The organism is Dyella subtropica, from assembly GCF_026283965.1.
GTDB classification, from domain to species: Bacteria; Pseudomonadota; Gammaproteobacteria; order Xanthomonadales; family Rhodanobacteraceae; genus Dyella_D; species Dyella_D subtropica.
The window spans coordinates 1-115,343 of sequence record NZ_JAPDPD010000001.1; the positions used below are offsets into that span (position 1 = coordinate 1).

The window sequence follows — 115,343 nt, forward strand, 5'->3', positions numbered from 1 at the left end:
CGTCGCTTGCATGCGCAAGCTATTAACCGTGCTCAACGCCATGGTTCGCGACAACGCCTCGTGGCATCTGGAACATGCGACATCCGCTTGACTGCCAACACAGTTGCTCACCTCAATCCTCTCCCCGACGGGGAGAGGAGGCCAACGCAAAAGGCCACGCTCATGCGAGCCCCCCCCCTGTCACGCGAGCAGCGTGGGAACGATTTCCAACACACCAAGCCTGCTCTGCGCGAATCGTTCGATCAGCTGCGGCGCCCCGTCGAGCAGACTTCGGTAAGCCGTGCTGGAACGCGTGTCAGCGCGCAATGTCCAACCCGTGCTGGTACGACTCAGCCACAGCTCGGTACCAGGCAGCAGGCCATCCTTGAGGGTGATCATGATCTCGTGCGACTGCGCCGAGCTGCGGCTGCTTGCGTCGGGTACCAGCAGTTGTTTCACATGCCGCTCAATCAGTTCGGCAAGTGCCGGCGCCATCGCTGCCCGGCTTGCTCCCGGCTGCTCGACCGTCTGAAAGAAGAGCGCCTGCTGTGTCTGATGCAAGGCCTGCATACCGATACTGGCCGCGTTCTGTCCGTCGCCACGCTCATCGCCTTGTTGGCCATCGTCATCCCCATCATCCTGGTGTCGCGCCAGCGCGCCGAGCGAGCGATCCCCGCTCTCGCTCAACTGGCGTTGCAGCAGCTCGCGCAGGGCCTGCTCCTGATCCGGCGACAGTGCATCGGCATCCATGGCGACGGCGGCGTCTGCGTTCGCATCGGCACCATCCACCCGCCCTGCCTGCTTGGCATGCATCAATGCGCGGAAGCGCTGCACGTTTTCGTGCTCGCCTTCGTTATGGCCATGGGCCGCGTTCGCGGGCCTGCTTTTCACGGGAGTGTCCTGCATGACACGCCGGGTGGATGAGGGTGACGTAGAGGATGGCGTATGCATATGGACCTCAGTGTGACTTTGTATGGCTCAGCATCAGCTCTTCCACGCTGTGCTCCTCGCGCAATGCCTGTTGGTTGCGCGCTTCGCGCAACCAACCCTGTTTCATTTCACCCAATGCGTCCAACTTGTTGCGCGCCTGTTGCCAGGCGGTGGCCGCCTCTTCCATGGCGGCCTTTGCCTGGGCACGCTCGCGTTCGCTGGTTTCCAGCTCGGCATGCCGCTGCTGGATTTGCTGATCCAGCAGGGCAAGATGCCGCTCATGCTTGTTCAGCGCCTCACCTAGGAGCTGCCCGCCCTCCAATAGCTGTCGCCACGACGTTTCGGCAAATGCCTGTCGTTCCTGCGTCGCCTGCTCGCATCGCGCTGCCGCTTCCAGACGCTGGTGCTCAGCGCGCTCGTATTGTTCGCGGCAGTGCCGCAGCGCCGCTTCCAACTTGTGCAGGCGTATTCCTCTTACCGTGCATAAGGGCTCCAGCGGAAACCTCATGAGCAGACTCCGATCAATTGGTTGCGTGTGGCGATGAATTCAGCCGCCTCGTGCGTGTCCTGCCGCAACAGCTGATTGATGGCATCGATACGCGCGATCGCGGCATCCGCATCGGCGTCGCCACCTGGCTTGTATTCGCCCAATTGCAGCAACATCTCGATCTCGCGGTATTTGGCGAGGTAGCGCCGCAGCAGGCCGGCGGCGCGCTGATGCGTCGGCGGCGCCACGCGCGGCATCAGGCGGCTCGCGCTGGCGAGCACGTCGATGGCCGGATAGTGATCGGCCTGCGCCAATCGGCGGGAAAGATAGATATGGCCGTCCAGAATGGAGCGCACTTCCTCGGCAATGGGATCGCTGCCGTCCTCGTCTTCCATCAGCACGGTATAGAACGCGGTGATCGAACCGCTCTCGTTGTTGCCGGCCCGCTCGAAGAGTCGCGGTAGCGCGGAGAATACCGAAGGTGTGAAGCCGCGCCGCGAGGGCGGCTCGCCCATCGCGAGGCCGACATCGCGCAGTGCACGCGCAAAACGCGTCACCGAATCCATCATCAGCAAGACATTCATGCCGCGGTCGCGGAAGTATTCGGCGATGGCCGTGCCAAGCCAGGCCACGCGGCTGCGCTCCAAGGCCGGACGGTCCGAGGTGGCAACCACCAGCACGCTGCGTTGCAAGCCCTCCTCGCCAAGGCTGTCGTGCAGAAACTCGCCCACCTCGCGACCGCGCTCGCCAACCAGGACAATCACATTGACATCCGCTTGCGCCTTGCGAGCCAGCATGCCGAGCAAGGTGCTCTTGCCGCCGCCGGCCACCGCAAAGATGCCGGTGCGCTGGCCACGGCCGATGGTCAACGCGGCATCGATCGCGCGCACACCGGTGGGCAAGGGCTCGTCGATCGTTCGTCGCGCGAATGGGTTGGGCGATGCCGCATACAACGGCACGCGCTCCACGTTCAACAAGGGGCCCAGTCCATCCAACGGATCGCCATGTGCATCGATCACGCGGCCGAGCAGGCTCTCGCCCGCCGGTGCGGTGGCTTGCTTGCCGGTGGCCGTGACCGTGGTGGCGGTGGAAATGCCCTCCAGTGGACCCAGCGGCGTAAGCAGCGTCTGTTGGTGGGAGATGCCGACGACCTCGGCCGGCATGCTGAAACCGGTGTCGTCCTGTTCCAGCAGGCATAGTTCGCCGATGGCCGCGCGCACTCCGGTGGCGCGCACCAGGGTGCCGTAGGCCTCGGCGACGCGGCCTACGCGCTGCAGGGTGTCGTGCCGGCTCAGCGCGCGCAGCAGTGGATCGTCAGCGCCCGAAAGCTCGACATCGTCAGGCATCCGCGCGCTCACGCCGCCCTCCCGTGGTCTTCTCCGCGGCGGCCAGAATCACGCGCGCCTGTTCGAGTTGTTCGTTGAAACCCGCGCGCACGATGCCACCCGCGGACTCGATGATGCAGTCAAAACGATCGAGATCCGCATCGCCGATGATCTCGATATCCGGCGCCGCGGCCGCTCCCAGGGCGGCCACTTCGCTACGCGCCTGGACAACGATATCCGGGTGTACGCGCACCAGCAGATGGGGCTCGAACACCAGCTTCTGCATGGCTTCGGCAACCAGCGAGGAAACCAGCCGCTCGGCGCCGATGGCCGGAGCGATATGTTTCACCACGCCAATGGCGATATCGCTGGCACGCTTGCGCAAGGCCTCCGTTGCCGCGGTGCGCGCCTGCGCCAATGCCTGCAATGCCTGCGCGCATTCACGCAGGCCACGCTCGCGTCCTTCCACCAGTCCATCGAACTTTGCTTGCGCGAAGATCTGCTCTCGCTCGATTTCGGCCTGGCGCAGCAAAGCATTGGCCTGTTCGACGATGCGTTGGGCCTCGGTCAGCGGCGTCCATGCTGCCGCTGGAATCACGCCGGTTTCGAGGTACATCTGAAAGCGATCCTGATCGGCAACCAGTGCGTTCATTCGAGTCGTCCTTCAGCGGTCATGGACTTAAGTCGACACTTCGGCATCGTGCATGGAAAGCAACATCGGCACGGTGGACGCGGGTAGCCAGCATGCTTCACTGCATGGCCGCGCGGGCGGGGATGCATATGCCAGCGCCAATCGCGCCGCCAGATTTTCATCCCGCCGTTCGGCGTGGCCGATAAATTCGATTTTGCCGCGCTCATGGATCTCGGCGGCGAGTGCAAGCGCGTCGCGGCCGCAGCACTGCAACAGGGCCTCGCCCCTATGCCGCACGGCTTCCGGCGCTGGACCTTGCCATGGGTCCACACTCTGTGCGCGTCGCCAGTTTTCGGCACCCAGCGCGCTGCGCACGAACAAGACGGCATTGCGTTCCACGATCATCCGCAATGCCGGGGCCAGGGCTATCCCGCCCAGCGTCAAGGTGAAGGCATGCAAACGCTGTTGCGTCCATTGCAGCCACGGCTCCGCGTTTTGCCACAGTTGCCAGCGCTCGTGATTTGGTGCGAACACGCTTGGTGCATGGCGCAGCGCGGTCCGCGCCAGATACCGGCGGCCAAGCCCGGACTGCCGTGCCTGCTGCAGCAATGGCTCCGGGAGATCGCCACAATGCGCAGGATGCAGGCTATCGAGCAGCGCCCGCGCATGCTGTTGGCGCAAGCGGCCTTCAGCGTTCATGGGACGCGGCCGAACGGCTCAAGGTGCGCGGGCGGCTACTCACCAGCGCACTACGATTGCGCCATAGCAGCAGGCCGGCCAGCAGTAATACGAATACGGCGAAACCCATCAGCACCAGCGAGGCCAGATCCCCCCGAAAGCTGCCATGACCGCCCAGGCCGGACGCGAGTTCGGTGGGTGCGCGCAAGAAGAACTGCACGGTGACGCGGCTGGGGTCGGTCAGGCCTTCGGTGCCGTTCATCACGGCAGCCTTGATATCCGTCGCACGTCCTTCGATGCCGGCATTGGGGCGGGCAATGATCACCACGGAGGCGGAGCCGCTAGGCGGCTTTTCCTCGATGGGGTTCTTTTCGGGGATGGACAAATAGACATACGCGTCGACCACGCCGTCGAACTGCCGCAAGGTATGGCCCAGTTGCTGCTCGCGGGCGTAGGTGAAGCGCTGCTTGTCCTCCAGCGGCGAGGAAACAAAGCCATCCTTCTTGAACATCTGGTTGATGTTGTCGACGCCCTGGTGCGGCAAGCCCGCGTCCCGCAGCAACGCCACCGCGGCCGGCAAGTCGTGGCGGTCCAGCACCACCTGCCAGCCATCGCCCCGTTCCGTGGGGCGCTTGTCGGCGTCGATGCCTTTGTTGAGCAGGGCCGCAACGACCTCGTTGGCCTGCGGCTCCTCCAGCTTGTTGTACAACACCTCACGCGTACAGCCGACGAGCAGCCCTAATGCAAGCATCAGTGCCGCTAGTCGCCTGGTCTTGCCTATCGTCCACGTCGGCATCGCGCAGTCTCAGGATTGCTGTCGGAAGAGTTGTTGCACGCCCTCGGAGCTCTTGTTGGCGACGTTGGTGGTCAACTCCGCCTGAAACACCATCTCCTGGCAACGCATCGTCATATCGATGATCTGGCTGGGCGCCAGATCGCGGCCGCTGCTGCGCATGGCATCAGCCAACTTGCTCAGCTGGCTGGCATGACCGTTGAGCGAATCGAACTGGTTGAGCACCGCCTTGAATCCCGCCGAAAGCTCCTGCGGTACCGGCGCCACCTGCTCTGCATTGACCGGCGCGGCATCGGCGAAGCTTTGACGAAACCGCGCGATGTCATCGACATGCGCCGGCGCGGTGGCGGCGGGTTGCGTCGCCGTGAAATCGGCGACGTTGACCATTTGAGTCGGAAGCACATTCATAACAAAACCCCCACCTGGTTAGCCGCGTATGACTACTTCTGTCCCAGGCTGTTGAGGGCCTGACCGATCGCATTGGTCGACGTCGACGCACTGGTCGACAGGAACTGCATCTTCAAGCTCTCCGCGGTCAACTGCGTCAGCACCGACGGGCTGTCGGAAGGACCGTTGGTACCCGAAGAACTCACCTGGTCGGACAAGGTGGTGACTTTGTTGGCCTGTTGATCGAGCGCGCTACCCCATGCCTTGGCCATGGCCTCGAACCAGCTATGGGATTGATCGGCACTGGCCGAACGGCCAGCCGAAGCCGCGCTGTTGCCGATCATGGTATTGACGAACTGGCTGCTGTCGCTTGCGTTGATCGTATTGCTGCTCATGGTCGTCTCCTGGTCATGGGCCTCACCGAAAGGCGGGCTCTGGGTTAGTGCTGCGGATGAATCAACGGCGACGGGGCATGGGCGCCTGCGTCGCGATGTTGAGTGGAGTTGTTGCTTGCGTTGTTGCTTGCGTTGTTGCTTGCGTTGTCGTGACCGGTGCGCTGCTGGTCGGCCTGCATCAGCTGCGCCATGGCGATCGAATCCATCACGCCCAACGGATGCGGCGCAAGGTATTGGTCGTCCTTGTTCAGTTGCATATAAGTGTCGTCGGGCATACGCAGCAGAATATTGTCGCCCTCAGTGACGCCGACAAAGATGCCCCCCTGCGGCAGCACGCCATTGGGGTAGTAGCGCGATTCGTCGCGGGTCACCACGTAGCTGTCCGAGCCGCCGTTGACATGCCGGATGCGTTTGCCCTGATCCAGCTTGGGCGCCTCGGGCTTGCGCTCGTCGAAATTACCCAGCGCGAGATTGAAGCCGATGTCGGCGTTGAGGTTCTGCATATCCGCCGAACCGAGCACTTCCTTCTTCACCCGGTCGGCCGTGCCCGGATCGCCAAAATGGCCATCGACCTCGATCAGCCCTTGATCCAGCAAGCGCGTCTCTACCGTGTAGCTATGCATGCCGAAAATGTCCTTCACCTGCTTGGCGACACTGGGCCAGTCGCGCACCGTCAGCGAGGTCATCAGGCCGGCCGCCGAGAGTTTCCGCCTGAGCTCGGTCAACTGCGCGGGATTGCCGACCACGCCGCGCACGACCAACCGATCGCTTTCGTCGACGTGGGCGACGACGTGCTGCAACGACATCTGCCGCAGAATGCCCCCCGCCAGTTCCAGCTGTTCACTGCTGCTGCGCCGGTGGGTGAGTGTCGGATGATTGACCTTCCAGCTGGCCATTAACACCAGCACCGCGAACACCAGCAGCAACCCGGCTATCGCCAATACGCCACGCCTGCGTCTGGCCATTTGTTGCTCGGCCACGGTGGCGCCGCTATCACCGATGGCATCGGCAAGGCTCTGCCAGCGCTCGCTCCAATGCGGCCCCACCGCGAACTGCACACCACCCAGGCGCACCATGGTGAAATGTTCGAGGCTGACGTTTTCGCCCTCGGCAATGCGTCTCTCCTGGGCATCCACATCGCCTTGCAGCCTGCGCAGCAGCACCTGATCGCCGACCACCGTCAGCACGCAGTGATGCTCGCGGATATCGGCATCACCGAGGATCAAATCGCAGTCGTCGGCCTGGCCGATCATCAAGATGCCGCGCTCAGGCAGACGGAACTCGGCACCGGCATGCACGCCGCTGAACACGCGCAAGCGCAACTGCGCGTGAGGCGATGATCGCTCCACGTTGCGGCTTCGGTTGGCGGGTTGGCTGCTCATGGGTTTTGGCCTCCTCTCCCCTCCGGGGAGAGGATTGAGGTGAGGGGCGGGTGCTCGCGATGACCTCTCATTGTCGTCACCCCGGCGTAGGCCGGGGTCCAGTGGCGTTGCCGTTTGATGTTCGCGGTATCGCGACCTAGCTCGCCTGCCGCGGGCTTTCGAACCGCTGCCGCGGTCCGAGTCACTTTTCTCTGTTTGGCCAGAGAAAAGTAACCAAAAGAGAGGCCACCCCGGTTACGCGCCCTCCGGCTTCGCCTGCGGATCCGTGAGGGCTGGCCGGGCTTTTCGACACGACGTCCCTGTCGTGTCGAAAAGGCGCAGGCATCCATGCCTGCGCCCCCTGCGGGGCCTGATCGTCCAGCCCTCACCGCTGCACAGGGGCCCCCGAAGATCAAGAGCAAAACCATGGCTTGCTTGAAGGTAGTTGCATTCTGCTGGTTCGAAAGAGCAGCTCCATGCCGACGCGAGATATGTACAAGAGACAGCTCCCGCGAAGGGATAGATGGCTGAATTCGCGCTGCACACGCAACCATGGCGTTCATGGCCGATGCGCCTCCGGCGATGGCTGCGGCTGTGATGCCGGCGCCGATGCCGGCTGGTCGAAATGCCACCGCCCCTGCTTCTCGATCTGCCGCGCATCGGTCTGCTGCTGCGTTTCGATCGTCACCCCAGCCGAGCTAGGTGTCTGCTGCCCGGCGATGCGATTGAGCGCAATCAAGCGTGGCGTAATCAGAAACAACCGCTCGGTATGCGCTCGCTGCTTTTGCACCGTCTTGAACAAATAGCCCACGAGCGGCAAATCGCCGAGCACCGGAATTTTTTGCTGCGCGTTGTTGCCCTTGTCCTGGATCAGGCCGCCAAGCAGCAGCCCTTGGCCGTCCTGGATCACCGCCTGTGTGTTCACCGCGTTGTTGCTGACGATCGGGTACTGCACGTTCTGGTTGTCGGCGGCGGAATAGCTGATGTTGCCGTCGTCGATCTGCACCATCATGCGAATCTGCATGCCACCGTTTTCCGACACCATGTGCGGCGTCACACGCAGCGTGGTGCCGGCAACGACGTTGTACAGGTCGGAGTTGTACGCACCCGATACCGGCACATAGACCGTCTGGTTGCTCTGAATGACCGCCTCGGTATCGTTCATGGTAATCACCTGCGGATGAGTGATCACATGGGTGACACCGTTACTCTCCAGCGCATCCACATTCGCGATGAAATGCCCAGGGTCGCCAAGAATGGCGCCGATCTGTCCGCCACCACCAAACAAGCTGGTCAGTGCCGAAAGGGCCTCGCCGTTCTTGCCGCCCAGCAAGGCACTGGCGAGTTCCGCTTTGGACTGATCCGCCGTCGTTTTCCCGTTGGCCGTGGTAAATCCGGCGGTAATGCCATGGTTGCGATAGAACCAATTGACGCCGAGCGAGCGCGCTTTGTCCTTGTCCACGTCGATAATGGTGGCTTCGATCTCCACCATCTGCGGCGCCACATCGAGATTGCGGATCAGCTCGTCATACATCGGCAAGCGATCAGCGGTGTCGCGCACGATGACCGCGTTGCGAAAACTGTCGGCGACGATGCGGCTATCGCCATTGCCTTGAATCGCTTCCACCCTGCCCTGCGACGACGCGAGCGGCGCGTTCGGCGGCGTCAGCCCGTCGTCGCTATTGCTCGGCACGGGCGCGGTGTAGTTGCCCAGCGGCGGTGGCGGTTGTTGGCCCATGCCGGCTAAACCCTGGCCGCGCAGTCCCTGTTGGCGAGCGGAGATCAAACGCTCACGCGTGCCGCCGAACGCACCGTTGCCCGCAGACCCGACCAACTCACGCAGCACGGAGGCCACGCCCGGAATGGTGACCTGGCGGTTACCGATGGTGATCGTCGTGTCCGAGGCCCAGGCGTATTTCAGCGGATAGAACTTGAATCGCGTATCGCCGCCCTGGCCAAGACCGGAGATGGTCTGCGCCAATTGCCTGACCTGATCGATAAACCGCTTGCTGCCGGTGATCATCACCAGGCCCGTGCTCGGCTCCAGTTTCCAGACGTTTCCGCTGGGGACATCGGCCCAGTTCACGCTGGCCATCGCGGCCAGGAACTGCTGCTCCACCGGCAGCGGCACGGTGGTGTAATCCGTCTGCCGTTCGGTATCCAAGTACACATAAACCGACGAACCGTCCCAGTACCCCAGCAGGCCGTTGCTGTCGGCAACCTTGCGCCAAACCTGCGCATAACTGCCCTTGAATTCGCCATTGAGCGTGCCCGAACGCGCCGCCACCTGCGGACTCATGACCACTTCCAGCCCCTGGTCATGGAAGAACTCGGGCAAAAACTCATGCAGTGGCTTGTCGCTCTGAATACCTACCGGGCCTTTCTTGAAGGGGATCGGTACGGCCATCGCCGTTGCGCTCAGCAACATGCCAGCCAGAAACAGCACTCCTGCGGTCCGCGGCTGAAGTCCTGTCAGCCATCCACCGAATCTTCCACGGCGCTTCATCAATTCATTCACACTCTGATCCAATGTCTGCCACCTCATGCGGCGAGTTGTCCAATCGGCACCAGACGCAAGTCAGGTACCAGTTCCGGATAAGAAAGCACGGGAATATCGGCGTACTCGGCCTCGGTCAGCTTGCGCAAGTGACGACGCACATCCGTCGAACTCAGCAGCACCATCGAAGCGCCATGTTCGCCACGAGCGTAATCGCCGATCTGGGCCAGCAGCCGTGTAGCGAGATCCGGTTCCACCGCCAGCTGAGCGCCGGCAGGACCGTTGTGCACCGAACGGCGCAATCGCTCCTCCAGTTCGGGCCGCGCTACCAGCACGCGCAACACGTGGTCATCGTCGGCATAGCGATAGCTAAGATGGCGGCGTAGTGACATGCGTACGTATTCGGCGACCAGCACGATGTCTTTTTCGCGACTGGCGGCATCGGTAATCGCCTCGAACACGTCGCGCAACTGGCGGATCGGTACGCGCTCCTCCACCAACCGCTTGAGCACATCGGCGACGCGCTGCGGCGAGACCACGCGCAGCATCTCGCGCACCAGATCCGGGTAGTCGCGACTCAGGCCATTGGAAAGATTGGACGCCTCCTGAATACCGACGAACAGCGACAGATGACGCTCCACGGCAAGGCGGATGTGCTCGCGCAACATCTGCGGCGCTTCGAGCACGCGCCCGGCCTGGGTGGATTCACGTGCGACCCATTGGCCGGGAAACCCAGTGATCCCCTCTTTGACTAACGCACCTTTCTCGTGCGCGCCCTCCTCCTGGCTTTGTGCCGGTAGCGCGACACGCCCAGGCAGGAACACCGCTTCCGGCTTGAGCACGCCGTAACCGATGCGCACGCCGTAGGCATACAGTGCATACCCCTGATCGGGCAGGTTCAGTCCCGCACGCAGCGCGGGCTTGGGCAGCGGCACGCCGTATTCCTCGCGCAAACTGCCCACCACCTGGCGAAACAGATCGCGCACCTGATTGCTGCCCAGCGCCTGCAAGGCGGACATGTGTACTTCCAGCAACAGCGCCGGCGGCGGCATCAGTGCATCCGTGTCGGACACATCCGGCGGCAACAGCTCGGCCTGGCTCTCTGGCACCTTGAACACCTTGCGAAAGAAGCCGATCCGCTCCCGCATGCGCCACGACGCCATCACGATCATGGTGAGGCCGATGGGCAGGAACACCACGATGGGAAAACCCGGCACCAGCATCATCCCCAGTGCAATGCAACCGAGGATCATCATCACGCGCGGCTCACCGGAGATCTGCCTGCCGATGACCGCACCGAGGTTGCGGTCCTCCTCATCGCCGGCGGTACGCGTAACGATCAATCCGGCGGAAATGGAAGCGAGCAAGGCGGGAATCTGCGCCACCAGGCCGTCGCCGATGGTCAGCACGCTATACGTATGCGTGGCGTCATCCAGGCTCATGCCACGCATCATCACGCCCACCCCCAAGCCGCCCAGCAGATTGATCACGATGATCACCATGCCGGCGATCGCGTCGCCCTTGACGAACTTCATCGCGCCATCGAGCGAGCCATGCAGCTGGCTTTCCACCTCAAGCAAGCGCCGACGCCGGCGTGCCTCGTCTTTCTCCAGCAGGCCCGAGCGCAGATCGGAATCGATCGACAACTGCTTGCCGGGCATCGCGTCCAGCGAAAAACGCGCGGCCACCTCGGCGACTCTTTCGGCGCCCTTGGCCACCACGATGAACTGCACCACGGTGATGATCAGGAACACCACCAGGCCGACGATCAAGTTGCCGCCGACGATCATGTTGCCGAAGGTATCGATGATCTTCCCACCGTCGGCGTTGAGCAGGATCGACCGCGTAATAGCGATCGACAACGCCAGGCGGAACAGTGTCGTCAGCAGCAGCACGCTGGGAAAGCTGGAAAAAGCCACCGGCGTGGGAATGTAGATCGCGATCAGGAGCAGGCCCACACCAATAAGCATGTTCAAAGCGACCAGCGCGTCGATCGCCACCATCGGCAAGGGCAGGATCATCAGGCCGATGATCGCCACGACGCCGGCCACAAGCACCAGATCGCTATAGCTTCGCGTGCTTCCCGTGTTAGCGCTTAGCCGCGAAAGAATCGACTCGAATGCCATGACTCGCGAATTCCCTTGTCGTGGCGAACACACTCGACTTGCCAAGGTGGCAGCAGCGTGATGTCCATGGGGATTTAATGTAGGTGGGTAACGCAAACCTACCAGCGTTTCCGAAAATCGAAACCTAGGGAAGACCCTAGGGTGCTCTTCACATGCCATCGGCCGTCGCCGATTCATAAATAGTGAATTCAATAGACAACTACAAAAATATTCCTCGCATGTGTCTATTGCTTCTCAATTCATTCGTCATCATTCGTGAAAGGCATCACGCTCTCATCGTCACATAAATTTCACGTTGTCATTGGGAACTATCACTCGCATGCAATTCGGCGATCAGCTCAATCTTGTTCGGCGTCACACCCAACACCAGTCTGCGGCCCTGTGCATCGAGCACCACCACACGCTCACGCGCACCCACGGCGACGGCTTGAACCACCTTCAACGGCCCACTACCGCTCAATGCCTTGCCTCGCCGCAGCCACCAGAACATGGCCACCATGGCTGCCGTCACAGCAATCAAGGGAACCAGCAGGCTCAACATCACGCTGCCGCCATCCGACGCTTCTGTCGCAAACGCGATGCTTGGCCAAGGTAGGAGGACAAGCACATTGCGAAGCAAATTCTTCATGGTATCTTCCGGCTCCCGTTGAGGTCAGCTTAATGATTCGTAGCGACCAAACATATCACCGACAGCTGTTTGAATAGTTTCCACAGCATCGTTTCAAATGATCGTTTACTGGACTCACTTGATACGAACCTAATCAGCACATACTAATCAGCACATAAGTGGTAGCCATGCTTCCGCCAGGGATGTTCTAGTCTTTTTACGAACCTGGCTCTCCCCGGCCGTTCCCGCATAGGTCAAACAGCTATCGTCTCCCCTGCGTGACGGTGGATTACCTGATTGCTCAAGGATTGGTGACTATGCCTGCGCTAAGGTATCGGAAAGAAGAGCACCGTCATGATGCCGTTCAAGCCGATGGACAGGGCCACGCGCTGATCGAAGTGTTGCCCTGGCCATGCATCGTATTCCAGCGTGATGGCGACACCGCGCTGACGTGTAATGCCGCGTTTCGCGAGGAATTCCCGCAGCTGGAGGCTCTACCGACGCGCCATGCGTTCGAGAGCGCTTTCGATGTGGCGGGCGAACAGGCTGGCGCGCGCATTTATTACGCGCCGGATACACGCCGCTGGTATCGCATGGAACGTCGCGAGCTGGGTCTTGGTGAACGTGCGGACGCGCTATTCCTCACCAATATGAGCGATTGCATCGAGGTGCTTCGCCGTCACCGCGAACAGCATGAGCAGCTGCTCTCCACATCGCGGATGATGAGCGTGGGCGAGATGGCTACGACGCTGGCACACGAGCTGAATCAGCCGTTGTCCGCCGCGATCAACTATCTCGCCGGTTGCGAGCAAATCGTCGACGCCGAGCCGGCGGGCAACCGCCTGCGCCAAGGTATCCATCTGGCGAAACGACAGACCGAGCGCGCCGCGCAGATCATCGGCAGCATCCGCGAGTTCGTGCGAAGCCGCGAACCTCATCGGCAGAACCTGGATGCCCGCGCGCTGATCCAAGGGGTCATCGAATTGTTGCGACTGGAAGCGGAGAAGTATCAGGTACTCATTGTCAGCACGCTTCCTGACGATCTGCCGCCGATCTTCGCCGATCAGGTGATGATCGAGCAGGTGCTGCTGAATTTGATCAAGAACGCGATCGAGGCGATGCACGGAACGCCACCGGGGCGCCGCAACATCCAGGTGTCCGCACGGCTGGACTACGACGACATGGTGGAGATACGCGTGGTCGATCAGGGCTGCGGCATCGACGACAACGGCATGCGCAGGCTGTTCTCACCGATGTACACCACCAAGCCCGATGGCCTGGGTATTGGCCTGGCGATCTGCCGCTCGATCGTCGAGTACCACGAGGGCCGCCTGTTCGCCGAGCCCAATCGCGAAGGCGGGGACGGTTCCGCACTGATATTCACGGTGCCGCGAGGATTGGTGTGATGACGGCCGCGACCGACACCCGCATCTATCTGGTCGATGACCATCAGGAGTTTCGTCAATCCTGCGTATGGATTCTTGAACAAGCGGGCTTCCAGGTGCGCGATTTTTCCAGTGCACAAGCCTTGCTGAAAGAGCTGGCACGTGAGGCGCCACCGGCGCGAAGCTGCATCGTCAGCGACATCCGCATGCCTGGAATGAACGGTTTGGAACTGCAGGTCGAACTGGCCCATCGCGGCACCTCGATACCGCTGATCTTCGTCACTGGACACGGCGACGTGCCGCTGGCGGTGAATGCCATGCGCCACGGCGCCGCCAATTTCATCGAAAAGCCGTTCGACGCACCGTTACTGATCGATGCCATCCAGACCGCATTGACCCATCACGCGCCGCAGGCCGCATCCAGCGCACTGACCAACCTCACCCGCCGCGAACGGCAGGTGCTGGACGGCGTCATGAGCGGCAAGCTCAACAAGGTCATTGCAGACGAATTGAGCATCAGTCCAAAGACGGTCGAGCTGCACCGCTCCAATCTGATGGCCAAGCTGGGTGCTCATAATGTGGTTGAGCTGACCCGGGTCGTGCTGGGGCAGCACTGAATGCTTCACGACACCGCCTTCCTGATGGATAGAGACGACGTGCACGTCGAGCATGATGAACTGCTACGCGAGGCTGCACGCGCGCTATTGATGCGCGGCAACGTGTTGCAGCTTAACGATCACGGCGCATTGGCCTTGCATGCCGGCGTCGGTCAACGCCATGCCGCCGCCCTTCCCTGCGTCTGTCTCGACAGTGCGCAAGGCCGATTGCTGGTGGCGCTGGAACGCGAGCCGAACGCGAGCCCGCTAGGCGATGCGCACTGGCAGGACTATGTGGGCGAGGCACGCCTGCTCGCCTGGTCGTTGGCGCATGAGCCGCTGCTCGACGCACTCGGCAAGATATTCGGCGGTGGCTTCATGGCCACCCAGACACTGCCTGCCGGCACGTCTGCAGGCGTGCTGTGGCTGGCACTGAACTGGCACGACGGGAATGATCAGTCGCTGCAAGGCTGGCTGGGCCTGGGCAGCGCCGAAGTGCGTCTGCTGACCGCGTGCGCCGAATGGAAACGCGACGCCTCACGACTGGCCATGCTGGGCGACGCGACGGCGCTGACGTTTGACCTGGTGCTGCCCGGGCGTGTGCTGGATCCGGTGACAGCCTCGGATTTGACGCCTGGTGACGTGCTGCTTATCGGCCGGGAAGCGGACTGCGATGCGCGACTGCTACCCGATCGTGATACCTCACGCAGCATGTTCGGCCTGCCTGATGGCTGGGCAGTGCAGCGCCGGCAAGGACAATGGGCGATTGCCGCCAAACCACTGTTGTCCACGCCTATGTTGTCCACGCCGGCCGACCCGAACATACCGTCCAGGCCGCAGTTTCATTTGACCCGGCTCACTCTGAGCCCGGATGAAGTGAGCACATTGCAGCCGGGCACCGTGCTCCATTACGACGCGCAACTGCTCGGCAGCACCGTCGGCATTTCGCTGGATGGGCACCGATTCGGCGTGGGCGTCGTGCTTGCGTTAGGCGAATGGTTGGGCGTGCGCATGACGCAAAAGGATCTTACCTACAAGGGCGGCACACGTGGATTTCAGTAGCTTCTCGCCTGCGCTGATCATCACCATGGTGGTCGCGCTCGCGATGGCGCCATTCGTGGCGGTGATGGTGACTTCGTTTACCAAGATCGTGGTGGTGCTCAGCCTGCTACGCAACGCGCTTGGGCTGCAGCAAGTGCCGCCCAACGTGGTGCTCAATGGGCTTGCGATCATCCTTTCGGTTTACGTGATGAACCCGGTGATCGTGGACACCTACCGTAACGTGCAGACGCAAATGAGCACGCAAGCGCCAGGGCCGATGACGATGGATAAACTGGGAATGGTCGTGCAGTCGGGCAAAGAGCCGCTGCGGCAATTCCTGATCAAGCACAGTCACGAGACCGAACGCGGCTTCTTCCTGCAAAGCGCGAAGCGGCTGCTGCCACCGGATCGACAAGGTGAACTTGATGCCAATGACTATCTGGTGATCATGCCGGCGTTCACCGTCAGCGAATTGACGGCGGCCTTCCAGATCGGCTTCCTGTTGTTTCTGCCATTCCTGGTGATCGACCTGGTGGTATCCAACATCTTATTGGCGATGGGCATGATGATGCTGTCGCCGACCATGGTGTCGCTGCCGTTCAAGCTGTTGCTCTTCGTACTGCTCAGCGGCTGGGCCAAGTTGATTCACGGCCTCGTGCTCACCTATCAGTAGAGAGGAATCCTGGCATGTACGATCAGGAGATCCAGCTCGCGCGCGAGGCTCTGTGGCTGGTGCTGGTGTTGTCGGCGCCACCGATTCTCGCCGCGGCCATCGCAGGTCTCTTCGTGGCGTTTCTACAGGCAGCCACGCAGATCCAAGAGCAAACCTTCCCTTATGCGGTGAAATTCCTGGTGGTGGTGCTTGCCTTGTTGGGGACCGCGGCGATGCTCGGCGGTACCTTGTTCAAGTTTGCCGACCGCCTGTTCAGCACCTTCCCCGGCATGTTGCATTGATGGCCCCTTTTTCGGTCGACTATCTTGGCAATCAGCTCAACGGCATCGCGCTGACCTTGCCGCGTATCGTTGCAGCCTTCGTGGTATTGCCGCTGATGACGGCGGAAACCGTGCCGGCCCTCGTGCGCAACAGCTTCTACGTAAGCCTGGCGATCCTGGTTTACCCACTGGCAGCCGCCGCCAACCCCAGTACGACGATCATGACCGGCGCCACCTGGATTCAGGTACTTGGCAAGGAAGTTTTCCTGGGCCTGCTGATCGGCTTCTGCTTCGGCACCGTGTTCTGGGCATTGGGCGCTGCCGGTACCGTGATCGACACCAAAGTCGGCTCGTCGATGTCGATGGAGATGGATCCGATCGCTGGACAACAGTCCACGATGACCGGTGTATTCCTGATGCAGCTTGCGACCTGGTTGTTCATGGTCAGCGGCGCCTTCCTGGTGTTTATCGACTTGCTGATGTCCAGCTACGCCGTCTGGCCCGTGGCAAGCCTGCTGCCACCGCTGCGTCCCGGCGGGATGGAGTTCTTCGTCGGCCAATTCAATTACCTGATGACAGCGGTGCTGGTGCTATCGGCACCTGCGCTGGTCGTGATGTCGCTGGTCGATATCGCCTTGGGTCTGGTGAACCGTTATGCGCAACAACTCAATGTGTTTTCGCTCGCGATGCCTATCAAGGCGTGGTTGTCGAGCTGGGTGTTGTTGTTGGCGCTGGGGGCGATGATCGAGGTGGTGATGCGGAAGTTGTATGAGAACCGGGAGTTGTTGGTGGTGCTGAAGCGGATTTTGTAGGGATGCTGCCTTTGCTCCCTCTCCCCCGTTCACCGATTTGTGCACGGGGGAGAGGGTTGGGGTGATGGGTGGGTGCTCGCGACACCGCTTCTACTTCGTCACCCCGGCGAAGGCCGGGGTCCAGTGTCGTTGCTGTTTGGTTGTTGCGATTGCTTGCTCTGGCTCGCCTGCCGCGGGCTTTCGAACCGCTGCCGCGGTCCGAGTCACTTTTCTCTGTTTGGCCAGAGAAAAGTAACCAAAAGAGAGGCCACCCCGGTTGCGCGCCCTCCGGCTTCGCCTGCGGGTACGTGAGGTCTGGCCGGGCTTTTCGACACGACGTCCCTGTCGTGTCGAAAAGGCGCAGGCATCCATGCCTGCGCCCCCTGCGGGGCCTGATCGTCCAGCCCTCACCGCTTCACAGGGGACCCGTCACGGGCTCGCTGACGCATCGCTTTTGCTAAAGCTCACGGCTCTCAGCGACGTGCAGCAACTTACCTCCCCTCCCGCGACTCCCGAATCGACTCCGCCCAGCGCAGCAGCTCCGCCACCGCTTCAAAGAATTCGCCAGGCAGAAATTCATCCACCTCCACTTTTTCGTACAAACCACGCGCCAGACTCACGTTGCGCATGATCGGTACGCCGGCCTCTTCCGCTGCCTGGCGGATCAACGCTGCCTCGTGTCCTTCCCCCTTCGCGACGATGACCGGTAGATCGTCTTCGCCTTGTTCGTAACGGATGGCAATGGCCAGATGGGTGGGATTGGTCACTACCACGCTCGCTTTGCGCACGCCGGCCAAGGTGTTTTGTTGCGACCATTCCTGATGCAGCTGGCGACGGCGCGACTTGATCATGGGGTCGCCCTCGTTTTCTTTCGACTCCTGTTTGATGTCGCGCCGGCTCATCATCATTTTCTTGGTGTAGGCGTGGCGCTGGTAAAACGCGTCCAGTACCGAGACAAAGAAGAATACGAAGATAACGCCGGTGGCAAGCCGCTTCACCGCGATCCACAGCGCCTCCCCCATCGCCTGCGGTGGTGCGTAAGGCAGCTTGACGAACTGGCCGAGCAAAGCGAGCAACACCCACACGAACAGGCCTATCAGCAAGCTGCTCTTGGCAAGAGCCTTGATAACCTCGACCAGGTTTTCCTGCGAGAACAGTCGCTTGATGCCTTCGGTGGGATTCATCCGGCTGGCGTCCGGCTTGATCTTCTTCGGCGCGAATACCGGCCCTACCTGCAAAAATTCAACCACCACGCCAATAGCCGCCGCGCACAGCAATAGCGGCACGGTCAGGAGTAGGAATACCTCGCCCGCAAGCCAACCCACATTGTGCAAGGCCTGATCGAAGGGCTGATGGATGCCTTCCATGACGGTTTCGAACAGCCCGTTCAGTCGCACGCGGATCATGGGCATGCCCATCATCACCATCAGCAGCCAAACCAGCACCAGCGCGGTGCTGGTCAACTCGCGGCTTTTATGGACGTCGCCGTCCCTGCGCGCATCGCGCAACCGTTTGGAGGTCGGCTTTTCGGTGCGATCGCCGCTGTCCTTATTCTGCCCCGCCATAGCCCACCCATCGTGCACGCGCTACGGCAGTGTGCGCCGGCCCTTGGACGGCTGCCACCTAGGGAATCCCCCAGCTCGCACCGTGCAGCAATAGCCTTAAACTCACGCGTGGCATCAAACCGACTCCAGGCGCCATGAACATTAACGAGCTTCCATCACGCCTGCTGCCCCCTACCGGGGTTGATAGTGGGGCGATTCAGGCGCCCGCCGGCCCGGGTGTTTCCACGCAAGTTAATGCGGTCGCCGGCCATCAGCTGTTGGGGCTGGACGTGTGGGCCGGTGCAAGCGCCACCGAACGTTTACTGAGCGGGCGTGGCTCGCTCAATGCTCCCCCTGCCGCGCAGCTCGATCAACTGGCCCACTATATTCTTGCGCCGCTCGATTGATCCTTAGCCCTACACTGCGCAGATGTCCGCTGATCTTCAACCGCTGGCCGAACCGCTGCTGGAAACGACCCGGCGCCTGGTGGCTGCGCTTCAGCAGGAATCATCCGTCGATCTACGTCTGGCACTGGCCAAGCGCATCGTGCGTCAGTTGGGCGATGAAGCGTATCCGGTATTTTTGAAGATCCTGCTGATTGTCGCCGAAAGCGATGATGCCGCCGCCAAACAGTGCGTGGCCGACCTGCTCGCCGTCGCGGCACAGCGGATGGACCTGCCCTGCGGCCAGCTGAGCGCATGGGGCAGTTCCTGCCGCAACGATGTCGAAGACACCGCCCCCTACGCAGCAGGTTCGATGAATCGCCGGCGCGTGCTCGGTCCGATCGAATATCTCACCGTGTGGTATTGCCAGCAAACCCAGCGCCCCATGCTCGACGAAGCGCTGTACGCCGATGCGATGCACAAACTGCTGGCCTTGTTCGAACTCAATCCGCAGTTGCGCATGTTCTACGCCAACATGCTCGACGCTGAAGTCGGCACCGAGCTTGAGGGCACCTATACCGGAGAGACACGCGACGTTCTCCACCGGCTGGCGCAGCGCTGGCAGCAAGACGGCAGCACACCGGAGGAAGTCGTGCAGGCAGCCATTCGTGGCGCGGCACCAGCCATGCCGACACCGCTTGGCTGGGTCGTGCATAGGCTGTGATGCCTAGCTTTCAGCTGCGTTCGCGCCACTTCGACGCATCCAGTTCGTAGCGATGGGCAAGCTGGTGGCGATGCTCGCATACGCCCAGATCGCGAAAACCGAAACGCGACATGATCCTGCGTACCCGTAGATGCGTCGGATGACAGTAGCCAAACAGTCGCGGTAGGCCGAGCACATCGAACGCCTGCCGACACAGCAGGTACGTGCCCTCGATCGCATACCAGCGCCCCCAGGCTTCAGGTGCCAGCCGCACGTGAATCTCCACCTCGTCGCTACCGTCGACCGGCAGCAGTGAAAAGAGCCCGATAAACGCGCCATCCAGCGCTTCGGCGCGCCAAACCCCCAAACCTGGCGAACTGGCATAGAGCCGATGGACACATGCCACGATAGCTGCCACATCGATAAAACGTGTGGGGCTTTCCATCAGCAGCGGATGCATGCGGGTTTGCGCGAACAGGCTACTCAGTCGCGGTATATCTTCGAAACGAAGTCCGAGCAGGCGCATTCGTTTTGATTGCGACGTGACCAGGCCTGCGGCGTTGCCGACAGAGGCTGCGGCAATGACGGGTGGGATGCCGTTGTGAGCATCGCCATCGGTGGACAAACGAACGGCATGAAGACGGCTCAAGGCTGCCTCTCTCTGGAACGAATCCGACACCATGACTGCCCCCCCCTCTTCCCGTCGATACAAGGAAGCATCCCTACATGTCGCCATTACGCCCTGCTTCGATCGCCGTGCCTAGCTGGGACTATCCCTAGCACATCGTCCATGCCATTCCATGACGCTGCACTCGAACCCATAAATAAAAATGTTTAAAAAAAAAGGGCCGGGATACCAGTGCGGTATCCCGGCCCCATTTCAACGCTAATTAGCCCTTGCGAGCCGTTTCGCTCAGCGCGCCACCCAGCGTCTTGATGACGTTGTCGACCGCACTCATCAGCTCACTGAATTCCTGCGCTTCGGCGCTCAGCTGCGTGGTCTGGCCCGGGTTGGCCGAATTGACCGCACCCGCGTCGGCCTTCAGCTTATCGGCAGCGCTATTGAGCTTGTCACCCAGCGCCTTGGCCAGCGCCTCCAGCCAACCGCCGGAGCCACCGGGATGGCAAAGCATCGAGACCAGCGGCTCGGAAGCCTGGTGCTGGAATTGCGTCAGCGCATTGCGGACGATCTCAGTGGCTTCCGAACGGCTGATGCCGTTGTTGATGATCTGGTTGACGTTGGAAATGTTGACGGGAGATACGTGAGTCATGGTTTTGTCCTCTTCGTGGTGGGGTCGCAAAACTGCCGGTTATTGTCTCGTTACGCCAACGCCTTGCATCCATCGACGGCGGTAACACGCCCTGCGCAGGCAAGATCGGGAAGCAAGCGATCCCAAGCGCCAAGACATGTACGAAGTATGGAAATCGGCACGAACCAGGCCAACTAGGCCGTTCCCTAGCTAGGGTTTTCCCCATATCGAATGCCATTCGAAGATGTAACGGGAACGCCGCGCAAAAGGGAATTTAGAAACCACATGTAGGAGCGCACCCTGTGCGCGATGCTCTTCGCGCACCTGTCTCTTGTGCACATCTCGTGTCGGCATGGAGCTGCTCTCTCGACCCATGTGGATATGACTACCTCCCGATGAGCGAGGTTTTGCTTTTGATCTCGGGGCCCCTGTGAAGCGGTGAGGGCTGGACGATCAGGCCCGCAGGGGCATGGGCAAGGATGCCCATGCCTCCCGATACGACAGGGACGTCGTGTCCCCATGTCATCTAAGAGCAGGCCCGGCCAGACCTCACGGACCCGCAGGCGAAGCCGGAGGGCGCGCAACCGGGGTGGCCTCTCTTTTGGTTACTTTTCTCTGGCCAAACAGAGAAAAGTGACTCGGACCGCGGCAGCGGTTCGAAAGCCCGCGGTCCCACGGGGACTCCCTTCGGTCGCAACGAGCCAGGTTGCGATAGCGCGAATATCGAGCGGCAACGCCACTGGACCCCGGCCTACGCCGGGGTGACGACAGTGACAGGTTATCGCGAGCACCCGCCCCTCAGCCCAACCATCTCCTCCGTGCACAAATCGGTGAACGAAGGAGAGGGAGCAGGTGCATGCTTGTGCACGCATTGAGTTGTGCACAAGAAACAGCTGTGCGCGAAGTGCATCGCGCACAGGGTGCGCTCCTACAAAACATCGGAAGCCCAGTTTGGCGCTTCCCGGCTCAGGCTTAAGGAGGGTTCACCCCGAGCACGTTCTTCAGCACGATGTCGAGCTGGTGCACGGATGAAGGCTGCTCTTCGCCGTTGACCGGGAACTCTGTGAGGCCATCCAGCTTCGAGCCATCGTCCACCACGCCTGCCCCCATTCCGAAGATGCCGTGGCTGACGGTTCCAGAGAGCAGATAGTTGTGCTTGGCCATGTCGTCCCAGGTACCGTCATCCTTCGCGGTTTTCTGCAACTTGCTCGCGTCACCGCCCACGGTGTCCAGCGCGGAGACCATCGCACCGGCAAACGTCTTCTGCTGGTCCTGACCAAGCCCGTTGAACCAGGCGATGGTCTGCTGCTGATTCATGCCCTTCTGTTCGCCGTAGTGCAACAACATGCTCGTTGCCGGCGCGTCATTCTTGCTATGCCATGCGGAGAGTGCGTCGGCGGCATCCTTGCTGTAGCCAAGACCTTGCAGGAATGCCTCGCGACCCGGCACGGCGTGATCGTTCGCCTTCTTGTCCTGATAGGAGATCAGGCCAATGGTGCCGACGGCGGTCAGTGCGATACCGACCGGACCGGCCCAGGATCCTGCGCCTAGCGCCCACATGACCGAACCCGTACCCGTCGTGGCATACAGCGCGGCCTCGGTGCCATCGTGCTTTTCGAAAAGCGAATCGCCTGCTTTCCAGAAATCGAGCGCGCCCGAGGCTCCGTTGATCCAACGGTCCCAAAGGGTCGTACCGAACTGAGCGATTTTGCCCTTCTCGGGAACCAAACTCAGATGAGAGAGCAATCCGGCAGTTTTCTGGCCGAGGCCGGCCGACGACGCCAGCAACGACAAGGAATTGCGAATCTTGTCCTCCCAGCCTTGCTGACCGATGGTACCCATCTTGTCCACCGAGTTGAGAAAGCCCAGGCCGGCTGCGCTGACACTGAACAAGCGGAAGGACGTGCCTAGCGCTGAGCCCTTGTCGAATGCCTTCATCCCAGAGAGTCGCTTGTCCAGATCCTCGAGATTGTCGGCAAGCGCTGCTTGCGGATCTTGGGGCAGGTTCGCCAGCGAGAAGGTTTTGGTGATGTTCGCCTTCAACGCCTCGGTGGCCGCCTTGATATCCGCCTGCTTGTCGCCGCTCATCGCCAGCACGGTGGCCAAGCGGCTATCGTCACCCAGCTTGGTCAGTCCGTCGCAGGTGGTGCGCAACGAATCCAAGTCATTTGCCTTCAGCCCGGCGCGTAGCTCATTGAGGCGGCCAGCGACATAGTTGGTGCCCAGCTCCTGCATCAGCTTACGTGTGCCCTGGTCGCCCGCTTTGGCGTACAAGGCATACATATTGATCAACGACTCGCCTTGCTCCCCCTGCATGACCGTAGGATCGCGTTGCACCGCCAAGCGTATGGCGGCCTGGTTGTTCTCGCTGCCCATCACGCTGTTGAGCACTTTACCGATCGCGTCTTTGTCGCCCGGATGGCTGGCGACCCAGTTGCTCAACGCAGCCTGCTGAGACAGCAGATGCTTGCCGTCATCGGCAAGACGGGTGATCGCGTCGTTGACACTTTGCTTCCACTCCGCCCCCTTCGATTTGCCGTAATTCTCGATCGCCTGATTGAGCTGGTCGGGCGTCATCGACGCCCCTTCCTTGGCGATCAGGCTATTGAGTTCACCAGCCGCCTGCACATAGGTCTCAACGTCGTTGTCAACCTTCCTGCTTGTTGCATCGGTAGTCGCTTGCAGCACTTCACCACGCGCCCGGTCGGACCAGTCGTTTGCCATTCGGTCCTTACCGTCGCCGCGCACGTGATCGATGATGTTCAGGGCCAGCGTCGGATCGCCTGACTTGGTGGCAGCATCGCTGAGTATCGATATGTTGCCCGGCCATCCCGCCCACACACGCCCATTGGTCATCTGGCTAGCGAGGTCAGCCGCCAACGCCTGGGCGCCCGCTGGATTCTGCTGGCCCAAGCTGCCGACTATCGAAGACAGGCTCGTCAAGGCAGCCGTCGAGTGCTGCTGCATGTCCTGGCCGTTGTGGAGGAAAGCGAAATGAGCCAGCTTGTCGAGCTGCGGATGCGCGTCGGCGAGCAGGCTCGCCTTCATCTCTGGCGAAGAAATGCCGGACAGAAGATCCGCGTAGCGAGCGGAGGAATCCTCCACACCCTGACCGGCCTTGGTGTACTGATCGTAGTTACTGAAGTGCGTGTTGCCGTCATACGGCTGCGCAGCCCAATCGGCAGCGGCTTGTAGCGTGTTGCGGTAGGAATCCTGCCCGGTGGCGAGCGCACGCACCTGATCGGAGGACGCGGTTTTCAGCGAGGCATCCAGCGCCAGTAATTTGTCCTTGGGCGAGCTGTAGCCGCCCTGGTCGTTGTTGGCAAGCAGCGTGTTCGCCTCCTGGGTGTCCACCGCCTGCTGCACCGCTGCGTCGCCCTGATATCGGGAGACGATATCCTTGCGGATATCCGTAGCGCGGTCGGCCTGCGTCGGCGCAGCGTCGCCCAGCGCCTTGCGTTGCTGAGGCGTGAGCGAGGTATCCGGCGTACTGAGGCGGGCCTGGACCTCGGCGTCCACCGCCTTGTTCAACTGATCCTGCAAACTGCTTCGCGCATCGGCCAGGTCCTGGACCTCACTGCGGTTGCGCGGCGTGACCTGGGCAAGGTTGTGCAGATCCGCCAGCGCCTTGTCCACTTGTTGCTGCGGAGTTGCCTTGGGCTTGTTCGCATCGGCAGCCGACTGCGCGCTGAGGTCGGCTGGCGGGATGATCAGCACGTCGCCTGGCACAACCTTCAACGACTGGCTGAACTTGCCCGGATTGGCATGCACGATGGCGTCCTTCGTGGTGCCGAAATGCTGGGCAATGCTGTCCAGTGACGAGTCGGTTCGCTGTACGCGGTAAGACTGCGGCTGCTGAGACGGAGCCGGCTGCGCGGCGGACAATGCAACAGGAGAGCTCGAAGTATCAAAGTCGCGCGGGATCATTTCGCTGCCTGAGGGTTGGCTAGGGGAAGCCACTATTGGAGCGGTCTTCACACAGGCTTGCCTATTAGGGTTATCCCTAGTGTCCGTGGCTGTTGCTGCTGGCCCCGAATCCAAGTGGGCCCCCGATGGCCCAAGGCGACGCTGGCTTCATGGGTGCCGACCGCGGCGCTGGTCGCGCGCGGGGTCGGCGATCAACTTCAATGTGTCCCCGTTCGCGCTTTGGTTCTCTATGCATCGCGGCTAGGTGCTTACAATCAATTCCGGCGGAATAGCCTATCACTTACATTCCGGATTCAATTTTTGACACACAACAAAATCACCATTTTCACTTAACTTGAAATGGTTGACATTACTTATCTTACTCGACATGGCACCTTTTCTTTCATACGTTGTTATCAAATAATTTTTACTGATATCGAAAGTTAAAATGGATTCGCCATCCATTTTTCCAACCATTTCTTTTGAAATCAATTTTACATCCCTGAAAACATAAAGATAGTAAATATTAACATCCGCCTCAGCCCTGCCGGCAAGAATGACTTTTAAATCATATATCGATGGCATAAATAAAATCGTATCCATACTCGGGTCGATTTGACCCCTAAGCTCACCGCCCACCGCATTGTCTGGATATGCATGGAAACGGTCGCCACACTCATCCTTCTTGCCCGAACCGACAACACACTGATAATACTTATCAAATACAAATGGTAATTTCGTATCAACAATGACTTGCGCCCCGCCATTATTTACACGCCCAAGACATTTCTCAGAGAAATTCTTGTACTTGTTCGCGTCAATATTCAATTTCTCAGGATGCTCATCATCCTTGGTTATGTCGTAAGCAATGCCTTTGTTCGTATCCAAGACGACCCATCCAATCGATACCTGCTTGCCTGGATTGTCAGAGGCAACGAACATTCTTACCTTGTAAACCCCGCTGTCATTTTCAGCAAGCTCGACAGAGATATCTTTGTTATTCATCTCCGTCTTTATATTTGGAACTATCAAGCCCGCCAGATCGGCCTGACAGGCCGAAATATCAGATCTATCCGTGGCCTCGCACGCCACTGAAATAAGAGCAACCAAAGCAAACAATATTGAACTTGAGCGCATATCTACATCCTCTGTAAATTTATTTAAACTAATTCACGATTTTTGGAACCATAGCGCGTGGACTGAAGATCACATCCCGATTCGATCCACTGACTTGGTGCGCTCGTGGATTTCACCTGACCCGCTGAACCGTCTGCTTAATCTATATCAACCTCATAGGGCAACTCCAAAACCGGGGTCATCATTTCGTGCAACAGCCGACTTCGCCGTCTCTGAAATGCCGCCCGTGTCAAACGTCAATCTTCCACGAACGCTTCTCAGCCGGCGAAGTTGATTGAGAACCAGACGGCCGCGACACCTGCGAGGACTGCCGACATCATAGTGATGTGCAAACGGTGCATAGCAGGCATGATTGCCAGTAGCACGCGCCCACACGTCCGCCCGGTCACAGCCAAAATCAATGCCACCACGCCAGGCAGCAGCCGCTGCGACATGCCTAGCCCCTCGTCCAAGGATGCAAATCTCGGGGGAAGCCATGCGAGGCCCAGCGCGCCTCCAGCGAACAACAGGCAACTGCTGACAATCATCGTCACCACTGCAAAGGCGCTCGGGTCGGCGGCCCACTTGTCAAACCGCACATACGTTGCCCGCAGGGCTGCAACACACCTCGTCCAGACAAGACACGCGATCGCGGCCGACGCGTTGATGCGAGCGCGGACGTTGCGCAGGTTCGTAGCGCCGGCTGCCGCGCCTGCTGCCAGCGCAAACCACGGAAAGGGTACCCATAGGAAGCCCACGATCAGGAGTCCCGCATCGGGATAGCCTGAGACCGCCAGAATCGCCGTGAAACTCAAGTAGGCCAGCAACGCCACGACGACACCGCGCAGCGCGCCGTACGACTCCGCGCCATCGCGGGGATAGAGCACCCAAGCCCAGCCATACGCGCAGGCCGCCGCTAGGAACGGCATAGCAATCGCCAGTGGACGAGATGGCGGTAGCAGGAGCGGTGTAAGCAACGCCGCCGTGCCCAGCGCGACCACGGCAAAGAAGCTGGCGGCAAATACTCGCGTCCGGGGCTTGGCGATCAAGGGAACCAAGTGCAGTTGCTCGCGAAGGAACAGTGTGCTTGCGGTTATATCAAAACCGGGGGACGTCGAGAGTACAGCTCCGTTACCTCCGCCCCATCTTCCGCTGCGTTTCCTGCTGTAAGTCCAACGTGACCCGGATTTCCGCGCCGGGTCCCGTCTAGGTGTCATTGGCGCTAACCGCTATGCTGGGCCCGCACGGCGCGGGGGCGCCGATCTTCAGGGAGGACACTATGACGACACGATCCAAGGGACCGTCGGCCGGTTTTAGCTGGCTGACGAACGGCATCACCGTGGGCTTCCGCCATCCGAAGCCGTTGCTAGGAGGGGCAGCCTTCCTGATGGTGGCATGCCTGTTGCCGACGCTGATCACGATGCCGATGCAATTCCAAGCGGCTATCACCAGCACACCGATGAGTCCGGCAACCTTTGGTTGGATCATGGCAATCTCCATGCTGGCCGGTCTGCTGATCGTGCCGCTCTACGCGGGCTATCTGCAGGTGATCGATACAGCCGAGCGCGGGTTGCCAGCACGCGCACTCGACATCTTCAAACCCTATCGACAAGGCGAAGCGTTGCGCCTGATCGGCTACGGACTGGCGGTCATGGTGGCCTACGTCGCCGTGCTCGGAGTCATTGTCGTTGCCACGGGAGGCAGCATCGCCACCTGGTACATGCAAGTAGTGACTGCACAGACTACCCATCAGCCGCCACCGGCGTTACCCCAAGGCTTCGGAATCGCCATGGCACTTTTCATGGTGCTCTGCCTTTTCATGATGGGTTTCTATGCAATCAGCCTTGGCCAGGTCGCGCTGCGCCGTCGCAGCGTATTCGGCGCCATCGGCGATGGCATAGTCGGCGCGCTGAAGAACCTGCTGCCACTACTCGTGTTTGCAGTGAGCCTCATCCTTGGCTGGATTGTCGTGGGAATTGCCTTCGCGCTCGTGGCCGTTCTACTCGCCCTGCTTGGGACGCTCGTCGGCACATGGCTGATGTTCGTGCTGATCATTCCGCTCTATGTCGCCTTGATGCTGACGATGTTCGCGGTGATGTTTGGGGTGATGTATTACCTATGGCGTGATGTGTGTGGGGATGACATTGTCACTGGCATGGCCGAGGCGACAGCCATCTGACCTGAGGAAACGGGAGGGAGGTAGTTGAATGGAATTAACCACCGCCGTCCCGTTTTCCGTTTTCTGCTCCGGCAAATACTCGCGTCGGAGGCTTGGCGATCGAGGGAACCAAGTGCAATTTGCTCGCGGAGGAACAGTATGCTTACGGTTATATCCCAGCCCTTTGCCACCAAAATCGGGGTCACAGCGCGATAGGATGTCTAAGGAAATAGGCGCTTGTGCCGTTAAGGTCAGCAGGGACCAGCCAGGGAGGCCAGCCAGATGCCCACACAAAAAGACGATGACCGCTACGAAATCGACCCTGAGGACAGGTTGCGGCGGGCGATCGTCGGAGACTGGGCGCCTGAGAAACATTTGCGCCTTCAAAAATATGTGGACATTACCCGAGCGGTCAGGCGGAAATTCGGCGGCAACGCCACCTACATCGACCTCTATTGCGGCCCAGGGCGCGCTCGCTTGCGCAAAACAGGCGAGGTGGTGGAAGGAAGCGCGTTAGTCGCCGCCACTGAAGCCATCCGGCGTCGGAACCCCTATCGGGAGGTCATCATCGGTGACCTCGACCCGGTAAACGTCGAGGCCTGCGAAACCCGCTTGAGCCGCCTCAGGGTTGGTAATGTCCGCGCCTATGCGGGAACCGCGGAGGACGTGGCTGCCCAGATCCTCCCCACCCTCCATCCGACCGGCTTCAATCTGGCCTTCCTGGATCCCTTCAACCTTGAATCCCTTCCCTTCCAGGTGATCCAAACCCTTGCGCAAGCCAAGAGCATGGACCTCCTCATTCATGTCAGCATCATGGACTTGCAGCGCAACGTCCGCGCCTTGATGACCTCGGGCAAGCTCAGCAGCTTTGCCCCGGGGTGGGACAAGAAGATCAACAGCGCAGCCGCCAATCCCAAGTTGGTCATGGCGGTGTTTGAATACTGGCGAAGCCTTTTGTCGCAGCTCGGCTATCTCGTCAGCGACAACATCGAGCGTGTGACCGGAAACCGAAATCAACCCCTCTATTGGCTGGTGCTGGCCTCCAAGCATGACCTGGCAGACAAGCTGTGGGGCGAGGTCAGCCAAGTGGAACCCCAGGGGCGGCTACTGCTCTAACCCGCGGCGACTGTCCCATCGATGGGGACTATGTTAGAAATGCTTGGTTTAGGCCGGGCTGGTCGGATCGTCGCGGTTGGCGAGATCCGCCAGGAGCAGGATGGCCCACAACGGGTGGACCATGACGACAACATCACGCATCGAATGGACTGAGCAGACCTGGAACCCCATTGTCGGGTGCACCAAGGTGTCCGCGGGCTGTAAACACTGCTATGCGGAAGTGATGGCCAAGCGGCTCAGAGCCATGGGCACGCCTGGCTACGAAAAGGGGTTCGCCCTCCGGTTGATCCCCGAACGCCTCAACGATCCCGTACGGCGCAAGAAGCCCACCGTCTACTTCGTGAACTCCATGTCGGACCTGTTCCACGAGCGGGTGCCGGTGGACTACATCGACAAGGTCTTCGAAGTCATCACTCAGACCCCGCACCACCACTATCAGATTCTGACCAAGCGCGCGGAGCGCATGGCCAGTTACTTCACTTCCCGGCCTGTTCCGAAGAATGTCTGGTTGGGCGTGTCCGTGGAGAACAAGCGCCACGGGGTGCCCAGGATCGACTTCCTGCGCAAGGTGCCCGCCAAGATTCGGTTTCTTTCCGTCGAGCCCCTCCTGGAAGACGTTGGCCCCCTGGACCTGAAAGGCATTCATTGGGTCATCGTGGGTGGAGAATCCGGGGCCAAGGCCCGCCCCATGAAGCCCGAGTGGGCAGACGCTGTCCGCATCCAATGCCAGAAGCAAAAGGTGGCCTTTTTCTTTAAGCAATGGGGAGGCTGGGGCGCTGACGGAAAGAAGCGGGCCAAGTCAAAGAACGGCCGTTTGCTAAATGGTCGCACCTGGGATCAAATGCCTGCCGGGGTCCAAATCTAGGCAGGTGCAATGCCACGCAAGCCTTTTGAATGGCCAGCGGATGGGTCTGGGGCAATTCTTCAACAACACAGCGTCGCCAAGTTGGAAGTGCTGCGGGAGTATCTCCTCGCCTACTTCAAGACGCTGGCCACCGCTCCTGGACAGGAAGAAATACGCGTAACGCTCGTCGACGGATTTGCGGGCGGCGGCGTCTATCGTCACGCCGACACGCAAGAGCGGATCCTGGGTTCTCCGCTGGTGTTCTTGAAGGCGGCAGAACAGGCGCAGGCCATCATCAATGCCGAACGCCGTAAGCCCCTTCACTTCAATATCACCTACATCTTCGTCGAGAAGAACCGCAATGCGATCAAGTCACTGTTGATCACATTGAAGAATGAGGGATATGAGCACCGCTTGGGCGCGGACATCCACGTCATCAACAGCACGTTCGAGCGGCAGCTCGATGCCATCATCAGGGCAGTTAAGGAGCGGACTCCTCGTCGAGGGCGCGCCCTCATCTCCCTGGATCAGTATGGCTACAAAGATGTGCCCGCGCCGTTGATCAAGCGATTGCTTCAGGAACTCCCCCGCGCAGAGATCGTGCTGACATTCGCGGTGGATGCCTTCATTAACTTCGCCAGCGATAACTTGGCCACCTGGGAAACCCTGGACCACCTCGGCATTCCCGAGGTGCTCAAAGGGCGCACCTTCCAGGAGATCAAAGCCAACGAAAGCCATTTTCGGCTCTACATCCAGAGTTGCCTCTACCACGGGCTTACCGAGGCCTGTGGCGCCAGCTACTACACCTTGTTCTTCATCCGGACCGATGGACACGGCGACTACTGGCTGGTCCATTTGTCGCAGCATCCAAAGGCCCGGGATGTCATGACTCAAGTTCATTGGACCAAGAACACCCATTTCATCCATTACGGCGGCGCGGGTTTGGACATGTTCCGCGCCATCGGTTACCACGCCGGCAGCGACGAGCGATACACGGGCCAGAGCTCATTGGCTTTTGGCTTCGACGACCCGGCCAATGAGAGAAGCATTGCCCTTCTGACGGAGCAGTTGGTTCGACTCATCCACGCCCGTGAAATCGTCCGCTTTGGCGAGATGTATTCGACGACCTGCAATTCAACGCCGGCGGACAGTCAGCGTTACCGAAAAGCTCTCGAAAACCTGGTAGCCCACAAGGAAATCATCATCACAAGCCCCAAAGGTGGACAACGTCGCAAAGCGACCACCATAGATGATGACGACGTGATCCAGATGGCCGCCCAACGGACGCTCTCGCTGTAACGCCGCCACAGTCAGTTTCTGTCACGGATAGATCCCAAATATCTCGCGTCGCCATGCTTACCATCACCCATCCCGAACTAATGGCCGAGGCCATCGCCTTTCCCGCTGGATTGCGCGCCCTGCGCATCGGTGGTGCCCCGCGCCCTATTCTCATGATCAAAGGCACCAAGGAAGTGCTTCTGACTGCGCGCGTGAATAGGGGCTTCAAGTTATATGTCGTGCCGTCCACGATCGATGGAAGTTCCACCATCGGACTCATCACCGCGTTCTTCGATGATGGAGACGAGCCGCTGGTCTTACGGACGCCCATGTTCGACGAATTTGAGACCAGATTTCTAAGATCAGTGCTATTACGTCCGGAGCTAGACGTCCATCTGTTTGATGAACTTGGAAGAGAGTTTCTTGGCTTCCGCACCACCGTTTCCATGCCATTGGAAACCAGGCTTCGTCTCGAAATGGCAAACCTGTTGCCGTTCTCATACGCGGGGGCAAGAGCCATGGACGACCACATGCAGCTCTGGTTTGGGCTTCGAACGTCAGCAGAGGATGCAAACACAATTTCAGTTGACTTTGCAGAGCCCCTATTTCCCGAAGATATTTTCCTCAGCGATATGCGGCCGGCCCACCACGCTTATCACGGCAGCTCAGGGCACAGCCACACATCATTGGTTCGAGAAGAGCCTGGTGCCTATCAGGAGCGTGACATCGTCGACCTGTTGTGCCGCGTGTTTCGGCCCGATCAAATCTTCCTTGCTCCGTTGAGGTCGACTGACAAGGAGGAGATTGCTGACGTCATGGTGGTCACCGACAGCCATCTTATGCTGATCCAGGCCAAGGATAGCCCGAACACCGAGAGCACCTTGCGCCAGACAATGGCAAGGAAGCGTGCGCATTCTTCGCAAAAATTAAAGGCAGCGCTCGGCCAGGTGAAAGGCGCAGTCAAATACGTGCGGTCGCAATCGCCATTGGCGTTCTTCATCGGTGATGACAAGCATGTGCGCTCGGTGGATCACCTCAACATCGCCACCCTGGTGATCCTGAAAGAGCTGTTTAATGACTCGTTCCGTGAATACAGCGAACAGATGCTTGCATTGGTCCATGACATCAACGTTCCGTCTATCGCCCTCGATTACGGTGAACTCAACATGTATACCGCCCACCTCCCGAACGAGGACTTGTTCTTCGAGGCTTATTACCGGGTGATCAACACCGGCATCGAGGTTGGACAGCTTCCGCGACTCAGGTTTGGAATGATTGAACCTGAGGCCGATGAATAACTGTCGGAAAAGGGATCGGAGACATTTGTACCTCTGCCTCCAGCAGGCCGTGGGATTGTTCGGCCCATCCATGGGCCGAACCCCTCCGCGCGGAGCGCTACGAGGCCAGCCTGCGGCTGTCCTTGTCGTTCCAGACGAATTTGTCGAACTTAGTGGGTTCGTCCACACCACTCTCTCTGCCAGATACGCAAAACGGCCCGGGCTTCGACAAGGGCCTTGTTAGCGTGAAGGGTGGGATTGTTCGGCCCATCCTTGGGCCTCACCCTTCCGCGCTGCGCGCTCCAGGGCCAGCCTTCGGCTGTCCAAAATTGTTCCGGACAATTTTGTCGAACCAGTGGGTTCGTCCACACCACTCTCTCCGCCAGATACGCAAAACGCCCCACTAGGGGGCGTTTTGCGTATCTGGCGGAGAGAGTGGGATTCGAACCCACGGTAGGCTTACACCTACGGCAGTTTTCAAGACTGCTGCCTTAAACCACTCGGCCATCTCTCCGAAATTGTCTGCTCGCAGTCGCGCTTCGCGCGACACTACGGCAGTTTGACTCCGGGCATCCTGCCCTCCGCCCCTTCGGGGCCATCGACTTTGTCGATGTTCGCTTCGGCTTCCTGCCTCCGCGTCAAGACTGCTGCCTTAAACCACTCGGCCATCTCTCCGAATTTTTCGCTGCCCTATCTTGCATCGGGCAACGTTTGAGCCGCGACATCTTATCAGGAATGCCCCGCCGTCCCCTGCCCCTTCTTCGACAAGGCTACCAGCGCCCACAAAATAATCCCCACCGGAACCGCCGCGCCGATCAACGGCAGCAGCAACACCGGCTGGCGGACCACCATCGGCACCAGCTGGGTAGCGGCAGCAAAACCGATCACCCAGAAGCGCAGTTTGCGGCTTTGGCGGGCGAACCAGAACGCGCCGAGTACCAGCACCGTGGCGGCGCTGGAGAGCACCAAGTCCACGGTGGGCAGCGGGAACATGCTGTACAGGCCCAGGCGGGTCAGCAGTTCGGTGGCGAGGATCACCAGCAGCGAGTAGCTGGCGGTGAGCTCGACTTTGTCCCAACGGGTGGTGCTCATGGCCTTTGCGCTCAGGCGATGGCGTTGAGGTTGTGCATGTAGGGGCGCAGGGCTTCGGGCACGGTGATGGAGCCGTCGGCGTTCTGGTAGTTCTCCATCACCGCCACCAGGGTGCGGCCCACGGCGAGGCCGGAGCCGTTCAAGGTGTGGACCAGCTCCGGCTTGCCGGTGGCGGGGTTGCGCCAGCGGGCTTGCATGCGGCGGGCCTGGAAGTCGCCGCAGTTGGAGCAGGAGGAAATCTCGCGGTAGGTGTTCTGGCTGGGCAGCCACACTTCCAGGTCGTAGGTTTTCAGTGCGGAGAAGCCCATGTCGCCGGTGCACAGCAGCACTTTGCGATATGGCAGGTTGAGCAGCTGCAGCACTTTCTCGGCGTGGCCGACCATTTCTTCCAGCTGTGCATGCGACTGTTCGGGCGAGGCGATCTGCACCATTTCGACTTTTTCGAACTGGTGCTGGCGGATCATGCCGCGGGTGTCGCGACCGTAGCTGCCGGCTTCGGCGCGGAAGCACATGCTGTGCGCGGTGAGGCGCATGGGCAGCGCGTCGGCTTCGACGATGCTGTCGGCGACGAGGTTGGTGAGTGCGACTTCGGCGGTGGGGATCAGGTAGCGCTTGCTGTCGCCGACCTGGGTGGCGAACAGGTCTTCTTCGAACTTGGGCAGCTGACCGGTGCCCTGCATGGTGTCGGCGTTGACCACCAGCGGCACGTTGCATTCGAGGTAGCCATGCTCGGCGGTCTGCAGGTTGAGCATGAACTGCGCGAGCGAGCGATGCAGCTGGGCCAGCTGGCCGCGCAGCACGGTGAAGCGCGCGCCGGAGAGCCTGGCGCCTGCATCGGCATCGAGCCAGCCGTGGCGGGCGCCGAGGTCGACGTGATCCTTCACTTCGAAATCGAACGTGCGCGGGGTGCCCCAGCGCAGCTGTTCGACGTTGTGGTTCTCGTCGTTGCCTGGCGGCACGGACTCATGCGGGATGTTGGGGATGCCCAGCGCAATGGCGGCCAGCTTGGCCTGCACATCTGTCAGCGCATGTTCGTTGGCCTTGAGCTTGTCGGCGATGCCAGCGACTTCGGCCATCAGTGGCGCGACGTCCTCACCCTTGGCCTTGGCCTGCCCGATCGCCTTGGAACGCGTGTTGCGCAGGTTCTGCAGCTCCTGCGTCTCGGTGGACAGGTGCTTGCGCTCGCTTTCCAGCGCCTCAACCGTGGTTACATCGAGATCGTAGCCTCGAGTCTCCTTGAGGCGCGCTGCGGTGTCGGCCAGGTGCGAGCGCAGCAGTGCGGGGTCCAGCATGGTGAGATCCGGGTGATGACTTGAACGCGGGATTATCGCTGTGGGGGGCGCGTGGCTGCAATGTGAGGGGGGCGGCGCCTTTGCTCCCTCTCCCCGCTGGGGAGAGGACTGGGGTGAGGGGCGGGTGCTCGCGACACTGCTTCTACTTCGTCACCCCGGCGTAGGCCGGGGGCCAGTGGCGTTGCCGTTTGATGCTCGCGTTATCGCGACCTGGCTCGCCTGCCGCGGGCTTCCGTCCTCCTGCCGGAGGCCGGGTCACTTTTCTCTGTTTGGCCAGAGAAAAGTAACCAAAAGAGAGGCCACCCCGGTTACGCGCCCTCCGGCTTCGCCTGCGGGTCCGTGAGGGCTGGCCGGGCTTTTCGACACGACGTCCCTGTCGTGTCGAAAAGGCGCAGGCATCCATGCCTGCGCCCCTGCGGGCCTGATCGTCCAGCCCTCACCGCTCCACAGGGGCCCCCAAGATCAAAAGCAAACCCTCGCTCATCTGGAGGTGCCCGTATCCACACGGGTCGGAAAAGGAGCTCTATGTCGACATGAGAGGTGCACAAGAGACAGTGCTCGCCAGGGGAGCTTGGGAGGCAATGCTCCGAACTTAAGCTCGCCCGTGGAATCAGCAACCGATCCTGCCTTGGTTTTTGATTCGCCGATGTTGCCCCGCCGATAGTTTCGACAGCAGTGCGTAGCGCCGAGAACATCAAATGCTTTCGTTTCCCTTCTCTACGTTCCCATCGCTGCCGGATAGCAAACCATCCGAATCCCCTTCATTACCTGCACCTCCATTGCGCTTGCTCAGTACTGACTCAATGACGCTACGGCGGTTGCAGATGTTGCTCACAAGTGCCAACGCGGTGACGTCATGAAGACGCCGCCGTGAAAGTCATGTGAAGCACACGACGGCGCCGTTCGTCATGGCGATCTTTCATGCGGTACATGTGGAGAGCAGTGCTACATTGCGCGGGCTGTCGGCTCTTCCATCAGTTCCGATTTAAAGAGGGGATCAACTATGTCCGGCTCGTCGAAAGCACGTGTTTTGCGTCAGCTCACGCTGGCGAGTTGTCTCGCGGTGGCAGTGCCCATGTCGGCGTTCGCTCAACCGGCATCGCCGCCTACCGGCATGGGCAACTCCTCGCCCAATGTGCAGGAGGCGAATACCGGCGTCGTTCAAGACTCCCCCGGCACCGGCCTGGGCCAATCCTGGCCTAATGCCCCGGACGTGAGCGCGAACCCGCATTGGCACGTGTATGTGTTCGAGCGCGACGGCATCCGCTATGTGCAGGTGAATGACTTGGGCGGCAAAGTACGCGCCGCCTTCGCGACGGCGAACGGCGAACTCCTGGTGCTGCCGATGGGCGAAGATGCGCAGGTGGTGATCAGGCCGCAGGGGGATCGCGGCAGGTCGAACCAGACCAGATCAGTCGCCAGGACCGAGACGATTTATCAGGATGGGATGCTGCGCATCACCGCGAGGTCACGACGCATGGACGCCGTGCTGATGGAGGCGGTGTTGGACGTATGCACTGACCCTGTGCAATGCGGTGGAAGGTTCACCGCCCAATGACAGTTTTGGCTATATCGGCCGCCATGGGATCGTGGATCAGGTAGCTGATGCCATATCCCATGGTGATCGCCTTGGCGTGCATCTCGCCGTTGTACAGATGAGCGAGATGACGCATGGCATCCGGATCCATCGCCGACGATCCTAGGTTCACGGCCAGCAACTCCGGATTGAAGGACGCCTGTGAAGCATCGGCTGCCGGTATGCCGCACGATGCGATCACCCGCAACACAACCCAGCGCCTGCCGTTCGTCTCGCCGCCACGCAACACCAGGCGCAGCGCAGACAGGCCGAACTGCGTCGCGCCCAGGTAGGCGATGGTGTCGCAGGCCAGGCGGTACAACGTAGCGTTGACCTCGGGGGCCAGCCGGCTCAAGCCGCGGCCCTGGATGTCACAACGGTAGTCAACGCCGGCTTCGTCCAGACAGCTGGCAATCACCCCTGTTTGCAACGCTGCCGGCAGGCCGCGTTCCCGCCAGACTCGCGGATACATGCGGTCGGCGAGGCGATAGACCTGCTGGTGAGCGTCCACGGCCTGCCGGTGGTACGGACCTTGATCGAGGGCGGGTGACAGGCGGCGAATTTGGGTGAGCAGATTCGAGTGCAGGTGATGCAGGCTGCCACCAAAGCGTTCGAGTGCATGGGAAGCCTGACGCGAGCGCAGCTCAGCGCGATAAAGGCCTTGCTGTGCCAAGGCCAGCGCACGCTGGCCGCTGATGCGCTGGCGCTGTTCGCGATCATGCAGCAGCGCAATATGCGCCCCCAGAATCAGCAAGGTCGATACCACAAAGCCGAGGAAGGCTTGCACCTGCAGCACAGCCGGATCGCTGAGTACGGTCACCGTGCCCATCATGGCGACGCTGGCGAGCGCCCCGCCGATGCCTGCGCCATGCCAGCCATGCCGTAAAGTCAGCCACGCAACGGGCAAGAACATGGCGATGCGTGCGATTTGCCGGTTGTCTCCTGTGCTATGCAGGCTGAGCCAGATCAGCAACAGCAGCACTGGTAGCAGCAGACAAACGACATCCCAAGCGAGACGACTATTGGCCAAGCCTGCGGTTAGATCACGCAGCGTCTTGGGGCGACGGGCTTCACGCACCATCAGTACAGGTGGAAGCAGCATCAAGGTACCAAGGTAGGCACCGAGGAAATACTCCATGGCCAAACTCAGTACCGGAGGCAATACATAACCTTTCGGCAAGCGCATGGTGAGTACACCGCCAACGTTCAGCCATGCGGTGGCAGCCGCGACAATCAGCGCGCACAGCAGCAACGCGCTTATGTTGGTCAAGCGTTTGGGAGGTACCTGCGAAACGTGCCGGCGGAACCAGGCCACAATAGGCATGGCCACGGCGATCGGCGGAAACAGGTTGAACACCGCCCAAGCCGGCCCGTACTGATCGAAGCAATCCAGCGAGCTGTAGGCCATCGGCAGCATTTCGCCGATCGCGAGCGCGGCCCAATAGCGCGGCGGCAACAGCATGAGGCAGCACAGCCTCAAGCCTGCGGGCAGCATCCAATGCGACACTGATATGCCACGCAACAGTGTGTACGCGAGGGCATATCCGATGATGACGAGCAGCTGCCGCTGCCATGGTCTTCCCAAACCCGTCCCCTTACGCATATCTCCGCCACCCCTTGAGCATCCGATACGGTTTTCAGTGGCGGCGACTGTACTACGTCCAAGCCGCTGCGCGGGCCTGGTGTTGTGAAGACTATGTGGATAACAGCTCACCCCGATTGACTCGTCGTCTCGCCACGCTAGCTCACACGCGGGCCCACAGGCGGCGGTATAGACGGCCAGCATGTGACGGAGTAGGCAATTTGGAACGCGCAGGTGCTGATGCGTCCTCTCTTCGGTTCTATCGCTTGATCGCCAAGGGCTTCAACACAAACGGCGCGTCAATAAGACCAAAGTCTTGGCGAACGCATGATCGCTGCGTGCACGTACGCGCACACGCAAGTCGTTGGTTCGGCGCATTTGGGTTGGAAGAAGGCAAACGCCGTGATGACGTCGCGACGCTTGTGGACTTCACCCTCCCCTGCTGTGACCCAAAGGGAGTCCCCCTTTCTGGGACACACAGGGGAGGCGTTGGATGACTCAAGCCTTGGCGTGGTCGGAACGCCCCAGCCACCAAGCCATGGCGGCACCCGCCAACAACCAGCCGATCAGCTGTTCGGCTAGCGCCGCCAAGGTGAAGTCCAGCGGGAAGCGATACCAGTTCCAGTACGGCACCATGGCACTCAGCCAGGAGAACACTGCTGCCGCGGCGGCGATGCTCAGGCGACGTCCAAAGCCGAAGGCCGCCAGGCCCATCACAAAGGCCAGAGCCAGGGCCGACAGCGTGTCAGAAGCCCATTGCCGGCTCAGTTGCGGCCCCATCTGCATCAGGTCGTCGCCCAGCGGCATATAGACCACCCAGGCATACGGCGACACTTTGCTCTTTTCCGAATAGGCCTGAGTCACCGCCCGATCGGACATTTTGTTCGGGTCCACCGACGGCAGGATGTAGACGCCGGCCTGCGTGCCCAGCCCCTGATGCAAGCTGCTCAACACCACATCTTCGTTCGCCGGCAGCCTCATGCCCATGCTGCCGAGCCCCAGCACCATATGCGCCACGGCACCCCAGATGAACATCACGATGCCGCCGATCAGTCCTGCGACAAGTACGCGCATGATTCTTCCTCCCCAGTTGGAATCGCTTACGGTGCCTCGAATCTATGCCCGCATGGCGAAACGTCGCAAGGGAGGTCGCAGCAGGCTCTTAGATCCGCGCAGCGCCGATCGGCAACGTGGCGACCCGGTGCATCTCCGCCTCGTCCCACATCGCGGGATCGCGCAGATAGGCCAGCGCAAAGTCGTGGGCATCGCCACCCCAGAACAGGTGGCCGTCGATCGATAGCGTGGGTACGCCGAACACGTCTTCCGCGATGGCGGCATCGAAGTTGGCTTTGAGCTGCGCCTTGACCGTGGGATCGGCGATGGCGGCGGCAGGGTCGGCGATACCAAGCTGCGCGGCGACCGGCTTCAGCGCATCGATGCTGTCGCCGGCTTGGCCCTGCCCCCAGATCCAGTCGAAGATGGCATCGGCCGCTCGCACGTCGTTGCCGGCAGCAATGCACAAGCGCAGCGCCGCCAACGGATTGAACGGATGCGTGGGCGGAAAACGCAGGGGCTGCCCGGCCTGCCGCGCGCGCCACAGCACATGCCGATAGGAGAACTCGCGCTTGGCGGGAATCTCCGCCGGCCCTTTCTGGCCAACGCGATCGAGCACGCCCGCGAACAGGATGGGGCGCAACGTCACCGGCTGCGATTGAGCCAGCTCCTTGATCTTCGGCCACTGCAGCCAGGCGAACGGAGAGATGAAATCGAAGTACCAGACGATGGACATGGGTGAGTCTCGTGTGGGGGTTTACTTGTTCTATTGGCGTCGAATCTCAGCGCTGCGCGCTTTGGGCTCCCTCCCCTGCTTGCGACGCAAAGCTAGTCCCGTGGGACAGGGGAGGGCTGGGGAGGGGTGAGTACTTGAGAAAGCGTTTCGGGAAAGGTTTTCGCAAGGGTTCACCCCCTCCCGGCCTCCCCCTGCAAGCAAGGGGAGGAGAACAACGCGCTAGCCGAGATTCGCCGCCAATCACCTTACTTGTTGCGTGCATTACGCCGCGCTTCGCGCAGGCTCAACAGCTTTTCACGCAGCTTCAATTCCAAGCCGCGCTCGACCGGTTCGTAGAACACCGTGCCGTCGAGCGCATCCGGCAGGCATTGCTGATCGAGCGCGACGCCGCCTTCGGCATCGTGGTCGTATTGATAACCCTTGCCGTAGCCAAGCCCCTTCATCAATTTGGTCGGCGCGTTACGCAGATGCATCGGCACCTCCAGCGTGCCGGTTTCGCCCACCACCGCGCGCGCCTGGTTATAGGCCTTGTACGCGGCGTTGCTCTTGGGTGCGATGGCCAGCCAGATCGCCAGCTGCGCCAGGCCCAATTCGCCCTCCGGGCTGCCCAGACGCTCGTAGGTGTCCCATGCGTCCAGCGCCATGCGCCACGCGCGCGGTTCGGCCAAGCCGACATCTTCCACGGCCATGCGCGTCATGCGGCGCGCGAGATAGAGCGGATCCATGCCGCCATCGAGCATGCGGCACAGCCAGTACAGCGCGGCATCCGGATCGGAGGAGCGCACCGATTTGTGCAGGGCCGATATCTGGTCGTAGAACTGTTCGCCGCCTTTATCGAAACGCCGCGTGCGATCGGCCAGCACTTGCGTCAGTGTGGCTTCGTCGATGGTGTTGTTCTCGGCCAGCTCAGCGGCGATTTCGAGCAAAGTCAGGCCGCGGCGCACGTCGCCGTCAGCGGCCCGGCCGATCAAGCGCAGTGACTCATCAGCAATCTGCAAACCCATCGCGCCCAGCCCGCGCTCGCTATCGGCCAGCGCGCGTCGCAGCGCGGCAACGATGTCGTCTACCGACACCGCTTCCAGCACGTGCACGCGGCAACGCGAAAGCAACGCGGAGTTCAGCTCGAACGACGGGTTCTCCGTGGTCGCGCCGACGAAGATGATCACGCCCCTTTCGATGTGCGGCAGGAACGCATCCTGCTGCGCCTTGTTGAAGCGATGCACCTCGTCCACGAACAACACGGTGCGCCGCCCCTGCGCGAAATTCGCCTCCGCCTCGGCCAAGGCTTTGCGCACGTCAGGCAGGCCTGAGAGCACGGCGGAGATCGCGCGAAAATCGGCGTCGGCATAACGCGCCACCAGCAGTGCGAGCGTGGTCTTGCCGCAACCGGGCGGCCCCCACAACACCATCGAATGCACCCTACCCGCTTCCAATGCGCGGCGCAGCGCCTTGCCCGGCGCCATCACGCGCTGCTGGCCGACGATTTCGTCGAGGGTGCGCGGACGCATGCGCTCGGCCAGCGGCTTCAGGTCGTCGGGCTCGGGGAACAGCTCGGGGGAGGCACTGCGAAGGGACATGCCGCGATGATAACGCGACCAGGAAATTCATCGTAGGAGCGCAAAAAGTGCGCTCCTATCGAATGACGGGGTGATGCGTCGACTGGGTCAGCGCATCCCTCGGAATCAGGGGCGGGCATCCTCGCGCTTGGACTGCCGCAACAAACTCAGCGCCATGCCACCCACAGCCAGCGCGCCCGCCACCAGTACCAGCCACAGCAGCGGCTTGGTCCAGTCATAAGGCACCTTGGGCGCTGCCAGCGCTTGAGGGCCACCCGCATCGCTGCGCTCACCCAGCGCGGCCAACGGCGGCTGCCAGCCTTCGGGCTGGGTTGCGCGCATGCTATCCAGCGCCGCGGTGACCGGGTAGTCGGCGCGACGTGCGGCATAGCTGCCGGCCAGCAGACGATAAGGGCCGCCGCCTTCGGCGAGGAACACAAACTCATCCGGCAACCAGGCCACCGCCAGTGCAGGCGCTTGCGGCAAAGGCGTGTCGGTATGCAAGCGCAAATGCTGCACGCGTTGCGGCGAGAACGTGGCATCGGCCGTGGTTTTACCCGCGACGCGCACGGCGGTGATCGAGGCCAGCGAACTCCACGATGCGCTGCCACCCTCGCCGGCCTGCGCCGACAGTTGGAACCGTGCGGCGGTATTGGCGTCCGGCAAAGTCACCCGCACGGCCTCCAGCGGCAAACTGGCCGGCAGTTGGTAATCGTAGTCATGGCCATTGCCGGATGCGCTCGACGTTTCGGCCTGCATCGTCTGCCACTGCAGCGACGCAGCGTGATCGGCAGCCGGGTCAGCGTAATGGCCGCTAAGGCTGACAGCGGGCGTGTGCTTGCTGTCCCAAGCCGGCTCGCCCTCGACGATGCGCAAGCGGTAATAGCGTGCCGGCTCGCCGCCGACCTGGATGCTGCGCTGGTCTACGGCGTCTTCGCCGCGTTTCACGCTGACGACGGTGGCGCCTTCGTTGCGCTGGTCCCATTGCTGCAAATCGTCGCTGGCTTCCACCGCCAGCTGGATCTCCATGTCGTGTTCGGAATCCAGCGCATCGATATCGATGTGGTCGATGACCACCGGACGGCGCGCGTCGACCAGCCATTGCATCGGCTTGAGCGCAGCGGTCGCCGCGCTCGGCTGATTGATCACGATATCGCCGTTGGCGTTGCGCTCCACCCGCACGCCGTCCTTGCTATCGGCGCTGCTGGCGGGCAGCGGCAGCAGCTTGGCTTTGAGCGAATACGCATGCACCTGTGGCGCTGCGGGCGGCATCGGCGCAAACGGCACCGGCCGTCCTTGCGCATTGACCACCACGATATCGCGCAGCCCGGCATCGAAGCGCGATACCGCATACACGGCGGGACTCAACGCCACCCGGTAAGCCTCGCTTCCGGTCTTGGTATCCAAGGCGAAGCCGTAGGCATAGTCAGTCACCGAACTGGCATGAGCCGCTGCCAGCGGCAGCAGCGATGCCGCCAAAATCCAACGCAAATCAAGGCGCATGTGCGGCCTCCTCTTTAGATGAAAGCGGGCGCTTTGGTGGCGCCGGAGCCAGATAACCGATCACCGTGCACAGCAGGCCATAGGCGATGAAGGAGCCGATGCCGAACAAATTGCCGAGGTGCCCGCGATCGATCAGCAGCAACTTCGCCAGCACCACGCCCATCATCACCGCGCCGGCCAGCCATACCAGCCGCTGGCCGCGGCGCGAGCCCCACACCCAGGCCAGCAGGCCGAGCGCGCTCCACACCACGGTCAACGACATCTGCGCGAGGCTGGAATCGCTCAGCGCGCTGTCCCAGGGCACGCCGGCCAGCTGATGCACGCCACGCAAGGTGGCACTGGTCGTAAACAGCAGCACAAACACGCCGAGCATGATCGGACGCGCATGCCGGAACGCTGGCGACGTGGCTGCGTCGACAAGCCAACGCGCTACGCACAGGGCGATCAGCAACAACAGCAGCTCCACCGGATTGAATAGCGGCAGATAGTGCAGCGGTGCGGCGTCGCCATCCTGCAGCAGTGCCCAGAGACCCAGCGCGGCCGACACCATCAGCAACGAATGCAGCAACGGCGGACGCCACTTTGGCAAAAGCTCGGACAGCGGCGAAGCGATCCACCGCGGCTGCCACAACGCGAGCGCGAGCAATAGCAACAGCGGGGTGGATGCCAGCACCACGTACCAGCTGGTCGACAACCAGCGGCTGTCGATGAGGGCCACCCCAATCGATACCGCAAAAATCACGACCCAACGCCATAGCCAGGCGAGCTGTGCCAGCGTCGCGGCCAACGGGTAGCTGCGCAGGCAAGCCAACGCGCGCCAGCCGAGCACCGCGGCAACCGCCACGCTGAGCAGGCGCCAGCCGGCCAGAAGCTGCTCTTCCTCCACGCCGCACCGGATCACCAGAAGAAGCATGGCGGCGAACAGCGCTGGCGCAGTGAAAGCGATGACCTGCCCCAGTTCGCGCGGGGGCCGGCGCTGCGCCACCTCGGCAGCGCCCCACGCGGTGAGCGCGAGCAGTGCGATGTACCAGGCCAGCCGCATGGAAGGCCCGGCGAAGTGAACGATTTCCGCGTGGCATGCCAGCAGCCACCAGCACAATCCCCACCCATACAAAGCCACGGCGATGAGTCGCTGCGATGTGGTGTTACTGCCCAAGCGCGCATAGAACGTGCTGCCGGCAAAGGCGGCCACGGCGAGCAGCAGCAAGCCGACAAAACCGCCATTGAGCACCGGCAGCATCGTGTCGTACGCGTATCTCACGTGACCGAAGAACAAGGCGCTAACCGCAAAGACCTGCAAGGCCAGACCGCTCCAGCGAGACAATGCGCGCTGCTGCTTCAAGCCCAGCCAGATCAGACCGGCGCCTTCCAACGCAAAGATGCTGCTAGTGACAGCGGCACTCAGTGCCAAGGGCACCGCCAGCGTAGCCATGGCCACCGCCAACACCGCCCACGCGTCGCGCAGCAATCGCAGCCCACTTCGGTTGCGCACGGTGAAGGCGACCAGCACGTAAATGGCGGCGCCGACCAGCGCGGAGAACGCCAGGCCTTGGCCGTGCCAGCGCAACAGTGCGCCCTGCAGCAACAAGCTCACGATCGGATTGCCGAACAACAGGCTGCCGTCGATCACCAGGCGCCGATCCGCCGGTGCGCGCAGCACGTGCAGCCACGGAATCACCAGGTAGAACAGGAAATTCAGAATCAGGAACGGCTCGGTGCTGGCGAAAAGCTCGTGCTTATAGCGCAGCACGCCCCAGGCCGTACCGATGCCAAACGTCGCGATGAAACCCAACAGGTTCAGTACGCGCCAGGAACGCACCCACGCAATGCCCAGCACCGCGATGTTCAACACGGCGTAGTAACTGAACAGCGCGACATGGCTGCCGCTGCCGGTGGAAACCAGGATCGGTGCCGCAAAACCAGCGAGCAGGCCGAGCACCGCCAGCGCCAGGGCATCTTGCAGCACGGCCAGTACGCCGATCCCGGCGACCAGCAGCAAGAGAAAGGCAAAGGCCGCGGTTGCCGGCAGCAGATCGTACAGACGGAACGCCGCGAAGATCGTTATCAACAGCACGCCGATCGCACCGCCTTGCAGCGATAGCGCGAACACGCGTCGCTGGGTGCGCTGGCGCCACCCGAAACCGAGCCCCGCAATCGCGGCGACCGCCACCAGGCTGACCCGCAACCCGACCGGCACCCGCAGCAGGCCGCTATCGGAGGCGTATTTCAACAGTGCGGCCACACCGGCAAACAGCACCAGCATGCCGATCTTTACCGGCACGTTGCCCTCGGTGAACCAACCCCACACGCGCTCCAGCACCGAAGGGCCACTCGGCGGTGGCGGCGATGCGGGCGGCGAAGCGCGAGGTGGCACGGGTGCCTGCTGCGGCACCGATGGCGGCGGGTTGTTTACCACCAGCGATGGCTGCGTATCGCGAACCGGCATCGGCGCGGCGACCACCGTGGCTGCCGGTGGCGCGACCAGAGGAATGGGCCGGCTCTCCGCCGGCCTTGGCGCGGCTTTGTCTCCCGCAGCCAGCGTCTCCAGCGTCGCGCGGGTGGCGCGCAACTCCTTGGATAACTGCGACTGTCGCGCCCACAACAGGCCGAGCACCGTGCCGGACAGCGCGGCAAACACACTATGCCCCGCTAAGGCGCCAAGCACAGCGCCCACAACTATCCATAGAAAATACATGCGGCATCCCTTTCTGCCCGGCGAATGATTCGGCGGGCCTGACTCAAGGTCGTGGTGGTCATCAGTTTGCCATGTTCGGGGCGGATGTCGTAGCAACTCTTGCCAGCTGTCGAGAAGCACCGGCTTCCTCATGAGGCGCAAGCCTGCCTCTACCCCAAACGCAGCGAGGATCTCACAGGTCGTTCGTCGCACATCTGCGGATGCCCATGGTCCGTTCGTGCCCGGTCGCGTGGGGCACGTCGATACCGATCAACACGCCGTTGCGATTCTCCATCAGCGCATTCGCCAGCCAGCTCATACGAGAACATCCCCAGTTGCTGGGCATCCGCTCGGCACACACCATGATCCGATCAATGATCAAATCATGATTGCCCGAATTTGTCGGCGGCTCTCAATAGCCTTCCATTAAATACATTTGATCGATTAATCGAAAAACTATTGTCAAAAATGCCAGATACCATGCATCGCCTATAAGCCAAGAAAGTGCACTTCCATTTTCCACGTGAAGACCACGTGAAAATACGTCGACACCCCGGCCATTGACACCCATTACACCCGCTTCAGACAATGTGACGCGCAACACATTAATGCGACTTCCGACACAAGCGGATATCCATGACTGCTGTCACAATCCGGCGCGGCCATGTCATTCGCTGATCCTGCAGGTGCTTCATCGCAGTGTCCGTCTATAAGACCCAGTTGGTAATGGAGAGACCATCGTGAGCAATCCGTTTGAGGATAAAGACGCAGCATTTGTCGTTCTGGTGAATCATGAAGGCCAGTATTCGCTTTGGCCCGACTTTGTACAGGTTCCATCCGGCTGGAATATCGCCTTTGGACCCGAGGCCCGGCAGGCTTGCCTGGACTATATAGAGCAGCATTGGATTGACATGCGCCCTCGCAGCTTGATCGAGGCCATGGATTCGTCCACCGCCTGACGCAACACCGTCAAGACGCCTTCGCCTGAGTATCGCTAGCGCACGAGCGAGGGGTTCGTGCGGCTTGCGCACGCCGAAGTCATATCTATTTCTAGATATCTATTTATTAGGGGGCAACTGTGCAAGATAAGCACAATGCGTCTTCGTCTTTGCCGTGCGCAAAGACTGAGTGCGAGGGTGGGGCCGGAGGCGCTGGGCATGCACAGTCCGCCGGAAACGATACGGCCATCACCTCGCTTACTTTTCCGCAGTTGTTCGCGCAGCAGGTGGCGCAAGCACCCGACGCGACGGCGCTGATCCTCGGCGAAGACCGCCTCACCTATGCGCAACTCGATGCTCGTGCCAACCGGCTGGCGCACTGGCTCAAAACCCGCAACGTCGGCCCCGGCCAGATCGTAGCGATCGCCTTGCCTCGTTCGTTCGAGATGATCGAGGCGGTCCTCGCCGTACTGAAATGCGGCGCCGCCTACCTTCCGCTTGATCCGGATTACCCAAACCAGCGCCTGGCTTACATGTTCGAGGATGCCAAGCCGCGCCTTGTTCTCAGCCAGCGCCTGGTGGATCTGCCGAAAGCCACGGCGACCACCCGAGTCAGCCTGGACGACCCGGACACGGCGGCGGCGATCGCTACCCAGTCCGCCGAGCTGACCGATGCCGCCGGCCTGTCGATGTCGCCGCAGCAGGCGGCTTACATCATCTACACGTCTGGCTCGACGGGCCGCCCGAAGGGAGTCGTGGTCACCCATGCCGGCATGCATGCCTTGGCGCTCAGCTACCGCGAACGGCTGCGGGTCGATGCGGATAGCCGTGTGCTGCAGTTCGCTTCGTTGAGCTTCGATGCCTCGTTCGGCGAAATCTGCATGGCTCTCGGCCTGGGTGCGCAGCTGGTGCTGGCGCCGGTCGCCGAGCTTGCGCTGGGCCCGGCGCTGGCCGATCTATGCGCACGCCAGCGGATCACCCACCTCGCACTGCCGCCGAGTTTGCTTGCCTTGATGTCGCCTGAGCAGTTGCCGTCACTCAGCACCTTGCTCGTGGGCGGCGAAGCGTGCCCGCTGAACTTGGTGGCGGCATGGGCGCCGGGGCGGCGCATGATCAATTGCTACGGCCCCACCGAAGCCACGGTCGATGCGTTGCTGTCCGCACCGCTCGATGCCGATCACATGCAGGCGGTACCAATCGGGCATTCGGTGCGCATGGCCCACGCCTATGTGCTCGATGACGCACTGCGGCCGGTGGCGGACCACGCCGAGGGCGAGCTGTATCTCGCGGGCCCCGGCCTGGCGCGTGGCTACCTCCAGCAACCCGGCTTGACCGCGACACGCTTCGTCGCCGATCCGTTCGGCGTGCCTGGCAGCTGCATGTACCGCACGGGCGATCTGGTGCAGCGGCTGCCGGACGGCCATCTGGTGTTCACCGGTCGCGTGGACCAACAGGTGAAGATCCACGGGCTGCGTATCGAGCTTGGCGAAATCGAAGCCTGTTTGTTGCGCGATCCGGCTGTGGCGCAAGCGGCCGTGCTCGCTCGCGAGGACCGCTCCGGGCACAAGCAATTGGTGGGCTACGTGGTGCCGCGACGGGCCGCGGAGCTTGCCGCTCGCGATGAAGCCATCGATACCCGGCAAGTGCAGGAGTGGCAAACCCTGCACGACGATTTGTACATCCAGCATGCGGAACTCGCCCACGGCGAAGACTTCGAAGGTTGGGACAGCAGCTACGACGGCACGCCTATTCCGCTCGAACAGATGCGCGAATGGCGCGCCGCCACCACCGAACGCATCCTGTCGCTGCGTCCGGCCAGGCTGCTCGAAATCGGCGTCGGTACCGGACTTATCTTGTGGAACGTCGCGCCGCATTGCGAGACCTACTGGGGCCTGGATTTCTCCGCGCCGGTGATCGAGTCGCTGCGCACGCGCGTCGCACAGGACGAGCGCCTATCCGGAAGAGTGGAGTTGCGCTGCCAGGCCGCCCACGATGTCAGCGGCCTGCCGCAGCAGTTCTTCGACACCATCGTGATCAACTCGGTGATCCAGTACTTTCCTGGCGCCGACTACCTGAGCCAGGTGCTTCGACAGTGCATGGCCCTGCTGGCGCCCGGTGGACGCATCTATGTCGGCGATGTGCGCAATCTGCGCCTGATGCGCTGCTTCGCCACCGCCGTCGCCTGGCACCGCGCGCCGCCCCAGGACGACGCGGCACACGTTCTGCAGCGAACGGTCGAGCAGAACATGCAGTTGGAAAACGAGCTGCTGGTCGACCCCGACTATTTCGTCGCGTTGTCGCGACAGATCGAGGACAGCGCCGGCATCGACATCCAGTGCAAGCGCGGGCATTACCACAATGAGCTGACCCGTCACCGCTACGAAGCCGTTCTGCACAAGCGTGACGCCTCCCTGCGCTCGTTGAAGGACGCACCAACGCTGCACTGGGGGCGCGATATCGAAACACTCGAAGCGCTGCACCGGCATCTGGACACGCAACGCCCGCCCCTCCTTCGGCTAGCGCGCATTCCCAACGAACGCCTGCGCGGCGAGCTTGATCTCGTGCGACGCGTAGCGCAGGCCCCCGAGCGCATGGCAGGCGAAGCGACGGCCATGGATGTGGAGGACCTGGACGCCGTCGCTGCGAACCTCGGCTATTGCGTCGCCGCCACCTGGGCCGGCGGCGGGACCGAAGAGGGCCGGTTCGAAGGCCTGTTCGAAGCGGTCTTTATCGACGCAGCCGCCCGCGATGCGGCCCTGCTGGCCGACGTCTACCTGCCGACAGGCGAACCCACGGGCGAACTGTCGACCTACACCAACAACCCACATGCCATGCAGGACACCCGGGCCTTTGTCGCCAAGCTGCGTGGCAGCCTGTTGGAACAACTGCCCGGCCATATGGTGCCGGCCGCCATCGTGACACTGTCCAGCTTGCCGCTCAGCGCCAACGGCAAGCTCGATCGCCAGGCCTTGCCCGCCCCCACCGATGCCGCGTTCGTCCTGCGCGCCTATGAGCCGCCGCAGGGCAAGATCGAAACGTTGCTGGCCGAGCACTGGCAAGAGCTACTGCACATCGAACAGGTCGGCCGCCACGATCACTTCTTCGAGCTGGGTGGCAACTCCCTGATCGTGATCCAGCTGATGGAGCGCCTGCGCCGCGCCGGGCTCGGCGCCGAGGTGCGCGCGATTTTCTCAACACCGGTTCTGTCCGAACTGGCGGCGACGCTAGGTACACACGGCGAAGTGGTGACGCCGCCGAACGCGATCACGCCCGAAAGCACCACCATCACCCCTGACATGCTGCCGTTGATCGAGCTGTCGCAAATCGACATCGACCGCATCGTTGCCCAGGTGCCCGGCGGCGGCGGCAACATCCAGGACATCTACGCGCTCTCTCCGCTGCAGGAAGGCATGCTCTTCCATCACCGGCTGACCACGGCGGGCGATCCCTACCTGATGATCGACCGCCTGGCCTTCGCCAGCCGGGATCTGCTGGACGGATACCTGGCTGCGGCTCAACAGGTCGTAACGCGCCACGACATTCTGCGCACCGCCTTTGTCTGGGAGGGACTGTCGACGGCTGCACAAGTGGTGTGGCGGCATGCCCCGATCAGCGTGACGGAGCTGGTGCTCGATCCGCGCGACGGGCCGATCCAGGAGCAACTGGCGAAACGCTACGACCTGAGCCATACCCGGATCGACCTGACGCGAGCACCGCTGCTGCATTTCGTCGTTGCCTACGACGCCGCGCAGGAGCGGTGGCTGTTGCTGCAGATCCTGCACCACCTGATCGGCGACCACTCCAGCATCGACTCGCTTTACGCCGAAGCGATCGCTCTGCTCACCCACCAGACGCATACGCTCTCCACGCCGCAGCCGTTCCGCCAGCTGATCGCGCAGACACGCCTGGGTGTGTCCACCGCGGAGCATGAGCGCTACTTCCGCAGTCAGTTCGCCGATATCGACGAGCCCACGCTGCCGTACGGTCTGCACAACGTGTATCTGGACGGTGCTTGCGTCGATGAGTCGCACCGCACACTTCCCTCACCCCTCGACCAGCGTCTGCGCACGCAGGCACGCCGGCTGGGCGTGAGCCTGGCCAGCCTCTGCCACCTGGCCTGGGGACAGGTGGTGGCCAGAACCAGCGGACGCGAGCAAGTGGTCTTCGGCACCGTGCTGTTCGGGCGCATGCACGCCAGCGCGGGTATCGACGAGGCCATGGGTCTGTTCATCAACACCTTGCCCTTGCGCATGGACATGGACGACACCGGCGTGGAAGCCGCGGTGCGGCGCACGCAGAGCAGCCTGGCCGAACTATTGCGCCACGAGCATGCCTCGCTCGCCCTAGCGCAGCGCTGCAGCGGCATAGCGGCGCCTGCCCCGCTGTTCAGCGCCCTCTTCAATTACCTGCACGAAGTGGCGGACGCCGACCTCGCGCAGAAAAGCACCCCAGGCATCGACTGGCTGGGCTTCGAAGAGCGCACCAACTATCCGCTGACCCTGTCCGTAGAAGACTACGGCGATGCGCTCAGGCTTGTGCTCCAGGCCGCGCCGCCGATCTCCGCCGAGCGGGTCTGCGGCTATATGCAACAAGCGCTCGAGAGCATGGTGTTTGCGCTGGAAACCGCTCCGCAGCTGCCGGTACGCCAGCTCGAGATCCTGCCGCCGGACGAGCGCACCCTGCTGTTGCAGGCATGGAACCGCACCGATGCGCCCTACCCTTTCGATCGTTGCGTCCACCGGCTGTTCCAGGAGCAGGCGCAGCGCACGCCCGCGGCCATCGCGGTGGTGCATGGGGATCGATCCGTTTCCTACGCGCAACTCGATGCACTGGCCAACCGCGTGGCCCATCACCTCATCGCTCAAGGCGTGCAGGCGGGCGACTTCGTTGCCCTGCAGCTGGAGCGCAGCATCGATCTGGTCGCCGCGCAATTGGCCGTACTCAAGACCGGCGCCGCCTATGTTCCGCTCGATGCGCAAGCACCGGCGGCGCGACAGGCGTGGGTCATCGACGACTGCGCGGCACGCCTGTTGCTCACCGCCACTGCGGTCACTACCGATACGATCAGCACCGACGCGCGCGTGCCGACGCTATCGATCGAGCCCCTGTTGGCCTCTGGCGTCGATACCGATCTGGCGCTGCCCCTCCGCGCGGATGCCCCCGCCTATGTGATGTACACCTCCGGTTCCACCGGCACGCCGAAGGGCGTGATCGTGCCGCACCGCGCGATCAACCGCCTGGTGATCAACAGCGGCTTCGCCGAGTTCGATGCCGACGACCGCATGGCCTTCGCCGCGAATCCCGCGTTCGACGCCAGCACGCTGGAGGTATGGGCGCCGCTGCTGCACGGCGGAACGATCGTGGTGATCGATCAAACGACCCTGCTCGAGCCGCCTTCGCTGGTGCGGGCGCTGCAGGCCAGCAAGGTCAACCGGATGTGGTTGACGGTCGGCCTGTTCAATCAGATCGCGGCCGAGCTGGCGCCTGTGCTTACGCAGCTGAAGACGCTCATGGTCGGTGGCGATGCACTGGACCCTTCCGTCATCGCCAAGGTGCTGCGGCAACACCCTCCGCAGCGCTTGGTCAACGGCTACGGCCCGACCGAAACCACGACCTTTGCGACGACCTTTGCCATCCACGCGGTCGAGAACGAGGCGACGTCCATACCGATCGGACGCCCCATCGGCAACACGCGCATCTATCTGCTCGACGCGCATCGCCACCCCGTGCCCCTGGGTGCGGTGGGCGAGCTCTACATCGGCGGCGAAGGTGTCGCACTTGGCTACTTGAACCAGCCCGAGCTTACCGCGCAGCGCTTTCTCGACGATCCGTTCGCGGCCACCCAAGGCGCGCGCATGTACCGCACGGGTGATCTGGCGCGCTATCTCCCCGACGGCAACATCGTCTTCCTCGGCCGCAACGACCGCCAAGTCAAACTGCGCGGCTTCCGCATCGAGCTGGGCGAGATCGAAGCCCGCCTGGCGGAGCATCCCGCGGTGCGCGAGGCGGTGGTCCTCGCCCGCGAAGACGCGCCCGGAGACAAGCGTCTGGTCGCCTATGTGGTAACCACGCGCGACGCATCGGGCGACGGCGTCGACACTGCCGCGCTGCGCGGGCATCTGGCCGCCAGCCTGCCCGATTACATGGTGCCGGCCGCCTTCATGGTGATCGACGCGCTGCCGCTCACGCCCAACGGCAAACTCGATCGGCAGGCACTGCCGCCACCCGAATTCGTCGCGGTGGCCACCCGCGCGCCACGCAACGCCGTGGAAGAACAGCTTTGTGCCCTGTTCGCCGAAGTGCTCGGCCAGGAAGAGGTTGGGATCGATGACTCCTTCTTCGACCGCGGCGGCCATTCCCTTCTGGCCACCCGCCTGATCGGCCGCGTGCGGACGGTTCTCGACATCGAGCTTCCGCTGCACACCCTTTTCGATGCACCCACCGTCGCCCAGCTCGCGCTGGAACTCGGCAACGCGCGCCGTCCGGCTCGCCCGCCGCTGCGCCCGATGCGGACCATGGAGAAACAATCGTGATTCCTTTGTCGTTCGCCCAACAACGCCTCTGGTTCATGCAACAACTGCAGGGACCGAATGCGCTCTTCAATATCCCAGTGCTGCTCGACCTGCGCGGCGAACTGGATCTCCCTGCGCTGCACGCGGCCTTGAGTGACGTCGTCGCCCGCCACGAAAGCCTGCGCACCGTGTTCGACGCAGCCGAGGGTGTCGGCCAGCAGATCGTCCGTGCCGCGGATGCTGCTGACGTTTTCTTCGAGCATCGCGAGACCGATGACGCCGGGCTCGCGGCCGAGGTAAAGCGGGCGTCGGCCTATCCCTTCGACCTGGCCCGCGAAATTCCCATTCGCGCGACGCTGTTCAAGCTCGGCGCCACGCACCACTCGCTGCTGCTGGTGATGCACCACATCGCCAGCGACGCCTGGTCGCTGGCGCCGCTGCTGCGCGACCTCGCCCTGGCCTATGCCGCGCGCGCGAAGCAACAGCTGCCCGCGTGGAAGTCATTGCCCGTGCAATACGCGGATTACAGCCTGTGGCAGCGCGAATGGCTGGCGCAGGAGAACGATCCCGACAGCGATGCCGCTACACAGCTTGCCTATTGGAAGCAGGCGCTGGCCGGCCTGCCCGAACGGCTCAATCTGCCCACCGATCGACCCAGGCCGTCCCACGCCAGCCATCGTGGCGCCATCATCGATTTCCGGATTCCGGCGGCCACGCATCGGCAGCTGCATGCGTTGGCCCAGGAAACCCGCTCCAGCCTGTTCATGGTGCTGCATGCCGCCTTGGCCGCACTGCTCTCGCTGCACGGCGCGGGCGACGACCTGCCGATCGGCACCTCCATGGCCGGCCGCCAGGACGAAGCGCTGGATGCCCTGGTCGGCTTCTTCGTCAATCTGCTGGTGCTGCGCACGGACACCTCGGGCCACCCCAGCTTCCGCGAACTGATCCGCCGCGTGCGCGCCACCGATCTGGCCGCCTTCAGTCACCAGGACGTGCCGTTCGAACGCATCGTCGATCTCGTCAAGCCAACGCGCACCCAGGCGCAGCATCCGCTGTTTCAGATCGCGCTGCTCCTCGACAACAGCGTCCTCGACAACAATGCTCGCGACAGCAGCGCCGGCACCTCGCCCACTTTCCCGGGACTCGACGTGAGCTGGCGGTACGCGGATAGCGATTCCGCCAAATATGACCTGCTGTTCCAGTTCGTCGAGGAAACCGATGGCGCGGGCGCGCCCGCTGGCCTCACCGGCGGCCTGGAATACGCCACCGATCTGTACGATCCCGCGACGGCGCAGCGCTTCGTTGATCACCTGCAGCGGCTGATCGCCTTCGTCGCCGAACATCCCGGCCGGCCTATCGGTGAGGCCGACCTGCTCGCCGCCGACGAGCGCCAGCAACTGCTGGTCGACCGGAATGCCACGGCGCATCCTCTCTCGCTCGCCCCGCTGCCCGAGCTGTTCTCGGCACAGGCCGCACGCACACCCGACGCCATCGCCGCCGTGGCCGGCACGCATACGCTCAGCTATCGCGAACTCGACCGCCGCGCCAACCAACTCGCCCATCACTTGCAGGAACTCGGCGTTGGAGCGGATGTGCTGGTCGGCCTGTGCGTGGAGCGCTCGTTCGAACTGCTGATCGCCACCCTGGGCATTCTCAAAGCCGGTGCCGCTTACCTGCCGCTGGACCCGGACTATCCCGCCGAACGGCTGGTCCACATGCTCAACGAGAGCATGGCTCCGGTGCTGGTCACCCAGGAGTCGCTGGTCGATCGCCTGCCTACGCACTGGGGCGTCCAGACGCTGCTCGACGCCGACCGCGACGCGATCGCGCAGCAACCCGACAGCGCGCCCGCACATACCACCCAGCCGGATCACCTGGCCTATGTGATCTACACCTCCGGCTCCACCGGCACGCCCAAGGGCATCGCCGTCACCCAGCGCAATGTGGTCGAGCTGGCCCTGGACCGGCGCTGGGGCGACGGCAGCCAGCAGCGCGTGCTGATGCACTCGCCGCAGGTGTTCGATGCCAGCACGTACGAGATTTGGGCGCCGCTGCTCAGTGGCAACCAGATCGTTATCGCGCCGCCGGGCAAGACCGACACCCAGGTGCTCGCCGAGGTCATAACGCAGCAGCACGTCAGCGCGCTGTTCCTCACCACCGCTTTGTTCCGCTTGCTGGCCGACGAACAACCGCAATGCTTCGCGAACGTGCGCACGGTATGGAGCGGCGGCGAAGCCGCATCGCCGCGCGATTTTCAGCAGGTGCTGGACCGCTGCCCGCAGACCCAGGTGGTGCACGTTTACGGCCCCACCGAAACCACCACCTTCGTGACCTGTTATCCCATGCGCGCGCCGTTCCGCGTCGGCGCGAGCGTGCCCATCGGCGCACCGATGGACAACACCCAAGCCTACGTCCTGGATGCCGCGCTGCGGCCTGTGCCGGTCGGCGTGCCCGGTGAGCTGTATATCGCCGGCAGCGGCCTGGCGCGCGGCTATTTGCAGCGCCCGGCTCTGAGCGCGGAACGCTTCGTCGCCAATCCCTACGGTACGCCGGGCAGCCGCATGTACCGCACCGGTGATCTGGTGCGTTGGCGCGCGGACGGCGTGCTCGACTTCGTCGGCCGCAGCGATCACCAAGTGAAGATCCGCGGTTTCCGCATCGAGCTGGGCGAGATCGAAGCCGCGCTGCGCGAGCTGCCTTCCGTGCAGCATGCCGCGGTGATCGCGCGCGAAGACCGCCCCGGCCACAAGCAACTGGTCGGCTACGTGGTCTGTGCAGCCGGCCACACGCCGGAACCCGCCGCCTTGCGCCTCGCCCTGTCCGCCCGCCTGCCTGAGTACATGGTGCCCAGCGCGGTCGTGCTGCTCGATGCCCTGCCGCTGACGGTCAACGGCAAGCTCGACACCCGTGCGCTGCCCGTGCCGGACTTCAGCCCACGTGGCCAGCGCGAAGCGAGCACACCGCAGGAACAGACTTTGGCGAGCTTGTTTGCCGAGGTACTGGGCCTGGAGCGCGTCGGCATCGACGACAGCTTCTTCGACCTGGGCGGCGATTCGATCCGGGCCATCCAGCTGAAGGCGCGCGCGCAGCGGGCCGGCATCGGCTTCGAACTGGCCGCGTTGTTCGATCACCAGACCGTGGCCGCGCTGGCTGCCGTCGCCACCGCGGCCGGGCGTGACGCCGGGCATGTCGAGGGCGCTTTCGCGCTGATCGACGGCGCCGATCGCGAGCGCATCCCGGCAGAGGTGGAAGACGCCTACCCGCTCAGCCATCTGCAAGCCGGCATGCTGTTCCACAGCGATCTGGCGGACGCATCCACGCTCTATCACGTCGTGTTCCGCGCCACGGTGCGGTTGCCTTTCGCCGAAGATGCATTGCGCCAGGTGCTGGCCGAACTGGCCGCGCGGCATGAGGTGCTGCGCACCAGCTACGACTTGAAGAACTACAGCACGCCCATGCAGCTGGTGCATCGGCATGCCGAGATTCCGCTGACCGTCCACGACCTGCGCCCGCTGCCCGAGCCGGCGCGCGGCGCGGCCTACGAGCAGTGGTGCCTGGCCGAAACGCGCAGCCCCTTCGATTGCTCGCGCCCGTCGCTGCTACGCGTGTTCGCGCATCGCCTCAGCGACGCGCACTTCCATATCTCGCTGAGCTTCAACCACGCGGTGATGGACGGCTGGAGCGACGCCAGCCTGGTCACCGAACTGGTGCAGCGATACAACGCAAAACTGGACGGCGGCGCAAAACTGGACGGCCGCGATTTTGAGCCGGAAGCCCTCGTCACGCACTACCGCGATTACATCGCGCTGGAACGCGCCGCGCTGCGCAGCGACGAGAGCCGCTTGTTCTGGCAGGACATGTTCGCCGGCTTCGAGTTGACCGAGCCGCTGCGCGACACCTCGCGCTCGGCGAGTGGCACCGTGGCCGCGGACCCGGCCGAAACCATGCAGCTGGAAGTGCCCATTCCGGTCGAGCCGGCCACCGCCCACGCCCTGACCGAACTGGCGCAGCGGATCAAGGCGCCGTTGAAATCCGTGATGCTGGCCGCCCATCTGGCCGCGCTGAGCATGGTGACCGGGCGCGACGACGTGACCACAGGCGTTGCCACCAACGGCCGTCCGGAGACCGAGGACGGCGAGCGCATGATCGGCCTGTTCCTCAACTCGGTGCCGTTGCGCCTGCGCCTGCAGCGGGAAAGCTGGCAGGCGCTGATCCAGCGCGTGATGAACGTCGAGCGCGACCTGATGCCGCACCGGCGCTATCCGCTGCCAAAGATCATGAGCGACCTGGGCCGGCGTGATTTTCTGAAGGTACTGTTCACCTATGCCAACTTCCATGTCTACGGGCAGATGGGCGAACTGCAGCAGCAGTTGCTCGATTCCGCTGCCGTCGCTGGCGACAACAGCTTTCCGCTGCAAGTCACGCTCAGCCCCTCCGCCTCCGGTATCGAGGGCAACATCATCGGGCATCGCACTCACTACGACCTGCGCACGCTGGAACGCTATGCGCGGTGCTACGGCCAGGTGTTGCAAGCGATGGCCGAAGACGCGAGCCAGCCGGTGCGTCACTTCGGCCTGCTCGACGCGTTAGAACGTCAGCACCTGGTGCGCGCGCCCCGGCTCGTCGCCGCCGATATCGATGCGCTTCTCGAAACCAGCGCGACGCTGCCGCAACGATTCGAGCGGCAGCTGCGGTTGCATCCGGACGCTATCGCCGTGGTCAGCGGCGACGAGCGCCTGAGCTACACCGAACTCAACCGGCAGGCCAATCGGCTGGCGCACGTGCTGATGGCGCACGGCATCGGCCCGGAAGATCGCGTCGCGCTCGCGCTGCCGCGCTCCACCACGATGGTGGTTGCGCTGCTGGCGGTGCTCAAGGCCGGCGCCGCCTATCTGCCGCTGGATCCGGAATATCCGGTCGAACGCCTGGCCTTCACGTTGACCGATGCGCAGCCGCGCGCCTTGCTTGGCGAAAGCGGCTTGCTGGATCGGTTGGCCGGTGCGATCCCCGCGGACATGACATGTCTGGCGTTGGATAGTGCGGCGCTCGACCAAGCCCTTGCCCAGGCGCGCGACGACGATCCCGACGACAACTGTCGCGCGCGTCCGCTGCAGCCGCAGCACCCCGCTTACGTGATCTATACCTCCGGCTCCACCGGCACACCCAAGGGCGTGCTGGTGACGCATCACAACGCCTTGCGGTTGATGGACAGCACCGAGCGACCGTTCGGTTTCGACGCCGAGGACGTGTGGACGCTGTTCCATTCCTACGCCTTCGATTTCTCGGTGTGGGAGCTGTGGGGACCGCTGCTGGCCGGTGGCCGCCTGGTGATCGTGCCCTACCTGATCAGCCGCTCACCGGCCGACTTCCTCCAACTGCTGGCGCGCGAACGAATCACCGTGCTCAACCAGACGCCGTCGGCGTTCTATGCCTTGATGCAGGCCGAGCGCGACCTCGGCGAGGCAGCGCCACCGCTCGCTCTGCGCCGGGTGATTTTTGGTGGCGAGGCGTTGGACCTGGCGCGGCTGCGCGACTGGTACGCGCGCCATGATGAGCAATCGCCACTGCTGGTGAACATGTACGGCATTACCGAGACCACGGTGCACGTGAGCTATCTCGCGCTGGACCGCTCGCTGGCGGAGGCGGACGAAGGAAGCCTGATCGGCACGGCGCTGGACCATCTGGCCGTCTATTTGCTGGACGGCAACCTGCAACCGGTGTCGCCTGGCGTGTGCGCGGAAATCTATGTGGCCGGCGCCGGCCTGGCGCGCGGTTACCTGCACCGCCCGGGGCTGACCGCCGAGCGTTTCGTGGCCGACCCGTTCGTGCCCGGCCAGCGCATGTACCGCAGCGGCGACCTGGCGCGCTGGCGTGCGGACGGTCAGCTCGAATACCTGGGACGCGCGGATCAGCAGGTGAAGATTCGCGGCTTCCGCATCGAACTGGGCGAAATCGATCACGCGCTACTGGCGCTGCCCGGTGTGACGCAAGCAGCCACCATCATGCGCGAGGACCAGCCCGGACATCGGCAACTGGTTGCCTACGTCGTCGCCGATGCGCCGTGGGATGCCGCCACCGCACGTCAGCGCCTGGGCGAATACCTGCCGGACTACATGGTGCCGGCAGCCATCGTCCCGCTGGAGCGACTGCCGCTGACGGTCAATGGCAAGCTCGATCGCAAGGCACTGCCTGCACCGGATTTCCAACCGACCGGCGGTCGCGCGCCAAGCACGCCACAGGAACAGAGGTTGGCCGCGTTGTTCGCCGAGGTGCTGGGCTTGGAGCGGGTCGGCATCGACGATGGCTTCTTCGACCTGGGTGGCGATTCGATTCGTGCCATTCAACTGAAGGCACGCGCGCAACGCGCGGGGATCGACTTCGAGCTGGCCATGCTGTTCGAGCACCCGAGCGTCGCCGCGCTGGCCGCGGTCGCCACCGTCGTCGGCGTGGCCGGGCGTGACGGCATGCCCCTCGAAGGCGCCTTCGCACTGATCGGCAGCGCCGACCGTGAACGCATTCCGGCCAGCGTGGAAGACGCTTACCCGCTCGGCCATCTGCAAGCCGGCATGCTGTTCCACAACGCCTACGAGACCGGTTCCACGCTCTATCACGATGTCTCCGGCTGCTGGGTGCAACAGCGCTTCGACCACGCCGCGATGCGCGCGACGCTGGACGCGTTGAGCCGCCGGCACGAGATCCTGCGCACCGGTTTCGACTTCGACCGCTATAGCGAACCGCTGCAACTGGTTCAGCGCGCCGCGACCATTCCGCTGCACCTGAGCGACCTGAGCGGCCAGGACATGGCGGCGTGGAGCGCCGAACTCGCCCCCTGGTTCAAGCACGAGGCAAGTCAGCCGTTCGATGCCAAACAGGCGCCGCTGCTGCGTGTGTTCGTGCATCGCGCCGAGCCGGCGCGCTTCCATCTCACGCTCAGTTTCAGCCATGCGATCTTCGACGGCTGGAGCCATGCCAGCCTGACCACCGAGCTGCTGCGACGCTACCAGGCGCATCTGGACGGCCATGCCCTGCCGTGCGAACCGCTGGCGGCCCGCTACCGCGATTACATCGCGCTGGAACGCGCCGCGTTGAACGCGCCGGAGAGCCGCTCGTATTGGCTCGAACAGCTGCGCGGTTTCACGCCGCGAGAACCCCTGCGCGCCAGCATCGATGGCGCCGCGCCGGTGCAGGCCGCCAGTTCGGTCGCTACGGGCGAAGTGCCCATCCCGCTCGCCCCCGCCACCGGCGCCGCCTTGGTCGCACTCGCCGGCCGCCTCCAGACGCCGCTGAAGTCCGTGCTGCTGGCGGCCCACATGGCGGCGCTCAGCATGCTCACCGGCCACCGCGATGCGACCACCGCCCTGGTGACCAACGGGCGCCCCGAAGTGACCGATGGCGAGAACCTGATCGGCCTGTTCCTCAACTCCCTGCCGTTCCGCCTGCGTATCGGCGCCGAGAGCTGGACCCGATTGATCCGCCGCGTGATGGAGGGGGAACGCCAGCTGCTGCCGCACCGCCGTTATCCGCTGTCGCGCATCATGGACGACATCGGCGAGCGTGGCTTCCTCAAGGTGCTGTTCAACTACACCCACTTCCACGCCTACGACGCCTTGGGCGATCTCGGCGAACGAGTCAGCGACAACGGCGGCAACGGCGACAACAGCTTCCCCTTGCAGGTGAACTTCCAGCCGAGTGCGGACGGCGTGACGGGCTTTCTCGCCGGGCACGCTGGCGTCTATGACCTGCCAACCCTGCAACGCTATGCGCGCTGCTATGGCCAGGTCTTGCAGGCGATGGCCGCCGATGCCGAGCAACCGGTGCCACGCCTGGATCTGCTCGACGCCGCCGAACGCCGGCGGCTGGCCGATGGGAATGCCACCGCACGCGGCGTGCAGGCCGAACCGCTCGCCGCCATGTTCGAGCGACAGGCCGCCGGTACGCCCGATGCGCCGGCCGTGGTCGGCGCCCACACGCCACTGAGCTACCGCCAGCTCAACACCCAGGCCAACCGCTTGGCGCATCGCCTGATCGCCGCGGGGATCGGCCCCGAATGCCGCGTCGCGATCGCCCTCTCGCGCTCGCCCACGCTGATCGTCGCCCTGCTGGCGGTGTTGAAGGCCGGCGCCGCCTATGTGCCGCTGGACCCGAACTATCCCGCCGAGCGCCTGGCTTACATGCTGACTGACGCACAGCCGTCACTGCTGCTGTGTACCCGCGAGGACAGTGCCGCGCTGCCGCCGTCCCCCGTTCCGACCCTGCTGCTGGACGATCTGCCTGCCGATGACACGGACCCGGGCGACCCGACCGATGCCCAGCGCATCCAGCCGCTGCGTATGCAGCATCCGGCCTATGTGATCTACACCTCCGGATCCACCGGCACGCCCAAAGGCGTGATGGTCACCCAGGCCAGCCTGGTCAATCACATGCTCTGGATGCAGGCCAGCTATCCATGCAGCGCGGACGATCGAGTGCTGGCGCGTACCTCGGTCAGTTTCGACGCGGCTGAGTGGGAAATCTGGATGCCGTTGCTCAACGGCGCCACGCTGTATCTGCTGCCGGATCATCTGAAACACGATCTCGAAGGCACCCTGGCTTATTGCGAGCGTCATCGCACCACCATCGCGCAGTGGGTTCCCTCGATGCTGCCGTCCTTGTTGAGCATCGAGGCGGAGCCTCCATTCCGCCGGATCTTCGTCGGAGGGGAGGCGTTGCCGACGGAACTGGCACAAAAGGTCGCCCAGCGCTGGCACGCGCCGGCGGTCAATTTGTACGGCCCCACCGAAACGACGATTCAGATTTCGTCCTACCCGTGCCCGCCACCTCAGGATGCCGATGGCGCCGCCGCGCCCATCGGGCGGCCGATCTGGAACACCCAGCTCCATGTGCTGGACGCGACGCTGCAACCGGTACCGGCGGGTGTCGTCGGCGAGTTGTATATCGCCGGCGCAGGCTTGGCACGCGGCTATTTCAAGCGCGCCGCGCTCACTGCCGAACGCTTCCTCGCCAACCCCTTCGGCGAACCGGGCAGCCGCATGTATCGCACCGGCGATCTGGCGCGCTGGCGCGACGACGGTCAGCTCGACTTTGTCGGCCGCAGCGATCAGCAGTTGAAGATCCGCGGCTTCCGCGTCGAACCGGGCGAGATCGCAGCGGTGCTGCAGCGTCTGCCGGGCGTCGCCCAGGCCGCGGTCATCGCACGCGAAGATCGCAGCGGTCACAAGCAGCTGGTCGCCTATGTCGTCGCGGAATCGGAGCAGACCGCCGATCCAGCGGCCTGGCGTTACACGCTTGCCACGCAGCTGCCGGACTACATGCTACCCACGGCGATCGTGGTCTTGCCCGAACTCCCGCTCACCGCCAACGGCAAACTCGACCACAAGGCGCTGCCCGCGCCGGATGTCGTCTCGCGCAGCAGCCGGGCGCCACGCACGCCGCAGGAAGAAACCCTTGCCGGTTTGTTCGCCGAGGCCTTGGGTTGGGAGCGGGTCGGCATCGACGACAGCTTTTTCGATCTCGGCGGCGACTCGCTGCGCGCGCTGCGGCTGATCAGCCGCATCACCGCCACCTTGGGCGCCAAGGTGCCGATTCGCGTGCTGTACGAGTCGCCGACTGTGGCTGAACTGGCCGCGTCATTGGGCCGCTTCGGCGCATCGCGTCACTTGAAGACGCTGCTGCCACTGCGTGTCAGTGGCTCGCGCCCGCCGCTGTTCTGCCTGCCGCCCGCCGGCAACCTGTCGTGGTGCTACGCCGGCTTGGTCAGCCATATCGACGCCAGCTGCCCGATCTACGGACTGCACGCGCCGGAGCTGGACCAGCTACAGGGCGAAGAGACCACGCTCGAGGACATCGCGTCGTACCACCTCGAGCAGATTCGCCGAGTGCAGCCGCAGGGGCCCTATCGGCTGCTCGGTTGGTCGATAGGTGGCCTGATGGCGCATGCGATCGCCACCCGCTTGCAAGCCGCCGGCGAACAGGTCGCGCTGCTTGCGCTGATCGACGCTTATCCGCGACCTATCGCTCCACCGGAGTCGGCGATGGCCGCGGTGCAGGTGCAGGCGCTCGAACAGGCGGCGCTCGCCAATATTCTCGCCAGCTTCGGCGTAGACGCCCCGCCCTCATCCGAGCAGAGTATGGACCCTCAGCTGCTGCAGCGCCTGCGTGCGGAGGGCAGCCTGTCGGACGGCGATGCGCAAACCATCGCCCACATGCTGCAATCGCTCGAACACAGCGTCGATCTGGCGCGCACGTTCCAGCCGCAGCCGTATCAGGGAGATGTGTTGTTCTTCCGCGCCGCCATCGTGCCCGAGCCGCTGTCGCCGCCGTCGGTGAACGCGTGGGCGTCGCATGTCAGCGGCGATATCGAAGTCCACGACATCCATGCCGACCACTACGGCATGCTCGACCCACACGCACGCGCACCGATCGGCCGCGTACTGAACGAGCGGCTGACTGTGCGCACGTAGGTTGAGATTTGGACGAATGAAGACTCGAACGCCCACCCAACGATCACACACGCCCATCATCACTACGGAGAGTGCATGAGCACCATCGACGCCACCGAAGAGGTCTTTCTCGCCAGCGACACCAAGATCGAGCCGCTCGCCTTCCGCTGGTACGCGTGGGGCCATCTGGTGTCACCGGTGCAGCAGGCGCTGAACCTGGCCTTCCGTCACCTGCCGATGCTCAAGTCGTTCATTGCCAATCCCGGCGTGCACGAAGCGGCGTCGAAGAACCCGAAGATGCTAGGCGGTGCGTTTCTGGAGTTGAGTCAGCGCGACGTTGGCAACGTGCGCGCGCTGTTGCAGGACATCATGCAGCGCGGCGCCGGCCTGCTCGGTTTCGCCGAAGACCTGCTCAAGCTCGATCGCCAGCTGCATAAAAGCGAAAGCGGCTTCAGCCTCGACCACCTGTACGACAACCTGCCCGCCTCCCTGGCCGGTTTCGTCGAAGCAAGCTACGACTTGAACAACCATCCGTCGCTGCGTGTGCTGGAGGAGTTGATCAGCCACGGCGAATTGCCGGTTGCCTCGGCGCAGGAAATCGCGTGGTCGCGCACCCGCGACCACGCGCGCAACTTCTTCATCAACACACCGCGCCTCGCATCGGAGGAGCGGATGATCATGCCCTTGCCGTTCGCCGATGAACGCTTCGACCTGATTTCGGCCAGCCGCATTGCGCCCGTGCCCTTCCAGCACATGACCGATGCCCTGGGCATTCACGACGACGCCGAGCGTGCGCGCCTGCGCGGTTACTTCAGCACCACGCCACCGCCACGCAACGCACCCGAGTACCACGGCGACGAAGTGCGCGTGCGCTACTTCGGCCACGCTTGCGTGTTGATCCAGAGCGCGGACGTCTCCGTGCTGGTCGACCCGTTCCTGACCTGGGACCACGACGACGGCGAAGGCCGCCTGACCTTCCACGACCTGCCCGACCGCATCGACTACGTGTTCCTCACCCACAATCACCAGGACCACTTCAGCGTCGAAGTGCTGCTGCAACTGCGCAACCGCATCGGCACGATCCTGGTGCCACGCAACAACCCGCACAGCCTCGCCGACCCGTCGATGAAGCTGGCCCTGCGCAGCATCGGCCACGCCAACGTGCAGGTGATGGACCCGATGGACCGCATCCAGCTGCCCGGCGGCTGGATCACCAGCCTGCCCTTCTACGGCGAACATGCCGACTTGAGCATTGCCAGCAAACACGGCCTGTGCGTGGAACTGAAAGGCCGCAAGTTTCTGTTCCTGGCCGACTCCGATTGCAAGGACCGCATGCTGTACCGGCGTATCGCCCAACAGCTCGGCCGCGTGGATCACCTGTTCATCGGCATGGAATGCGACGGCGCCCCGCTGAGCTGGCTGTACGGCCCGTACCTGAGCAACCCGATCAACCGTAAAGACGACGACTCGCGCCGCCTGTCCGGTTCCAACAGCGAACACGCATGGATGATCGTCGAGGAATTCAAGTGCAAACAGGCTTACGTCTACGCCATGGGGCAGGAACCCTGGCTACGCTTCGTCGCCGGCTTGCAATACACCCCCGAAAGCAAACAGATCGTCGAATCCGATCGGTTCGTCGCCCGCTGTCGCGAGGCGGGGCTTGAGGCCGAACGATTGTATGGGTGTCGGACGATGATCTTTTGATAGGAACGGGAATACCCAGGCTGGGATGAACAAAATGAATCCCAGCGTCCTGCCCTACCGCAACCACGTGACCGAAAAACCCCGCCGGAGCGGGGTTTGGGTCTCTTCCATGCGTTTGACGTTCATGACTGGATCAGTCCGCCAACGCGGCCAACACATGTTCCGGGTCGTTTTTAATGGCCTTGAGCAGGGCTTTGGCCGGCCCGGTAGGAACGCGGCGTCCCTGTTCCCAGTTACGCAGTGTGCTGACTTCGACCTGCATGAGAAACGCGAACTTCGGTTGTGACAGGCCAATCTTCGTTCTGATTTCCTTGATGTCTTCGGGCTCGATATAGAACTCGCGCGAAGGTGCACGATCACCACGCGTGATTTCGCCCATTTGCTCCACACTCTTCAACAGTTTGTTAAAGAGATCATTCTTCATATGTGCAACCCTGCCTTTCCCGGGTAGGTACGGGATTCGTCTCGATACCTGGACATCAATCCCAGGTATCGATGAGTTTCTTCAATGTCTTTTTCTGGTCTTCCGTCAGGTCTTTTATCGCACCTTTCTCGTAGATCAGTAGCATTCTCAGTTGATGAAGCGCATCGGCGTGGTAGTAAATGATTCGCGTGCCTCCGCGCTTTCCCTTGCCGTGCGACTTCCAGCGAACCTTTCGTAGACCGCCTGTGCCTTGAATTACGTCGCCTGCTTTCGGGTTCCTCGCGAGGAAGCGTTGCAATTGAGCGTACTCATCGTCGTCCATCAAGTCGGTGACAAGCTGAGTGAAGATCTCAGTTTCGATGATCACCATGGGAGCTCCGTCCCTCCTCTTCTTTTCCGACGACAGCGTACTGCGCCACTGACGCATGCGTCAATGGCGTATAACGCCTTATGTCAGATGACGATGGCGATACATGGCGTAAGCCATGCCGACCAGTCCTGTCAGCACAGCGGGAATCAGTAGCGTGCGCTCGGCCAGCACACCGAACACCAGTGCGCCCACCACGCTACCGGCAAGGAAACTGCCGGCCACCACCAGGCAGACATGGATACGCAACATGTCCACCTCCAGCCCGCGCATGCGCTGACCGAGGTAGATGCCCAGGTCGGTGAAGATCCCCGAGAGGTGTGTGGTGCGGAACGTCGTGCCGCTATACGTGCTGGCCATGGCGTTCTGCAGGCCGCAGGCCACGGAGGCGAAATACAGGCCGATATCGTTGCCGTTGTGGATCAACGGCACGGCGGCGAACAGCAAGGCCGACTCCACCATCAACGCGACGCCATAACGGCGTCCGAGCTTCAAGGTGTGCTGCTGCACGATGAAGCCGCTTAGCACTGCGCCAACCAGAAAGGCGACGATCGCCAGCGCCCAGTGCAGCATCTCGCCGTGGTCACCCTCGGCGATCGCAGCACCCAGCAACGTGGTGGTGCCGGTGAGGTGGGTAATCGCCTGATGGCGAAAACCCATGAAGCCGACTGCGTTGATCATGCCGGCAATGAAGGCCAGCAGGCCTCCGCCGATCCATGCCCAGCGCGGCAGTTGGCGCAGCACGGCGGCGAATCAGTCCTTGATCGGCTGGGTGGTGATGACCGGTGCGTCGCCGATCACGTCGGCGCCCTTCGGCGGCACGAAGTTGAAGGTGGCCGGCGGAATCGATGTGTTGCGCTGCCAGCCGGAGAAACGGATGTCGGTGACGGCGCCGAGCTGGTCGCGGAAGGTCATGCGCGCCAGACCGTTGGCGTCGAAACCAAGGTCCGCATAATCGAACTGCGGGTCCTTGCCGGTGGAGGTGAGGCGCAGCCAGGCCAGGCCATCGTGCTCACCCTGCTCCACCACTTTGAAGTCGTGGTCCATCTGCTTGAGGTCGGTCAGCACGGTCAGCGGACTGTGCGCTTCTTCGGTGCTCTGCACGCGCACCGTCACCTGCTCCAGGTCGGGGTCATACAACCACACGCGGCTACCGTCGGCGACGATGGTCTGCTTATACGGCGCGGTGGTGTCCCAGCGGAACTGGCGCGGCGCTTCCAGCGCCAGCGTGCCGGAGCTGCTCTTGCCGGCGCGGCCAGTGGCATCGGTCAGCGTCTGGGTGAACTTGCCGGTGAGCGAATGCAGACCGGTGGCGAAGGCGTCGAGGCGCGTGCGGGCTGGGCCGGTGGCAGCCTGGGCGGTGGCGCACAGCGACAGCGCGACGGCGGCGGTGAAAGCGATGAAGCGGTTCATGGGGTTCCCTGTTTTGTATCCGCGATGGTGGCGAAGTTTGCGCGGGGGTCGCTTAATGGATGGCTGTGATGTAGCGGTGTCGCAAGGGCTTACCCCTCCCCAGCCCTCCCCTGCAAGCAAGGGAGGGAGCACGGCGTCGCAAGCTTTTAGCCCCTCCCCTTGCTTGCGACGCGAAGCCAGTCCCGTGGGACAGGGGGAGGCTGGCAGGGGGTAGGCCCTTGCCTAAACCTCTCTCCGAAACAAACCTCAATTCTTCGGCGGCGGCGGTGCCAGCACTTCCCGATTGCCGTTGTGCTGAGGCGCACTCACCACCCCATCCTGCTCCATCTGTTCAATCAGCCGCGCCGCGCGGTTGTAGCCGATGCGCAAATGACGCTGCACGCCAGAGATCGATGCGCGGCGCGACTCGGTAACAATGCGGACTGCCTTGTCGTATAGCTGCGCCTCGGCATCGCCGCCTTCTTCGCCGTCCTGCGGCAAACCGGCGTCGTTGATGAACTTGCCGTCGCTAGTGGCCTGCACCTCTTCCAGCACGCCTTCGATGTATTGCGGCGAACCCTGGGCCTTGAGCCAGTTCACCACGTTATGCACCTCATGGTCGTCCACAAAAGCGCCGTGCACGCGCTCCGGCGTGGCGGTGCCGGGCGGCAGGTACAGCATGTCGCCGTGGCCGAGCAGGGTTTCCGCACCGCTCTGGTCGAGGATCGTGCGCGAGTCGATCTTGCTGGACACCTGGAACGCGATACGTGTCGGGATGTTGGCTTTGATCAGACCGGTGATCACGTCCACCGACGGACGCTGCGTCGCCAGCACCAGATGCACGCCAGCGGCGCGCGCCTTCTGCGCCAGGCGGGCGATCAGTTCTTCGACCTTCTTGCCGACGATCATCATCATGTCGGCGAATTCGTCGATGATGACCACGATGTACGGCAGCGGCTCCAGCGGTTCGGCCGCCAGGTTCGGCATCTCGGGGTTCGGGCGGAACAACGGATCCAGCAGCGGCTGGCCGGCGTTCTCGGCGTCGCGCACCTTCTTGTTGAAACCGGCCAGGTTGCGCACGCCCACTGCAGCCATCAGCTTGTAGCGGCGCTCCATCTCGGCGACGCACCAGCGCAATGCGTTGGCGGCCTCCTTCATGTCAGTGACCACCGGCGCCAGCAGATGCGGGATGCCCTCGTAGACCGAGAGTTCCAGCATCTTCGGGTCGATCATGATCATGCGTACGTCTTTCGCGCTGGACTTGTACAGCAGGCTCAGCACCATCGCGTTGACCGCGACGGACTTGCCCGAGCCGGTGGTACCGGCCACCAGCAAGTGCGGCATCTTGGCGAGATCGGCCACGGACGGACGCCCGGCGATGTCCTTGCCCAGCGCCAGCGCCAGCGGCGACTTCAGCTGGTCGTATTTGTCGGAACGCAGAATCTCGGAGAGATAGACGATCTGCTTCTTGGTATTGGGGATTTCCAGGCCGATCACGTTCTTGCCGGGGATCACGTCGACCACGCGCACGCTGACCACGGACAGGCCGCGCGCAATGTCCTTGTCCAGGCTCGACACCTGCGAACCACGCACACCGGCGGCCGGCTCCAGCTCGAAGCGGGTGATGACCGGGCCTGGATAGACGCCGACCACCTTGGCTTCGATCTTGAAGTCCTTGAGCTTCAGCTCGACCTGGCGCGACAACACCTCGAGCGTTTCTTCGGAGTAGCCCGGCCCCTGCGGCGACGCTTCGTCCAGCAGCGACAGCGGCGGCAGTTCGCCCGGCGAGGAGGCACCGGTGAACAGCGGGATCTGCGTCTCGACCTTGGCGCGCTCGCTCTTCACCACCGGCGGCGGTGGCGCCTCGATACGCACCGGTTCGCGCTTGGCTTGCTTGATCGCATCGGTCTTCTTGACCACCTCGCGCTCGGCACGCGCCTGGCGCGCGGCCAGCACTTCCGGTGCCTGGCGCAGCTTGCCGCCGAACCAGTGGCCGAGCTTCAGCACGCCCTGCCCGGTCAGGTCCATCAATTTGAACCACGACAAGCCGGTGGCCAGCGTCACCGCCACCAGGAAGGTTGCCAGCAACAGCAACGGCGCACCCTTGTCGCCAAACGCATGCAGCAGGCCACTGCCCACCCACATGCCGATGATGCCGCCCACGCCCTGGGGCAGGATCGGCTCATCATGAAAATTGAGATACAGCAGCGCCGGTGCCGTGATGAAGAAGAACACGAAACCGATCAGCCGCAGCGACGGCTCCCACGGCTGCACGGTACGTATGCCGCGATGGCGCAGCACTTGCACGCCCAGGATCAGCAGCAGCAACGGAAAACAGTAAGAGACCAGCCCGAAGATGTAGCGCAGCAAGTTGGCGATGTTCGCGCCCACTTCGCCGCCGAAGTTGCGCGCATGCTCCACTGTGCTGGCATGGCCCCAGCTGGGGTCCTGATCGTTGTAGCTGAACAGGCAAACCAGCAGGTACAGGGCGAGCGGCAGCAACAGCAACGCGCCCGCTTCACGCAGACGGCGCTTCAGCTCCTCGCTGAGGCCACTGCGTTCTTTTTCTTTCTTGACATTCGCGCTACGCGCCACCGTATTCCTTTTCCTCGGGATAAAAACCAAACCTGCTTCTACTTCGTCGCAGGGGCAAAAGCCAGAACCCCGTGCTCACTCCCAGACATGCTTCGCGTTCACCCCTCGACGTGCTTCGTCAGGCGGCGCGGCGTGGTGGGCTGACTATCCTCAAGGCATGCCCTTGAGCGCCGAATGAACCAGGCCGCCGTTGCCTGCGCCTTGAATCGGTCGCACGTCTTCCCCATGCTTGCGGATTCGGAGGCCTCATCCCCGTGCCTTGAACCGGCATGAGGAAACAGCTGTAAGGGCCGGAGCGAATAACGAATCAAGCTGCTAGCAAACGCGAAGGATTATAACCATGAGCACCACCAAACATAGCCGCCTGCTGATCCTGGGCTCGGGCCCTGCCGGTTACACGGCCGCTGTGTACGCCGCACGCGCCAACCTGAAGCCGACGTTGATCACCGGCTTGCAGCAGGGTGGTCAATTAATGACCACCACGGATGTGGACAACTGGCCGGGCGACGTGGAAGGCCTGCAGGGTCCGGCGCTGATGCAGCGCATGGCGGAGCACGCCGAGCGTTTCCATACCGAGATGGTGTTCGACCATATACATAGGGTGGACCTGAAACAGCGCCCGTTCCGCCTCAAGGGCGACTCCGGCGAGTACACCTGCGACGCGCTGATCATCACCACCGGCGCCACCGCCAAGTATCTGGGCATTGCCAGCGAGGAGCATTTCAAGGGCAAGGGCGTGTCGGCCTGCGCCACCTGCGATGGTTTCTTCTTCCGCGAGCAGGAAGTGGTGGTGGTGGGCGGCGGCAATACCGCCGTCGAAGAGGCGCTGTACCTGTCCAACATCTGCAGCAAGGTCACCCTGGTGCATCGCCGCGACAAGCTCCGCGCCGAAAAGATCATGCAGGACAAGCTGTTCGAGAAGGCCGCCCACGGCAAGATCGAGCTGGTGTGGAACCATGCCGTCGACGAAGTGCTGGGCGACCAAACCGGTGTCACCGGTGTCCGCGTGAAGGACGTCAACAGCGGCGCCACCCGCGACATCCAGGCCACCGGCTTCTTTGTCGCCATCGGCCATACCCCGAACACCGGCATCTTCGAAGGCCAGCTGGAAATGCACGACGGCTACCTGAAGATCCAGAGCGGCCAGAAGGGTATGGCCACCATGACCTCGGTACCCGGCGTGTTCGCCGCGGGCGACGTGGCCGACCACGTCTATCGCCAGGCGGTGACCTCGGCCGGCTTCGGTTGCATGGCCGCGCTGGATGCCGAACGCTGGCTGGACCAGCAGACCCCGGCGGGCTGATGCACGCCACTCTTCATTACATCCATGACCCGCTGTGCGGCTGGTGCTATGCCGCCCAGCCGCTAGTGAGCGCGGCCGTCGAGAAATTCGGCGGCCGCCTGGCCTTGCAGTTGCACGGCGGCGGTCTGTTCGGCGAACCGCGCACGTTGGATCCGCAGCTGGCCGAGCACATCGTGCATTCTGATCAGCGCATCGGCCAGCTCAGCGGCCAGCCGTTCGGCAAGGCTTATCTGGAAGGCCTGCTGGCAGAGCAAGGCACCGTGCTGTACTCGCTGCCGCCGATCACCGCCGTGCTGGCGGCGGAGGCGATCGATGAGGCCAAGGCCTACCCCATGCTGGTGGCGATCCAGAACGCGCATTACCAGCGCGGTCTGCGCGTGGTCGAAGCCGAGGTGCTGAGCGAGCTGGCCGAGGAGATTGGCCTGGACGGCACCCGCTTCGCCACCGCCTTCGCCAAGGCGCAGAGCGCCCAGGTGATCGAGCATGTGCAGGCCAGCCGTCGCCTGCTGGAAGAAGTGGGCGGCCAAGGCTTCCCCACCCTCGTGCTGGAAGTGAATGGCAAACGGCAGGTGTTGGCGCACCACCACGACTACGGCAAACCGGACGCCTTCATCGAACGATTGGCCGCACGCCTGCCGGCGGTGCATTAAGGATGCTCTTATCTATTCCACGCACCCGTCACCGCCCTGTATGCGCGCAGCGGTTTGTCGCAGCGGCGAAGGCAGACTGGCTGTCTGCCGAGACGCTGGGGCGAAGCGCTGCGCGCATACAGGGCGGCCCCCACGTGTTGAATATGAAGGATGGGGTGACGTCCAGAAGGCCCGCAGGCTGCGCCGCGCGGCTTGAACAGACGGCCAGTCTGCCCTGCGCCACGCAACACACCCTGCGGGCCTTCTGGACGTCATGCCGGGTACGTGGAATAGATAAGAGCATCCTTAAATGACGCCCGGCAACCGCATCCATCGGTTGTCGACCCCGTGATCGAAGCCCGCGTCCACGCCCGCATCGCCGAACTGCCCGCCGCCGCGTGGGATGCGTTACGCACCGACGACAACCCCTTCCTCTCCCACGCCTTTCTCGCCGCGCTGGAATCCACCGACTGTATCCAGGAGGACTGGGGCTGGCGACCGCATCATCTCGGCCTGTACGAGAACGATGCGCTCATCGCCGCCGCACCGCTCTACCTGAAAGGCAACTCACACGGCGAATTCGTTTTCGACTGGAGCTGGGCCAGCGCCTGGGAACGTGCGGGCGGCGATTACTACCCCAAGCTGCTCAATGCCGTGCCCTATTCGCCCGTACCCGGAGCGCGGCTGCTGGCGGGAAACCATCCGTCGGCACCGCAACGGCGACAGGCTTTGGTGGGGGCGATGCAGGCGCTGGTTGAGCGACACGGCCTGTCTTCGGCGCACGCCAACTTTCTCGATGCAGCGGACTTGCCCGCGTTCGGGTCGGAATGGCTGTCGCGTTCGGATATCCAATTCCACTGGCCGAATCGCGGCTACACGCACTTCGACGACTTCCTCGCCACGCTGAATCACAAGAAGCGCAAAAACATCCGCCATGAACGCGCACAAGTGGCGCGCAGCGGTCTGCGCATTGAATGGCGGCGCGGCAACACGCTGAGCGGCGGCCAGTGGCATGACGTGCACCACCTTTATACGAGCACCTTCGACGCCAAAGGCAATCATCCCGCCCTCACGCCGGCCTTCTTCGCCGAGCTGGGACGGAGCCTGGGCGAGGTCGCGCATGTCGCTCTGGCCTGGGATGGCGACACCCTGGTCGCCATGGCACTGTTCCTGCAAAGCCGCGAGGCGCTGTACGGGCGCTATTGGGGCAGCCATATCGAGGTGCCCGGCCTGCATTTCGAGCTGTGCTACTACCAGGGTATCGAACATGCGATCCGCCATGGACTGCAACGCTTCGAACCCGGCGCCCAGGGCGAGCACAAACTGGCGCGCGGTTTCCTGCCGGTGCGCACACATTCCCGTCACTATCTGGCTGACGAAGGTTTCCGCAACGCCGTACGCGCCGCGCTTGCGCGCGAAGCTGAAGGCATCGACGCTTACGCGGAAGACTTGCTACGGCACAATCCATACGCCCACAGCCGCGACGCCGAACAATGATCCGCCTGCCCCTGCTCGACGCAGCCAAACCGGAGCAGTTCCCCGATCCCGGCCGCGCCATGACCGAGCCCAACGGCTTGCTCGCGTTCGGCGGCGACCTCTCGCCGCGCCGGCTGCTGGCGGCCTACTCGCGCGGCATCTTCCCCTGGTACAACGAAGACGAACCCATTCTGTGGTGGTCCCCCGATCCCCGCTGCGTGTTCCACACCGACCGCCTCAAGGCCAATCGCAGCCTGCGCCGCCAACTGGCCGGCAAGCCCTGGCGACTGACGTTGGATCACGCCTTTCGTGACGTTGTCGAAGCCTGCGCCGCGCCAAGACCCGGACAGCTCGGCACCTGGATCGTGCCCGCCATGGTCGATGCCTACGAAGGACTGCACGCCATGGGCCATGCGCACAGCGTGGAGGTGTGGGAGCACGATCGCCTGATCGGCGGCGTCTATGGCGTAGCCGTGGGCCGCCTGTTCTGCGGCGAATCGATGTTCAGCCGCGAAAGCGGCGGCTCCAAACTCGCCCTGCTCACCCTGGGCGAGTTGCTGCATCGCTGGGACTTTCCCTTGATCGACGCCCAGGTCACCAACTCGCATCTGCTCAGCCTCGGCGCGGTCGAATATCCCCGCGACCGATTCCTTCGCACCGTGGAGCAACTGACCCAGCTACCCGGACAACCAGGCAGCTGGGAGCGTTTCACGCCGCTGGCCGAAGAAACCTTGGCGAGGCTCTCGGGCGCTTAGAGCCTGTTCAATATCTCGATGTCTGAGCTGTTAGCCCCCTCCCTTGCTTGCAGGGGAGGGCTGGGGAGGGGTAAGCCCTTGAGAAGACGTTTCGGGAGAGGCTTTCTCAAGTGTTCACCCCCTCCCGGCCTCCCCCTGCAAGCAAGGGGAGGAGAAGAGCTCGCGTAGCAGAGATTTGACGCCAATCAGGAACCACCAACGCACAGATCAGAACGAAACACCTACTGATTGCGTCACACGCAGTACCGATTGATCGCCGGTGCGCTGCTTCCATGCTGCGGGGATGGCTTCGACCTTGGCGCAGTTCTCAGACGTATCCGGATAGTCGATCACCAACTGCGTCGAACGCAGCCGCGGGTTATACGGCGCAGCCCGCCAACAACCCCAGCACAAACGCACTCGACAGTACCCGCGAAAGTCGCATCAAGATCCCCACGCGGGATATTTGGACGTCCATACAAAAACGCCGCAAGACGCACCGATGTATTGACATCAAGCAGTCACAATGTAACAAATGCAACACCGAACGCTTCACAACGTCCGGGCCCACTGCCAGCAGTACCCGCAACACCCCATCGCCGCATGCCCAAAGCATGCGGCGATGTCATTTCTGCGCTCCGCTTTTCGCCTTCCGCTTTTGATCTTCGAGCTCCTGTGCAGACGATGTAGAGATGCCGTCGCAAGCACCCGCCCCTCACCCCAACCCTCTCCCCGGAGGGGCGAGGGAGCAAAGCAAAAGCGATGCGCAGCGAGCCAGTAACCACTCCCCTGTGCAGCGGTGAGGGCTGGACGATAAGGCCCCGAAGGGGGCATCGACAGGACGTCGATGCCTTTTCGACACGACAGGGACGTCGTGTCGAAAAGCCCGGCCGGCCCTCACGGACTCGCAGGCGAAGCCGGAGAGCGCGTAACCGGGGTGCCCTTCTCTTTGGTTACTTTCTCTTGGGCAAGCAAGAGAAAGTGACTCGGACCGCGGCAGCGGTTCGAAAGCCCGCCGCAGGCGAACCAAGTCGCGATAACGCGATAGTCGAAGCGCTAAGGCACTAGATTCCGGCCTTCGCCGGAATGACGAGCAAACCTATATCCGCCACAATCCCCCCATGAGCGAACCCGCCACCCACCACCCGTGACTGCGTCACTCACCCTCCCCCTCGACATCCCGATCGAACCGGGTCTGATGGTCATCCACGGCAACCGCCTGGAAGACCTGCGCGACCTGCTCACCGCCTGGCTCTCGCGCACGCCGCTGCGTCCCCTGGAAGACGAACTGATGCTGGTGCAAAGCAACGGCATCGCGCAGTGGTTGAAACTCGCGCTCGCGCGTCCGGCCGACCAGGGCGGCCTGGGCATCAGCGCAGCCGTGGAAGTGCAGCTACCTGGCCGCTTCCTGTGGGAGGCCTATCGCGCCGTGCTTGGCCGCGATGCGGTGCCGCCGACCTCGCCTTTCGACAAGTCTCGCCTCACCTGGCGCCTGCTTCGATTGATCCCACAGCATCTGGACGACGCCGACTTCCGTCCGCTGCGCGACTTCCTCGGCAACGACGCCGACTGGCGCAAGCGCTACCAACTGGCGGCGCGCATCGCCGATCTGTTCGACCAGTACCAGGTGTATCGCGCGCATTGGCTGGCGGATTGGGAACAAGGTCGCGACGAGCTGGCCGACGATTGGCGTGGCCGCGTCACGCCGCTGTCTGCGGAACAACGCTGGCAATCCCGTCTGTGGCGGCTGCTCTTGGAAGACGTTGGCGACGCGGAACGCCACAGCCACCGCGCTGCCGTGCATCAGGCCTTCCTCGAACGCGCACGCATGCTCACCACACGCCCGGCCAAGCTGCCGCGCCGCATCGTGGTGTTCGGTATTTCTTCCCTGCCGCAACAAACGCTGGAAGCGCTGACGGCGCTGGCCCGGCACAGCCAGATTCTGCTGGTGGTGGCGAACCCTTGCCGCCATTACTGGGCCGACATCATCGAAGACCGCGAGCTGCTCAAGGCCAGTCAACGCAGACAACCCGGTAAGCCCGGCCTGCCGGACGAACCGCGCTACGAAGATTTGCACCTGCACGCCAATCCGTTGCTGGCGGCCTGGGGCAAGCAGGGCCGCGACTATATCCGCCTGCTCGACAGCTTCGACCGGCCTGACGACTACCGCCGGCGTTTCGCCGCGTGGAGCCGCGGCATCGACCTGTTCTCCGACATCGGCAAGGACACGCTGCTGCATCAGGTGCAACAAGCCATTCTCGATCTGGAGCCGCTGCCGGCCGATCCCGAACAACGGCAGCGCTGGCACGGCGACGATCCTTCGCTACGCTTCCACATCGCCCACAACGCGCAGCGCGAAGTGGAAATTCTGCATGACCAGCTGCTCGCCCTGTTCGAGCAGGCGGCGCGCGACGGCCACCCACTGGCACCGCGCGATGTGATCGTGATGGTGCCGGACATCCAGGCGTATGCACCGCACGTGCAAGCCGTGTTCGGCCGCATCCCGGCGGATGATCCGCGCTACCTGCCCTACTCGGTCGCGGACCAGCCTGATCGCAGCACCGTACCGCTGCTGGTGGCGCTGGAACATTTACTGTCGCTGCCGGAATCGCGCTTCACCGTCAGCAACATCCTCGACTTGCTAGACGTGCCGGCCTTGCGCCAGCGTTTCGGTTTCGATGAAGCCGGGCTGCCCACGTTGCGTCGCTGGATCGAAGGCGCCGGTATTCGCTGGGGCCTCGACGGCTCGCAGAAGCAAAGCCTCGGCCTGCCGCCGCAAGCGCAGAACAGCTGGCAGTTCGGCCTGCGCCGCTTGTTACTCGGCTACGCCGTCGGCCATGGCGACACCTGGCAGGCCATGGCGCCGTATGGCGAAGTCGGCGGCCTCGACGCCAGCCTGCTTGGCCCACTGAGCGAGTTGCTGGAACAGTTGGAGCGGACCTGGCAGCGCTTGCGCGCTCCTGCGACGCCCACCGAATGGGCAGCGCGCCTGCGCACCCTGCTCGACACGTTCTTCGTCAGCGACGACAGCAGCGACGGCGACCGCATCGGCCGCCTGGACGATGCGCTGGATGCCTGGCAGCAGGCTTGCGACGAGGCCGCCCTCACCGAACCGTTGCCGCTGAACATAGTGCGCGAACACTGGCTGGAAAGCATCGATGCCAGCCGCCTGTCGCAACGCTTCATGGGCGGCGCGGTGAGTTTCGGCACCTTGATGCCGATGCGTGCCATTCCGTTCCGCGTGGTGTGCCTGCTTGGCATGAACGACGGCGACTATCCGCGTCGCCACGCCCCCGCCGATTTCGACCTGATGGCCCAACCCGGCCAGGCCTGCCCCGGCGACCGCTCGCGCCGCGAGGACGACCGCTACCTGTTCCTCGAAGCCCTGCTCTCCGCCCGCGATGCGCTGCACGTGAGCTGGGTGGGACGCAGCGCGCGCGACAACACGCCGTTGCCACCGTCCGTGCTGGTCGGTCAGTTACGCGACTATCTCGCCGCCGGTTGGCAACGCGACGCATCGCGCACGGATGCGAGCCTGCTTGACGCGCTCACCACGGAGTACCCGCTGCAACCCTTCAGCAAGCGATATTTCGGTGCTGGCGACGATGCGCGCGTATTCACCTATGCGCATGAGTGGCAGCAGGCCCATCGAGCCGACGCGGCAGAGACGCCACCCGTCGCGCTTCCGCCATGGCAGCCGGATGCCGCGCTGAGCCTGGGCCAGCTGCAAAGTTTTCTGGCGCGCCCCGTCCGCCACTTCTTCAACCAGCGCCTGAAAGTGCATTTCACCGACGAGGACGCGGAAACCGCCGACGAGGAACCGTTCGCCCTCGATGGCCTGGAGCGCCACAACGCCATTCAAGCCGTACTGCATGCGGCGATTGCGTCACATGCTCACGCAGACACGGGCGACGTCGTGACGGAAGCCGTGCAACGCCTCAGCGAACAAGGCCGGCTGCCGCCGGGCGGTTTCGGCGAGCTGTGGCAGGAAAACATCACCGCCGAAGCCCGCATCCTCGCCACGCTGTGGCAGGAAGCCGACCAGCGCTGGCCGAGGGTCGAAGACAAATACGAACTGCGTTATGCCGCACATGACTTGCTGGTGGAAGACTGGCTCGCCGATCTAAGACAGGATGATCTGCGGCAATCCGATCAACACAGCTACGTGCGACTGGAATTGATCCAGGGCGCGCTGATCCGCAACCGCGCGCTGCGCCTGGACAAATTCATCCCAGCCTGGGTCACGCATCTGTTCGCCAACGCGAATGGGCTGGCCGTGCAGACACGCATCATCGGCCTGGATGCTCAACCGGTGCTGCCGACGCTGCCGCCAGAACATGCCGCCTCCCTGCTCGATACCTTGCTGGACGCGCTGCGCGACGGCATGCAATCGCCATTGCCTATCGGGCGCAAAACGGCGTTCGCGTGGCTGCAGGCGGAGCGCGACGGCAAGGATGCGCTGAGCGCCGCCAAGCTCAGCTACGACAGCGACGAAGCCGGGCAGCGCATCGGCGAAGTGGACGAGGATGCGTACCTGCAACGTGCCTGGCCGAACTTCCACTCGATGCACCAGGCCGGCTTCGAACACTGGCTATCGCTGTATCGCCCGCTGGCCGAAGCCGTGCGGCAGGAAGAGAACCCGTGAGTACGACCGCGCCACTCGCCCCCTTGCGCCTGCCCTTGCACGGCGTGCAGTTGATCGAAGCCAGCGCCGGCACGGGCAAGACCTGGACCATCGCCGCGCTCTATCTGCGTCTGGTCCTCGGCCATGGCACCCGTGCGCCGTTGTTGCCTGCGCAAATTCTGGTGCTCACCTTCACCAAGGCCGCCACGGCGGAACTCCGCGACCGCATCCGCGCCCGGCTATCCGAAGCGGCCAGCGTGTTTCGCGGCAGCGGCACGCCCGACGATTTTCTCGCCGCGCTGATGGCCGAGTATCCCGACGAACACGCGCGTGCCATGGCCGCCCGTCAGTTGGAACTGGCCGCGCAATGGATGGATGAAGCGGCCGTGCACACCATCCACGGCTGGTCCCAGCGCATGCTCGGCCAGCATGCGTTCGACAGCGGCCATCCCTTCGTGCAGGACACCGAAACCGACGAAAGCGAACTGCTGGCCGAAGCGGTGCGCGACTACTGGCGCCTGCAATGCCTCACGCTCGACCGCGACGGCGCCGCCTTGATCGGGCGCTGGTGGCAGACCCCGCAGGCCCTGCAGCGAACACTCAAACCGCTGCTGCGTCAGCCCGCGAGCAGCCTGCGCCTGCACGGCCGGCCGTTGCCCGAAGTGGCCGGCGTGCACGCTGCGTTGCAAGCACCGCTTCACCGTACGCAGCAAGCGCAGACGCGCGCCCGCACGCTCTGGATCGAGGAGCTGGCGGTGATCGAGGTCTCGCTGAGAGAGGCCACGCGCCAGCGCGCGCTCAACGGACGCAGCTATCCCCCCGATCGCCTGCCCGACGATCTGGCCGCGATGCACGAGTGGGCGCATGGCGCCGGCATCGATGAAGCCGTGCTCAGGCGCTACACCCAGACCAAGCTGAGTGCGTCCGCCAACAAGAATCAAACGGCGCCAGTGCACGCCGCGTTCGCCGCCATCGACGACGTGATCGAAACCTTCGGTGCGCTCGATCAGGTCAAACCGCGGGTGCTCGCTCACGCCGCGCCCTGGGTGGCGGCGCGTCTGGATCAATCCAAACGCCTGCGCGCCCAGCTCGGCTTCGACGACATGCTCACACGGCTGGACGATGCGCTGCACGGTCCCAGCGGCGAGCGCCTGGCGAACACCATCGCCGTGCAGTATCCGTTCGCACTGATCGATGAGTTCCAGGACACCGACCCGCTGCAGTGGCAGATCTTCCGCCGCATCTATGCGCAGCGCACCGAAACGGGCTTGCTGTTGATCGGCGATCCGAAGCAGGCCATCTACGGGTTCCGCGGCGCCGACATCCACACCTACCTGCAGGCGCGTACCACCGCCAGCCAGCCCACCTGGACCTTGGCCACCAACTACCGCTCCACTACGACACTGGTGCATGCGGTGAATCGCGTGTTCGCACATGCCGATACGCATCCAGAAGGCGCCTTCGGCTTCGGCCAGGGCGAACGCGGTTTGCCGTTCCAACCGGTGCAGGCGCGTGGCCGCGACGACCGGCTTGTACTCGACGGCGCACCGTTGCCTGCGCTGCAGCTGGCCGTGTTGGACGACGCGCAAAGCGTCGGCAGCACCGCCTACCGTCAGCGCATGGCGGAGCAGTCGGCAGCCTGGCTGGTCCAGCTGCTGGACGCGGCGCAAACCAACCGCTGTGGCTTTCAGGCCGAGAACCAACCGCTCGTACCGTTGAAGCCCGGCGATATCGCGATACTGGTGCGCAGCGGCAAGGAAGCGGCCACCATGCGCTCGGCCTTGCAACAACGTGGCCTCAAGAGCGTGTACCTGTCTGATCGCGATTCGGTCCATGCCTCGCCCGAGGCCGCCGATCTCCTGCTTTGGCTGAAGGCCTGCGCGGAACCCGGTTCGGATCGCGCCATGCGCGCCGCACTCGCTACACCCAGCATCGGCCAGAGCTACGCCGAACTGGATCGCCTGAATACCGACGAGCGCTACTGGGAACAATGCGGCGAACGCTTCCGCCGTTTCCACGACACCTGGCTGCGCCATGGCGTACTGGCGATGCTGCACGACCTGCTGCATGCCTTCGACCTGCCGTCGCGCTGGCTGGCGCGCGACGACGGCGAACGCGCGCTCACCAACCTGCTGCACCTCGCTGAACTGCTGCAGCAGGCCGCGACCGCCTTGGATGGCGAGCACGCGCTGATCCGCCATCTCAGCGAACAGATCGCCGACGCGCACGACGGCCAGGCCGATACCGCCGAGGAACAGATCGTTCGGCTGGAAAGTGAGGCCGAACTGATCAAGGTGGTGACCATCCACAAGTCCAAGGGCCTGGAATACCCTTTGGTGCTGCTGCCGTTCGCCTGCAGCCTGCGCGAACTCAGGCGCAGCGACAGCTTCGTGTGGCACGACGCCAACGGCACACCGCACATGGATCTGCAGCCCGACGAGCAAGCCTGGAGCCAGGCCGAACGCGAACGTCTGCAGGAAGACCTGCGCCTGCTGTACGTCGCGTTGACCCGCCCGCGCTATGCCTGCTGGCTCGGCGTGGCTTGCGTGAAAGTCGGCAACGAGAAAGCCTCGTCGCTGCACAAATCGGCGTTCGGCTATTTGCTTTCTGGCGGCAAACCCATCGAACCCGTCGACCTGATGCCGGCCTTGCACGCGCTCCGTGGCGAGGAGACCGAGATTCGGATCGAACAGTTACCTGAGACACCCGAGCCGGGCACGTATCGGCCCACCGCTCCCGAGACGACCGGCCTCCAGCCGGCGCGCCACTATGCCGGACAACCGAACGAGCGCTGGTGGATCGCCAGCTACAGCGCTCTTCGCTATGGCGAAGCTGATGACAGCAGCGCTCCCGCCGCACCAGAAACACCAACGCAGGATCGCCTCGCCGAAGCCAGCGTGGAACAAGCCGAACCCGTCACGCCACCGATTAGCACGGCCGGCATCCACGCCTTCCCGCGCGGCGCGATGCCCGGCACCTTCCTGCACGATTTGCTCGAATGGGCGGCGGAAGAAGGATTCGCCAGCGTGGCTGACGACCCAGCGTCAGCCAGGGAACAGATCGCCCGCCGCTGCCAGCGTCATCACTGGCAGGATCAGGTGGAGCTGCTGTCGCAGTGGCTTCCCGCCTTGCTGCGCATGCCGTTACCGCTGACCGATGGACGTAGGCTGGCCCTCGCCGATCTGCGCAACACCGCAAGCTATCGCGCCGAGCTGGAGTTCTGGTTCGCTGTGCATCGCGTCGATACGCTGGCGCTGGACCGACTGGTCACGACAAACACACTGGACGGCCGTGCGCGCCTGCCGCTGCTGCCTGACCGGCTCAACGGCATGCTCAAGGGCTTTGTCGACCTGCTGTTCGAACACGATGGCCGCTACTACGTGGTCGACTACAAATCGAACTGGCTAGGCTCCGATGCCAGCGCCTACACAACCGAGGCCATGCGCGATTCGGTGCTGCGCGAACGCTACGACCTGCAATACGCCATCTACACCCTGGCCCTGCATCGCCAGTTGCGCGTGCGCCTGCCCGACTACGACTACGAGCGCCACATCGGCGGCGTGCTGTATCTCTATCTGCGCGGCGTCGATGCGCAAGGCCATGGCATTCATCGCGAGCACCTGCCCTTGTCGTTGATCGAAGCGATGGATGTGCTGTTCAGCGAGGGGGCGCACGCCGATGCAGCCTGACCATCCCCTTCAAGCGCTTGTGGTTGCCACGGAGCAAGGCCGGCTGCGCGCGCTCGACATCGCCTTCGCGCGCTTTCTCGCCGAGCAGGACCGCTGCGCTGATGCCACCTGGCTACTGCTCGCCGCCCTGCTCAGCCGGCAACTGGCCGATGGTCACCTGTGCCTCGACCTGGCCATGTGGCAGACGCTGGCCGAGGAGCAGGCATGGCCTTCGCACTGGCGCGAGGCGGTCGCGCAAACGCTGGAAGCGAACGATCCGCCGTCATGGATCGGCACCGGCGAAGGCGCCACGCCGCTGGTGCTGGACGACACCCGCCTCTACCTGCGCCGCTACTGGAATCACGAGCGCCAGGTGGCGCAAGCCATCCGCGAACGCCTGGCCACACCGCAGGTGGTTCCCGAGCATCTGGGCGAAGAACTCGCCCGCCTGTTTCCCGCCTCGGCGGCCATGCCCGATTGGCCACGCGTTGCCTGCGCGCTGGCGGCACGCAGCGCGTTTACCGTCATCACCGGCGGCCCCGGTACGGGCAAGACCACCACCGTGGTGCGCTTGCTCGGTCTGCTGCAGACCTTGCGTCTGCGCGAACCGGCACGGCCATTGCGCATCCGATTGGCCGCACCGACCGGCAAAGCGGCAGCGCGACTCAATGCCTCCATTCACGGCCAACTCGCACGCCTCGATGTGGACGATGACGTGCGTGCCGCCATTCCGAGCACGGTCGACACCCTGCACCGCCTGCTCGGCGCGCGCCCCGACACGCGACGCTTCCGTCACGACGCCAGCCATCCATTACCGCTGGACGTCTTGGTCATCGACGAAGCCTCCATGGTCGACCTGGAAATGATGTCCGCCGTGCTCGCCGCACTGCCACCGTCGGCACGGCTGATCCTGCTAGGCGACAAAGACCAGTTGTCGTCGGTGGAAGCCGGTGCCGTGCTCGGCGATTTGTGCCGGCGCGCCGAAGACGGTCACTACAGCCCCGCCACCGTGAGCTGGCTGCAAGCGGCGACCGGCGATGACACCCAACCGTGGATGCGCGACGACGCCCGCGCTCTGGATCAACAAGTGGTGATGCTTCGCCACAGCCACCGTTTCGATGCGACGAGCGGCATCGGCCGCCTTGCGCAAGCGGTCAATGCCGGCAACCTCGGCGGCATGCGCAAGCTGCTCGGCTCACCGCAAACCGATATCGCCTGGATCGACCGGACCGCGGATGCGCGAGAACTGGCTGCCCTCGTCCTGCACGGCGGCAGCGAACGCTTTGCCGCGCGCGACGACGGCGCCACACCACAGGGCTATCGCCACTACCTGGAACTGCTGCGCCGCGAACGCCCGGATAAGCATGCCGGCGACGAAGCGCACGCCCACTGGGCGCGCCGCGTGCTCGAAGCGTTTCATCGCTTCCAGCTGCTGTGCGCACTGCGCCAAGGCCCCTACGGTGCCGAGGGACTCAATCGGCAGATCGCCGACATCCTGCAACGCGCGCAACTGATCGACACCAGCCACGGCTGGTACGAAGGCCGCCCCGTATTGGTCACCCGCAACGACTACAACCTCGGCCTGATGAACGGCGATGTCGGCATCACCCTGCGCGTGCCCTCGGACCAGGGCGAACCGCAACTGCGCGTCGCGTTCCTCGTCGCCAACACCTCGCGTGCGAACAGCAGCGACGCCCCCTCCGATCGCATCCGCTTCATCCTGCCCTCGCGCCTCGGCGAACTGGAAACGGTCTACGCGATGACCGTGCACAAATCGCAGGGCTCAGAATTCGAACACACCGCTCTCGTACTCCCCGAACCGCCCAGCGGCGTACTCACCCGCGAATTGCTCTACACCGGCATCACCCGCGCGCGACGGTGGTTCAGTCTCGTGGGTTCGCAAGCCGTCGTCGCACTGGCCACTGCCCAGGTCACGCAACGCCATTCGGGCCTGGCGGAGCGATTGCAGGCAAACGATTCGCCACGCGCCACATCCGCCCCACCCAGAACCGCGCTGTAGGAGCCCACCCTGTGGGCGAAAGGCCCCACAGGGCCTCTCTCAGAGCCTGTTCAAAATCTCTGGTTCTGTATTGAACTGCTCGCCCTGTGCGCGCAGAGATGAGCCTTTGGTTCGCGGGTTCTTGCTTTGATGTTGGGTTATCGCGACCTGGCCGCTTATGCAGCGGGCATTCCGGACGCCTGCCGGCGCCCGGGTCACTTTCTCTTTGCTGACCCAAAGAGAAAGTAACCAAAGAGAAATGGTCTGAGAGCAGGCGGCGTGCTTCGTGGCCACGCCTCTTCCAGTGTCAGACGTTGGAGGCATGGTGTTGCTGGGGGCTCGTACTCTTGAAGCCTCTCGCACGAGACGGGGGGCGAAAAAAGCTATGCAAGGCGACACATCGGAAAGTGATCCCAACGCCTGACACTGGACGATGCGCAGCTACAGAGCACACCGCCTGCCCTTGGGCCATTTCTCTTGGGTTACTTTCTCTTTGGGCCAGCAAAGAGAAAGTGACCCGACTCGCGGCAGCGAGTCGGAACGCCCGCTGCGTAAGCGACCAGGTCGCGATAACCCAACATCAAAGCAAGAAACCAAGCGCCTACCTCCGCGCGCAAAGGGCGAGCAGTTCAATACAGAACCAGAGATTTTGAATAGGCTCCTACGCACATAAAAAAAGCCGGCATCCGAAGATGCCGGCTTGACGATGTAAAGCAGTGACGACTTACCAGCCCATGCTCAAACCAGCACCGACAGAAACTTCGCTACCGGATGCCGAGCCACCAAACGACAGATTCACATTCGGCTTGATCTGGCGCGAGTAGCCCACTGCCAGTGCGGCCAAACCACCCTGCGTGCCGACACCCACGCCTACCTTGTTAGGTGTCTGGATACCTTGGGCACTGAAGGCCATCTGGCCGTACGCCGCACCCATCGCACCGATGCGGTTGATGCGCGTGTCCTGCTGCGAGAACTTGTGGTTGGCCCAGTCCTGCACGCCATTGACAGCATCCTGCACCTGGCCCCAGTTGGCAGCATCGGTGCGCTGCGTACCGGCAGCCACGTTGGTGATCTGACGCTCGCTGCCCTCCGAACCGACCGAGACCGTGTTGTCGCGATCCGCCACCGAACCCGCACCCAAGGCCACGGAGTTGTTACCCGTTGCGTTGGAGTTGGAGCCCAGCGCGGTGCTGTCGGCGCCCGTGGCCGAAGCGCCTTGACCCAAGGCCGTGCTGCCATCGCCGGAAGCCACCGCACCGGCGCCATTGGCCGTGCTGTTGTTGCCCGAAGCGAGGGAGCCCGCGCCGGTGGCCGTGCTGTTGTCTCCCGTTGCTTGCGAGCCCGCACCGGTCGCGGTGCTGCTGTCACCCGAAGCCACCGCACCGCTGCCAATGGCGGTGCCGTTATCGCCCGAAGCCACCGCACCGCTGCCAACGGCAGAGCTGTTATCGCCCGACGCCACCGCGCCGTCACCGACCTGGGTACTGTCGCTGCCCGTGCCCGGCGAGACACCACCGCCACCACCGATCGTGCCATCGGCCACGCCTTGCTTGATGGTGCCTATGCGGTCATTCATCGAGTTGTACTGACTGGTGAGCAGGTTGAACTGATTCGAGACGTCCTGCTGGAAGTCGAACAGCTGACCACCGTTCACCGCCTGCATGCTGCCCGACGCGATCAGGCCGCCCTTCAGATTGTTGATGAAAGTGCCGCCCACGCCACCCAGTGCGGTGTCGCCGACTTTATTGGCGGTCGCCGCACCGCCGATGGCGGCCGCTCGGTTAGCCAGCGCTCTGGCGCCAGAACCCACCGCGAGCGCAGAACCACTTCCGTCACTGACGGCCTGGGCAAGTCCGCCGATGGCGACATCGCCTGCGCCCGTCACAACGGAATCGCCATCCGTACCAGCCGGCGCCTTGGCATTAAAGTACTTGGTGGCGGTGTGCAACTGGCTGAGATTAACCGCATCGTTAGCCTGCGTACCGTTGGCTACGTTGACGATCTGGCGCTGCGCTGTTGCCGTACCCACCGACACAGTGTTGGCGCGGTCAGCGACTGAGTAGGCGCCTAGCGCAATGGAGCTGCTGGCCGTGCTTTGGGCTGAGTAACCGAAAGCCATACTATTGTCCGCTGCACTAGCTACGCTGCTCGATTCTCCGAGGGAGATTGAGTGCATACCAGCTGCATTGGCTCCCACTCCGCCTGTACTGCCTCCGATGGCAATGGAGGCGGAGCCGCTAGACTTGGCACCCTGGCCGATGGCGATGGAAGCAGGACCTGTTGATATAGAAGAAGTACCAAGCGCGACGGCACCCTGACTGGTGCTGCTGGCCGAGCTACCAATCGCAACACCATTAGACCCGGTTGCGTTACCACCACCAGCAGAGTAATCACCGGCAGCCATAATGCCCATCGAACGACTGGTCATGGCGGATGTTGTGCTGGGTGTATCGTCGGTGCAAACCTTCTCAGCATTCAGCGTGCCTGACTGTCCGCTCGGCGTGGTGCATGTGTCGGCGGTGGTGGCCGTATCGGCGGCGAACGCTGCGCCAAACGGCGCAGAGGCGGCCAGTGCAATAGACAGCGCACTGGCTAATGCCTTGCGGCCGGGCTTCTTCTTGCGGCCCTTGGCCAATTCCGATGCCACAACGAATTTACCGATGGCGTTATTCCACACAAGCCTGTAGATCGTATTCATGCTTAAACCTCTGTCGTTGGTCGATGGGTCGCGCCACATCGGGTGGTGCGACGAATGGCCGGGTCGAAGTCGAAGCAACAACGAACCGTTTTTTGGGCAAAAACTTCCCTGACTCGCAAAGCGTTTTGCGAGGTAAAGAAACCACCAGGGATGACACCCATGATTGTGACGACGTCGATGACGGACGTTTCGCTTCCTGCGGGTCGTGTCGTTCCTGCCAGCCAGGCGGAACGCTTGATCCATGAGTAGGACCTTAGAAAATGCGGTCGACCACAGACATAGTGCTAGTCCTAAAACTTGCAGTCGGTGATGGCTCGCTGCGGTTATCGTTCATGGAAGATGACCGCGCGCGTATCGACGACGCATCGCGCATTTGGTTCGCGGCTTCTTGCTTTGATGTTGGGCTATCGCGACCTGGCCGCTTACGCAGCGGGCGTTCCGCCTCGCTGCCGCGAGTCGGGTCACTTTCTCTTTGCTGGCCCAAAGAGAAAGTAACCCAAGAGAAATGGCCTCAGAGCAGGCGATGTGCTCCGTAGTTACGCGTTTTCCGGTGTCAGGCGTCGAGATGTTTTTCTGAGGGATCGCCTTGCATTGTTTTGGCCCTACGCAAAAGTACGAGCTTGTTGGTAACAGCATGCTTCCAACGTCTGGCACTGGAAGATGCGAGCCCACGAAGCGCGCCGCCTGCTCTCAGACCATTTCTCTTTGGTTACTTTCTCTTTGGGTCAGCAAAGAGAAAGTGACTCGGGCGCCGGCAGGCGTCCGAAATGCCCGCTGCATAAGCGGCCAGGTCGCGATAACCCAACATCAAAGCAAGAAACCGCGAACCAAAGGCTTACCTCCGCGCGCAGAGGGCGAGCCGTTCAATACAGAACCAGAAATTTTGAACAGGCTCTTAGATGACATGGGGACACGACATCCCATCGCGTCGAAAAGGAACCGCCATCCATGGCGGCCCCCATCTCCATCCATGTTCGGTGGATCACAAAAAAAAGCAGGAGGCTTTCGCCTCCTGCCCGGTCGTGCAATCAACCTTTCCTCCTGATCAGAGATCCACACCGATACCGGCGCCGACCGAATTCTCCGAGCCGCCGAAGGCGCCACCGAGACTGAAGCGTGTGCGCTCGCCGACCTGCTGGGCATAGCCCACCGCCATGGCTTTCTTGCCATTCTGGAAGCCAACGCCCATCGCCACGCGACCACTCTTGGATGCACCGGCCGCATTGATCGCCATCTGCGTATTCGCCGCGCTGATCGCACCCATCTGATCGATCTTGCCGTCGACCCGGCGGAAACGATCATTCACCTCGCCGCGGAAATCGGTGAGCGACTGGTTCAACGAATCGAACTTCGTATCCGTATAGTTCTTCGCCGTCTCGATCGCCTCGTTGACCTGCGTGGTCACCTGGCCGACATTCGCCGCATCCGAAGCGGCCACACCGTCGCCGACGTTATGGATGGGCGCGCCGCCGTTATCGGAAACCGGACCATCGCCACCGCCACCGATCGTGCCATCCTCAACGCCTTGCTCGATGGAGCCGACGCGGCCATCCAGGCTATCGATCTGGCCTTGCAGCATCTGGCGCATATCGTACATCTGGCCACCGTTGACGGCCTCCATGCTGCCGTACGCAATCGCGCCACCCGCCAGATTGCCGATGATGCTGCCGTTGGTACCGCCCAGCGTGGCGCGGCTCAAATCGTGACCGTCGTAGGTCAGCACGGAAAGCACCTCGCCACTGACCGGATCCAGGGCGCCGGCGGCCCTCAGCTGGGCGATCGACACCGCGTCGGTATCGGCAACGCCGTTGGCGATGCCGCTCAGCACACGCGGCCCGCTGCTGCCGCCCAGGTCCACCACGGTGCCGCCCAGGCCGGCACCCACGCTGATCACGCCGCTGGCTGCGTCCTGCTTGACGATGCCGATCGTGCCGCTGGAGAGCTCGCCGAGCTGGTTGGTGATCGTGCTGATGTTGCCTTCGTTGACGGTGACGCGATCCCCAAGGTTGCTGAGATTGGTGTTGATGGTTGTGATATCGCCTTCTACCACGCTCACGCGCTGATTGGTGTTGTACAACTGCGACCCATTGACCGCATCGGTGCTGGTCGCACTGAGCGAGCCATCAGCGACGTTGGTCAGCGTCACTGCCTTGGCGGCGGCACCGGTGCCACCCAGCGTGACTTTATCCTTGGCGATCGCGTCGTCGTACTGCACGCCACCGGCGCTGACATCGCCGATCTGCTGCTGCAGGGCGGTGATGTTGGTGGTGTTGGTGGTCACGCGACCGTCCAACGCAGTGATGGCGTTGGTGTTGTTCGTCACATTCTGGTTGGTGGCAAACAGCTGTGAACCATTCACGGCCTCGGTGCTGGTCGCGCTGAGTGCGCCAATGGCGACGCTCTTGAGCGTACGCGCACCATTCGTGCCAGCGAAATCCACTGCCGTACCGCCCTTGCCCGCCGCCACGGTGATATTGGCGCCGGCCGAAGCCTGCTGCACCAAACCCACCGTGCCGCTGTTGAGGTTGTTGGTCAGAGTGGTGATGTTGGTGGTGTTGTTTGTCACCGCCGTATTCAGCGAAGTCAGCGCGCCGCCTACTATGGTCTGAGTGGTGCCCTGGATGGTGTAGGACGGGCCGGTGACTGCGCCCGTGGTGGCATCGACCTTTGCTCCGCCGCCCAGTGCGTCCACCACCGGCGTGAGCTGACTGACGTTGACCGCATCAGTAGCGGCAGTGCCTGCCGCCATATTGATGATCTGACGCGTGTTACCTGCGGCACCGACCGAAACCACATTAGCGCGCGTGCCAGTCGTTGAATGTGCGCCCAACGCTACCGAATTGGTTGCACTCGCAGCGGCACCTGCACCAATCGCAACGCTGCTTGCCGCGGAGGCTTTTGCCTGCGCGCCTAATGCCACCGCCGCATCCGTACCAGACAAAGCATTTCCGCCTGTAGCCGTTGCATAAGCACCGATGGCTGCGTCGCCGTAGTTGGTTGCGGTTGAATACACACCGTAGGCGGCTCCCCAGCTGCCCGTTACAAGAGCATTAGCGCCCACGGCAGTTGCAGAACCAACTGCAACGCTATCGGGTCCACCGATACTGGCGTCAACGCCAATAGCCGTGTTGCGACCAGACAGAAGGGGACCGACACCGGGGCTAGTGATCACAGCACCACCGGCCGCATAGTCATTCGCAGCCAATATGCCAATATCCATGATGCCCATCGAGGGGCTGTTGTTCGCGGACGAAACACTGGTCAAGGAACCAGCCGTATTGGTGGTGCACTCCCCCGCCGCATCCAGCGTGCCCGATTGGCCGTTTGGCGTGGTGCAGGTGGTAGACGTGGTATCAGCCGCGAAAGCAGCGCCAAACGGCGCAGACGCGACCAGTGCAATAGCCATCGCACCGGCTAACGCTTTGCGGCCGGACTTCTTCTTGCGGCCCTTGGCCAATTCCGACGCCACAACGAATTTACCGATGGCGTTATTCCACACAAGCCTATAAATCGTATTCATGCTTAAACCTCTTTCGTAGGTCGATGGGTCGCGCCACATCGGGCGGCGCGACGAATGGCCGGGTCGAAGTCGAAGCAACAACGAACCGTTTTTTGGGAAACACTTCCCTACCTCGCAAAGCGTTTTGCGAGGAAAAGAAACCACCAGGGATGACACCCATGATTGAGACGACGTCGATGACGGACGTTCGCCTTCTACGGATCGTGCCGTTCCTGCCAACCAGGCGGAACGCTTGATCCATGGGTAGGACTTTAGAAAGTGCGGCCGACGATAGGCATAGTGCTAGGCCTAAAAGTCGCCATCAGTGATGGTTCGCTGTGGTTATCGTTCATGGAAGATGGCCGCGCATGTATCGGCGCGCCATCTGCGCGCACGATCCCGCATGGGTATGGCTGTGCTTGGCACCCACCACTCGTCGGATGAGCGTATCCATGCCCTTCGTACGGGGGAACCCGAGTTTCTTCCCAAGCCGTGGGTACCGAATGCCTGAAGGCTTCACTGCTCAACATCCGTCGCCGTCTACGTCACCCGCATGGTCCGCGGAGCACCGCTTCCGTGGGTACGGCGAGTAGCGGATGGTGGCACCTGGAATGGATACTTGGCGCTTGACGGCGCCCAATGACGCGCACATCGCCTCGCCCCGCGAGGAAAGCAAAGTAATGGCCGTGCTTATGATCAAGAGCGATCGGGTGTGGTCTCGCAACGCACTGATCGATGCCCTATCCACACACGCGGACACCATCGATCGGCGCCGATTGGATTGATCGTCTACCGCCTTCGTGGAAAAGTCCCGCGACGAAGTGGGCAAACGCTTCCACGGCTGACTGTGCGCACATCTGGCTATGGGTTCTCCATGGACAGGACACCCGACTGATGTCACCAGACATTTCGGCCCCATACGGTGGGATTGCCTTGGCCGATTACCTGCGATCTATCTAATTTACATATGTGATTTGACATGCATAAATGAAGTGCGGATACCTCATGGTCTGAACAATCCGCGCTCGAAGATTTCACGCCAACGCGACCGAGGCGAACGTTTAAGGCGCCGCCGGCATCCGATGACAGGTTTTGAAATCAACCCCGGAGATTGTCTTATCCACTCCGTTGAAGGGAATATCTATGAATTACGTGTTGCGCCTGTGCCTTTTGTTCTTTCTTGTGACCACAGGACCGATCGCGGTGGCGGGGGTCCTGCCCGGCACTCTGCAATCGATCCCGACCACGGACGGCTATACGTTGGAGGCTTATGTCGCCGTGCCCAGTGGGCCGGGTTCGGGCCCTTTTCCTCTGGTGGTCATGCCCTCCAGCTGGGGCATATCGTTTGTTGAGTACGTTGGCCAAGCCAACGCTTTGGCCAACCAGGGTTACATCGTAGTGAGCTATAGCTCACGGGGATTCAGCACAGGCTGTGCGTTGAGGCCTACGTGTGGCCTTATCGATGTCGCCGGACCGCTCACCGTGGGGGACGTCAGCACGGTCATCGACTGGGCCTTGGCCCATACACAAGCCGATCCGCAGGCGATCGGGGTCTCAGGGATTTCCTACGGCGCGGGCACCAGCTTGTTGGCCGCCGCATCCGATCCGCGCATCAAGGCCGTGGCATCGCTGAGCACCTGGGCTAACCTGGAGGCGTCATTGGATGCCAATCAGACACCCAGTGCCCAAGGCATCGCGCTGTTGTCGTATGCCAGCTATCTGGGCAAGCCAGGGCCGCTGATGCAGCAAATCAATCAAGACGTCGTCTTTGGCAACTATGCCGGCGCCGTGGGGTTGCTGCTTCCGGTGGTCGCGGTTCGCGACCCGGCCACTCAGATCGCACAACTCAATGCCAACGGCCCCGCTGTTCTACTCGCCAATGCCTTCGAAGATAGCCTCTTCGTACCCAGTCAGTTGATCGATTTTTACGATCAGCTCCAGGTTCCCAAGCGGCTGATGCTGGCACACGGTGATCATGCGACCAACGAGCTGCTGGGCGCGCAAGGATTACCCAACGAGGTTTATGACACCGTCACCCAATGGTTCGACCGCTATCTGAAAGGGGTGGCCAATGGTGTCGATAGTCAGCCGCCCGTACAGCTCAAATCGCAGATGGGTGATTGGAGCACGTATCCCGATTGGGCCGCAGTCCAACAAGGGGCCACGACGTATGCGCTGACCGATCCCAGCGTGAGTCTGTTCAACCCCACCGGCACCGGTCGCCTGACCCCTGCCGCCGGCGGGAGCTGGAAAACCACGATCATGGGCGGTATCCCTACAGTTGCCAATTCCGGCGTGGTGATGATCAATGGCGTACTAACCGGCTTGTCATTGCCGCTGCCGACGTCGCTCCCTCTGATCGCACGCACAAACGCCACGGTCTGGACTGGACCGGTCTTGACCACGACACGGCACCTGGCAGGCATGCCCGCGCTGCATGTCACGGTCACCTCCGATCAGTCTGCGCTCTCGCTGTTTGCCTACCTCTACTCTGTCGATCCGTTGTTTGGGACTGCGCAGCTGATCACCCACAAACCGTATACCTTTCTGCAGGTGACGCCGGGAGTTCCGCAGACGCTCGACCTTCGTCTCGAAGCGACGGATTGGCAGGTGAACGCCGGTCAGCAGTTGGCCCTGGTGATCGGCACCGTGGATGGACGCTATGCCGGCGTCACGCCGCTGTTTAGCCGTGTCACGCTGAGTTCGCCAACGTCTTCGCCTTCGACACTGACGGTGACATGGCATTGACGATAGGAAAGCAACCGGGGGGAGTCCGCACCAAAAGCTCAAAAACCCGGATCAGAGTGGAGCTCTGTCGAGCGCACTAACGAAAAACCCCGCGCCAGCGGGGTTCTCCGTATCTCTTGCATTGAAAGCGCGGCACTACGAACCAAGTCGCCGATCCACAGTGCGCTAGCCTTCGGCCGTGGTTCATGGCCTCACACCTGAATGGCGGTGGTGGTCCAAACTTCGTTGGGTTCGCCATGTCCCCAGGTCCAGAGCCCGACCTTCGCGCCGGGGTTCCAGTCGTTACCGAGGGCATTCATATTGAGGTCCGTATTAGCCGGCGGCCGGACCGCAGCGGACGTTGCCCCGAGTACTTGGAAGGTGTTGCTTGAAGTGAAGGTAGCCGACGGCTTGGTCAGTACGATGGGAGCACCCCTTTCGATATGCTGGGGTATTGCATACAGGTTCGAGTGAGGATTAAACAGAACCGATGCCTGCACGCCCGGCGCATAGACCCAGCACCATTGCTGTTTGGGATCTGACGGATTGGGGTGGGCAAGTATGAGTTGCGAACCTGGCCCCGGATTGTTTCCGTCGACGGCCAAGGCATTACCGTTACCCATCGTGATCTGATAAAGAATCATCGCAGTTCCCCTCCTGATTATGGGTGGCATCACGCTAGTCGAACTTAATGTCGGCTCGTGGGAATAGATGCTCACCGATAGTTAGTTCCACGTGATTCGCGGACCGTACCTAACCATCCGTCGATACCATGTGAATACCAACGAACAATCAGATCGCGTACTGGCTTTAACTCTTGTAATCAGCCTGAATAAGCTGTGCAAAACCAGATGTTGATCCGTTGGATGCTGACCGGCCAATGCGGATATTTGCGTTTTCACACTGCCTCGGCCGATAGCGGACATTTTTAGAGCAACCACTTCGTCGAGCGACTCGCGTCCATCACCAGCACGGCCCGTGGCTGTTCGCCGCATCGGCCGGCCCAGGCGTCTTTACGCCCGACTGATTGATGGACAGATCCCCGCACGCATCCCCGGCCTGCACTCCTTGCGCGATAGCGGTGGCGGTATAGCCCTGCCCCTTGGTGTCGTCGACGACGATCGACGCCTGGTAATAGCCCTTCTCCGAACTCGCCGTCGTGCCTTCCGAAAATCCGATCGTCTTCAGATCTGCGTACTTGTGGTAGGTGGCGTAGTAGCGCTCCTGCGCATGGGCGATACGCAGAAGCAGCTCCTGGCCATCCACCCGCCGCACCCGATAGGCGTAACGTCCGTAGGTTGGAATGGCGATCATGGCGAGAATCGCGACGATGGCCACCACCACGATCAACTCGATCAGAGTGAATCCTTTCAAGCGCTGCATAGATCCTCCTTGGCTTTTAATCTCATTCACCCACGTCGAGCACGCGCCATGAACGGCGGCGCCAACGCGCATCACCGCTCCCCGGCTCCGCAGCCGCACCGTCGCCGCCCCTGGCGGAGAACGTGCTTTCCAGTACGCTCAGCGTGTTCGCATTGGCGCCGGTGGCGCGTGCGGTAATGCGGTAAATGTGATTGCGTGGGACAGCGGGGTCGTACTCCTCTTGCGCGCCCTCGCCCGACGGTCGCCCCTCACCCAAGTCTTCGATCAGGTATCGGGGGTTATGTGCCAGCACCGCGGTTGCGTCCTCCGCCCTGGTGAAATCCAGGCTGCCATCGCTGCCCTTGTACTCGGTGCCCGCTTCGGCCAGCCAGCCTGCACTGGTACGGAAAGCGATAACTTGGTCGTTGGGTTGCGCGGGATCGTGCACGAAGCAGTCGGCGAGCACACCCATCCCACACTGCATGTGCAGACCGGCGTCGGCGGAGTATTTCCACAATCGCCACTCGGCGCCGCGCAAAGCGCTCTCCGCGCTCATCCGCGCCAGCTGCGCGTCGCGCACGTTGCCAGCCATGCGTTCCTGCAACAGCGAGCGGCCGGAGGCGCTGATCGCCAGCACGGTCAACAGCACTAGAAAGATCAGCGCCACCACCAACACTACGCCGCGTTCGTCGCGCATGGATGGAAAAGGCACGATTCGCTTGCCTCTGAACATGATGGAATCCACGGATGCCGTGTCGGCGGCCGTCTTACGGGTTGTAATTGCGCACTGAAATCAGCGCAGTGAATTCGCGTCGGATCATCGCGTCGGCAAACCCTTGATCGCTCGGTTTGATCGCGTGGGCGCTCGGCGGCTGAGGTGTGGTGATGCCGTCGACAGCGTAGGTGTAGCCGCGCTCCGCGGCGTTCAGGGTGTGGAGAGGCTCCTGACCGCTCATGAGGATGCTGACCTCGATAGTCTTGACCGCACGCCACAGGCAACCGGGATCGGTACCCAGCGGCGTCGGTGCCGAAGGCGGACAGTCGACGCTGGTGCTGGCATCGACCTGGGCCGCCGTGAGGTATCGGGTATGGCCGTTGGCATCTTCCACGCCGTAGCGGAAATTCAGCCGCTCGATGCCGCGCAGCAACTCTTCATCGGGGCCACCATTGACTCGGCGCATCAAGGCGCCAGTGAGCGGCGGCTGGCCGTCGTCGTTGGTGCTGATGACCTTCAGGTAATAGGTGACCGTGAGGAAGTCGCTGTTGAAATCGAACAGTCTGGGCGCCGACTGCTGTTTGTAAGCCAACGGCTTGTCGTAGTTATCCGAACTCTTTGGCGAGAGAGTCGCGGTGCCGCCACCGTTCACGGCGAAGATCTGGGCGTTGGAGCAATCCGCCAGCATGGCCAGATCGCCGGCCGCGAAGTCCTCGATCGGCGGCTCACCTGTGCCGGGAGCCAGCGTGATGGACGCTACCGTTCCATCCGTATCCGTCGTCATGGTGCTGTTGTTGCCGATCGCCCATCCGCGCGAACCATCCACATAGCGCACGGTGATGACGCTGGCACCCACCACGCGCTTGCCTACCCATGTGCCCATGGCCGGCAGCCCGGCCGGTGGATTGGCCGGCGTGCAAGGCGAGGTCTTGCCACAGTCGTAGCCTCGCATCGACAGAAACGACGGGAAGGTATACGACGCTGCCGGTGCCGGATAAGGGTGGGTGCCCATCATCGTGGTGACATCCGACATTGCCGCTGTCAGGTTCCTGGCATGCACCTTGGGAGCACGCAGTCCATCGAGAGAGATCGTTCCGTCCGCACCGGGCTGTGCGACGTCACCGGTGCTGGCGCAGTACTGCCCATTGGCCATGCGCAAATCCGCGCTGATGCGCGCTATCGCGAAGCGCCCTTCCTCTTGCAGACGAGCCAGCTGGGTCTGCACGCGGTGACTATGGGATGTCGAGGTGAACACCGTGGCGATGCCGGCAACTACCAAGAGGCCAAGCACCATGGCCACCATCAATTCGATCAGGGTGACGCCGGTTTGACGGCGCAGGCGCAAGCGATCCATCACGGCTGAAACCTCCAGACAAAACGCTGCGGGGCCAAAGCGCTATGCCCTTTCGTATCCCCTGCACCGCGTTCGGCCCACTGAATGATCATCGTGCAATCGCCGCCGTAGGGCGGCCGCAGGTTGACCGGCGCACTGGGATCGAAACCGGGACTGCCGGTGCTCGTGCAAACGATGCTGGCTTGGGGGTCGGGAAGAAACGTGGTGAGCTGGCTGCTCCACAGGTTCTGATCGCGAGTGGCCAACTGCACCGGCGTGCACGCCTGGTTGTCGCATGCACTGATCGCCGTGATGCTTGCCGCCGCCGGGTAGTCGGAACGGTTGTAGTCGCCGTTCCACACCCCGACCGGATTGGCGCGCATGCGATCCATCATGCTGCTGGCGAGAAAAACGACTTGCGTGCGCAGGTAGGCCGCGTGATTGGAACGCGTAGCCATCATCAGCAGCCCGGCCAACCCGATCATGCCGATGCTGAAAATCAGCACGGCTACCATCACTTCGATCAGCGAAACGCCTCGCTGGCGTGATCCGATGTGCATCACGATTCCCTTATGAGCCTCTTTCGGACTCTAGAATCGCAATTTATTTCGACAAGCCATGGCGAGACCGGCGGCAGCAAAAAGCCGATGAACGGGTCGAAGTAATCCAGAAAATTAGGTACTTATCCTACGCTTGCGAAACATCCTGGCGCATTAGTTCGTGAGACCGAGTCTGATCAAATCTGCTCAACTCAAGAGATTCGCAAGTTATTACGTGCAATCCATATCAAGCCAGGGCATCGTCCTCGGCCGCCACAAATCCACCCGTCTGCCGCTGCCATAGCCGTGCATAGAGCCCGCCATAGGCGATCAGTTCGGCGTGCGTGCCGCTTTCGACAATAAGGCCCTTGTCCATCACCACCAGGCGATCCATGCGCGCAATGGTGGAAAGACGATGGGCGATGGCGATCACTGTCTTGCCGCGCATCAACAGCTCCAGGCTGTCCTGGATCGCCGCCTCGGCCTCCGAGTCCAGTGCCGACGTGGCTTCGTCGAGGATCAGGATCGGGGCGTCCTTGAGCAACACGCGTGCGATCGCGATGCGCTGACGCTGGCCGCCACTGAGTTTCACGCCGCGCTCGCCGACAAGAGCATCGTAGCCATGGCGCCCTTCGCCATCGACCAATTGCGGAATGAACTCGTCCGCGCGCGCCTTGCGCACGGCATCGAGGATCTGCGCCTCGCTGGCGTCGGGCCGGCCGTACAGCAGGTTGTCGCGGATCGAGCGATGCAACAGCGAAGTGTCCTGCGTCACCACGCCGATCTGTGAGCGCAGGCTTTCCTGTGTGACGTGGGCGATGTCCTGCCCATCGATCAGGATGCGGCCGTCCTCCAGGTCGTACAGACGCAGCAACACATTCACCAGCGTCGACTTGCCGGCGCCCGACGGCCCCACCACTCCGATCTTTTCGCCCGCGCGCACGGCCAGGTCCAGGCCGGAGATCACCCCGCCCTGCTTGCCGTAGTGAAAGTGGATATCGTCGAAACGCACCGCGCCGTTGGTCACCTCCAGCGGCATCGCGCCCTCGCTGTCCTGCACCGCGCGCGGCTTGGAAATGGTCTCGATGCCGTCCTGCACCGTGCCCACGTTCTCGAAGATGCCGTTAACCACCCACATGATCCAGCCGGACATGTTGTTGATGCGGATCACCAGCCCGGTGGATAGCGCAATCGCGCCTACCGTCACCTTGCCCTGGCTCCACAGCCAAATCGCCAGCGCTGAAGTGCCAACGATGAGAAACCCGTTGAGCGTGGTGATCGTCGCATCCATCACCGTGGTCAGCCGGGTCATCGCGCGCAGACGCTGAACCTGCTCGCCCATCGCTTCGGCCACATAGGCTTCCTCGCGATGCGTGTGCGCAAACAACTTGAGCGTAAGGACGTTGCTGTAACCGTCGACAATGCGACCCATCAACCGCGAGCGCGCCTCCGACTGGCGCCACGACCGCTCCTTGGTCCGCGGCACGAAATAACTCAGCGCGGCCACATAAGCGCACAACCACACCACCAGCGGCGCCGCCAGCCAGAAATCCGCCTTGGCGAACATCACGATGGCACTGCCGGTATAGATCGTCACATACCAGATCGCATCCACGATCTGCACCGCCGATTCACGCAACGAACCACCCGTCTGCATGATGCGATTGGCGATGCGCCCCGCATAGTCGTTCTGGAAAAACCCCAGACTCTGCCGTATCACATAACGATGGTTCTGCCAGCGGATGCGGTTGGTAAGGTTAGGCACGATCGCCTGATTCACCAGCAAATCATGCAGGCCGATCAACACCGGCCGCGCGATCAGCGCCACAAACCCCATCCACAACAACGCATGACCATGCTGCTTGAAAAAGTCCGCCGCCGGTGCCCCCTTCGCCATATCCACAATGCTGCCGATAAAACCAAACAGCGACACCTCGACAATGGCCACGCCAAAGCCAACCACAATCGCCGCCGCAAACACCGGCCACACCTGGCGCAGATAGAACACATAAAACCGCCACACCGACTCCGGCGGCATGCCGTCCACCGGCTCCTTGAAAGCATCGATCAGCGATTCGAACCAACGGAAGATCATGAGCGTTCCAGCCATGCCGGGAACGGCATTGTGCTTGAAGAGTATGTAACTGAGATGAGGAAATTGTGGGCTACTCCAAGGGATACAAGAGCGACACGGCGATGCGTAAGCGAGCCGTGCACGGGCCCCCTGTGCAGCGGTGAGGGCTGGACGATCAGGCCCCGAAGGGGGCATCGGCATGGACGCCGATGCCTTTTCGACAAGACAGGGACGTCTTGTCGAAAAGCCCGGCCAGACCCCACGGACTCGAAGGGGCGAAGCCCCGTAGAGCGCGAAACCGGGGTGGTCTTTCTCTTGGTTACTTCTCTTTGACCAAACAAAGAGAAGTGACCCGGCCGCCGGCAGGCGGACGGAAGCCCGCGGCAGGCGAGCCTGATCGCGATAACGCGACAACCGAGCGACAAGGCACTGGATTCCGGCCTACGCCGGAATGACGAAAATAGAAGCGGTGTCGCGAGCACCCACCCCTCACCCCAACCCTCTCCCCGGAGGGGAGAGGGAGCTACATGCCGCGTCGCGATGCCAACCGATCCGCCAACCGCGTCGGCTCCGGCAACCGATACCGCGTACAACACCCCAACACCCGATTCGCCGCCCCCGCCACACTCACCCGATGCCCCGGCGACACAATCAACGGCTTCACCCGATCCTTGCTGCGCAACACCGTGCCGATCACGCGCCCCTGATAGATCAAGTCCGCACGATCACCACGCCGCTCACCCACCTCATCATGCCGCCCCACCAGAAGGGTCTTCGCGACACCAATGGTCGGCAGACCGGTGATCACACCGAGATGCGAAGCAATGCCAAGACCACGTGGATGCGCAATACCCTGTCCATCCACAAAAATCAGATCCGGCACCTCGGGCAATCCCGCCAAGGCCCGCAGCACCGCCGACAATTCGCGAAACGACAGCAAGCCCGGGATATACGGCATGCAGGTGGGCAAGCGCGCTACGGCTTCGGCGATAGGAACCAGCGTCTGCGCATCCAGTAATACCGCCGCCGCGCGGGTGATCGCGCCCTGTTCCTCGAAGCCCACGTCCACACCGGCGATACACCGCGGCTCTGGAAAGTCCTCCTCCAGCCGTACGCGTTTCGCCCATGCAGTCTGCAAGGCGCGAGCCTTGGCTACGTCGCCGTCCCAAGCAGGAGCAGCCGTGTCGATGATCGAAATCCAGTCCATCGCGCGAGCGTGAGAGCAAGCATCTGAACAAGCCGTCAAGACCCATCCCGGTTTTGATTGACCCCGCACAGGTGCGCCCGGATGATGCCGGCCATGTCTACCCTGCTTCGCTCCCTGCTGATCCTGCTGCTCGCCATCGGCTGCAGTTCCCTCGCCCTGGCCCAGGACAACACGGGCACGGTGCCGCCGCAGCCCGCGCCGATCAGCATGGATCAGTTGAACAGCCAGCTCGACCAGGTCAAGCAGGCGCTCACCGATACCGACAAGCTCAACGATGGCGTGCTGGTGGATCTGCGCGGCAAGGTGCAGGCGCTGCAACAACAGGCCGACCAGCAGAGCGCCAGCCTGGCGCCGCAAGCAGAAGGATTGAAGGCCAAGCTCGACGTGCTCGGCCCGGCGCCCGAGAAAGGTGCACCGCCGGAAGCGACCGAAGTGGTCGCCCAGCGCAAGGAGCTCAACAAGGCCAAGGCCGATCTGGATGCACAGACCAAGCAGGCGCAGACGCTCAGCCTGGAAGCCCAGCAGCTGATCACCCAGATCGCCGGCCTGCGCCGCGATCTGTTCGACGCGCAGATCAGCCAGCGCACCGCGTCGCCACTGAGCGGCGCGTTCTGGACGTTGCTGTCGCACAGCCTGCCCGACGATCAGGCGGGGCTGAAACTGCTGGGCGCCGAAGCACTCGGCGCGCTGCGCCAGGCCTGGCAGCCACCGAATCGCACGCCATTCATCCTGTGCCTGATCGCCGCTATTGCCTTGCTCGCGCTCGGCCGACGGCAGCTGGAGCGTGTGCTGGTGCAGCTCACCAGCGACCGCATGCCATCGGGACATCTGCGCCGCAGCACCCTGGCGGTGCTGATCACCCTGGGCACCACGCTTACCTATAGCGTTGCCGCGTACCTGGCTTATCTCGGCATCGACTGGAACGGCACGCTGGGCGACGACATGCGCGCGTCCGCACTCGGGCTGGTGCGGCTGGCAGTGGTGACGTCGTGCGTGGCGGGACTCGGCCGTGCCCTGCTCAGCGCCGGCCGGCCGTCATGGCGCATGCCGGCGATCAACGACGATCTCGCGCGACGCCTGCATCCGTTCCCTTGGCTGCTGGCCTGGTGCACGGTGCTGCTCGGCGTAGCCGAACGGGTGACGCACGATATCGGCGCCAGCCTGGCCGCCACGGTGGCGGTCAACGGCACGCTCACGTTGCTGATCGCCGCGCTACTCGCGGCGGCACTGATCCGCATGGGCCGCTCGCGACGCGCGCTGATCGCGTCCGGCGAGACGCCCGCGAAACGCCCCTTGTGGGTCGGCCTGCTGGTGGCGGCGGCGTTCGTCGGCGTGGTGCTGTCGCTGCTCGGGCTGCTCACCGGCTACATCGCCTTTGCTTTCTTCGTGGCACGGCAGATGGTGCGCGGCGGTTTTATCGTCGCCTCGCTGTATCTGTTGATGCATCTGGTCAGCGACCTGTTCGCCACCCTGTTTTCGCCCGATTCGCGCGCGGGTAACCGCATGCAAGAAGCCTTCGGCGTCGCGCCGGCGCGGCTGGAACAGGCGGCGGTGGTGCTTTCCGGACTCGCGCGCGCCTTTCTGCTCTTGCTGACCCTGCCGCTATTGCTTGCGCCTTATGGTGCCGGCCCGGGAGAACTGCTGTCGCGCGGCGGGCAGCTGTTCGCAGTGCGCTCCATCGGCACCCTGCCCATCGTGCCGGGCAACATCCTCTCCGCCTTGCTGGTGCTGTTGACCGGCACGCTGGTGATGCGCCTGGTCAAGCGCTGGCTGGGTCACGAACTGCTCCCCAAGACCTCGCTGGAACCGGGCATGCGGACGTCCGTCGTCACCCTGCTTGGCTATGTCGGCAGCGTGCTGGTGTTCGTGCTGGTGCTGGGCGCGCTGAAAGTGGACCTGCAGAGCATCACCTGGGTGGCCAGCGCGCTGACCGTGGGTATCGGCTTCGGTTTGCAGGCGATCGTGCAGAACTTCATCTCCGGCCTGATCCTGCTGGCGGAGCGCCCGGTGAAGGTGGGCGACTGGGTGAGCCTCACCGGTGCCGAAGGCAATATCAAACGCATCAACGTGCGCGCCACCGAGATCCAGCAATGGGATCGCTCCATCGTGATCGTGCCTAATTCGCAGCTGATCACCCAGACCGTACGCAACGTGACCCAGGCCGGCGCGCTGGGACGCGTACAGATCCGCCTGCCGATGCCGCTGGGCACTGATGCGTTCAAGGCCCGCAAGATCATCCTGGGCGCGCTGACCGCGCACCCGACCACGCAGGAATCGCCCGCCCCCAGCGTGCTGCTGGACAACCTCGACGGCGGCTCGATGAGCTTCCTCTGTACCGCCTACGTCGGCAATCCGCGCGACGCCAGCAACGTGAAAAGCGATCTGCTGTTCGAGATCATCGACAAACTGCGCGCGAGCGGGCTGCCGCTGTCCACGCCGCAGGACATGATCGTGCGCACCATTCCTGCCACGCCGGACACAGCGCCCAAGACCTGAGCGCCCCCAACGGGAATAGACTGTGGCGACTCGCCAGGAGTCTGCCGATGGGCCACCACGTCCTCAAACCCGCGCCACCGCTCGACGCCTTGGTCGAACGCCTGTGGGACTGGGACATGCCGGCTGCGGGCCATCACTACGAACGCGTGCTGCCCACACCAGGCGCGTCGCTCATCATCAATCTCCATGAGAACGAAACCCGCGTCTACAGCGACGACACGGCACGCCGTTGCGTACGCGCACCGGCCGCGATCATCGGCGGCCCCTGCCTGCGCAGCCAGATCATCGACACCGCCGAACAAGTGCGTGTGATGGGCGTGGTGTTCCGCCCTGGCGGCGCGCATGCGCTGACCGGCGAGGATCACGGCGTACTGGCCGAACACGACATCGGCCTGGAAGACCTGTTCGGCGGCGCCGCACGTCAGCTGCGCGAACGCTTGTTGCACACGCCCGATCCGACGCAGCGACTGGCGGTACTGGAGCATTGGCTGCGGGCGCGCATCCACACGCCATCGCTGGACCCCGCGGTGCGTCATGCCTTGTCGTTTCTGCACCGGCAACCACAGGTGGCGCGCATCGCCGCATTGGTGCGCGACACCGGGCTTTCGGAATATCGGTTCGGACGGCTATTTCGCCGCCAGGTCGGCATGGGTCCCAAGCGCTATGCGCGGCTGATGCGCTTTCGTGCCGTCGTGGACGAAGCTCACTCGCTCGCCAGTGTGGACTGGAGTCAGGTCGCCGCCGACAACGGCTATAGCGACCAGGCCCATCTCGTGCATGAGTTCCGCGATTTCGCCGGGATGACTCCTTCGGCGTTCATGGCGGCACGCGGGCCGTATGCGAATCACCTGCCGCTGGATTGAGCGCTCTTAAATAAGCTCTCCTCCATGGTGGCCTGATTAGCCTTGAATCTCAGCTGGGCGCGCTTTTCTCCTCCCCTTGCTTGCAGGGGGAGGCCGGGAGGGGGTGAACACTTGAGAAAACCTCTCCGAAACGCTTTCTCAAGTACTCACCCCTCCCCAACCCTCCCCTGCGAGCAGGGGAGGGAGCTAACAGCGCGCCCAGCTGAGATTCAAGGCTAATCATGAAGAGGAATCACGCGGCCTTTTGATGACGCGCCGCCAGCACACGTTCGACGTCGGCCATGCCAAGACCTCGCGCGCGCAACGCCACCATCAAGTGGAAGACCAGATCGGCCGCTTCACCCAACAGCGCCTCGTCATCCTGTGCCACAGCAGCCAAGGCCGTCTCGACGCCTTCCTCACCCACCTTCTGCGCCATGCGCCGGATGCCGCCCTCGAAGAGGCTGGTGGTGTAACTGCCCGCGGGCCGCTCTGTGTAGCGGCGCTCGACCAGGTGATCCAGCTTGGCGAGAAAGCCCAGTGGCGGGCGTACCTGGGCGCTCTCGCCGAAGCAGCTGGAGGTGCCGAGGTGACAGGTCGGCCCATGCGGCTCGGCCTGGATCAACAAGGTATCCGCATCGCAGTCGATGCGGATCGATTTGAGCAGCAGCACGTGACCGGAACTCTCGCCCTTGGTCCACAAGCGCTGCTTGCTGCGGCTGTAGAAGGTGACTTTGCCCTCGCGCTGGGTCTGCGCCAGCGCTTCGGCATTCATATAGCCCAGCATCAAGACCTCGCCGCTCAGCCAGTGCTGGATGACGGCGGGCAGCAGGCCATCGCCCTTGCTCCAGTCGAGGCGGACGATGTCGGTGTTGATGTCGGTCATGGGGTCTTCCTCACACTCAATCACGAATCTCGATGCCCTGCTCGCGCAGATAGCGCTTGAGCTCGGGAATGGCGATGGCACCGCTGTGGAACACGCTGGCGGCCAGTGCACCATCCACATCCGCCACGGTGAAAGCGTCGCGGAAATGCTCCGGCGCGCCTGCGCCGCCAGAGGCGATGAGCGGGACGCTGCAAAGCATGCGGGCGGCGTCGAGCTGGTCCAGGTCGTACCCTTGGCGCACGCCATCGCTGCCCATGCAATTGAGCACGATCTCGCCGGCACCGCGCTGCTGCGCCTCGATCATCCAGTCCAACGTGCGGCGTGCCAGCGCCTGCATCTTCGACGGGTCGCCGGTGTACTGGCGCACGCGCCATTCACCGTCGGCATCGCGCAGGCTATCGATACCGACCACCACGCACTGCACGCCAAAGGCATCGGCGAGTTCGTCGATCAGCGACGGCCGCTCCAACGCCGGGGAGTTCACCGAAATCTTGTCGGCGCCCGCATACAGCACCTCGCGTGCGTCATCCACACTGCGGATGCCACCGGCCACGCAGAACGGAATATCGATCACCCGCGCCACGCGCTCCACCCAGCCGCGATCCACGCTGCGGCCTTCCGGGCTGGCGGTGATGTCGTAGAACACCAGCTCGTCGGCACCTTCGTCGCGATAGCGCATGGCCAGCTCGACGATCTCGCCCATCACCACGTGGTCGCGAAAGCGCACACCCTTGACCACTTTGCCGTCGCGCACGTCCAGGCACGGAATGATGCGGCGGCTCAGCATGCCAAGGCCTCCTCGATGGTGAAGCGGCCTTCCAGCAGAGCCCGCCCCAGAATCACGCCAAGCGCGCCCGCGGCACGAGCGGCATGGATGTCATCCAGCGAACGCACACCACCGGAGGCCTGCACGGCCAAGGTCGGCGCCACCTTCGCAAGATGGCGATAGAGGTCGAGATTGAAGCCTGCCAGCATGCCGTCGCGATCGATGTCGGTGCACAACAGGTGACATGCGCCACGCGCGGCATACCAGGGTGCCAACTCGTCCAGTGAGCGCGCTTCCAACTCGGTCCAGCCGGCACTGGGCAAGGCCCAGCGTCCATCGACGCGGCGCGTATCCAAGGCGATGGTCAGGCGCTCCGCACCGTATTTGCCGAGCCATGATCCGACCAGGGCCGGCTCGCGGATCGCCACGCTGCCCAGCACGACGCGGCTGACACCGGCATCGAACAATCGGCGCAGATCTTCTTCGCCACGTACGCCACCGCCGGCCTGCACCTTCATGCCGTTGCGGGCAATGGCTTCGATGATCTGGAGGTTGTCGAGGCTGCCGGAGCGGGCGCCGTCCAGGTCCACCACGTGCAACCACGCCGCGCCTGCGTCGGCGTAGCGTTGCGCCAGTGCCTGCGGGGCAAACTCATAGGTGGTCTGCTGCGCATAGTCGCCCTGGCGCAGGCGCACTACGTGCCCTTCGCGCAGATCGATGGCAGGGATGACCGTAAAGCTCTTCATATACACGTCGTCATAACTCTAGAAAGTTCTTCAACAAGGTGGCGCCAACCGCAGCCGAACGCTCAGGATGGAATTGCATGCCATGAAAATTGCCACTGGCGATGACGGCTGAAAATTCGCCGCCATGGTCGGCGGTGGCCAGGCTGTAGTCGCCTACCGACACGGCATAGCTGTGCACGAAGTACGCCCAGTCCTGCTCGCCCAATCCTTTCAATAGAGAGTGTTCCTTCCTTACCTTCAACTGGTTCCAGCCCATATGCGGTACGCGCAGGCCCGGTGCTTCCTCAAAGCGACGCACCGATGCGGGGATCAACCCAAGGCATTCGGTTTCGCTCTCTTCCGACCACTCGCACAGCAGCTGCATGCCCAGGCAGACGCCGAGCACCGGCTGGGTCAGCGAGCGCATCAGTTCGACCAGACCCAGTTCGCGCAGGCGTGCCATGCCAGGGCCCGCCGCGCCAACGCCAGGCAGGATCACCTTGTCGGCCGCGCGGATGGTCGCGGCGTCCGAAGTCAGCGCAGCATCCGCACCAAGACGCTGCAAGGCATAGCGCACCGAACCGATATTGGTGCCACCGGCATCGACCAGAACAACCGCCATTACAAGGCTCCTTTGGTACTCGGCAGCTCGCTGCCTTCGCGCCGAATCGCCTGGCGCAAGGTACGCGCAACCACTTTGAAACAGGCCTCGACCATGTGGTGCGCGTTGTCGCCGCGCACGCTCAGGTGCAGGTTCGCGCCGAGCGTCTCGCACAGCGAGCGGAAGAAATGTGGCACCAGCTCGGTCGGCACCTCGCCTACGCGTTCGCGCGGGAAACTGCCTTCGAACACGAAGAACGGTCGGCCGGACAAATCCAGCGCGGCGCTAGCCTGCGACTCGTCCATCGGCAAGGTGAAGCCGTAGCGGCCGATGCCGCGCTTGTCACCCAGCGCCTGTCGCAGCGCCTGACCCAGCGCGAGCGCGCAGTCTTCAATGGTGTGGTGCTCGTCGATATGCGTATCGCCGTCACAGTGCAGCTCCAAGGCGAAGCCGCCGTGCTTGCCGATCTGCTCCAGCATGTGGTCGAAGAAACCCAGGCCGGTATGCGCCGTCGGCTCGGCGATACGGTCCAGGTCCACGCTCACCGTAATCTGGGTTTCCTTGGTGTTGCGCAGCACCGTCGCCGTGCGCGGCGCATCCAGCAACTGATGAGCGATGTCATCCCATGAGATGCCTTGCGGCCCCACACGGAAACCGCGCACGCCCATGTTGGCGGCGAACTGCAAGTCGGTCTCGCGATCGCCCACCATCGCCGATGCGGCACGGCTCCAGTTGTCGTCCGCCAGATAGTGACGCAGCATACCCACGCCGGGCTTGCGCGTGTCCAGCCCCTCGTGCGGGAAACTGCGGTCGATCAGCACTTCGCGGAAGCGGATGCCCTGCGAGGCGAGGATGCGCATCAGCAGTTCATGCGGTCCGGTGAAATGCGGCTCGGGAAAGCGCTCGGTACCGAGGCCATCCTGATTGGTCACCATCACCAATTCGTAGCCGGCGGCTACGCAGCGTTGCAGCGAAGCGATAACGCCTGGCAGCAGGGCTAGCTTCTCGTAACTGTCGATCTGCTCGTCCGTCGGCTCTTCGATCAAGCAGCCGTCGCGGTCGACGAAAAGTATTTTGCGACTCATGAGTGTTTACCTGATACCGATCCATAGGCCGATCCATCGGCAAGAACCCGGCCATCCATGGCCAGACTCTTCAATATGGCCAACACCCGATCGTTTTCCTCCGGTGTGCCGATGGTGATGCGCAAGGCATCGCCAAGGTTCGGATAACGCCGCACGTCGCGCACCACGATGCCCTCGGCCAACAGGCGCTGATAGACGGCGCCGGCATCGTCGAAACGCACCGCCAGGAAATTGGCCTGCGATGGCAACACGGCCCGCACGCCTGGCGGCGTCGCGAGCGCGGCGGCCATGCGTGCACGCTCGGCGCGCACGACGCGGATGTGCGCATAGGCGTCTGCTCGTCCCTGCGCGGACAGCCCCTCAAGCGCTGCCGCCACGCAGGGCAACGGCAAGGGATAAGGCGGCATGATCCGGCGCAGCAGCGCGATCACTTCGGCATTCGCCAGCAGGCAGCCGATGCGCGCACCGGCCAACGCCCAGGCTTTGGACAACGTGCGCAACACGGCGAGATGGTCGTAGCTGTCGATCAGGCTCGACACACTCTCAGCGTCCGAAAATTCCAGATACGCCTCATCGACGATCAGCAGCGCACGACCACGCAGTGCTTCCGCCAGACGCACGATCTCGTCGCGGGGAATCGGCTGTCCGGTCGGGTTGTTGGGCGTGCAAACGAAGACTAATTTCACCGCAGACGTGACGGCCGCCAGCACGGCGTCGACGTCCAGCATGAAATCCGCCGCCAGCGGCACCTCGATCACCCCGGCGTTCTGAATGCGTGCGCAAACGGCGTACATGCCGAAGGTCGGCGGCTGGATGACAATGGCGTCCTCACCGGCGCGACAGAAGGCGCGTACCAGCAGGTCGATCGCTTCATCGCTACCGCGCCCTACCAAAAGCTGGTCGTTGTGCACGCCGTAGAGTTCGGCCAGCGCGTTCACCAAAGCGGCCGGCTGCGGATCGGGATAACGGTTGCAGCCCTTGCCTGCCTCGCCCGATGGCGCCCAGGCGGACTCGTTGGCGTTGAGCAGGATTTTCCCGCCGCTGGCCTCCATGCGTGCCGACGAATACGGCTGCATCGCGCGAATTTCCGGGCGTGCCAGATCGAGGACGCTCATGCTTTCGCCTCCAAGGCCGCCAGGCGAAGGGTCACCGCCCTCCGGTGAGCTTCCAGTTGCTCGGCCGCAGCGAGGGTCGCCGTGCAAGGGCCGATTTCCCGCAGACCATCCGCGCTCAGTTCCTGCACGGTGATCTGCTTCTGGAAACTCGCCACCGACACGCCGCTATAGCTGCGCGCATAACCGTAAGTCGGCAGCACGTGGTTGCTGCCGCTGCAATAGTCGCCCACCGATTCGGGCGTCCACGCACCGAGGAAGATCGAACCGGCGCTATCGATGCCATCAAGTAAAGCGCGCGGCTCGGCCACCTGCAGAATCAGATGCTCCGGCGCATAGCGATTACTCACTTCCACCGCTTGCGCCAGCGAATCGACGAGGATCAGGCGACTCTGCGCCAGGGCCTGCGCAGCAATCGACGCCCGCGGCAGTTCGGCGCATTGGCGTTCGACTTCGGCGGATACCTGGTCGAGCATCGCGACGGAGGGACTGAGCAGGATCACCTGCGAATCCGGACCGTGCTCGGCTTGCGACAACAGATCCGCGGCGACGAAGGCCGGATTGGCTTCGGCATCCGCGATCACCAGCACCTCGGACGGACCCGCCGGCATATCGATGGCCGCGCCTTCCGGATCGCTCGACACCTGCAATTTGGCCTCGGTGACCCACGCATTGCCCGGACCGAACAGCTTGTCGCAACGAGGTACCGATGCCGTGCCGTAGGCCATCGCGGCAATCGCCTGCGCACCGCCGAGCTTGAAGACCTTGTGCACGCCGGTCATGCGTGCCGCGAACAACACGGCTTCATCGCAACGGCCATCCGCCCGCGCAGGCGAGCACAACACGACCTCGCGACAACCGGCGATACCGGCGGGTACGCCCAACATCAGCGCGGTCGACGGTAGCGGCGCGCTGCCGGCCGGCACATACAAGCCCACCTTGCTGATGGCGCGCAGCACCCGCTCCACCCGCACGCCTTTGGCGGTATCCACGGCGACGGGCCGGGGGGCCGCCTCGCGATGGAACATGGCAATGCGTGAGGCCGCCTCTTCGATGGCCGCCTTCAACTCTGGCGCAAGCGCCGCTTCGGCGGCGGCAAACTCCGCCTCGGTCACTTCGATAGCGTCGATCGCGCAGCGGTCGTACTTCGCGCTCAGTTCGCGCAAGGCCGTGTCGCCGCCTGCGCGCACTTGCGCAATGATCTGCTCCACACCGAGACGCAACGCGTCGGCTCGCGCCTGCGCGGGCCTCGCGAGCGCTTCACGCTGCGCGACGGCGTCCAGTCGATTCCAATCCAAACGTTTCATGCCAGCATCTTCTCCACCGGCAGCACGAACATTTCGCGTGCGCCGGCTTTCTTGATTTCTTCCAACTGCCGCCAGCTCACTTCACCTGCGCACAGCGCTTGCAGCATCAGCTGATCCGGTTGACCCGCCACCGGCAGCAAGGTCGGCTGCGGGCCGCCCGGCAGCAGGCGGGTGACCGCGTCCAATGTGTGACGTGAGGTCTGCAGCAGCAGCAGACGCGATTCGCGCACCTGCATCACACCATCAAGGCGCTTGAGCAGCAGTTCGATCATGTCGCCGCGCTCGTCGACCGGGAGTGTCTGCGGGCCGGCGAGCACGGCCTCGCTCTCCAGCAACACATCGGCTTCGCGCAGGTGATTGGCGACTAGCGTGCCGCCGCTCTGCACCAGGTCGCAGATCGCATCGGCGGTGCCGAGTTTCGGGGCAATCTCCACCGAGCCGGCCAGCGTCACCACGCCGGCATTCACATCATTCAAGCGCAGCCATTCGCGAAGCAGGCCCGGATACGAGGTAGCGATGCGCCGCCCGGCCAGGTGCTGCGGCTGCTGATAGTCCATCTCCTGCGGCACGGCGATGGAAAGCCGGCAGCGACCGAAACCCAGCGGCCGCCATTCGGCCAGGGGTTCAGCCTCGCGACCATCGGTAAGCCGGTACTCGCTGAGCACGTTACGCCCGACGATGCCCAGGTCGCACACGCCCTGCGCAATCAGGCTGGGAATGTCGTCATCGCGCACCAGTAGCAGGTCGACCGGCTCGCCCTCGCCGAAACAGAACAACTTGTCGCGGCTCTGACGGAAGGTCAGGCCGCAGCGGGTGAGCAGGTCCAGCGCGGGCTCGGTCAGCCGGCCGGACTTCTGCATCGCGATACGCAAACGGTCACGCGTCTTCATGACTTCGCCTTCTTGGCTGCGGCACGGCGGCGCGCGGTGCGTGCCACCGCCGCCTGATAACCGCCATTACCCTGATTGAGGAACCGCGCCACGCGCCCGATGGTGGTGATGCTCACCGCGGTGTGCTCGTGGATCTCGCGGTACGGCACGCTGTCGAGCAGATACGGCACCACCCGCCAGCGGTCGACCAGCACTTCAAGCTCTGCTGGCGTACACAGGTCGCGCAGAAACGCGCTCATTTCGTCCGTGCTCTTCAACGAGAGCAAGGCCTCGCAAAGACTGAGCTCAGCGGACTCGGACGGGGTTTCGGGATCGAGCGATCGTCGCTTCATAATGTACTAATGCGTTAATACAGTGGATCGCATCATACGCAGGCCCGGCGGCCTCGGCAAGACCTGCAAGCCCCGCATCGCCAAGCACCCTCATAGCTGCCCTGCCTCCAACCTCCCTATACTCCGGCAGCCCCGGAAACCCTCGTGAATCCCCATGCTTAGCCCGCACCCGTTCTCGCAAGTCAGGCCCGCAGCCCGCCTCATGATCCTTGCCGTGACGGCATTTGCCGTGGTCTGCACCGCGGCACAGTTCTGGCGCACCGATCTGGACCCGGTGGCGGTACCGCTGAGCGCCTACCTGACCGGCCCCGGCGGACTGTATGTGCGCGCCGTCTACGACCTGATCGCTATCGCCCTGCTCGGCTTCGCCTGGGGCAGCTACCGGGTAACGACCGCCCCGCTACGCAGCGGGCTCGCTTCAGCACTGTTCGCCGGTGCAGGCCTGGCACTGCCCGTGGTAGCTACGACCGAGCTATTTGCCGGCGGCCCGCACGAAAACCTGGCCAGGCTGACTCACGGGCTGGCGGCACAGGCGACGTTTCTCTGGCTGAGCTTCGGCATGCTGCTGCTTGCCAACCGCTGGCGCCGCGACCCTCACATGGCGCGAGGTCATCTTCCGGGCCTGGCATTGGCCTGGTTGGCCACGGCCGTCCTGTGGCTACAGGTGTTTGCCCCAGGGCTTCCGCATGGACTCATGCAGAAACTGACGATTGCGTTGATCGTGCTTTGGTTAGGTTGGGCATCGCGCCACATGATGCGCGCTACCCACTCGCGCTGAGAGCCTGTTCAAAATCTCTGGTTCTGTATGGAACGGCTCGCCTCTGCGCGCGGGGGTATACGTTTGGTTTCTTGCATTGATGTTGGGTTACCGCGACCTGGCCGCTTATACAGCGGGCATTCCGGACGCCTGACACTGGAAAAGGCGCAGCTACAGAGCCCACGGCCTGCTCTTAGGCCATTTCTCTTGGGTTACTTTCTCTTTGGGCCAGCAAAGAGAAAGTGACCCGACTCGCGGCAGCGAGGCGGAACGCCCGCTGCGTAAGCGGCCAGGTCGCGAAGGCGCATCGATTGTCGCGAACACTAAAGACACCCCCACAGCGCAGCCCGCCCCCCTATGTTCCAGCGTAGAGATTTTGAACAGGCTCTAAGAATCAATCCAGCTCAAACCTGCTCCGGTTATCTGCCCGCTCACCGCAAATAAATAGTCGGCCCCAGGACGGCTGCAAACGCCAGAGTCACCAGCAGCCCGACCACAACGAGGGCGCTATGGCGACCAATGAAAAAATCCCGCGCCGGCAGATCGCAGCGCCGGGAATACGCGACGTTGAACAAGCCAGCCAGCCCGCCGAACGACGAAGCCATCGCCGAAGACAAAGTGATCACGATGCCGTGCGGATTGAACAGGCTGACCACGAACGCACCCACGCCACCGACCACATAAACCGTCATCGCGATTTGCCTTTTGACGCGGCGGGCCTGATCCCCCCCACCCAGCATCGCGATCAGCATGCGGATACTCAGGCGAACCACCCGGATGTAGGCGTACAAGCCGACCGCGAACAACCCAGCTCTCCATAACCACGGCCAGGGCAGCGGACCGATGCCGCCGCCCACGTCCGGCCCCCAGTCGCCGAGATTGGTGAGGCCCGAGAACATCCAGTAACCGGCCGCGACCATGGCTTTCACGGCAAACACGATCCAGAGCATCAATCGCGGCAGCGGCCGCTCCACCCTGCGCCACGCGAGATACGCCAGCACCGCCAGCAGGACATCCATGCCGGTACCTGCCATCGCGACGATGCGGGTAGTCCACCCGCTCGTAGAGGGGCACTCGATGTAATAGGCGCCGAGCTCGCTGGGCCGATGACCGGAGGCGATACAGGTGAGCGCATGCCCAAGCAGCTCATGCACCATCGTGAGCAAAGGCAACAGCAACAACACCAGCCCCACCAAGGTCCATGAGTCAACCCATGGACGCACACGCGTTTCGCTGCCTGCCATCACTCACTCCCCTCGAGCGTCGTTGCAAGCGTAGCTGAATAGCCCTGGGCAGGAGCGACCACCTTGAAAGGGATGCCCTTAAAAACCAGCCGATCTGCCAACAGGAACTGCTGGGCGCCATTGCTGCGCCCGAGCGAGATCAACCGATGGCGCGCTGCCCCACCAATTCACACACCGTGCGCACATCGCCATCCATCGCACGGTCGCGCGACATGAAGCCGATATGCCGGCGGATCAATTCATGCGCCTTGCGCACCGGCGCGCCGGCGTGGAAATCGCCCACGTTGGCCAGCGCCGCGGTGAGCTGGCGCACCTCGTCGGCGAATTGCGGGTAATGCGGGTGATCTTCGCGCGGCGCGTTCGCCACCTTGCCGGCCAAAGCCTCCCAGTCGCCGCGCGCAGCAAGTCGGCGGGCGGCATTGAGCATGGCCTGGCGGAAATCCAGCGCTTGCGCAGCGGTGTAGAGCTCCAGGGCAACAACGTGACTGAGGTCGTCCATCATCTCCAGCACGTGACGGGCTTCGTTCGCGCCCATCGAGACATGGTCTTCCGCGTTCGCACTGGTCGGCACCGAATACACGCTGGCTGGATGCGCGCGCGTGGCAAGATCGTTGACCAGCGCCGCGGCGGTGTACTGCACGATCATGAAGCCAGAATCGGTTCCGTCTTCATTACCGGTGAGGAAGGCCGGCAGGCCGTCGTTGGTCGCCGGATCCACCAGTTTGTTGAGGCGGCGCTCGGAAATCGAGGCCAACACGGGAATGGCGGCTTTCACGTAACTCATCGCCAGCGCCAGCGGCATGCCGTGGAAGTGGCCAGCCGAAATCACCTGCTCCTCGATGAACTGCGCGCCTTCCGCATCCGGGAAGATCAGCGGGTTATCGGTGACGGCATTCAATTCGATGTCGATCACGCGGCAGGCCTGGGCCCACGCATCGCGCACCGCGCCATGCACCTGCGGCATGCAGCGCAGGCAATAAGCATCCTGCGGCTGGTGCTTCTTGCCGCCCTTGAACGGCAGGAAGCGGCTGTAGAAAGCCTCACGGCCATGGCGCTGATTCGCCGGCACCCAGTCCCAACCGATATCGAAGCTGAGCGCCTGATCCTCGGGTTCCACCCAGGCCTCGGCACTCCACTGCTTGAAGCGCGGCACGAGGTGATAAGGAATGTCGACCAAGGTGCTTTCGGCGAGCAACTCGCGCACATGGGCAGCCACATCGACCTGGCCCGGATGCGGGCGCAGCGCATGCACCTCCGGCCGCAACGCGCCGCTGCGGCCGGCAAACGCATCGAGCGTCATCGCTGCGGCCAGGTCGGCGGTGTCCAGCAGGTATTCCAGCGTATCCAGTGCCAGCGCTGCCGTGGCCAGCATCTGCGCGGTACCGTTGTTCAGCGCCAGGCCTTCCTTGAACGACAGGCGGATCGGCGTTAGGCCGGCGCGCTTCAGCGCCTCGGCACCCGGCATGCGCTCGCCTTCGTAGAACGCCTCGCCGCCGCCCAGCAGCACGATCGCCAGATGCGATAGCGGTGCAAGGTCACCGCTGGCACCCACCGAGCCCTTCTCAGGCACCACCGGCACCACGCCGCTGTTGAGCATCGCGGTCAGCGCCCGCAGCGTTTCCACGCGGATACCGGAATGGCCACGCATCAGCGTGTTGATGCGAATCACCAGCATGGCGCGCACCACTTCCGCCGAAAACGGCTTACCGACGCAGACAGCATGGGTGGTGATCAGGTTGTGCTGTAGCTCATCCAGCAAGG

At 63.0% G+C, this 115,343-nt stretch carries 82 protein-coding genes and 1 tRNA gene (1 of these 83 running past the window's edge); 29 read left to right on the forward strand and 54 right to left on the reverse strand.

From position 1 onward, the window contains the following. Positions 1–180: 180 nt before the first annotated feature. From OUZ45_RS00005 to fliO, 12 genes are all read right to left on the reverse strand, one after another. Positions 181–870 carry a type III secretion HpaP family protein gene (locus OUZ45_RS00005; RefSeq protein WP_266167802.1) on the reverse strand — a complete coding sequence of 230 codons (690 nt, stop codon included), beginning with the start codon at positions 868–870 and terminating at the stop codon, positions 181–183. 67 nt (positions 871–937) lie between these two features. After that, positions 938–1,417, reverse strand: a complete 480-nt coding sequence (locus OUZ45_RS00010; protein ID WP_266167803.1) for a hypothetical protein — start codon at positions 1,415–1,417, stop codon at positions 938–940. Then, entirely contained in the window at positions 1,414–2,742 is a 1,329-nt protein-coding gene (locus OUZ45_RS00015) for a FliI/YscN family ATPase (RefSeq protein WP_425601657.1), read from the reverse strand. Before OUZ45_RS00015 ends, OUZ45_RS00010 begins: the two co-directional genes overlap by 4 nt. Then, positions 2,735–3,373, reverse strand: coding sequence for a FliH/SctL family protein (locus OUZ45_RS00020; RefSeq protein WP_266167805.1), 639 nt, complete (start codon positions 3,371–3,373; stop codon positions 2,735–2,737). Before OUZ45_RS00020 ends, OUZ45_RS00015 begins: the two co-directional genes overlap by 8 nt. Positions 3,374–3,400: 27 nt before the next feature. Further along, the gene (locus tag OUZ45_RS00025; protein ID WP_266167806.1) at positions 3,401–4,051 is read right to left on the reverse strand and encodes a hypothetical protein; all 651 of its coding nucleotides are present in this window, start codon (positions 4,049–4,051) and stop codon (positions 3,401–3,403) included. Beyond that, on the reverse strand, positions 4,041–4,826 hold the full coding sequence (gene sctJ / locus OUZ45_RS00030) for a type III secretion system inner membrane ring lipoprotein SctJ (protein WP_266167807.1): 786 nt from the start codon (positions 4,824–4,826) through the stop codon (positions 4,041–4,043). Before sctJ ends, OUZ45_RS00025 begins: the two co-directional genes overlap by 11 nt. A 9-nt stretch (positions 4,827–4,835) precedes the next feature. Next, a complete protein-coding gene (locus OUZ45_RS00035; protein ID WP_266167808.1) occupies positions 4,836–5,231 on the reverse strand; it encodes a hypothetical protein in 396 nt (131 codons plus the stop codon). A 32-nt stretch (positions 5,232–5,263) separates the two neighbouring features. Continuing rightward, positions 5,264–5,605 (reverse strand): hypothetical protein, encoded by a 342-nt coding sequence (locus OUZ45_RS00040; RefSeq protein WP_266167809.1) that lies wholly within the window; start codon positions 5,603–5,605, stop codon positions 5,264–5,266. Between the two features lie 44 nt (positions 5,606–5,649). Continuing rightward, complete coding sequence (locus OUZ45_RS00045; RefSeq protein WP_266167810.1) at positions 5,650–6,987, reverse strand: FHA domain-containing protein; 1,338 nt, start codon at positions 6,985–6,987, stop codon at positions 5,650–5,652. Between the two features lie 538 nt (positions 6,988–7,525). Then, entirely contained in the window at positions 7,526–9,412 is a 1,887-nt protein-coding gene (sctC, locus tag OUZ45_RS00050) for a type III secretion system outer membrane ring subunit SctC (RefSeq protein WP_266167811.1), read from the reverse strand. Between the two features lie 95 nt (positions 9,413–9,507). After that, entirely contained in the window at positions 9,508–11,589 is a 2,082-nt protein-coding gene (gene sctV, locus OUZ45_RS00055) for a type III secretion system export apparatus subunit SctV (RefSeq protein WP_266167812.1), read from the reverse strand. Between the two features lie 298 nt (positions 11,590–11,887). Beyond that, on the reverse strand, positions 11,888–12,217 hold the full coding sequence (gene fliO / locus OUZ45_RS00060; protein WP_266167813.1) for a flagellar biosynthetic protein FliO: 330 nt from the start codon (positions 12,215–12,217) through the stop codon (positions 11,888–11,890). 296 nt (positions 12,218–12,513) lie between these two features. Between fliO and OUZ45_RS00065 the strand changes: the two genes are divergently transcribed. From OUZ45_RS00065 to sctT, 6 genes are read left to right on the forward strand one after another with little or no spacing between them, the layout of a single operon-like run. Beyond that, positions 12,514–13,602, forward strand: a complete 1,089-nt coding sequence (locus OUZ45_RS00065) for a sensor histidine kinase (protein WP_266167815.1) — start codon at positions 12,514–12,516, stop codon at positions 13,600–13,602. Beyond that, on the forward strand, positions 13,602–14,198 hold the full coding sequence (locus tag OUZ45_RS00070; RefSeq protein ID WP_266167817.1) for a response regulator transcription factor: 597 nt from the start codon (positions 13,602–13,604) through the stop codon (positions 14,196–14,198). The genes OUZ45_RS00065 and OUZ45_RS00070 overlap by 1 nt, the downstream gene beginning before the upstream one ends. Further along, positions 14,199–15,239 (forward strand): hypothetical protein, encoded by a 1,041-nt coding sequence (locus OUZ45_RS00075; RefSeq protein ID WP_266167818.1) that lies wholly within the window; start codon positions 14,199–14,201, stop codon positions 15,237–15,239. Next, on the forward strand, positions 15,226–15,891 hold the full coding sequence (gene sctR, locus OUZ45_RS00080; protein WP_323137490.1) for a type III secretion system export apparatus subunit SctR: 666 nt from the start codon (positions 15,226–15,228) through the stop codon (positions 15,889–15,891). Before OUZ45_RS00075 ends, sctR begins: the two co-directional genes overlap by 14 nt. Before the next feature lie 14 nt (positions 15,892–15,905). Further along, positions 15,906–16,172 (forward strand): type III secretion system export apparatus subunit SctS, encoded by a 267-nt coding sequence (gene sctS / locus OUZ45_RS00085; protein WP_266167820.1) that lies wholly within the window; start codon positions 15,906–15,908, stop codon positions 16,170–16,172. Then, complete coding sequence (gene sctT / locus OUZ45_RS00090) at positions 16,172–16,963, forward strand: type III secretion system export apparatus subunit SctT (protein ID WP_266167821.1); 792 nt, start codon at positions 16,172–16,174, stop codon at positions 16,961–16,963. Before sctS ends, sctT begins: the two co-directional genes overlap by 1 nt. Positions 16,964–17,433: 470 nt before the next feature. On the opposite strand, the gene sctU is transcribed toward sctT, so the two are convergent. Continuing rightward, complete coding sequence (gene sctU, locus OUZ45_RS00095) at positions 17,434–18,507, reverse strand: type III secretion system export apparatus subunit SctU (RefSeq protein ID WP_266167823.1); 1,074 nt, start codon at positions 18,505–18,507, stop codon at positions 17,434–17,436. A gap of 134 nt (positions 18,508–18,641) precedes the next feature. On the opposite strand from sctU, the gene OUZ45_RS00100 reads away from it, so the two are divergent. Together OUZ45_RS00100 and OUZ45_RS00105 are read left to right on the forward strand one after the other, a co-directional pair. Beyond that, on the forward strand, positions 18,642–18,893 hold the full coding sequence (locus OUZ45_RS00100) for a hypothetical protein (protein ID WP_266167824.1): 252 nt from the start codon (positions 18,642–18,644) through the stop codon (positions 18,891–18,893). Positions 18,894–18,915: 22 nt separating this feature from the next. Beyond that, positions 18,916–19,593: a hypothetical protein gene (locus OUZ45_RS00105; RefSeq protein ID WP_266167825.1), complete on the forward strand. Its 678-nt coding sequence runs from the start codon at positions 18,916–18,918 to the stop codon at positions 19,591–19,593. A gap of 10 nt (positions 19,594–19,603) precedes the next feature. On the opposite strand, the gene OUZ45_RS00110 is transcribed toward OUZ45_RS00105, so the two are convergent. From OUZ45_RS00110 to OUZ45_RS00130, 5 genes are all read right to left on the reverse strand, one after another. Next, on the reverse strand, positions 19,604–20,221 hold the full coding sequence (locus tag OUZ45_RS00110) for a GNAT family N-acetyltransferase (protein ID WP_266167826.1): 618 nt from the start codon (positions 20,219–20,221) through the stop codon (positions 19,604–19,606). Positions 20,222–20,462: 241 nt separating this feature from the next. Beyond that, the gene (locus OUZ45_RS00115) at positions 20,463–20,843 is read right to left on the reverse strand and encodes a hypothetical protein (RefSeq protein ID WP_266167827.1); all 381 of its coding nucleotides are present in this window, start codon (positions 20,841–20,843) and stop codon (positions 20,463–20,465) included. Between the two features lie 951 nt (positions 20,844–21,794). Beyond that, complete coding sequence (locus OUZ45_RS00120; RefSeq protein WP_266167828.1) at positions 21,795–24,749, reverse strand: LysM peptidoglycan-binding domain-containing protein; 2,955 nt, start codon at positions 24,747–24,749, stop codon at positions 21,795–21,797. Between the two features lie 276 nt (positions 24,750–25,025). Further along, positions 25,026–25,865: a hypothetical protein gene (locus OUZ45_RS00125; RefSeq protein WP_266167829.1), complete on the reverse strand. Its 840-nt coding sequence runs from the start codon at positions 25,863–25,865 to the stop codon at positions 25,026–25,028. A 257-nt stretch (positions 25,866–26,122) separates the two neighbouring features. Then, positions 26,123–26,902 (reverse strand): hypothetical protein, encoded by a 780-nt coding sequence (locus OUZ45_RS00130; protein ID WP_266167830.1) that lies wholly within the window; start codon positions 26,900–26,902, stop codon positions 26,123–26,125. Positions 26,903–27,075: 173 nt separating this feature from the next. Between OUZ45_RS00130 and OUZ45_RS00135 the strand changes: the two genes are divergently transcribed. The 5 genes from OUZ45_RS00135 (at position 27,076) to OUZ45_RS00155 (ending at position 32,538) form a co-directional block, all read left to right on the forward strand. Continuing rightward, positions 27,076–28,023: a hypothetical protein gene (locus OUZ45_RS00135; protein WP_266167831.1), complete on the forward strand. Its 948-nt coding sequence runs from the start codon at positions 27,076–27,078 to the stop codon at positions 28,021–28,023. A gap of 261 nt (positions 28,024–28,284) precedes the next feature. Further along, complete coding sequence (locus OUZ45_RS00140) at positions 28,285–29,118, forward strand: three-Cys-motif partner protein TcmP (RefSeq protein WP_266167832.1); 834 nt, start codon at positions 28,285–28,287, stop codon at positions 29,116–29,118. 121 nt (positions 29,119–29,239) lie between these two features. Continuing rightward, the gene (locus OUZ45_RS00145) at positions 29,240–29,983 is read left to right on the forward strand and encodes a DUF5131 family protein (protein ID WP_266167834.1); all 744 of its coding nucleotides are present in this window, start codon (positions 29,240–29,242) and stop codon (positions 29,981–29,983) included. Positions 29,984–29,992: 9 nt separating this feature from the next. Further along, positions 29,993–31,261 (forward strand): three-Cys-motif partner protein TcmP, encoded by a 1,269-nt coding sequence (locus OUZ45_RS00150; RefSeq protein WP_266167836.1) that lies wholly within the window; start codon positions 29,993–29,995, stop codon positions 31,259–31,261. 53 nt (positions 31,262–31,314) lie between these two features. Next, a complete protein-coding gene (locus OUZ45_RS00155; RefSeq protein ID WP_266167837.1) occupies positions 31,315–32,538 on the forward strand; it encodes a hypothetical protein in 1,224 nt (407 codons plus the stop codon). A 403-nt stretch (positions 32,539–32,941) separates the two neighbouring features. On the opposite strand, the gene OUZ45_RS00160 is transcribed toward OUZ45_RS00155, so the two are convergent. The 3 genes from OUZ45_RS00160 to serS form a co-directional block, all read right to left on the reverse strand. Continuing rightward, a tRNA-Ser gene (locus OUZ45_RS00160) sits at positions 32,942–33,031 on the reverse strand. Positions 33,032–33,246: 215 nt separating this feature from the next. Continuing rightward, positions 33,247–33,609 (reverse strand): LrgA, encoded by a 363-nt coding sequence (locus OUZ45_RS00165; protein ID WP_266167839.1) that lies wholly within the window; start codon positions 33,607–33,609, stop codon positions 33,247–33,249. An 11-nt stretch (positions 33,610–33,620) separates the two neighbouring features. After that, a complete protein-coding gene (gene serS / locus OUZ45_RS00170; RefSeq protein ID WP_266167840.1) occupies positions 33,621–34,901 on the reverse strand; it encodes a serine--tRNA ligase in 1,281 nt (426 codons plus the stop codon). A 1,075-nt stretch (positions 34,902–35,976) separates the two neighbouring features. Here serS and OUZ45_RS00175 point away from each other — a divergent pair. Further along, positions 35,977–36,459, forward strand: coding sequence for a hypothetical protein (locus OUZ45_RS00175; RefSeq protein ID WP_266167841.1), 483 nt, complete (start codon positions 35,977–35,979; stop codon positions 36,457–36,459). Here OUZ45_RS00175 and OUZ45_RS00180 read toward each other — a convergent pair. The 7 genes from OUZ45_RS00180 to OUZ45_RS00210 form a co-directional block, all read right to left on the reverse strand. Further along, on the reverse strand, positions 36,446–38,263 hold the full coding sequence (locus OUZ45_RS00180; protein WP_323137491.1) for an MASE1 domain-containing protein: 1,818 nt from the start codon (positions 38,261–38,263) through the stop codon (positions 36,446–36,448). The genes OUZ45_RS00175 and OUZ45_RS00180 overlap by 14 nt on opposite strands. A 294-nt stretch (positions 38,264–38,557) precedes the next feature. Next, positions 38,558–39,133, reverse strand: coding sequence for a hypothetical protein (locus OUZ45_RS00185; RefSeq protein WP_266167845.1), 576 nt, complete (start codon positions 39,131–39,133; stop codon positions 38,558–38,560). 88 nt (positions 39,134–39,221) lie between these two features. Continuing rightward, on the reverse strand, positions 39,222–39,848 hold the full coding sequence (locus tag OUZ45_RS00190; RefSeq protein WP_266167846.1) for a 2-hydroxychromene-2-carboxylate isomerase: 627 nt from the start codon (positions 39,846–39,848) through the stop codon (positions 39,222–39,224). Positions 39,849–40,093: 245 nt separating this feature from the next. Next, positions 40,094–41,425 (reverse strand): replication-associated recombination protein A, encoded by a 1,332-nt coding sequence (locus OUZ45_RS00195; protein ID WP_266167847.1) that lies wholly within the window; start codon positions 41,423–41,425, stop codon positions 40,094–40,096. A 105-nt stretch (positions 41,426–41,530) separates the two neighbouring features. Next, a complete protein-coding gene (locus tag OUZ45_RS00200; protein WP_266167848.1) occupies positions 41,531–42,907 on the reverse strand; it encodes a DUF3999 family protein in 1,377 nt (458 codons plus the stop codon). Then, the gene (locus OUZ45_RS00205) at positions 42,897–45,602 is read right to left on the reverse strand and encodes a DUF2339 domain-containing protein (RefSeq protein WP_266167849.1); all 2,706 of its coding nucleotides are present in this window, start codon (positions 45,600–45,602) and stop codon (positions 42,897–42,899) included. The genes OUZ45_RS00200 and OUZ45_RS00205 overlap by 11 nt, the downstream gene beginning before the upstream one ends. A gap of 172 nt (positions 45,603–45,774) precedes the next feature. After that, positions 45,775–45,900 carry a hypothetical protein gene (locus OUZ45_RS00210; RefSeq protein ID WP_266167850.1) on the reverse strand — a complete coding sequence of 42 codons (126 nt, stop codon included), beginning with the start codon at positions 45,898–45,900 and terminating at the stop codon, positions 45,775–45,777. 421 nt (positions 45,901–46,321) lie between these two features. On the opposite strand from OUZ45_RS00210, the gene OUZ45_RS00215 reads away from it, so the two are divergent. The 4 genes from OUZ45_RS00215 to OUZ45_RS00230 all read left to right on the forward strand — a co-directional run bounded on the left by OUZ45_RS00215 (position 46,322) and on the right by OUZ45_RS00230 (position 65,174). After that, positions 46,322–46,540 (forward strand): MbtH family protein, encoded by a 219-nt coding sequence (locus tag OUZ45_RS00215; RefSeq protein WP_323137493.1) that lies wholly within the window; start codon positions 46,322–46,324, stop codon positions 46,538–46,540. A 119-nt stretch (positions 46,541–46,659) separates the two neighbouring features. After that, a complete protein-coding gene (locus OUZ45_RS00220; RefSeq protein ID WP_266167851.1) occupies positions 46,660–53,052 on the forward strand; it encodes a non-ribosomal peptide synthetase in 6,393 nt (2,130 codons plus the stop codon). After that, entirely contained in the window at positions 53,049–63,491 is a 10,443-nt protein-coding gene (locus OUZ45_RS00225) for a non-ribosomal peptide synthetase (protein ID WP_266167852.1), read from the forward strand. The genes OUZ45_RS00220 and OUZ45_RS00225 overlap by 4 nt, the downstream gene beginning before the upstream one ends. 75 nt (positions 63,492–63,566) lie before the next feature. Continuing rightward, positions 63,567–65,174, forward strand: coding sequence for an MBL fold metallo-hydrolase (locus tag OUZ45_RS00230; protein WP_266167853.1), 1,608 nt, complete (start codon positions 63,567–63,569; stop codon positions 65,172–65,174). 133 nt (positions 65,175–65,307) lie between these two features. Here OUZ45_RS00230 and nadS read toward each other — a convergent pair whose 3' ends face one another. The 5 genes from nadS to OUZ45_RS00255 form a co-directional block, all read right to left on the reverse strand. Continuing rightward, positions 65,308–65,598, reverse strand: a complete 291-nt coding sequence (gene nadS, locus OUZ45_RS00235) for a NadS family protein (RefSeq protein WP_266167854.1) — start codon at positions 65,596–65,598, stop codon at positions 65,308–65,310. Positions 65,599–65,653: 55 nt separating this feature from the next. Continuing rightward, positions 65,654–65,968: a type II toxin-antitoxin system RelE/ParE family toxin gene (locus tag OUZ45_RS00240; protein WP_266167855.1), complete on the reverse strand. Its 315-nt coding sequence runs from the start codon at positions 65,966–65,968 to the stop codon at positions 65,654–65,656. Positions 65,969–66,046: 78 nt separating this feature from the next. Continuing rightward, positions 66,047–66,709 carry a YoaK family protein gene (locus OUZ45_RS00245; RefSeq protein WP_266167856.1) on the reverse strand — a complete coding sequence of 221 codons (663 nt, stop codon included), beginning with the start codon at positions 66,707–66,709 and terminating at the stop codon, positions 66,047–66,049. 9 nt (positions 66,710–66,718) lie between these two features. Continuing rightward, entirely contained in the window at positions 66,719–67,378 is a 660-nt protein-coding gene (gene lolA, locus OUZ45_RS00250; protein WP_266167857.1) for an outer membrane lipoprotein periplasmic chaperone LolA, read from the reverse strand. Positions 67,379–67,624: 246 nt separating this feature from the next. Continuing rightward, complete coding sequence (locus OUZ45_RS00255; protein WP_266167859.1) at positions 67,625–69,952, reverse strand: DNA translocase FtsK; 2,328 nt, start codon at positions 69,950–69,952, stop codon at positions 67,625–67,627. Positions 69,953–70,292: 340 nt separating this feature from the next. Between OUZ45_RS00255 and trxB the strand changes: the two genes are divergently transcribed. From trxB to aat, 4 genes are all read left to right on the forward strand, one after another. Next, entirely contained in the window at positions 70,293–71,255 is a 963-nt protein-coding gene (gene trxB / locus OUZ45_RS00260; protein WP_266167860.1) for a thioredoxin-disulfide reductase, read from the forward strand. Beyond that, complete coding sequence (locus OUZ45_RS00265; protein ID WP_266167861.1) at positions 71,255–71,905, forward strand: DsbA family protein; 651 nt, start codon at positions 71,255–71,257, stop codon at positions 71,903–71,905. The genes trxB and OUZ45_RS00265 overlap by 1 nt, the downstream gene beginning before the upstream one ends. Before the next feature lie 327 nt (positions 71,906–72,232). Continuing rightward, positions 72,233–73,381 (forward strand): GNAT family N-acetyltransferase, encoded by a 1,149-nt coding sequence (locus tag OUZ45_RS00270; RefSeq protein WP_266167862.1) that lies wholly within the window; start codon positions 72,233–72,235, stop codon positions 73,379–73,381. Further along, entirely contained in the window at positions 73,378–74,115 is a 738-nt protein-coding gene (gene aat, locus OUZ45_RS00275; RefSeq protein WP_266167863.1) for a leucyl/phenylalanyl-tRNA--protein transferase, read from the forward strand. Before OUZ45_RS00270 ends, aat begins: the two co-directional genes overlap by 4 nt. A 207-nt stretch (positions 74,116–74,322) precedes the next feature. On the opposite strand, the gene OUZ45_RS00280 is transcribed toward aat, so the two are convergent. After that, a complete protein-coding gene (locus OUZ45_RS00280) occupies positions 74,323–74,514 on the reverse strand; it encodes a DUF3574 domain-containing protein (RefSeq protein ID WP_266167864.1) in 192 nt (63 codons plus the stop codon). A gap of 727 nt (positions 74,515–75,241) precedes the next feature. Here OUZ45_RS00280 and recC point away from each other — a divergent pair. From recC to recD, 3 genes are read left to right on the forward strand one after another with little or no spacing between them, the layout of a single operon-like run. Continuing rightward, positions 75,242–78,739, forward strand: coding sequence for an exodeoxyribonuclease V subunit gamma (gene recC, locus OUZ45_RS00285; protein ID WP_266167866.1), 3,498 nt, complete (start codon positions 75,242–75,244; stop codon positions 78,737–78,739). Further along, positions 78,736–82,407: an exodeoxyribonuclease V subunit beta gene (gene recB / locus OUZ45_RS00290; RefSeq protein ID WP_266167867.1), complete on the forward strand. Its 3,672-nt coding sequence runs from the start codon at positions 78,736–78,738 to the stop codon at positions 82,405–82,407. The genes recC and recB overlap by 4 nt, the downstream gene beginning before the upstream one ends. After that, entirely contained in the window at positions 82,397–84,406 is a 2,010-nt protein-coding gene (gene recD, locus OUZ45_RS00295) for an exodeoxyribonuclease V subunit alpha (protein WP_266167868.1), read from the forward strand. Before recB ends, recD begins: the two co-directional genes overlap by 11 nt. A 703-nt stretch (positions 84,407–85,109) precedes the next feature. Here recD and OUZ45_RS20790 read toward each other — a convergent pair. Both OUZ45_RS20790 and OUZ45_RS00310 read right to left on the reverse strand, forming a co-directional pair. Further along, complete coding sequence (locus OUZ45_RS20790) at positions 85,110–87,326, reverse strand: ESPR-type extended signal peptide-containing protein (RefSeq protein WP_425601652.1); 2,217 nt, start codon at positions 87,324–87,326, stop codon at positions 85,110–85,112. Between the two features lie 802 nt (positions 87,327–88,128). After that, a complete protein-coding gene (locus OUZ45_RS00310) occupies positions 88,129–90,603 on the reverse strand; it encodes an ESPR-type extended signal peptide-containing protein (protein ID WP_266167872.1) in 2,475 nt (824 codons plus the stop codon). Positions 90,604–91,725: 1,122 nt separating this feature from the next. Here OUZ45_RS00310 and OUZ45_RS00315 point away from each other — a divergent pair. Further along, positions 91,726–93,330: an alpha/beta fold hydrolase gene (locus OUZ45_RS00315; RefSeq protein WP_266167873.1), complete on the forward strand. Its 1,605-nt coding sequence runs from the start codon at positions 91,726–91,728 to the stop codon at positions 93,328–93,330. 191 nt (positions 93,331–93,521) lie between these two features. On the opposite strand, the gene OUZ45_RS00320 is transcribed toward OUZ45_RS00315, so the two are convergent. The 7 genes from OUZ45_RS00320 to nfi all read right to left on the reverse strand — a co-directional run bounded on the left by OUZ45_RS00320 (position 93,522) and on the right by nfi (position 100,539). After that, positions 93,522–93,953, reverse strand: a complete 432-nt coding sequence (locus OUZ45_RS00320) for a hypothetical protein (protein WP_266167874.1) — start codon at positions 93,951–93,953, stop codon at positions 93,522–93,524. A 319-nt stretch (positions 93,954–94,272) separates the two neighbouring features. Further along, positions 94,273–94,692: a type IV pilin protein gene (locus tag OUZ45_RS00325; protein ID WP_323137495.1), complete on the reverse strand. Its 420-nt coding sequence runs from the start codon at positions 94,690–94,692 to the stop codon at positions 94,273–94,275. Between the two features lie 22 nt (positions 94,693–94,714). After that, positions 94,715–95,404: a pilus assembly PilX family protein gene (locus OUZ45_RS00335; protein ID WP_266167875.1), complete on the reverse strand. Its 690-nt coding sequence runs from the start codon at positions 95,402–95,404 to the stop codon at positions 94,715–94,717. Positions 95,405–95,438: 34 nt separating this feature from the next. Further along, a complete protein-coding gene (locus tag OUZ45_RS00340) occupies positions 95,439–96,740 on the reverse strand; it encodes a PilW family protein (RefSeq protein ID WP_266167876.1) in 1,302 nt (433 codons plus the stop codon). After that, complete coding sequence (gene pilV / locus OUZ45_RS00345; protein ID WP_266167877.1) at positions 96,740–97,279, reverse strand: type IV pilus modification protein PilV; 540 nt, start codon at positions 97,277–97,279, stop codon at positions 96,740–96,742. Before pilV ends, OUZ45_RS00340 begins: the two co-directional genes overlap by 1 nt. 226 nt (positions 97,280–97,505) lie before the next feature. After that, positions 97,506–99,350: an ABC transporter ATP-binding protein gene (locus OUZ45_RS00350; protein WP_266168330.1), complete on the reverse strand. Its 1,845-nt coding sequence runs from the start codon at positions 99,348–99,350 to the stop codon at positions 97,506–97,508. A gap of 505 nt (positions 99,351–99,855) precedes the next feature. Further along, complete coding sequence (gene nfi, locus OUZ45_RS00355; RefSeq protein WP_266167878.1) at positions 99,856–100,539, reverse strand: deoxyribonuclease V; 684 nt, start codon at positions 100,537–100,539, stop codon at positions 99,856–99,858. Between the two features lie 93 nt (positions 100,540–100,632). Here nfi and OUZ45_RS00360 point away from each other — a divergent pair, with 93 nt between their 5' ends. Together OUZ45_RS00360 and OUZ45_RS00365 are read left to right on the forward strand one after the other, a co-directional pair. Further along, complete coding sequence (locus OUZ45_RS00360; RefSeq protein ID WP_266167879.1) at positions 100,633–103,035, forward strand: DUF3772 domain-containing protein; 2,403 nt, start codon at positions 100,633–100,635, stop codon at positions 103,033–103,035. Positions 103,036–103,082: 47 nt separating this feature from the next. After that, positions 103,083–103,898, forward strand: coding sequence for a helix-turn-helix domain-containing protein (locus tag OUZ45_RS00365; protein WP_266167880.1), 816 nt, complete (start codon positions 103,083–103,085; stop codon positions 103,896–103,898). A 232-nt stretch (positions 103,899–104,130) separates the two neighbouring features. On the opposite strand, the gene hisIE is transcribed toward OUZ45_RS00365, so the two are convergent. From hisIE to OUZ45_RS00410, 9 genes are read right to left on the reverse strand one after another with little or no spacing between them, the layout of a single operon-like run. Continuing rightward, on the reverse strand, positions 104,131–104,763 hold the full coding sequence (gene hisIE, locus OUZ45_RS00370; RefSeq protein ID WP_266167881.1) for a bifunctional phosphoribosyl-AMP cyclohydrolase/phosphoribosyl-ATP diphosphatase HisIE: 633 nt from the start codon (positions 104,761–104,763) through the stop codon (positions 104,131–104,133). A 16-nt stretch (positions 104,764–104,779) separates the two neighbouring features. Then, the gene (hisF, locus tag OUZ45_RS00375) at positions 104,780–105,550 is read right to left on the reverse strand and encodes an imidazole glycerol phosphate synthase subunit HisF (protein WP_266167882.1); all 771 of its coding nucleotides are present in this window, start codon (positions 105,548–105,550) and stop codon (positions 104,780–104,782) included. Beyond that, positions 105,544–106,275: a 1-(5-phosphoribosyl)-5-[(5-phosphoribosylamino)methylideneamino]imidazole-4-carboxamide isomerase gene (gene hisA / locus OUZ45_RS00380; RefSeq protein WP_266167883.1), complete on the reverse strand. Its 732-nt coding sequence runs from the start codon at positions 106,273–106,275 to the stop codon at positions 105,544–105,546. The genes hisF and hisA overlap by 7 nt, the downstream gene beginning before the upstream one ends. Before the next feature lie 10 nt (positions 106,276–106,285). Continuing rightward, the gene (hisH, locus tag OUZ45_RS00385; RefSeq protein ID WP_266167884.1) at positions 106,286–106,876 is read right to left on the reverse strand and encodes an imidazole glycerol phosphate synthase subunit HisH; all 591 of its coding nucleotides are present in this window, start codon (positions 106,874–106,876) and stop codon (positions 106,286–106,288) included. Next, on the reverse strand, positions 106,876–107,940 hold the full coding sequence (hisB, locus tag OUZ45_RS00390) for a bifunctional histidinol-phosphatase/imidazoleglycerol-phosphate dehydratase HisB (RefSeq protein WP_266167885.1): 1,065 nt from the start codon (positions 107,938–107,940) through the stop codon (positions 106,876–106,878). Before hisB ends, hisH begins: the two co-directional genes overlap by 1 nt. Further along, entirely contained in the window at positions 107,937–109,055 is a 1,119-nt protein-coding gene (gene hisC, locus OUZ45_RS00395) for a histidinol-phosphate transaminase (protein ID WP_266167886.1), read from the reverse strand. Before hisC ends, hisB begins: the two co-directional genes overlap by 4 nt. After that, on the reverse strand, positions 109,052–110,359 hold the full coding sequence (gene hisD / locus OUZ45_RS00400; protein ID WP_266167887.1) for a histidinol dehydrogenase: 1,308 nt from the start codon (positions 110,357–110,359) through the stop codon (positions 109,052–109,054). Before hisD ends, hisC begins: the two co-directional genes overlap by 4 nt. Beyond that, positions 110,356–111,249, reverse strand: a complete 894-nt coding sequence (gene hisG, locus OUZ45_RS00405; RefSeq protein ID WP_266167888.1) for an ATP phosphoribosyltransferase — start codon at positions 111,247–111,249, stop codon at positions 110,356–110,358. Before hisG ends, hisD begins: the two co-directional genes overlap by 4 nt. After that, positions 111,246–111,581 carry a YerC/YecD family TrpR-related protein gene (locus tag OUZ45_RS00410; protein WP_266167889.1) on the reverse strand — a complete coding sequence of 112 codons (336 nt, stop codon included), beginning with the start codon at positions 111,579–111,581 and terminating at the stop codon, positions 111,246–111,248. The genes hisG and OUZ45_RS00410 overlap by 4 nt, the downstream gene beginning before the upstream one ends. A gap of 202 nt (positions 111,582–111,783) precedes the next feature. Here OUZ45_RS00410 and OUZ45_RS00415 point away from each other — a divergent pair, with 202 nt between their 5' ends. Continuing rightward, positions 111,784–112,359: a DUF998 domain-containing protein gene (locus OUZ45_RS00415; protein WP_266167891.1), complete on the forward strand. Its 576-nt coding sequence runs from the start codon at positions 111,784–111,786 to the stop codon at positions 112,357–112,359. A 410-nt stretch (positions 112,360–112,769) separates the two neighbouring features. On the opposite strand, the gene OUZ45_RS00420 is transcribed toward OUZ45_RS00415, so the two are convergent. Together OUZ45_RS00420 and OUZ45_RS00425 are read right to left on the reverse strand one after the other, a co-directional pair. Then, complete coding sequence (locus OUZ45_RS00420) at positions 112,770–113,582, reverse strand: hypothetical protein (protein WP_266167893.1); 813 nt, start codon at positions 113,580–113,582, stop codon at positions 112,770–112,772. A 139-nt stretch (positions 113,583–113,721) separates the two neighbouring features. Next, positions 113,722–115,343, reverse strand: the 3' portion of a protein-coding gene (locus OUZ45_RS00425; protein WP_266167894.1) for an HAL/PAL/TAL family ammonia-lyase. 283 nt of this gene lie beyond the right edge of the window; the window shows 1,622 of its 1,905 coding nt (coding positions 284–1,905); the start codon falls outside the window, past its right edge; it ends in the stop codon at positions 113,722–113,724.

Coding starts and splice junctions, on each gene's coding strand:
- hisIE (WP_266167881.1), bottom strand. CDS start 104,763: ATGACCGACATCAACACCGACATCGTCCGCCTCGACTGGAGCAAGGGC.
- hisB (WP_266167885.1), bottom strand. CDS start 107,940: ATGAGTCGCAAAATACTTTTCGTCGACCGCGACGGCTGCTTGATCGAA.
- OUZ45_RS00010 (WP_266167803.1), bottom strand. CDS start 1,417: ATGAGGTTTCCGCTGGAGCCCTTATGCACGGTAAGAGGAATACGCCTG.
- hisA (WP_266167883.1), bottom strand. CDS start 106,275: ATGAAGAGCTTTACGGTCATCCCTGCCATCGATCTGCGCGAAGGGCAC.
- hisH (WP_266167884.1), bottom strand. CDS start 106,876: ATGGCGGTTGTTCTGGTCGATGCCGGTGGCACCAATATCGGTTCGGTG.
- OUZ45_RS00195 (WP_266167847.1), bottom strand. CDS start 41,425: ATGTCCCTTCGCAGTGCCTCCCCCGAGCTGTTCCCCGAGCCCGACGAC.
- OUZ45_RS00190 (WP_266167846.1), bottom strand. CDS start 39,848: ATGTCCATCGTCTGGTACTTCGATTTCATCTCTCCGTTCGCCTGGCTG.
- OUZ45_RS00155 (WP_266167837.1), top strand. CDS start 31,315: ATGCTTACCATCACCCATCCCGAACTAATGGCCGAGGCCATCGCCTTT.
- OUZ45_RS00240 (WP_266167855.1), bottom strand. CDS start 65,968: ATGGTGATCATCGAAACTGAGATCTTCACTCAGCTTGTCACCGACTTG.
- fliO (WP_266167813.1), bottom strand. CDS start 12,217: ATGAAGAATTTGCTTCGCAATGTGCTTGTCCTCCTACCTTGGCCAAGC.
- OUZ45_RS00265 (WP_266167861.1), top strand. CDS start 71,255: ATGCACGCCACTCTTCATTACATCCATGACCCGCTGTGCGGCTGGTGC.
- OUZ45_RS00145 (WP_266167834.1), top strand. CDS start 29,240: ATGACGACAACATCACGCATCGAATGGACTGAGCAGACCTGGAACCCC.
- OUZ45_RS00075 (WP_266167818.1), top strand. CDS start 14,199: ATGCTTCACGACACCGCCTTCCTGATGGATAGAGACGACGTGCACGTC.
- lolA (WP_266167857.1), bottom strand. CDS start 67,378: ATGAACCGCTTCATCGCTTTCACCGCCGCCGTCGCGCTGTCGCTGTGC.
- OUZ45_RS00065 (WP_266167815.1), top strand. CDS start 12,514: ATGCCTGCGCTAAGGTATCGGAAAGAAGAGCACCGTCATGATGCCGTT.
- OUZ45_RS00100 (WP_266167824.1), top strand. CDS start 18,642: ATGAACATTAACGAGCTTCCATCACGCCTGCTGCCCCCTACCGGGGTT.
- sctJ (WP_266167807.1), bottom strand. CDS start 4,826: ATGCCGACGTGGACGATAGGCAAGACCAGGCGACTAGCGGCACTGATG.
- OUZ45_RS00415 (WP_266167891.1), top strand. CDS start 111,784: ATGATCCTTGCCGTGACGGCATTTGCCGTGGTCTGCACCGCGGCACAG.
- sctT (WP_266167821.1), top strand. CDS start 16,172: ATGGCCCCTTTTTCGGTCGACTATCTTGGCAATCAGCTCAACGGCATC.
- hisG (WP_266167888.1), bottom strand. CDS start 111,249: ATGAAGACGCGTGACCGTTTGCGTATCGCGATGCAGAAGTCCGGCCGG.
- OUZ45_RS20790 (WP_425601652.1), bottom strand. CDS start 87,326: ATGGATCAAGCGTTCCGCCTGGCTGGCAGGAACGACACGACCCGCAGG.
- OUZ45_RS00105 (WP_266167825.1), top strand. CDS start 18,916: ATGTCCGCTGATCTTCAACCGCTGGCCGAACCGCTGCTGGAAACGACC.
- hisC (WP_266167886.1), bottom strand. CDS start 109,055: ATGAGCGTCCTCGATCTGGCACGCCCGGAAATTCGCGCGATGCAGCCG.
- sctS (WP_266167820.1), top strand. CDS start 15,906: ATGTACGATCAGGAGATCCAGCTCGCGCGCGAGGCTCTGTGGCTGGTG.
- recD (WP_266167868.1), top strand. CDS start 82,397: ATGCAGCCTGACCATCCCCTTCAAGCGCTTGTGGTTGCCACGGAGCAA.
- OUZ45_RS00175 (WP_266167841.1), top strand. CDS start 35,977: ATGTCGGCGTTCGCTCAACCGGCATCGCCGCCTACCGGCATGGGCAAC.
- nadS (WP_266167854.1), bottom strand. CDS start 65,598: ATGAAGAATGATCTCTTTAACAAACTGTTGAAGAGTGTGGAGCAAATG.
- OUZ45_RS00125 (WP_266167829.1), bottom strand. CDS start 25,865: ATGCGCTCAAGTTCAATATTGTTTGCTTTGGTTGCTCTTATTTCAGTG.
- sctV (WP_266167812.1), bottom strand. CDS start 11,589: ATGGCATTCGAGTCGATTCTTTCGCGGCTAAGCGCTAACACGGGAAGC.
- OUZ45_RS00230 (WP_266167853.1), top strand. CDS start 63,567: ATGAGCACCATCGACGCCACCGAAGAGGTCTTTCTCGCCAGCGACACC.
- OUZ45_RS00150 (WP_266167836.1), top strand. CDS start 29,993: ATGCCACGCAAGCCTTTTGAATGGCCAGCGGATGGGTCTGGGGCAATT.
- OUZ45_RS00315 (WP_266167873.1), top strand. CDS start 91,726: ATGAATTACGTGTTGCGCCTGTGCCTTTTGTTCTTTCTTGTGACCACA.
- OUZ45_RS00205 (WP_266167849.1), bottom strand. CDS start 45,602: ATGTATTTTCTATGGATAGTTGTGGGCGCTGTGCTTGGCGCCTTAGCG.
- OUZ45_RS00040 (WP_266167809.1), bottom strand. CDS start 5,605: ATGAGCAGCAATACGATCAACGCAAGCGACAGCAGCCAGTTCGTCAAT.
- pilV (WP_266167877.1), bottom strand. CDS start 97,279: ATGCACATCGGATCACGCCAGCGAGGCGTTTCGCTGATCGAAGTGATG.
- OUZ45_RS00340 (WP_266167876.1), bottom strand. CDS start 96,740: ATGGATCGCTTGCGCCTGCGCCGTCAAACCGGCGTCACCCTGATCGAA.
- aat (WP_266167863.1), top strand. CDS start 73,378: ATGATCCGCCTGCCCCTGCTCGACGCAGCCAAACCGGAGCAGTTCCCC.
- OUZ45_RS00325 (WP_323137495.1), bottom strand. CDS start 94,692: ATGCAGCGCTTGAAAGGATTCACTCTGATCGAGTTGATCGTGGTGGTG.
- trxB (WP_266167860.1), top strand. CDS start 70,293: ATGAGCACCACCAAACATAGCCGCCTGCTGATCCTGGGCTCGGGCCCT.
- OUZ45_RS00200 (WP_266167848.1), bottom strand. CDS start 42,907: ATGCGCCTTGATTTGCGTTGGATTTTGGCGGCATCGCTGCTGCCGCTG.
- OUZ45_RS00140 (WP_266167832.1), top strand. CDS start 28,285: ATGCCCACACAAAAAGACGATGACCGCTACGAAATCGACCCTGAGGAC.
- serS (WP_266167840.1), bottom strand. CDS start 34,901: ATGCTGGACCCCGCACTGCTGCGCTCGCACCTGGCCGACACCGCAGCG.
- OUZ45_RS00310 (WP_266167872.1), bottom strand. CDS start 90,603: ATGAATACGATTTATAGGCTTGTGTGGAATAACGCCATCGGTAAATTC.
- OUZ45_RS00410 (WP_266167889.1), bottom strand. CDS start 111,581: ATGAAGCGACGATCGCTCGATCCCGAAACCCCGTCCGAGTCCGCTGAG.
- OUZ45_RS00115 (WP_266167827.1), bottom strand. CDS start 20,843: ATGACTCACGTATCTCCCGTCAACATTTCCAACGTCAACCAGATCATC.
- sctU (WP_266167823.1), bottom strand. CDS start 18,507: ATGGCGGGGCAGAATAAGGACAGCGGCGATCGCACCGAAAAGCCGACC.
- OUZ45_RS00165 (WP_266167839.1), bottom strand. CDS start 33,609: ATGAGCACCACCCGTTGGGACAAAGTCGAGCTCACCGCCAGCTACTCG.
- OUZ45_RS00320 (WP_266167874.1), bottom strand. CDS start 93,953: ATGATTCTTTATCAGATCACGATGGGTAACGGTAATGCCTTGGCCGTC.
- hisD (WP_266167887.1), bottom strand. CDS start 110,359: ATGAAACGTTTGGATTGGAATCGACTGGACGCCGTCGCGCAGCGTGAA.
- OUZ45_RS00035 (WP_266167808.1), bottom strand. CDS start 5,231: ATGAATGTGCTTCCGACTCAAATGGTCAACGTCGCCGATTTCACGGCG.
- OUZ45_RS00045 (WP_266167810.1), bottom strand. CDS start 6,987: ATGAGCAGCCAACCCGCCAACCGAAGCCGCAACGTGGAGCGATCATCG.
- OUZ45_RS00365 (WP_266167880.1), top strand. CDS start 103,083: ATGGGCCACCACGTCCTCAAACCCGCGCCACCGCTCGACGCCTTGGTC.
- OUZ45_RS00070 (WP_266167817.1), top strand. CDS start 13,602: ATGACGGCCGCGACCGACACCCGCATCTATCTGGTCGATGACCATCAG.
- OUZ45_RS00135 (WP_266167831.1), top strand. CDS start 27,076: ATGCTGGGCCCGCACGGCGCGGGGGCGCCGATCTTCAGGGAGGACACT.
- OUZ45_RS00210 (WP_266167850.1), bottom strand. CDS start 45,900: ATGAGCTGGCTGGCGAATGCGCTGATGGAGAATCGCAACGGCGTGTTG.
- OUZ45_RS00335 (WP_266167875.1), bottom strand. CDS start 95,404: ATGTTCAGAGGCAAGCGAATCGTGCCTTTTCCATCCATGCGCGACGAA.
- OUZ45_RS00015 (WP_425601657.1), bottom strand. CDS start 2,742: ATGCCTGACGATGTCGAGCTTTCGGGCGCTGACGATCCACTGCTGCGC.
- OUZ45_RS00420 (WP_266167893.1), bottom strand. CDS start 113,582: ATGGCAGGCAGCGAAACGCGTGTGCGTCCATGGGTTGACTCATGGACC.
- nfi (WP_266167878.1), bottom strand. CDS start 100,539: ATGGACTGGATTTCGATCATCGACACGGCTGCTCCTGCTTGGGACGGC.
- hisF (WP_266167882.1), bottom strand. CDS start 105,550: ATGCTGAGCCGCCGCATCATTCCGTGCCTGGACGTGCGCGACGGCAAA.
- OUZ45_RS00180 (WP_323137491.1), bottom strand. CDS start 38,263: ATGCTGGCCGTCTATACCGCCGCCTGTGGGCCCGCGTGTGAGCTAGCG.
- OUZ45_RS00120 (WP_266167828.1), bottom strand. CDS start 24,749: ATGATCCCGCGCGACTTTGATACTTCGAGCTCTCCTGTTGCATTGTCC.
- OUZ45_RS00360 (WP_266167879.1), top strand. CDS start 100,633: ATGTCTACCCTGCTTCGCTCCCTGCTGATCCTGCTGCTCGCCATCGGC.
- OUZ45_RS00185 (WP_266167845.1), bottom strand. CDS start 39,133: ATGCGCGTACTTGTCGCAGGACTGATCGGCGGCATCGTGATGTTCATC.
- OUZ45_RS00025 (WP_266167806.1), bottom strand. CDS start 4,051: ATGAACGCTGAAGGCCGCTTGCGCCAACAGCATGCGCGGGCGCTGCTC.
- OUZ45_RS00020 (WP_266167805.1), bottom strand. CDS start 3,373: ATGAACGCACTGGTTGCCGATCAGGATCGCTTTCAGATGTACCTCGAA.